This window comes from Pseudoalteromonas mucoides (assembly GCF_049257175.1).
Taxonomy (GTDB): domain Bacteria; phylum Pseudomonadota; class Gammaproteobacteria; order Enterobacterales; family Alteromonadaceae; genus Pseudoalteromonas.
Genome location: NZ_JBMMUC010000001.1, coordinates 115344 through 230686, shown reverse-complemented (window position 1 = coordinate 230686; position 115343 = coordinate 115344). Strand labels below are relative to the sequence as shown.

Genomic DNA, 115343 nt, shown 5'->3' with positions numbered 1-115343 from the left:
ATTTGCTAACGTCGTCATTGTTTCAACACCGCCCGCATCCCTTAACTCATAAGCAGCAATACCTGAGTGATCATAATTTAACGACTTAAAGTTCGCTTTGGCCAAATACCCTTTTTCAACCAAGTAATCTATTGGCGAGAGATAACCTGATATTTGCATTGATACTTTATTGTTATAAAAAAAGGTAGCTAGACGCGCATCTTCTTCAGATAGTCCATCCTCAGAGTAGCTTCTGCCTGGAGTGGCAGTTAAACCGATCAAGTCGGCGTGAAATGCTTTGTCATCAATAAAGTCTTGAACAACTTCTTGAAATTTAGGAGCTACTGCTTTGTGGGCTTCATCAAAAATTACTAATGTTACTTTTTCAGCAAGCTTGCTATATAAAAGTTGTAACTGTCTAGAATCACTTTTTCGTAAACTTAAGAACTTGTGTAAGCCACCAACAACAAAACCTGAATCAATACCACTCAAGCTTTCTGTGGAGCTTGAATAAAAGCCATAAAGGGAAGTAGAGCGATTACCTAGGGATTGCCAAGCTGTCGCAAACTCAGAATATGCTTGAGAACAAAGTTCTTCTCGGTCTGCAAGCCAAAGTACCAAGTTACATTCAGACTGCCTTAAATGTTCGGCAGCTATATTCATTGCGGTGCGTGTCTTACCTGCCCCTGTAGGCAAGTGAATTAGTACTCGTTTTTTATTCTGCGCAAGTTCAGCAAACACCTGTTTGCTAATGTTTTGTTGGTATGGATAAAGGCCGTAATTTGGCTCAATACACGTTATGCTTTCTAATCCATTATCTTGGCTTAATTGACTTTCATATAACGCAGAAAGTCCTAATAAAGCTGCGAACTTTTCTGGATTATCTCCAGCCCAACTTATGATGGCATCATAGTATTTTGGAGTAACGTGTTTTGCTTCAAGTTCAAAGCTAGGAAACAGCTCTGCGAGTTGTTGTGCTGATAATCGTTCTATTAGTTTTATACGTAATTGAGCATCAAAAATGAAGTCGACCTGCTTAACACTGGCAACAATACCTGCAAGTTTATTTTTATTATAAGTGTTGGTTTCAGAAACTTGGTTCTCATGCGCATCAAGTTGCAACGCGAAATTTATTGAGTTTTTGGGGAGAAAACTTAATAATTCATCTTCAGAAAAATTTGATAAAATTTTTGCCAGCATATTTAATCCTTTAATGTAAATCAATATGATAGCTTCCATTCACTTAGAGCCTACAGGTAGAAAGCCAGGCTAGATCATTTGATTATTTATCTTTATATTCAAAACTTTACAATAAAGACCTTTCGTCCACAAGGGAATTGAGATAAATTAAATTAAACTGTATAAAAGTACAGTTTTTTATTGATTAATTATCTTGAAGCCTTCCTCTTAATCTTAATTCACGTTAATATCGCCGCTTGGACAATTTCTCCAGAGGCACTCAAAAAGCTATGAAAGCTAAGTTTACAGGTCACGACACTTTCCCTCTGCGCTATGGATGGCTATTCAAAGCGGTTAATCATTTGAATTCAAATGGTAATTTCTCAAGTTCTGACGAAGAAAGTATTCGTCACTCTATTGTTGAGCTTGGTGTTGGTAAAAATATGGTAAAAGCGATTCAGTATTGGGCTGAGTCGAGCGGTATTATAAAAAGCGAAAGAGAAAACAATAAAACCCTACATAAAGTTACTCAAGATAAAGGGCTGTATTTGTTTGGTGATGATGCTAAAGACCCTTACTTAGAATTATCGGGTTCTATATGGTTGTTGCACTTTTGGTTAAACTTTAATGATGAGCACTTAACTGCATATCGATACTTTTTTAACTACTCTAATGTTCAGCACTTTGAGAAATCAAAACTGATTGATGATTGCTATGAAGATGCAAAACGCTTAGTTAAAAGTGAAGTTGGTAATGTTACAACTATAAAAAAAGACATGGATTGTTTTTTAAATATGTACAGTAAGAAAGTTAAGACAACAACAAAAAGAATAGATGAAGATCACTTCACCTCTCCGCTTGCTGAGCTTAATTTAGTGCAAGACAATGGTCGTTCTTTTTATGTTAGTAATTTAACAGAAAGACCTGAGCTACCTATTGACGTATTTATATATGCATTACTTGAGTTTTTCAAAGTAGAAACTGTTGACTCTAACGTGAGTACGATTGACTTTGATTCATTACTGACTAAACCGTGTTCACCTGGACGTATATTTAGGTTGTCTGAATCTGGATTAGGGCAAAAACTCGATGAAGCTCAAGAACATACTAACAAAAATATCTCATGGGTTGATTCACTAGGGCTAAGGCAAGTTAATGTTTCTGATTCTGCAAAAAACAATACTATCAATTACTTAAATGACTATTACGGCAAATACAATGTCTGAATCTATTATTGCAATTAACCAACGATATAAAAGCTCCACTCGCATTGATGTTGATAGTGCAAACCTAAAACCTTTTATTGATGATTTTATTGTACATGGTACAGCGATAAACGTACTTGATACTGTTAGCCGTGAATTTGAAGGTAGTACGCAAAGAGCATACACGATCACCGGTCCTTATGGTTCTGGTAAATCAACTGTAGCCTTATTTTTATCTTGCTTACTTTCTACTGATTCAGACCAACGTAATTACGCATTAAGCAAGTTAAGTCGATCTCAAAAAGTAATAACTGAGTTTGATAATAGGTTTAACATTACTAATGGCTGGAAAACAATTAAGCATGTTTGTGGCCTAGAAGCACCTGCAAATAGTATTTTAATTAGCCTATTGAATGCATTTAACGTTAAGTATAATACTGAAGATACTCTGGCTCTTGATGATGATGAATGTTTAGCCAAGATTAAATCACTTCTACAAAAACAAAATGATAATGAAGACGGCGTTTTAATTCTACTCGACGAAATGGGCAAAGCGTTAGACTATCAATCGCGTGCAAATAAAGACTTACATTTATTTCAGTCTCTCGCGGATATTGTTCAACAAGCTAAACGCCCTGTGTTGCTGGTTGGTTTTTTACACCAAGCATTCTCTGATTATGCTAAAAATAAAGACGTTAAAACACAACAAGAATGGAGTAAAGTTCAAGGCCGTTATAGGGATTTAAGCTTTAACCCTTCGATTGATGAATCTTTAGTACTTGTTGGTGATTCAATTTCTAGAGCACCTAAAGTAGTAAAAGCTATTGAATCAAAATATGCTAAATTAGTTGATGTTGTCGGTTCAGCATTTACTAATCAAAACAAAAATGTTGATGCGTTAAGTAATACGTTACCACTCGACCCAATTGTGAGCTTATTGCTTGGCCCGGTTTCTCGTCGCCGTTTTTCTCAGAACGAACGTAGCTTATTTGGTTTTTTAGCATCACATGAAAAGTTTGGATTCAGAGAATTTTTAGAAGCTGAATATAGCGAACTCAATGAAGCACTAAATTTATATCGCCCTGAAATGTATTGGGATTATCTACACCATAACTTACATCATTTAATTGTTACATCACAAGATAGTAAAGCATGGTTAGAGGGCTGTGATGCCATTTATAGAGCTGAACAAAAAGGCGGTGAACTACATACTGCTATTACTAAACTAATCGCTCTACTCACTATTTTTGGTTTTCATCATCAATTACATGCTAAACGCGAGTTTATAAAACAATACTTTGTGAGCCGAGGCTATACAGTAGCTGAAATAGCGCAGGCGCTGAATGATTTAGAAACTTGGACCGTTATTATTTACCGACAAAAACATGATGCTTTATTCGTGTTTCAAGGTAGTGATATTGATATAAACAACTTAATAAATGAACGTATTGAAGCTATTAGCTACGGTGTTGATTGGTCTGAAATATGTGATATTCCGCAAAATATTTTGGCGACGGCGCATTATCATAAAACAGGCACAATGCGTTGGGCAACCACAAAGCTAATAAACAAATATGATGTAGCTCTCATTAAACCTTTTGTCACTCCACCTAAAACGGGTGATGCATTTGCTACTTTTATTTTGTGCGTAAATGAAGATGTTGCTAAAGAAATTAAGCCTCATGAAAAGAAAATGCCTTTTAGTATCATTGGAAAATTTAAAGACTTTTCAAACCTTAAAAATGCGGCAATTGAGTTAATCGCTTTAAAGCAAATACTCAAAGATGAGCAAAAAATAGCTCATGATCTGATAGCAAAAAATGAGCTAGAAAGTCGTATTAAATTTACTCAATCGAATGTTGATCATGAATTGCAGTACGTATACAAAAATGCAGATTGGTTTCATTGTGGTAAAAAATTAGCTAAAGCACCTTTGACATCTATTGCGTCGAAAATTGCAAATGAGCTTTTTATTAAATCTCCGGTAGTCATAAATGAGCTAGTGAATCGCTCAAAACCTTCGGGGAGCGCTAATAGTGCAATTCGAAAATTAATGAATGCCATGTTTGAGAGTGGTGATGAAAAAGATCTCGGCTTTGATGAAAAGTCCTTTCCGCCTGAAAAAGGCCTTTATCTTTCTTGCTTAAAAAGTAAAGGTTGGCACTGTGAAACATCTGAAGGCTTTTTATTCCCTAGCGAGTGGAGTAAAAAATCACAAGCCGCTAATCCTGAAATGTATGAGTTGTTTAAAAGTGGCTTTAACTTTATAAAAAACAATTCGAAAAACAAGCAGGTGACGTTAGCCGAACTTTATGATTTTTGGATGCTTCCGCCTTTTGGCTTAACAGCCGGCTTATGCCGTATTTATGGTTTAGCTTTACTTAAATCTCTTGAAGGGCAAGTTGCTTTTTACGACTGGGACTCAACAAACCAGTTTATTTTTATACCTGAATTAGATGAAGAATTAGTCAATAAAATCTATAAGCACCCGAATGAAGCTGGTGTTCGTTATTTTGAAATATCTGAAATACAAAGCCACTTACTGGAAAACTTAGCGCAAGCAACACTTGGTGAAGTTAAAAACGATGCCGCTATTTTAAACATTGCTAAACACATAGTAGGAATTGTTCACAAGCTTCCTACATGGGTTAAAAAAACCAGTGGTGAAAGTTTTACAGGTGGTGAAGGTAACGGTTTAACAAAACAAGCTCGTGACTTTAGAAATAAAGTTATAGCTGCGAATGACCCTTACAAATTAATTTTAGATGACTTACCTGCAGTATTTGGCTTTAAGAAAGATGATCCTACACTTGAGGATAAACTCGGAAACTACTTAAAAACGGCTATTGAAGATTTAAGTGCTCAGCACGATATTTTACTAACTGGATTTAAGCAAATTATTATCCAAATGTTAGGTGAAGACTTTAACCAAGCCTTGAAAGAGCGGTGTGATTTTGTTGAAAAAGTTGCTAAGCGCCCTAATATTAAAGAGCTTGCTAAGCGTATTTCACAGCATATAGATGGTAAAACTAAATTTGAGTTTATTATAAATTTAGCTGCTGGAACACCTGAGCGTAATTGGACAGATAAACACTTACGTAGTGGCCTAGATGAACTACAAAACTTATGTGTACAATTTAGACGAATTGAATCCTTCGGTAATATTCAAACTCAAGGTAACTCTAAACCACTTGCGTTTATTACAACTGATAATGAAGGGAATCATCAGGAGTTTGGTGGATTTATTAAACACGAGCTAGAGCGAGATAAAGATGTAAAAACCGCTGTTGATAATATTCAAACATCTATTGCTAATATGCCGAAAGAAAAACAACTCGCAGCACTAACTAGTTTGTTAACTAATTTGATGGAACAGAGTGAATCAGAGGTTACTGATGACTGATAAAGTTAAGCATGTACTAGGACTTTCTGGTGGTAAAGATAGTAGCGCTTTAGCGTTATTTGTTAAAGAAACCTACCCTGAATTAGATGTAGAGTATTTTTTTACTGATACAGGCTATGAGCTACCAGAAACTAATGAGTTTATTGACCAACTTGAAGAAAAGCTTGGATATATTCACCGGCTTAATGCGCGCTCTTTAAATAATATTGAAGGGCGAGGTGAAAAAGATTTTGCTCATCTTCTAAAAGAACATGGCAACTATCTACCTTCTCAACGAGATCGCTGGTGCACTGTTCAAATGAAGTTAAAACCCTTTGAACAGTGGCTAGATAGCTTTATTAAAGATGGTTATAAAATAAAAAACTATGTTGGTATCCGGGCTGATGAACCAGAACGTGTTGGATACATGACAATTGAAAAGCCAATTGAGTCTGTGTTTCCTTTTAGAGAGCACGGTATAGTTCGTAGTGATATAGAGAATATACTCCAGCGCAACGGCCTAGAGCTACCTGAATACTATAAATGGCGCTCTCGCTCTGGATGTACTTTTTGCTTTTACCAAAGAAAGATCGAATGGGTTAAGCTTATGGAAAAGCACCCAGACTTATTTGAAGAAGCAAAAGCATTCGAAAAAGGTGATGATAATAATACAACCGTGGGTGAACGTTTTTATTGGATGGGACAAGGACAGCCATTAGAAACATTAGAAGACCCAGCAGTTCAAAAACGTATTATAGAAAATCATGAGAAAAAAGTAGCTCGCTTTAACAAGAAAAAACGACGTAACGCCCTGCTAGGAGACTTTGAAGGATATTGCGAGTTTAACGAACTTGATGATATTTACGATGAAGCCGAAGGCGGTGGAGCATGCGTAACTTGCTATAAATAAAAACTGAGCGGCTTTAGTAAGCCGCTTTTTTTATGGCTGATACCAAAAAATCTATATCTGCATTTGTAATTGTGTGGGTAAAACTAATTCTAAATGTATGTTCAGCTTGTTCACGAGTTAACCCTAATGCAGTTAGAACATGCGAAGCTTCAATCTCTTTCGAAGAACACGCTGAACCTTGAGCAAGGCACAAGGTATCTTCATTTTCACGTACTAAAACACTTACATTAGTTTTTGGTAAAGATAGCGAAAGGATGTGAGGTAGGGTATTACCTTGACCATTTATAGAATAGTCGATTTCATTTTCTTTTAGCTTTTTCAAAAAGCAAGATTTAGGATCACCATTTTCAAAGTTGCTATACGCGTGTTGAAATACTTCGATTGCTTTACCAAAAGCGATTATCAAGGGAGCTGCAACAGTTCCTCCTCTGAGCCCATCCTCTTGACCTGCTCCATGTATAACAGGTAGAAGATTACGTTTTCTAAGGTCGCGAATATAAACAGCGCCAATCCCTTTAGGCCCGCCAACCTTATGTGCAGAAAATGACATTACATCAATATTCATATCGTCAACGTCAATGTCAGTTTTACAGAAACTTTGAGCTGCATCAGAATGAAAGATAATGCCTTTTGAAAAGCAAAGTTCACCAATTTCAGTAATGGGATTAATTGTGCCAAGTTCGTTGTTTACATGCATAATAGACACAAGGGCTGTATCTTCTCTTATTACTGCTTTAACATTTTCTGCTGTAATAACACCATTAACATCAGGTTCAACAAGAGAAACCTCATACCCTAACTTTTGAAAGTAATCACAGATAGCAAAAATACATTTATGCTCAATTGAAGAGATCACAATATGCTTTTTGCTCGACAGGCTTTCGTCATTTAAAAGTAAACTTTTAAATGCAATATTATTAGATTCAGTTGCACCACTGGTGAACACTATTTCACTTGGAAAAGCGCCTATTTCATCAGCTAAGGACTCTCGTACTTCATTAACCTTGGCCAATGCAGATTCACCTAAAAGGTGACTAGAAGCTGAATTTGCAAAGCAGTTTTCAAATGCATCCAATAGTGACTTTTTTACTTCAGGTAAAATTGGATATGAGGCAGCTGTGTCGAGGTAAATCATTTAATTAATCCTTCATATGAGGGCTTAAGAATAACATAAAGAGACAAGCCCTTAACCCGTTTAGCAGGTTAGTATTAAAAAATAATGTTAAGGCCTGCTCCAATTCCCCGTGATCACACCCGAAAGCTCTAAATTGATGAGTAATCTCTTGCATGGATGCAAGTTAAGCTGTGACTTCGCCATGGACGGCGAATACACGGCGCTTACGTTCACATCAATTTATAACTTGAGGATATAGTGTGATCCTCGGGGCGCCGTGGGGTTCCAAGGGGCGGACGGCGGTATTCGCCCCTTGGTTGCCATCGCCAACGCGATAAAACCTCGAATAGAGCCATTAAAAATCACAGCTAAAGCTTGTTCCTACGTGGAATATTAAGCCACCAGCAGCTCGAATCCCGTAACTTTGCTTCTCTGTGTAGCGCAGCGCTTCTGTGCCCTCGGTGGTAAAACTGATTTAAAACAATCACAGCTAAAGCTTGTTCCTACGGTTGAAAAGGCGCTAGGTTCTAGGATTATCACGTAGTCCATCGCCCGTAGCTCAAAACCCGTGACTTTTGTCTTCTCATTTTTAATTGGCTAATTCGACAATGGCCCGTAAGCTAAACTCATGCATAGTTACATAATGTTGTTTTTTGATAATCGTTTTTACTATGTCTTGATCTATATTCAAATAATCATGCACAAGAGCATTGCGCAAACCAATTATTTTACGCCATGAAAGTAACTCTGTATCTGTTAATGCACCGAGTTGCGTTAACTCACTAAATGTTTGATATGCGTTACTGCTGGTACTACTTTTATGTTTTTTAAGCCAATGTTTTGCTAAACCAATACTGACTTCTGTCATCAACTGTAACAAACGCTCCGCTGCACGATAGTCTCTATTATTAAGTTGTTCTATTTGGCTTAATTCATTGAGTTCTTGCATATATTCGTCGATATGCCGTGTTACTTCACTAATATAAAGTGATATTCCTGTATCAGTCATGCTTACTCGCTATCGTCTCAAACTCAAATTGGCTATAAATACGCTGCTGCTCTTTCATTGCTCTCAAACTATTTTTGCCTAAAATGGCATGTCCGTATTCTACTACATTGAATGCAAGGTAACTTGGGATCAAATTTATATCAACAATTGAAATAAGCTGTTCGTTCAAGTTAAGTGCATTGCTGATTTCAAGCTCGAGCTCTTTTGGCCTGAGCCGCTTATCCAATGAACTTAAATCAAAGTTTTTAAAAGCAATGGCAAGATCTATATCGCTATGGGGTTGCGCCGTACCTTTGGCGTGGGAGCCATATAACCAAACAACCTCAACATCGCTATTTTGTTGCAAGTATTTAATTATTTTTTGAAAAATATTATTTCCCACAATACGGAACCATTAATAAAATGCAGGGATAATCATAACCTATCAGTTTTATTTGTGCGAATTGGTTTTTAAGTGATTTATTCACAAAGAGGTTATGAGACGCTGCGCTGAAGATGTATAAAGAAAAGGGTACTAGGATCTAGGGAAGTGACTAGGAGCTAGGATTATTCCGCAGCTCGTTGCCCACAACACGAAGCCATAACTTTTCTTCTCGGTGTAGCGCAGCCTCGGTGCCCTCGGTGGTAAAACTGGTTTAAAACAATCACAGCTAAAGCTTGTTCCTACGTGGAATATTAAGCCACCAGCAGCTCGAAACCCGTAGCTTTTTGTCTTCTCATTTACTCTCATTCACTTCTCTTTGTGCAAATAGATCTTTTAGTGATTTATTCACAAAGAGGTTAAGAGACGCTGCGCTGAAGAGGAAAAACACAAGTGCTCTAATGTAGGTCGTGCTTTAGCGCGTCAATTTTCAACATTAGACATTGTCGCCATAAATGACGACCTACAAGGAAATACTAAGATTATTCCGCAGCTCGTCGCTTTTCTTCTCGTTGTAGCGCAGCCTCTGTGTTCTCGGTGGTAAAATAGGTTTTAAAACAATCACGGCTAAAGCCGTTTCCTACGTGGAATGTTAAGCCAGCAGCTCGAAACCCGTCGCTTTTACTACTCATTTACCCTCATTCACTTCTCTTTGTGCAAATAGATCTTTTAGTGATTTATTCACAAAGAGGTTATGAGGCGCTGCGCTGAAGAGGTATAACAAAAAGGTAGTAGGCTCGCTCTAGGGAAATGACTAGGAGCTAGGATTTTCAGGTAGCACGAACCCATTGCTTTTCTTCTCGGTGTAGCGCAGCTTCGGTGAGCTCGGTGGTAAAACTGGTTTTAAAACAATCACTGCTAAAGCTCGTTCCTACGTGGAATATTAAGCCAGCAGCTCGAATCCCGTGGCTTTTTATCTTCTCATTTCTCTTTTTTTCGTAACCAAAACAAACTACTTGGCACGGAGATCCAAGCTTGTTTACCTAATGAGTCAAGGTAGACACTCACTTCTTCTTTACTGCCTGGGCTGTAATAAGGTGCCTGATCTTTGAACTTTTCTTGCCCTGTGAGTATTTTTGTAAAGTGCTTATTTTGATTTTGTAAGGCTTTTTTGTAGCTATGAGCAAGTTTAGAGTCGCCATTTTTTGCAAATTCACTCAGTGCGAGGCTGGCAATTACGTGAAGCTCATTACTATCAAATTCCTTTAAAAATGCATTTAACTTCTGCCACTGTTTATTAATAATGAAACAGTTCATTAATAAGAAACGGTTAGCTTGATTATCATTCGGATTAAGCACTAATAATTCTTCAAGCTCAGTTTGCGCTTGTTGAAAATAACCGTGTTGGGCGTTTATATATGCGCGATGTGCACGTAGTAACATATAAGGGCGGGTTTCGTGCATCAGCCAAAAATGGCCGGTATTTTCTTTAATAAACTGCTGAGTTATTAAGCCGCCTTCAATAAGCTCTAATAGTAACTTAATTGGCTCTAAGGCTTTTAGTTCATTATCGGCAAGTATGCAGTCTAATAGTTCATCAAATTCGTCTGGCTCTTCATCTGTGTTTAAAAAGCTGTCGTTAAATTGGGCTTCGTCTTCATCTGTAAAGCTAAGGTCATTGCTAAACCGTAAGGCAAAAATAGCGTCTGACATAAAATAGCTATAATTACGTTTGTACTCTTGTGCATTATATTGGGCAAATTCACCAAACTCTTTTTGGGCTGCCTTTTCGCTGGTAAATGCTGTTAAGACGCGGCTTAAGTTATCCAATGTACACTTTTGTTCATTATCAAGCGTGCGCTTATCTATCTGTTTCAGCGACTGTAAAACCCCTTTACAGTAGTTTGGTAGAGGCATTGTTGGCTTTAGCGATTCACGATAGTCTTGCTTAGATAGACTGCACTTAGCGGGCATTTTTAGCTGTTCTTGCATCACTTTTGTCATGCTTTGATTATAAAGTGCCATTAAGCTGTTAAGGTAGGCGAACTGGGCTTCACCTTGAAAATTTATATCGCCAAATAAATCAGGTTGCCATTCACTTGGCGGCAATATTTGCGGTAATGCACCAAGCCCCATTAAATAGCCTTGGATAAAATAGTAATCAGGCTTTTTCTCACTTAATGCGCTCAATTTAATGACATCATTGCGAATTTTGGCGGGTGACATAGCTTGGCTTATTTTTTGTAAATTTTTTCTAGTGTACCTATTGGCTTAAAGGTTACAAGGTTATAACTCGAATTTTTAATAAAAAACCCAGAGTGCTCACTCTGGGTTTTATCTCTTAAATTAAAACTTGATCACTCTTGAGCTTCGCATTCAGTCCATTCATCAAATAAACTCGATTTACTTGCTGTGCGCCATGTTTCATAAACAAAGGTGATTTCAGGTATTTCTTTAATATTGAAAGAAAAATGAAAGCCTTCAGACGCTTCTTCATTACGAATACAAGGTACAGCCGGCAGTATTGTTTTAAATTCAACGGCTGCGCCTTTTGCTATCACTTGCTTATCTTTTAAGTTTTCAAAACGCGGTGTTAAACTTTCTAAATCGCCATTGATATGACGTACCTGTAAGTTTTCAATGGTGTAATCTGCATCAACTGCTGTTATTGACCATCTAACAAAGCCTTCTTCAAGGAAAGGCTTAGAGCTTGCATAAAAGTCATTCGCAAATGGCGGAATATTTTCATATGGTAATGGCTGCCATAAACTTTCGTCTTCATCATTTAAGCTGCGTAGACGAACGCCTTTAGCCTCGGCAATCGGATCCACTTTTACTACAAAGTCATACTGTGGTGCATCGTCAATTAAATCGGTTGCTGAATATCTGAAAGTGTATGTACCGGGTTTAGTAAATACTTGGCCTCGGGTATTTTCACACGCGCCATCACTTGGGTAGCTTGTAAACTCACCATCTTGTGGGGTGCTGATAAGTTCTTCATGGGTGAATACTTCATCACCATCCGCATCAACTGTTACGGGGCGATGTAATAACGACATACACGGTAGAATTTGATAGTAATTTTCACCTGGGTTTAAGCGTCCCCAATTACGCGCCCATACAACAGAGCGAATTTCTGGTGCGGTGTTCGATAATTTAGCTAGCCCGCTATCTTGCGAGTAACTCTTGGCGAATAAACCACGGTCATCTTCTACAATTAAACGAGCAGTATATGAGCCAGGTATATCAGTTATAACTTTCGCACGGCGATATTCTTGACTTTCAGGTTCAATCACAGCTTCAATTGTCGCGCTACTTCCGTCAGGTCTATCAATGAGTTCCCAATGAAAAGTCATTGGATCATCATTAGGATCACTACTTGAGGCGTCAAATACTAACGCATCACCAACCAATACTGATTTTGATTGCGCACTAACACCACTTGTTGAAGGCTGACCATTAACGTTACCTACTTTTGCTTGCATCGTGGCATCAAGTGAAATTTGATTTTCACCATCAGACACAACCATACGTACAAGATAAGTGCCAGCAACATCTAAGGTTTGAATTTTTTTACCCATTGGCTTCCATGAGCCAATATCAACAAGCTCAGCAGCACTGCCTTGTGGTTTATCTACAAGCGTGGCTTCTATAATTTGGAGTGCTTCGCCTTCTGGATCATAACCTGTAAAGTTAAATTCTGCGCGTAAGCCAACTTCTTGTTCGCCAATACTATAAGATGGAAAGTAGCCCGTTGCTGATAGCTCACCGATAGGGGCTTCATTTTTTGTCGCTTCTGGGTTTTTCTCTACTGTAATAGTGACTTCTTTTTCTTCACTTTTTCGTGTGCCATCAAATACAAATAACATCAATTTATAGCTTGCGACAGCTTGTGGAGTAAAACTTACCGTGGCAGTTGTAGCCCCTTTAAGTTCTGGTAATGGCACATTATCTGGAGTTGTCGGCTTATAATTTAGCCACTGCCAACGATATTGTAATTGCTCGCCCTCTGGATCTGTGCTGGTTGAAGCGTCTAATACGGCTTCTTCACCTAAAATAATCGTAATATCATCGGCTTTAGCGACTGGCGGCGCATTACCAGAGGAAACACTCACCACTACATCAGCAGGCTCACTGGCAATACCGTCATGAATGACAACCAATTGCAGTTTATATTCCCCTGCTACATCAACAAACAGCGTACTCTGACTTTGATCTGCATTATTCAAATAACCCGCGCTATCTATTGGTTTTTCTATAAGCGACCACTGGTATTCTAATGCTGCGGTGCCTCCTGATGGTGTAACACTTAAACTACCATCTAACCCTATACTATCAGTGCCTAAGCTAACACTATAGATTGGCTCAGTAATCGCAACAGGGTAAGGGCTGGTTGCCGTTAATGTTAAACGCGCAGCTTCACTATTGTTAGTTCCATCGTTAACAATCAAGCTGATAACATACTCGCCAGGTAAGTCGGCAGTAAACTCTGTTGCTGTGGTATCGTCGCTACTGATATCCGCGTTACTTGTAGTTGGCCTTTCAATAAGTTCCCATTTATACGTTAAGCTAGTGCTTTGCTCGTGTGTGCTGGCATCGGCATTAAGTTTTACTTGCACAGCACCATCTTCTAACGAAAATGTGGAATCAATAGGTGTCTGTAAATCAATAACCGCTGTTGGTTTCTGTTGGGTTTCTTGTTGCTCTTGCGCATTACTATCACTGCCGCCGCCACAAGCGGATAAAGTAAGCGAAAGCCCAACAATGGCAATTGCGCCAAAAATGTTTTTCATTGTTTTCTCCTGTCTGATAAGGGTTATCAGTTAAAATTGTAAGGTTAAACTCAGCCGTGCTGTTCTTCCTGGAGCAGGCACTAAGCCTAAGCTCAAAGCATCGAGGTAATAACGATCGGTGACATTGTCGATGGTAAAGTCGAGTGTTGTGCTATCGTTAAATTTGTAGCTTGCATAAATATCTAAGAGGTTATAGCTGTGCCAAAGCACGGGTTCGTTAAACCCTGTTGGGGCGTTATAGCGAGGAATTGAATTCCGCTCCCCCATAAATGTTGCTCTGAGCCCTGCTTCTAATCGCTGCTCAAATAAACGAACTCCTACATGAGCACTGGCATGCCAATTAGGAGGGATCATGTTGTTTATATAACTCTCAGGAAGGCCCCAATCATTACAGTAGTAACGCACATAACTGCCAACGTTACACACTTCTATATGGGTATAGTGAGTACCGCTTAATTCAGCTAGCCAATATTTAGTGTCATAACTAAAGTTTAACTCCCAGCCATTTAGATCTAGGCTGTCAATATTGCGCATTCTAAAAAAATCAAGACCGCCTTGTTTTTGCTCCCATGCATTGGGCTGAGTACGGGTTAAATAATCATCTACATGATTTTGAAAATAGGCGAGTTTAAAGCCTATTTTGTAGTTATCTTTGAGTAACGAGTCATTTAAGTAATTTAAGCCCAGCTCTTGATTAGTAGCATGCTCTGGCTCTAAAGGAATATCTAAAACAGGGCTAACTGACCACCCTGATGTGCTTTCGAATAAGCTAGGCATGCGAAGTGCTTCACTATGACGAATATAAAATTGTAACCCTTTAAATGCGTGCCATTTAAGCGCTACCAGTGGCGCTGTCCCGGAGTGGCTATTTTCATATTGCACTTCTAAACAACCATCAGAGCCATTAGGTATACAAGCAGGATCATTGGTAGTTAAAGAAAGCGGGTTATTATCTTTAGATGAAAAATGAGTAAAGCGCAGCCCCGCTTGTAATGTCCATTTTTTAGCGAATTGCCAATCAATTGCGCTAAAAGCACTAAACTCTTTGCGCCACCCGCTTCGCGAGCCAACATAAAACCCCTCTGTTTCAGGGGTATCAGTGTCCATGTCTTCATACTGGGCGGCCAAACCATAATTAAGCGCTAATTCACCCAGAGAATAAAACATCATGGTATTACTAATATCAGTACCAAATCGCTGATAATCATCACTACGAGCAACATTATCGGCAATATCAACAGAACCAACCCCAGGGGTATTTAAGTGGGTAAGCGCATCGGTATGCCAAAAGTTCGCTTTAAAGTCTGCCCAGTCGTATTTAATTGGCTGCCAGCGATAACGTAAGGTATACGTTTGATTTGTAACTTCGCTATCAAGCCATTGCCTTGCTTGTCCAAATGAGCGAATTTGTGATGGCATCATTTCACCGTATGCACTGTTGTAATGAATGTAGCTCATTTCAAGACTTTGATCGTCAGGTAACAGTATGTTGCTTTTTAGTAACCATGACTCGCTAGAAAAGTTCGTGTTGGGTATGCGCTCATTGGCGCGAAACCGAGACGCGCCTTGCATCGAGACAGCTGTTTCTGTGTACCAAGCAAGCTTATCTGGTTCACCATAGAGTATCTGTGGAGTTGGACCGTTACTCCCTGCATAATAGTTACCTTGCTCTCTTTTGGCATAAGCCGTAATAAGGTCTCCCCAAGTAAAATGCTTTGCCGCAGCAAAACTACCAGCATAGCTTCCACCAAACTCAAATAAACCGGGCCTATCCATGCCCTCTTGCGGTGCAAAGCTTGCTGGCATTATAAATTGATCGGTGCAATAGCTTGAAAACCGACACTCTGAGCGATACGCGTTACGAGGTAAATAGTATCCTGCATAAGTACCTGGCTTAGGAGAGCTAGAACTATTACCTATGGCGCTAGCTCTAACACGAAAACCCGTTAATTCACCTTCTTTAATGATATCTTCAGCGGTTAATGTACTTACGCTCACTAAGCCACCTGTAGCCCCTGTGCCGTCGGCACTCATGACGGGACCTTTACTGATTTTTATAGAGCCGATTAAATCTGGATCGATGTAGCTACGACTCGAAACGCCCGAATATCCTCTATAAACGGTAGTTTCTTGACGGCTTCCATCAATCACTACAGGTACTCTGCCTTGGCCTTGCATACCGCGAATATTAATATCAAGTCCGCCTGAATTACGGTTTTCACTGATCAATACACCCGGCGTGCCCTGAAAAATATCACCAACACTGGTTCCTCGAAAGCGTTGGATGTCTTGCTGAGTTATTAAATTTACAGAGGCTGCTTCGGTATATGTTTGATCTTTTAAATCAACACGGCTGCTTTGCACATTAATGGCACTGAGTGTGATTAAACCTTGCTGGTTTTTTTGTTGTACAAGCCAAGCGCTATTATTTATGGGCAAGGCTTGTAAATCTGTATTCTCTAATAACAGTTGTAAGGCTGTTGCTGCTGTAAATTCCCCTATCATTGCTGCAACTGAGTAATCACGAACTGAGCGTTCTTCGAATGACAAGGTAACGCCGGCTTGACGAGAAAATAACGTGAGTACATCCCCTAATTTACCCGCAGGTAGGTCAAGTTTGATCATTCGTAATTGAGAAGCTGTTGCAGCTTGTTCGGCTAAACTTAAACTAGGTGTAGCGATTAGCAAACAAGTAACAATGGTGGCTAAATTTAGAGCTGCACGGGGCATGAATAATTTCCTATTTCTTTAATGCATACTGTAATGCCGTATAAAAATAGAAACCCCGTAAGTTTAAATGATAATTATTTTATATTTTTTAATTATGGACTGATTTGTGCCCACCAGCGGGTCATATAATTCACATTTGCACGAGCAGAACGCGCCACGGTAGTTAAAATAAGGTTGGTGTCATTCAGTTGAAAAACACCAGAAACTAAATAATCATCTAAGCTTTGTGCACTTTTTATAAAACCACGGTGATATCGTGATAGCTCAGCTATAAAATGTTTAATAGGCATGTTGCGCACTAAAAGTAGCCCTTCAGTCCAGCTACTGTAATCAAATATATGATTATCTAACGGTTGGATAGACTTGGCGGTAACTTTATAAAGCCCCCCTGCATGCATTATCCGATTATTCTCTAAATTATTGCGATTATTAACCCGAATACTGCCTTGCATTACTTTAACGAGAGCATGATCAGCTTCATGGCGCACAAAAAATTGCTTGCTGTCACTTATTAACGTTCCGTGTGCTAATTTAACCTGTAATCGGCCAGATTCACCTGAGCTTGTATACTGCATCTCTCCTTGAGTTAGATGAATTTGTTGATGATTATCATTAAAGTCTAATTCAACTGTACTGTTATTGTTTAACCAAAGTTGGCTATTATCAGCTAAGGTAAATAACTCTCGTTGATGTGTTGTTGCAAAGTCAGCGTTGAGGTACTGCCATGCGCCTTGCTTATCTGCCAACCAACTAACACTCGCTAATGCAAAGGTGGTACCCGCAATCCTTTTTAATGCTTGGCGGCGGCTCATACTTTGAATGTCATGATCCGTTCTATTTAACGTGGCGTGCACAATGCCCGTGTTTTGTTCACCAACTTGTGTGAAAGTCGACTCCATCATTTCTAGTCGCTGCCATGCTAACTCATGCATAGGATCTGCTTTTCGCCAATGCTGATAGTCGTCTAGCTCTTTAGGTTGAACATTACCTGACTCTAAACAAATGCGCCACGCAATGGCTTGCTTTACTATATGATCTGGAATAGGTATTTTTTTCTCTTGGTACATGGGATTAATATCCATCCTTATTCTAAATCAGAATAAGTGAGGGTATAACACTCAAACATCGCTTTGGCGATATACTTTTCAATGGACGACAAGCTGACACCGAGTTGACTGGCAACTTCCTTATAGCTCAACCCATCCAACCTAACCATTAGAAATGCTTTTTTCTCAATTGATCTTAAACTACTAAGCAAGCTATCGATTTGTTCTAACAACTTCAATAATTGAAACTGTTCTTCAGGGGAAAAATAAGCTGTTTCAGGCATGCTTTCTAAATACGCTACATAGTTTTCTTCTAATATTTTACGTCGTATATCATCAGTTACTAGGTTTCCTGCAACTTTTGTAAGCCAAGCTCGCGGGCTGCGTATTTCGTGATACACCGCGGGCTTACTTAGTAAACGTATAAAAGTATCTTGAGCAATATCTTGTGCGTTATCTCTGTTATAGGTGCGTCGAGCAATCCAGCGAACAAGCCATTCATGATGTTCCTGGTATAGCGTATTAAAACCTACTGAGTTAGCTGTTTGGCTAGTCAAAATTTAAATATTCCTGTAGCATCTTTTCGGCGAGTATAAATGATTTTAATTATCATTCAATATAATTGCGATATTCTTATCAATTAAATTATAAAAAATTAAATATTCTTTACTGGATTTTGATTGTCGTTCGTCATTAGTTATAGAGCCAATAATTAACTGGTACTACAACCGTTAATGATGATTTTAAAATTAGGAAATAAGATGTTAAGAAAAGCCTCATTACTTGTGTGCGTATTTTTTGGCGGAGTTTTGCCATTATTTTTAACCGTACACGCTGAGCAACCCACTTCTGCAGCTGATACAATCGATAAACAAAACACTCAAGATAGTAAAGCAAACGCCATTGCCAATGAGCTTACGATAGCAACACCGCAAAATGATAAAGTAACAACACCTCAAATGAACGAAGCGACTCTTGATACTCATGATTTATCTGTTATGGGCATGTATAGAGCCGCAGATGTGGTTGTAAAAAGTGTCATGATAGGCCTACTTTTGGCCTCTTTAGTTTGCTGGGCTGTGTGCATTTTAAAATCGATGCAATTAAAAATAGCCAAACGAGATGCAAAAAAGTTACTTGCACATTTAGTCCATAGTGAAAGTTTTGCTCAGGCTAATCAAAACTTAGTTCAGCAAAAAAGTGATGCATTACAACTATTAAGAGCTACCGAGCATGAGCTAAAACTAACCGCCAAAGGACCAGCCACGGATGAAGCACTCAAAGAACGGGTTGTTGCACGGCTAGAACGGGTTCAAGCTTCACTCAGTACACACATGAATCAAGGTACAGGGCTACTTGCTACCATTGGCTCAGTCGCGCCATTTATCGGGTTGTTTGGTACGGTTTGGGGCATCATGAACAGCTTTATTGGTATCGCAGAAACGCAAACAACAAACCTTGCAGTGGTAGCCCCTGGCATCGCTGAAGCTTTGTTAGCGACAGCGCTGGGTTTAGTAGCAGCGATTCCTGCTGTTGTTATGTATAACCATTTTTCTCGCTCTATCACCAGTTATAAAGCTCAATTAGCAGATATTCTTGTCGCGATAATGATTCTAGTAAGCCGCGATTTAGATAGAGCGCACCCGCAAGCAAAACCATTAGCTGATCTACTTAACAATAAAAAGGCAGTTGCTAAAGCTGCAAAAGAGTCTTAATCATGGGGTTTAGTTCTAAAAACAACCAAAATGATGAGCTACAAGAACAGCATGAAATTAACGTGACTCCATTTATTGATGTTATGTTGGTATTATTAATTATTTTTATGGTAGCCGCGCCACTTGCCACTGTGAGTGTACCGGTAAAACTGCCTGCTGTTGCAGCCCCTGCAACACCTAAAACTGACGATCCGACTTATCTAACTTTACAAAAAGATTTAACATTAGTGCTTGGTGACAGCAATAAAATTAGCTTACAAAACCTAGCACAAGAACTAAAAATCCATGGCATTGAAACTGAGCAAAAGATTTTGATCCGTGCCGATAGTAAAGTTGAGTATGGGCAGTTTATAGCACTAATGAATAATTTAACGAAAGCAGGTTACAACCAAGTAGCTTTAGTCGGTTTAGCGCATGAAACGGATGTAACACCGTGAGCATGTTGGCAGGAAGTGATATTCAACCTCGCGCTTTGGTATCGTGGCAAGCTGTAGTGGCTATTATTATTGCAATATTTTTGCACGGTGTCATTGCGAGTTATTTTTTATTACCAGCGCAAAAAAATAACAGCATACCTACTCAAGCATCACCCCAGGTTTTTGAGATCAACATTATTGCTGCACCTAAAGCAGAACCGACGGCCCTTCCTGAGGGACCAAAACAACAAGAATCAGCCCCTGCGAAACGACAAACAGCAGAGCCCGAAACCCAATTAGCTGAGCCGAAAGTAAAACCCATCGTAGAAAGTAAATCTGACTTTACCATTGTTGATAAAAAGCCTAAACCGATAAAGAGTAAACCTGAAGAAAAACCAATTAAGAAAAAGTCAGAAGCTAAACCCCTGCCTGAGCCCGTCTCTCAAGACACACCCATAGAGGGAAATAGTGAACAACTTATAGAAAAAACCAGCGCGCCTGCTGCATTACCTGTTAGACAAGCTGAAATTGCTTCTGGGCCAACCAAAGGCAAGTTGAGCGAACAAGAAAGCACAGCAAGGCAGTTATGGCAAAGCATTCTGCAAGCTCATTTGGAGAAAAGAAAGCGTTACCCGAGAATGGCTAAATTAAAGCGTCAGCAAGGTGTTCCGTGGGTAACCTTCACGATGGATAGAAAAGGTAATGTAATGGATGTTTCACTTTTTAAAGCAAGCGGTATCGCAGCATTAGATAAAGAAGTGATTGATTTAGTAAAACGCGCAGAGCCTTTGCCAATACCGCCAACGGAAGTTAAAGGTAACCCCTTAACAATGGCTGTACCCGTTGCATTTTTTATTCAGTAATAAGCTTTAATAAACGCTGATTTTATCGAATATTCACAAAGAGATTATGAGACATTGCGCTGATAAGGCTGATTGCTGTCATAGATGACGATCTATAGATACGATCAAGGCATTTGATTTTAGGGAGGTGACCAGACGCTAAGGCTAATTTCCGGCCCTGCGCTTGCATCTGTTTTGTACTACTCAGCGTTATAAACGGGCTTAATATCAAAATTTTAGTTTAAAACAATAACATTCCCTTTGTTGTACTTTATACTCGTAGCCACTGCTTTACTTGATCTTTTTCTTGAGCTGTTAAAACCAATTTTTTAGCTCTGTATTGGTTTTTACAGTGTGACGCTATAATCTTTGTAAAAACATCTGGTGTATCATTATTTGAAAAGTAGTGTCCTAAATTTTGTAGTAAATTAACCACATGCTTTACTTGCGCCATGGTGAAATTTGCCCCTTTCATTTTTAATCGTTGTTTTACAAAATTACTTAGTGCATTAATACACACTATAAAGCGTTGAACCCCCTCAGCTAAAAAATTAAACATATGTATGTAAACCCGTTTGGGGTAGCTTGGTAGCGCTGTTAACTTCGAAAGTGCGCCGGGTAATAAATCTACTCGAGGTAAGCATTTATTTTCATTAACATAAAATCTCTCGGGGCAGTAAATAAAGCCACTGTTAACCGTGTATCCTGAAGGCAGTAGCCTTTGCCAAAGTAGCTTTGCAAATGGGTCCTCTAACCACCTTAAACTTCTTAAAAAGATTGGTGCGTTTGCTTTACTTAACAACTTAGTTATTTTTACAGCTCGCTCTGGATCAACTTTAGTTAGTAGCCAAGCTTTGAGGTGTTTATAGTGGGTAGAGTGAGTGCTCTCAAGCTTATTTAGATAGTCTATACAATCTGGTTGCGTATGTTTTATCAACCTTGGGCTATAGGCTTTCATTGTTACAACCTTAGAAATGATTTGATACACAGAAGGGTCGTAGATAATTCCTTTGTATAAAACATAAGGTGCTATGTTGAGTGATGCTATTAGTTCTTTTGGACTTATGTCTTCTAGTAAATGCTCGGGAATTATTTTGCACATCAAAAAATCGGTGATCAGTAATGGAAGTCCTTTTGCCATATAAGCTTGAATAATGATTTCAAGTTCATGATTTGTTTGTGCTGGTACATTTTTGTGTATTTTTGATTTGAGGGCTTTAGGTGGCATAGTAATAAGCTTGTTACCTTCTAAAACCTGCTCAATGCTTATAATTTCATCTGCGTATTCTAAGTACCTTTTTGTTGCGTGGCTAAAATTAACAATGGTTACTTTTTTACCTTTCGATTTAGCGAGTCTGAGCGCAGGTATAAAATCGGCATCATCGCTCATGATCATTATTTCGTTGAGGTTAGGATTTGTAAATATTGCCGTTGTCATATCAACCGTTATTTCAGTATCAGCCACGGTTTTACCCTGCAATGTTATTGGCCGGCACGATGTAATTGAAAATCCAGCGCAAATAAGGGGCTCTATATAGTCTGAAAATGCATTATCATTAATATATGCTTTTTTTGAGCTGTATTCCCTAGTACCTTGAAATCGACACAAAAAGTGACTGAGCTGCTTTATAAAGCGATCGGCGAGGTCTTTGCTGTATTGTTTTTTTATACATAAATATGCATTGTCGAAATCTAAATAAACCGCAGTATTACTTTGCATTTGCCACCTCAAAACATAGACCTTTGTGTCAACATACGCTAGTTACTTGGTTTTTTTTAGCTTTAACTGGTCCGATTAGATTGTTTTTCTTCTCTTGTAATTTTATTTCTATTTATATCGCTAAAAGCCTCTGATTCACTACCCAAAACGTTACCTCATCGGTATAATTCGCAACTTTTTTACATTTTACGTGGTTAGGGCGTGTTGACCGTTGTGGATTGAAATTTGTTCAATCTAGGGGCGATTTAATCACGAAAGGTCAACACGCCCTAGTCATGGAACAAAAGGTAGATGTTTGTAAGCCGAGTTAGGTTAGTCAAAACTATCTGGCTCTTTTTTTAACAAACACTTTTTATAACACCTTAAATATTAAGTAGTTGTTCAGGTAAACTTAGGTATTGTACACACTTACTCCTGTTGATACCCCTGACGACATTTTTGTTGTTTAAGCAGTTTTACCAGCTCTCCCCCGAGCTGGTTTTTTTTGCCTTTTATTTGCCTAGTTACTCGCCTGTAGTCATGTTAAAGTTCCACTACTAATTGAATACAGCACTGTATTTAATGTTGAATAAAATCTAATTACTAGGCAGCACTATGCGTCAAAATTTTTTACTGGTTACACTCTTTTTTGTTCTGTTAGGCTCAATCCATGTGAGTGCTCAAGAGTCGCGTCCAGCCCCGACTGAGCAACAACAAGAGCAAGCGTTAGCGCAAGTGCAGGAGCCCATGTTTAAACCGCTTATGGAGCGTTATATACTCGATGAGCTAAAAGCCGTTCGTCAAGATCAGCAGAAACTGCGTGAAGATGTCACAAAGCAAGTGACCCATGCCCAATTAGACACTGCAGATAGAGCATTAACCTACACTACAGACACAATAAATAACGTATTTTTTATCATCACAGCCACAGCATCGATTTTAGTATTAGTGGGTTGGAACTCATTGCGTGATGTAAAAAATAAGGTTGAAGATATTGTTAACACCCGCGTCAGCGTGATCACCAACGAATATGAAGCGCGTTTAAACACTTTTGAAGAAAAACTAAGGGAACGATCTGAGGAGATCCTAAAAAACCAAGAGAAGATCTCTGTCACTAATGAAGTTCATTCATTATGGATGCGGGCAAATTTAGAAAGTGATGTATCAAATAAAATTGAAATCTTTGATGAAATCTTAAACCGCAAACCAGAAGATGTAGAGGCAATTGCTTATAAAGCCGACGCACTACTAGAGCTAAATGAAACAGAACAAGCAATTGAGCTGTGTAACCAAGCTTTAGATATCGATAGTGACTATGGCTATGCTTATTGGCAGCGTGCTTGTGCATATGCATTAACACATGAACATGCTGATGCGCTTGCTGATATTAAAATGGCGCTCGAATACTCACCAAACCTACGCAATGAACTGTTACACGAAAGTGCATTTGCCAGCTTACACGACAACACGAGCTTTAATATTATCTTAGCAGCTGAAAGTTAACGTTCTAAAAAGCTGTCTATAGCTTGGGTGAGCTGCTCGTCGAGTAGCTCTTCAAATTCATCTTTGTTGGTGTTGAAGTGTGCTAGGTAAGCATACGCATGTTGCTCTGACAGTATTTTTGAATTAACGCTGTATTGGCGCTCTGCCTTTGACTTATCAAACCGTGGGGTGAAGTGGTAGTAGGTAAAGCTCGGTGCGCTAAGCTGTTGATTTGCATATTCACAAAAGGCTTCTATTATCTGCACACCATTAGGACCAAGGCAGCCAGGCTCTACACGATAAAGTAAATGAAGTTTTTTATCGTCACTTAGCTGCATTGCTACTCCTCATAATCTTATCTAAAAAACAGTACTTTGGTTATTTTGCCATTTTCAATTTCATAACTCGACACAAATTCAGCTCGTTTATCTACGACCCTTTTATCTGTTGAACAGGTTTCTGATAGCTCATGATCAATCACGATATTGCCATAGACAATGCGCTTAATAGGGGACGATTTAATACATTTTAGCTTTTTAAACATGATGCCGTACCGAGCGATAAGCTTTTCTTTGCCTTTGAACAACAACTCATTAGGAAAAGCATAAAACTCAACATTTTCATCGTACATCTTAACGAATGCTTCAATATTACGGGCATTATACGCTTTAATTAATTGCTCAATGACTGCCAGTGACTCGCGCGACTGTTTTGCTTTAGCTTGCTGTTTTAACGTGAGCGCTTCTTTGGCTTGCGCTACCGCTTGATCAGCTTGTGCTATAGCTTGCGCTTTCTCTTGCTGTGTTTTTGGTAGCTCTGCTGGTTTTGCTGCTTCGTTACCTAATACCTTGCTGGTATCTACAACTTCAATCAAATTGTCTTTATTAGGATCAACAACAATAGGCTGTGTAGGCTCGATATCAGTGGGCTCTGATTGCTCAGTTTTTTCAGGCGTTAAGGTGATCACCGCCACACTGTCTTGTGACGCAGGCGATGCCGCTTGAGTTTGCTTACTTTGCTGTTTCTTTTCAGCTTCTTTGTTCTGCCCAGCCTCGGCCGAAACTAGCTGCCAAGATAAAAGTAAACTAACTGCAAAAAGTAACGATTTCATACTGTTTCCGAGTAATTTAAGAACCGCTAAAATAGCAAAAAATACGCTTAGGGGATAGTTTTATCCCCCGATTAACGTATTTACCAATATTGTTCTACAGTTATTTGTCCAGGATCTCTACGCCGGTTACGGCTGTAGCCTTTATCAATTAAAATAGCGCTGGTGTCTTTGACCATTTCAGGGTTACCACAAACCATAAACTGCGCTGTGTCATGTGTTGGAACTAACTGGCAATGGTTAAATAAGGTTTCATTGGCAATATGCTCTGTTATTCGTCCGTGCAACCCTTGTATAGGCTGCTCACGGCTCACAACACTTACATACTGTAATTGTGGGTACTGTTGTTGTAATCGCGTAATTTTTGCTTGGTAACTGAGGTCCGCATTTAACCGTACGCCATGTACTAATACGACCTTTTCAAACTGCTGCCAAACATCGCCTTGTTCAAGCATGGATAAATAGGGGCCAATTGCAGTGCCGGTACTTAGCATCCATAATTGCTTGCTTTTGGGTATTTCATCAAGAGTGAAAAAGCCACTGGCACGTCGCTCTATCATTACACTATCGCCAGGTTTAAGCTTGGCTAATTGTTGTGATAATAAGCCATCTGCCACGTTAATTAGATAAAACTCTAAATCGGGAGAGCTTGGTGCGTTTACATACGAGTAAGCACGGGCAATACGCTTGTCATCCATCATCACCGACAACTTAGTAAACTGCCCCGCTTTAAACGGCTCCACATCAGCATTTACAATTAAACTAAATAAGGCATCAGTCCACCAAACACTATCTTTAACCTTCGCTTCAACCCAGTTCGACACAGCCATTCCCCTTTAGTTATTGCTTTATATAACAGTGGCAAAGGTAATGAGAGGTGTCAATGTTTGCTGCGAGTTTGCGGTCAGCGGTCAGCGGTCAGCGGTCAGCGGTCAGCGGTCAGCGGTCAGCGGTCAGATCACAATAAAAGCTCATTAATTACTGTCAGTAAATTAATGAGCTAGAATCTGTAAATTGTTTAAAACTGATGGCTGATAACTGACGGCTTTTTTCATAAAAAAAGCCGCCTAGGGTTACTAGGCGGCTTTGGGAGGTTAGTCTCACTGTATTTGGGCGTGTCTCCAAACAAAGCGAATACGTTACCAAGGAACTTTTTAAATTGTTTTATTACACAGATTCGAGTGCAATTTTAACCATTTCATTGAAGGTGCTTTGACGTTCATCGCTCGGTGTTGCTTCGCCAGTGATCACGTGGTCACTTACTGTAAACAACGCCATTGCTTTTGCGCCGTATTCGGCTGCAACACCATATAAACCTGCAGTTTCCATATCAACGGCTAACATACCTAATTTATCAAGCTCTTGATAAAAGGTGTTGTCGGCTTGATAGAAAGTGTCAGTGGTAAAAACATTACCTACCTTTGCTTTAATGCCAAGCTCTTTAGCCGCATTAACGCCGTTTAAAAGTAGATCAAAGTCTGCAATAGCAGAGAAGTCATAGCCACGTACGCGAGCACGGTTTACGTTTGAATCTGTGCTGGCACCTTGAGCAAAAATGACGTCACGAATTTTAATATCGCTGCCAATACCGCCACAGGTACCAATACGAATAAGGTTTTTAACGCCATAACTAACAATCAATTCACGGGCATAAATTGACATTGATGGAATACCCATCCCAGAACCCATAATACTTACAGGCTTACCTTTGTAGGTTCCAGTAAAGCCATACATATTACGAACGCCAGTTACTTTAACTGCGTCATCAAGAAAGTTTTCTGCAATATATTGCGCACGTAGTGGATCACCTGGCATTAATACCGTTTGGGCAAAATCACCGTTGTTCGCTTCGATATGCGGAGTACTCATTATTCGTTTCCTTTTACAATTGGTGCTTTTAGCTCTGTTATAAAGCCTTCACCATAGTCAAGTGCAGGTAAGTTAAACCACTGGGCAAGTGTTTGACCTATGTCTGCAAAGCTAGCACGTTCACCAAGCGGGGTATTTTCAAGCCCAGCTCGATAAGCAAGTACAGGTACATATTCACGAGTGTGCTCACTGCCCGGGAATGTGGGATCACAACCGTGATCCGCTGTAATAATTAGTACGTCGTCTGGCTTAAGCTGCTTAAGTATTGTTGGTAAATAATCATCAAACTCTTTAAGTGCTTTTGCATACCCTACAGGGTTGCGACGATGGCCAAACTTTTCATCAAAATCAACAAGGTTTGTAAATATCAAACTATGATCTGGCGCTGACGCCATCACCTGTGATGTTTTTTCTAGTAAGTTTTGTAAGCCTGGGGCTTTGTGCTTTTGCGTAATACCTTGGTGTGCATAAATATCTGCAATTTTACCAATGCTTATTACTTCGCCGCCATCTTCTGCTAGCTTATCTAGCAAGGTTGGCTCTGGCGGTAACACTGAATAATCACGACGATTGCCCGTTCTGGCAAAGTCTTGACTAGTCGAACCCAAAAATGGCCGCGCAATCACTCGTCCTATGTTCATTTCATCAAGCAGCGCCCGTGTGATTTCGCAGACCTGATAAAGTTTTTCTAGACCGAAAGTTTGTTCATGCGCGGCTATTTGAAACACGCTATCAGCTGAGGTGTAACAGATTGGCATACCTGTTTTTACGTGCTCTTCACCTAGCTGTTCTAAAATGGTGGTTCCTGATGCATGGCAGTTACCTAAAATGCCAGGAATACCCGTACGAGCAATTAACTCGTCAATAAATTCTTGTGGAAAACAAGGCTGTGTATTTGGAAAATAACCCCAGTCGAATAACACAGGCACACCAGCCATTTCCCAATGACCTGATGGCGTATCTTTGCCACTTGAAAGCTCTTTAGCGTAGCCCCAAGCCGCAATCGGTGTTTGGCGGTCGCTAACTAGGCAAGGTTCATTACCTGCCGCTTCACACGCATCAACTAATCCTAATAAAGATAAGTTAGGCAGAGAAAGTTTTTCGCCAGTTTCTTCTGAGTAAGCTTTTAGCAGATGGGCAAATGTATTCGCACCGATATCACCAAACTTATCAGCGTCGGGGGCTGCGCCTATGCCTAAGCTGTCTGCCATCAATATAATTGCTCTTGCCATACTCACCTCGTTTATCCAATAGAGCTACTTTATCTGTTGTTGCTTTTTACCGTACAGGACATAAGTCCTGTTTCATAAAACCTAAACATTATAAATTTCACATCTTAAAGCGAAGCAAGAGAGATTATTCGTGTCTTTTTTGCTATTGTGATCTACCAACAATATATACCTTCTGTGTGGATGAGAACTTTAGTGACACGAACAATAATAGCCATTGCTGGCGCATCTGCGTCGGGCAAATCTCTTTTTAGCCAAACTATTTATAATGAATTGGTTAATGAGCTTGAACCAGGCGCTATCGCCGTGATCGAAGAAGATGCGTATTACAAAGACCAATCGCATCTACCGTTTGCCCATCGTACGCAAACAAACTACGACCACCCTGATGCGTTTGAACATGAATTGATGTGTGAGCATCTAACAAAATTACGCAATGGAGAAGCAGTCGAAGTTCCAACATATGATTATGCGCAGCATACACGCAGTGATAAAACACGCCCTGTTATGCCAGCTCAAATAATTATTGTAGAAGGTATTTTGCTGCTCAGCGACAAAGCGCTAAATAAAGAATTTGATATCAAAGTGTTTATTGATACACCGCTTGATATTTGCCTGATGCGCCGTATGCAACGTGATATGGAGCAACGAGGCAGAACATTACAGTCCGTTGTTGAACAGTATCAAGCGACAGTGAGACCAATGTTTTATCAGTTTATTGAGCCCTCAAAGCACAATGCTGATTTAGTGGTCACACGTGGCGGCATGAATCGTGTTGCGATTGATATAATTAAAAGTAAAATAAAATATTTACTGCAAAAATAACAACGGGAAATAACTAAACATGACAACATTTATGAGCTTAGTCGGCATGTGTGTGCTGCTAGGCATTGCTTTTGTGGCTTCAACCAACCGCAAAGCAATTAGTTTAAGAACGGTTGGTATTGCGTTTGCTATGCAATTTATTATTGGTGGGTTTGTGCTGTTTTTCGAAGCAGGTAAAAACGCATTGGTAAGCATGTCAAAGGCGGTATCGTCGGTAATTGGTTTTGCAAATGACGGAATATCGTTTTTATTCGGCCCGCTTGCAAGCCAAGATACCTTAGGATTTATTTTTGCGGTACAAGTTTTGCCCGTTATTGTGTTTTTCTCTGCGCTTGTTGCAGTGCTTTACCACATTGGCATTATGGATTGGATTATTAAAATCCTCGGCGGTGGTTTACAAAAACTGTTAAAAACATCGCGTACAGAATCGCTTTCAGCGACCGCCAATATCTTTGTTGGTCAAACTGAAGCACCGTTGATTGTAAAACCATTTATAGCAACCATGACCAAGTCTGAGTTGTTTGCAGTGATGGTTGGTGGCCTAGCCACTGTGGCAGGCTCTGTAATGGCCGGTTACGTTATCATTGGTGTAGAACTTAAGTATTTAATTGCTGCCAGCTTTATGGCTGCACCGGGTGGTTTCTTAATGGCGAAGATGATTGTGCCAGAGACCGAAACCCCAAAAGACACATTGGCTGATCTTGAAGATAATGAAGATAAGCCAGTAAATGTGATAGATGCAGCAGCATCGGGCGCCGCCAACGGCATGCATTTAGCGCTCAATGTAGGTGCGATGTTATTAGCATTCGTTGCTTTAATCGCGCTTTTAAACGGTTTATTAGGTGGTATTGGTGGCTGGTTTGATTACCCGACACTGACACTACAAGAGATTTTAGGTTATATATTTGCCCCGGTTGCCTGGTTACTTGGTGTACCGTGGAGTGAAGCAATTATAGCCGGCAGTTTTATTGGTCAAAAGTTGGTAGTGAATGAGTTTGTTGCTTACTTAGACTTTATAAATTATCGCGATACGTTAAGTGCGCACACACAAGCGATTGTCACATTCGCGTTATGTGGGTTTGCTAACTTATCATCGATAGCCATTTTACTAGGTGGATTGGGCGGTATGGCGCCTAGTCGGCGAAAGGATATCGCACGCTTAGGGCTCAGAGCAGTGTTAGCAGGATCTATGGCTAACCTGATGAGCGCCGCAATTGCAGGTTTTTTCCTCTCGCTAGCTTAGAAACTTTGAGATGAGCCTTAGTTGCAAAACAATAGGATAGCCCTTTAAGGGGTTAAAGAGCTATCTGACTTGAACGATACTTCACCAAGGGCCGCAAGGCCCTTTTATCGTTTTAAGCATTCTACTTTCCATAATTCTCGCTTTATTACTATACTCAAAACCTACATGAACTTTTAGGAGACTTCATGCGGTCTTTTGTTTACTTATTGCTATTTTTATTTATGCCATTTTGCTTAGCTCAGCTTCCTGTTAAGGTTGTTACTGAGTTATCCCCGCCGAATCAAACCCGCATAAACGACGACGTTACAGGCTACAGTACCGACATAGTTAAACTCATTTTAAATAAAGCCAATATTAACGCCCCTATTGAAATTTACCCATGGGCACGCGCTTATAAAATGGCTCTTTCTGTGCCAAATACACTTATATATAGCCTAGCCCGAACTAAAGATCGTGAGCCACTATTTCATTGGATTGGTATCGTTGCTAAATTTAAGTTAGGTTTTGTTAAGCTCACTCAGCGCCACGATATTGTTATAAATACCTTAGAGCAGGCTAAGCAATATAATGTTGCAGTACAACGCAATGACCTAGCGTATAACGTGCTAACTAAATATGGCTTCTCAGTTGTACTGACTAGCGACATTCAAAAATCATATCACTTGTTATTGGCAAAAAAAGTAGATTTAATCATTGATGATGAAAATTACCTGAGTGTAATGAGTGAGCAACTCGCTATTAATGCAGATAAAATCAGCTTTGTTTATGCAATTGATGAACTGGCGGTGGCAGGATATTTAGCGGCTAATATCAATATGGACCCAGCCATGGTAAGTGAATTAAAAGGTGCCTTTGAAGAAGTAAAGTTAACAGCGCAATATCATGCGTTATTGAGCAGTAAATAATATTCTCGTCTTAATCGTGTATATAAAGATTTTTAAACGACTCAACTTCCCCTTCTTTTCTCAGTGCTTTTAATTGCACATTAAATTGCTCAACGATCTCCTTAGGAACTGCTTTATTAAAAGCCAAGTAATTTCCACCCAGCTTTTCAACTGGTAGCTCAACTAGTTTTACAACTTCTTTACCACCGTGGCCAAACTGCTGTAGTTGATAGTCTAAAACTAATTCAGATCCTAAAATTAAATCTATTTTATTTTTGAAAAACAGATTTATATATTCGTAATGATGAGAAAACTGTAACAGGTTTTTATCTGTCTCAAAACCCACTTCATATACAAGCTGCTCATAAATATTACCTCTTACTAAGCCAAGCGAATATGCACTAACTTGATTTAAGTCTGTCGGGTTTATATGTTTATTCGTCGCTAAACGGTAAAAAAATGTACGTGATGATACAAGTGGTCCAACCCATTGAAATAGGTCTTCACGTTGCTCTGTACGGGCTGTAGACACAACCCCTGCAGTAGGGTTATTTTGCGCTAAATGGTACGCACGCGTCCAAGGCAATAACTCAAATTTGCATTCTACCTGCACTCGCTGGCAAAGCGCCTGAGTTATATCGAGGTTTATTCCCTGTAATTGCCCTTTATTAGAGAAGTTATAAGGAGGGAATTGCTCGGTATAGATTGTGAGTTCTGGCTTAGCATATGCAATGTGGCTGCACATTAATAATAAGCACGCGAAACTATGTCGAATAAATATAGCGCCACTCCCATCTCAGAGTTAAAGATACTTAATAATAAGACACCTCGTCAAATAACTCTATAAAAACGGCATCCTTTATTTGATAGACGCCTATCGCAAGCTACTTGCAAAACAAAAGTGATATAGTATAACGTTACTTAAATTCCATTTTTGACCGTTTACTAATGAAAAAAATCAACATTTTATTCTTTGCTTCAAGCTTAGGTTTATTCGGTTGCAGCGCTGGCATCCCCTATTCATCAAGTAAGTTAACTGTCGCAACCTGGAATTTAGAGCACCTCGCAAGCGACGGTGATCAGGGTTGTAAAGTGCGTACTGAAAGTGACTATAAGCAATTAAGTCAGTACGTAAAGACTATCGATGCAGATGTATTTGCATTACAAGAGGTAGCTTCAGCTGCTGCTGTTGAACGCATATTTAAGCCTCAGCAATGGCAAATAATTATGTCATCGCGTGCTGACTCACCTAGTTACACCTGCCGTGGTAATGGCAACTTATCAACACAACAGAAAGTCGCATTTGCAGTAAAAAAATCAATTCAGGTAACCAACTCACAACACTTAACATCACTTTCAGCGGTTAAGTTAGGGGTTAGAGAGGGCCTACAGCTCTCGCTTAAATATAATAATCAAACGGTTAATCTATTAAATTTACACCTTAAAAGCGGCTGCTTTACCCAGGATTATAGCCAAAACGATAGTACAAGCTGCCAGGTATTCGCAAAACAAGCCGATATTCTTAAGCAACATGTTGTTAGTCAGCTTGGGAGTAATGATAAATGGCTGATGCTTGGCGACTTTAATCATCACTTAGCTGATGAAAACAATAAACTTCGCAACGCTTTATTTGACGCTGTAACGGCATCTACAAACAATACTCTTACAGTACTCACCGATGGGAAGGTAAGTTGCCACCCTAAATACCCTGCTCCTATCGACCATATTATTTCATCATCAGCAATGACTAATACGCTTTCTACACCCCCTGTCATGTTTCACAAATACGCACAACAGCCCAATGTCATGTTGAGCGATCACTGTGCATTAAGTGCAACTTTTAACATTCACTAACAAGAGAAAAAAATGAAAACAATTTTAGCAACAGCCATTAGCTCGGCATTATTTTTAACAGCCTGCTCAGAGCCCGAAAATGTCAAAAGTACGCCTGCTGCAGAGCAAGTAACAACAGCAGAAAATGCCAACCCTCTGATGGAACAAAGTCCTTTGCAATATTATGCACCTGACTTTTCAGTAATAAAAGATGAGCATTTTTCACCGGCATTCAGCCAAGGAATGTCACAACAAATAGCAGAAGTAACACGTATTATTGACGATACAACTCCGGCTAATTTTAATAACACTATTGTTGCATTAGAAAAAAGTGGACAGTTACTAGGGCGAGTTAGCAGTATCTTTTTTAATCTGTCTGGCACAGACTCAAACCCTGCGAGACGAGCCCTTCAACAAGAGCTGGCTCCTAAACTTGCCGCTCACCGTGATGACATATTTCTAAATAAAGCATTGTTTGCAAAAGTTGAAACGCTTCATCAACAATCAGCAAACCTTGACTTGACGCCTGAACAAGCTCGGTTGCTCGACGTTTACTATAAACGTTTTATTCGCGCGGGCGCTAAGCTTGATGAACAACAGCAACAACAAATTCGCGACATTAATAGCGCTTTATCGAGCTTAACAACTCAGTTTGGGCAAAACTTATTAGCACTTTCAAAAAGCAATGTAGTCATCGTTGATAGTAAAAGTGATTTAGCCGGTTTGACTGAAAACCAAATTCAACAATATGCCAATGCAGCAACTGAAGCTGGGCATCAAGGTAAATACTTAATTAAAATAACCAATACCACACGCCAACCCATTCTTGCATCATTACAAAATAGGACATTACGTGAAAAAATTTGGCGAGCTTCTAGCGAGCGAGCTTTATCAGGAGAGTATAACAACAGCGAGATAGTCCCTAAGCTGGCAAAGTTAAGAGCACAAAAAGCAGCCTTATTAGGTTATAACAGTTATGCTGAGTATGGCTTAGATGCGCAAATGGCAAAGCAACCTTCAGCTGTTTTCGATATGTTCGCAACCATGGTTCCACAACTACTGCAGAACGTACATGCTGAAGCAAGCGCAATTGAAGAACAAATAAAAGCATCTGGAAATGATTTTACGTTACAGCCATGGGATTGGTTTTACTACGCAGAGCAAGTACGTAAAGAAAAATACAACTTAGATGAATCAGTAGTAAAAGAATATTTCGAGTTTAACCGCGTACTGGAAGACGGTGTATTCTATACCATGAACCGTTTTTATGGCGTCACGTTTAAACCGCGCACTGATTTACCTGTTTATCACCCTGATGTAAAAGCATATGAGCTATTTGATCATGACGGTAAAAGCCTTGCCATTTTTTATGCTGATTATTTTGCTCGAGAAGGCAAACGTGGCGGAGCATGGATGAGTTCATTCGTAAAACAATCAGGCTTGTTAGAGCAAAAACCGGTTGTTGTTAATGTTATGAATATTCAAAAAGCTGCCGAAGGCGAACCAACACTGATTAGCTATGACGAAGCAACAACGATTTTTCATGAGTTAGGTCATGGATTACATGGCATGTTGTCGAATGTTACCTACCCTAGTTTATCTGGTACTTCTGTATCGCGCGACTTTGTAGAGTTTCCGTCTACCTTTGAAGAAGACTGGGCAATGCACTCGGAAGTTATTGCCAACTATGCAAAACACTACAAAACGGGTGAACCCATACCTGCAAACTTACTTAAAAACGTAATACAATCGCGTAGCTTCAACCAAGGCTTCGATACGTTAGAATATGTTTCAGCTGCCCTGCTCGATATGCAATGGCACTCACTGCCAGCTGATGCACCACTACAAGATGTGGTAGATTTTGAGCAAGATGCCCTAACCAAACATAATGTGAATGTACCATACGTACCGCCACGCTATAAATCAGCTTACTTTTCACACTCTATGGGTGGCGGCTATTCTGCAGGTTATTATGCTTACATGTGGAGTGAGATTCTAGCCGCAGATGCCTACGCTTTCGTACAAGATGAAGGTGGTTTAAAACGTGAAATTGGTGACAAATACCGTAAAGAGATTTTAGAAGTGGGTAATTCACGTGATCTTATGGAGTCGTACAAAGCATTCAGAGGTCAAGAGCCTAATACGAGTGCGTTATTAAAACGAAGAGGGCTGACAACAGTAGTAAACTAGCGATATAAGAGTGAGCAAGTTTAAATACTTGCTTACTCTTTACTAAATTGCAGACACAAAAAAAGCGCTTAATATAAGCGCTTTTTGTTTTTACTAATTAAAGTAAAAATTATAACGGATTGATGTTATCCGCTTGTGGACCTTTTTGACCTTGTGAAAGAGTGAACTCTACACGTTGGCCTTCAGCTAAAGTTTTGAAACCTTCGCTTTTGATTGCTGAGAAATGTGCGAAAACGTCTGGACCATTTTCTTGCTCGATGAAACCAAAACCTTTAGACTCGTTGAACCACTTAACTGTACCTGATACGATGTTAGACATAGTAATATCCTGATATAAAAATAAAAAATAGTGCCCATGTGGGCGGGTGTAGCAAAAAATGAGATGGTACTTAAAAACTTCAGGACGGTAACTACAAGTATTACTTATACAACAACGAAATGGAGATTTATAAATTACATGCTTTCTTTCTAGCTGAGGCCCACTATATAGAGTTACTGTGTTATGTCAATAACTTTATTACTCTTTATACAATAACTTTCAGCGATGTCATTGCACTACAAAATCAAAATAGGTGTTTGGGTACGCTTGTGGCTTATAGGTAAAATGCCACCACTCCATCGAATATGGGGCAAACCCTGCGGCCATCATAATGTTTTTAAGTAAATAACGATTGGCTTTTTCACTGGCAGTAATACGTTCATCGTCGGTATTTGATATAGTATCAAACATATCAAACAAAGAGCCCATATTAAGCTCTTTGCCATTAGCATCAGTTAAAGTAAGATCAATTGTTGAGCCACGACTATGGCCAGATTTGGCCGCTATATAACCTCCCAATAACTTATCTTTGCCTAAATTTGGGTAATATTCTGCTTTAGTTTTTACATCTGATTCGTCATTAACCCAACGAACAAAGTGATCCACTGCGCGTTGCGGGCGATAACAATCAAAGATTTTTAAATTATACCCTGCCTTCTGGGCTTGTTTATGAGCTTGCTGTAAGCCTTTTGCTGCTGTTTTATGTAATAAGCACTTTGGGGCTTGATAACCATCAACAGGTTGGCCGACAAAGTTATTAGCGCTGTAGTAACGAATATCAAATATCGCTGTTGGCATTATCGTCGCAATATCTACAAACTCGTTACGCTTGGTTTTAGTCCCAACTTCTTCAGCATTTACAGCTGGGCTGATAAAGTAAATAGCTGTGAGTAATGAAATTGATTTAAAACAAAATTTTAAAAGCATAGTGCAACTTTATGGATTGTTATATTAAAACCATAATATTGCACACTTTTACATTTATGCAAATAATTTATTACCTCACCTTAGGAATTACAAATGCTAAGGTGCTCGCCGCTAATGGCATAATTAAGGCATAACTGAATCTACTCTAGTGATAGGATTTTTCGGCAGTTCTTCATTTATCCAAAGCTCGACTAAACATAGCAAGCAGAGCTTTAGATCCAAACCACCTCAAGCAACTTCCATCCTGAGGTGGCTTAGTATTAAAATTTAAAGCTTACTTGGGTTTTTATATTACGCCCTACGCCATAATCACCAATTGCTCCGCCAGTGCCGGCCATTACTTGATATTCTTTATCGAGCAAGTTATCCACCGCGACACGTACACTCCAAAAATCATTAATATCCCAATTAGCATTCAAACCCACTAGGGTATAACTATCTTGTTGTGTTTCTTTATATGATTGAGTTGCCCCGTCATAGGCTAGAACAGTTCGCTCAGCAATATCCTGAACGCTAATACCTGTTCGTAGCGCTTCGTCAAAGAAAAATAAACCAGCCGTGAGCGCCAGTTTATCTGCGGGTAAATACCATAGTGGCTCACCGTCTTGGTCTTCACCTGATATTTCGCTGTAAGCAAGATTTACATAGCCTATTGAGTAAGCGTAGTTCACTTCAAGTTCAAAGCCATCACGGTCATTACTACCACTGTTGTTGTAGCGAGGAGCTGGGGCTGGATTGGTTACTGAACTGGTATTTGACTGTATTTCGTCATCAACCTGAGTGTCAAAATAAACAACGCGCCCAGTTAATGAATCGCGATCAGAGAACACATTATCCGTTTGATAGCTCATGCCAATTTCTTGGTTTTGGCTATTCTCGGTTTCGAGTGCTAAATTAGGGTTACGACCACCATATAAATCATAGAGCTCATCGATTAATGGCGCCCTAAAGCCCTCTTGGTAGCTAGCAAATACAGCAAACTGCTCTGTAAATTGATAGTTCACTGTTACAGCAGGCACAACTTTTGAGTGTTCTACTTTGGTATCTAATTCAGAGTAATGACTATCAAATAGTGCTGTTGGTGTGCTGCGATATTCCTCATACCTAACACCTCCTGTTAGTGTCAGTGCCTGCCATGTAAATTCATCTTGAATATAGACCCCAATACGTTTTTGTTTACCACCTGGTTGCGAGGTCATTTGGCTATAAATTAACTCGTTACCATACTCTAAACAGGCGTATGTTTGCATGTTGTATTCTAAGCATGGGTAACTTTGCTTATCCCCTACACGTTCTTTGTCTGAATACTGCACACCGTAAGTAAGTGCATGCTTACCCAGTATGCTTGTGTTCATGATATCGAGCGTATTTATGTTGTACTCATAATGAGATTCAACGCCGATATAATCCTCTAACATGCCTTGGCCGTCGGTTTCTGTCACATGACTTTGGCTATTACCAAAGCGTACCGCTAAATCAAGGTATTTGTTATTTACCGGGTTTAACTCATAACTAAGATTAGTAACGGATTGCTTTACTCTGCGGTAAACTGTGCCCCAAGCCCCCGGATCTGTGGTATTAAATTCCGTTCTTTGGGCATCTTCACTTTGGCTATATGAAAGCCCTATTAATGAGTCATCCGTTAAGTAATACTCACCTTTAAGCAATAAAGACTCAGCTTCGATTGCGGAGTTATCGAGTGCTTCACCATTGGATAATTCAAAATCATCACTTTGTCGTTTTATATAAGCGGCTAAAATATCAAGTGAATCAGTAGGACGTGCATAGGCATAAACGCTGCCATTGTTTTCGTTGTTATTGCCATGGTGGCCTAGCTTAATTTTAGCACCTGCAGTTTGATCTGGCGCTAAAAAGTCACTGGCATCTTTGAATTCCATTTCAACCACGCCACCAAGTGCACCACCACCATGTAATACGGTACTTGGACCACGTTTAATGCTAACAGTACGATATAAATCAGCGTCACCAAAAAAGCTGCCCATCCGGTACTTTTCAAACGTTTGTATGGCGCCGTCAACACTAACTAGCACGTCTTCAGCGTCATTAAAGCCACGCACACTAAACTTTTGTCCACCAGCCCTAGGTCCACCCGTGGCTGTTACATTGGGCACAGCAATCAAACTATCGAAGACCGTTGTTGCCAGCACATCTTCAATATTCTCTGCGCTGATAACGTTCACCGCTTGAGAAGAATTAAGTGCCGTTTTTTCTGTTCGGGTCGCAGTGACCGTTACAGCATCAAGGTTTGTCGTTAACTTGGGTTGTTCTGATGAGTTTGTTTGTGCCATCACAGGTAGTGAAACACTGGCAATGCATAGAGCCAGTTTTGAAAGGCGCATGTTGTCGCTCCATAAAGTTAATATATATTATTATTAATTTACGAATTGGCTTAGCCCCTTAATCAGCAAATTCGAACCTATTTAAAACGGCATCATTATAACAAACCAAACATTAAATGAGAATTGTTTTTATTCTTTTTCAATAAGTATATTTGCAATTTTATGATCTTCTTTCGACAGTGCTGCTAAAAGCTTAACTAACTCACCACTTGGTACTTGCTGATCAATCGCAAGGTATACACCTGGTTGCTTTTTATGCCGTAAAGCTGAAATGACATCATCCAAGGAGTCGTAAGGTTTTTTAGCCAAGGCATATATAAGGTGTTTGTCGGTATAATTAACACTTAATACAATTGCTTTTTGTTGCTCAAGCGGTGCTTTATTCTCACTACCAACCTCAGGCAAAGTGACATCAAGCATGTCTAATTTTACCGCTGCTGTGAGTAATAAAAATACGAGTAATATAAAGAGCACGTCAATTAATGCGGTTAAATCAGGCATTAAGGAACTGTTGTTGGATTTATCTGGCAGCTCAAGCATGGGGAGGTTCATCAAAACAAAGTTGATAATTTAGGTGATTAATAATGCGGGTCAAATCGGTTTGAAAACGCTCTAAAAGCGCGTTAAAAACCCCACTTAATAACAAGCAAGGAATGGCAATAATAAGACCTGCCATGGTTGAATACATCGCTTCCCATAAGCCATCAGCAAGTAATGCCGGCGTTACCGCTTGATGTGTTTGTGCTATTTTTTTAAACATCAGCACTAAACCCCACACCGTGCCTAATAACCCCATCAGCGGGGTTAGTGTGCCCAATAGGGATAAAATGTTTAATCGTTTGCGCCAACCGCTTATACAATCTTGTAAATATAATTGGCACCATTGCTGGCGCTGCTCTGGCTGAGACTTTTGTTTTAGCTGCTGACTAAACTCATCGTTTGGTTGTTTTAGTTTTTGCATTTTCAGCCAACTTTGTCCAAACGCTAAACTGCGCTCTAACACAATAGCTAACGCAATAATTGAAACCATAAATAATGGCCAAGCCATAATACCGACTGCAGAAAATACATCGTGCATAATTACTTCTCTTAATTAAGTGCGTTATGAACGCAAGGAAAATTCTATTGGTACACTAAAGCGCGCTTTCACTTTATGTTGATCACGCATCACGGGGTGAAATTGCCATTGCGATACGTTATTTAATGCCGCTTTATCAAGCTCAGTAAAGCCACTGCTTTTTAAAACTGAAAGTTGGGCGATGGTGCCATCTTCGGCTAACTCTATTTGCAAAATCGCTACTCCCTGATAGCCACGGCGCTTCGCTTTTAATGGGTAATTTAAAGTTGGCCTAGGGGCTTTAAAAATAGGTAATGTATTTAAGTCGATAACGTGGTTTTTTAACGAGTGCTGCTTAGCAATGACAGGCGCGCTTGAAGCAGGTGCGGCTTGACTTGGTTTTGACTGTTTTTCAGCAGGTTCCACAACGGGTTTTACCTTTGCAATGGCAGTGTCAGGTGCAACGCTGGTTTTTTTAATAACTGGTTTTGTTTTGTTCGGCTGTGCAGTGCTTGTGCTTTTTTTTACGGTTGGCTGTTTTGCTAAGCGCTTAATCTTTGAGTGAAATTGCGTAGCTGATGCTTGTTTAGTAACAACAGTCGGCTTCTGTGTTTGTTTTTTTTGTGGCTTAACAGGCTCTGATGCAATGATTTTAATCGCAATTTTATCAGCAGGTTGTGCACCGCTAAATTTCACTCGATCTAATTCTGTTGGCTGAGAATACAGCCAACCTAAGTGGCACCCTAAAGAAACAATCAGAAAAATAATAAACTTCATAACTTTTAAATATAAATGCAAACTGTTACCATTTACATTAAATAATATCAACAATGGAATCGTTATGAAACCCCTACTCTCGTATTTAATTTTTATAACCCTAACTGTAACCAGCCAATGCATTTTTGCTCAGCAATCAACTGCTCCTCAAAGGGTTGTGGTATCAGGCGGCTCAATTACAGAAGTGATATACGCACTTGATGAGCAACAACGTATCATTGGAGTCGATAGCACGAGTGTTTTCCCTGCACAGGCAAAAGAAAAGCCACAAATAGGCTATGTTAGAAGGATCAGCGCAGAAGGTATTTTATCGTTAAACCCTGATTTAGTGATTGGTGAAGCGGATACAGGGCCAAAAAAAGTAGTCGAGCAATTAAAACAAACCGGTATCAACTTAGTCATCCTTGATGAAAATGATAATTTAGGCGGAATAGAAAGCAAAATAAAAAAAATTGCTACCTTATTAAATGTCGCTCAAAAAGGCGATGCTTTAGCCCAATCTCTGAAAGTAGACCGCGATGCTCTGAGCTATATTTTACAGCAAACGACGATTAAACCTCGAGTATTATTTGTGCTTAGTGTGCGTAATAGTCAACCTATCGTAGCCGGCGCTGGCACCTCAGCTGATGAGCTGATCAATGCGGCTGGAGGCGTTAATGTTGCAGCAAGTACAATCAATAATTGGAAGCCACTATCAACCGAAGCCGCACTTGCCATAAACCCTGATGTCATTATTACAATGGGCCGCCATGGCGATGATCCGCTTGTTAAGTTAGAAAAACTAGCTCACTTTAAATTCTCAAATGCTGTTAAAAATGGCCAAGTTCACAGCTTTGATGGCAGTTATTTACTTGGTATGGGACCGCGTACTCCGCAAGCAGTGGTTGAGCTTGCCCATACATTTCACCCTGACGCTCAATTACCGCAAGGTTATCAATATCGCTTTGCACCGAGTGCCAGCAATGTGACCGCCCAACGAAGTGAGCACTGATCATGTTGGCACTAGGTAGTACATTAATTTCACAAAATCAGCACCGTCGAATGGCGATCCCCGCATTATTTATAGTATGCGTAATTGTTTTTTTTATCGCCCTTAGTAAAGGCGGTGTTGCCATCAGCATCAGTGAAGTTATTTCGATTATAAATCAAACCGCCGACGATGAGCTCAAACATGCCATTATTTGGCAAATACGCTTGCCAAGATTAGTGCTGGCTATGATTGTCGGTGCAGGGCTTGCTGCATGCGGCGCCGCGATGCAGGCTATATTTAGAAACCCATTAGCCGACCCTGGTTTAATAGGAGTATCAAGCGGAGCTGCATTAGGCGCTGTTGCAACGATAGTGTTAGGCACCAGTTTATTTGCTAATTTTAGCGATAGTTTAGGTATTTACGCTGTGCCTGTTGGCGCATTTTTAGGCTGTATAGGCGTGTGTGTATTTATATACCGGCTCAGCGCCCATAGTGGGCAATTTACCATAATCAGCTTGCTACTAGCGGGAATTGCAGTCAATGCAATTGTTGGTTCACTCATTGGGGTATTAACTTTAATAAGTAACGATCAACAGCTTCGGGATTTAACCTTTTGGAGCATGGGTTCACTGGCGGGTAATCATTTTGCAATGATGCTGCCAACAATTACGCTAATTATTTTTAGCTGCGTGGCGTTACTTCGCTTAGGCAAGCCACTTAATTTATATTTATTAGGTGAAGCACAGGCAAAACACTTAGGTATTAATGTTACTAAGCTTAAAAAACAGGTATTTATATACACGGCTTTATGTACCGGTGCTGCTGTTGCGATCACTGGGATCATTGGTTTTGTCGGGTTTATCGTGCCGCATATTGTTCGTTTAGTACTGGGCCCTGATCACCGATATTTAATGCCCACAAGTATGCTTGGCGGTGCGCTATTGTTGAGCCTGGCCGATTTATTCGCCCGTACAGTGATGCTACCTGCTGAACTACCTATCGGACTTATTACCAGTGCGATTGGCGGCCCATTCTTTTTAATCATGTTATTAAAAACTTATCAACGACGAGGGTAAAATGCTTTTAGGTACTAACTTAACCGCTAAGATTGGCAGTAAAGCTCTCTTAGATAACGTTGATTTTATGGTAAAGCCCCATGAAGTCGTTGTGATCATTGGTCCGAATGGCGCAGGTAAATCGTCTTTACTCAAGGCACTTTGTGGTGATATTGCTTTAACTGATGGTGCTGTGAGTATTAATCAACAAAATTTAAACGATTATAGCATTACTGAACTGGCACAACTAAGAGCGGTACTCACGCAAAATTATGAACTGGACTTTCCGTTTACTGTTAACGAAGTAGTTGATATGGCGCATGTTGTACATCAAGAGCAGTTCAGTACTGGAGCACTTAAACGATTTTCGAAAAGTGCGATGCAGGCACTAGGTGTCACCCATCTTGCACAGCAGTGCTTTACCCAGTTATCTGGTGGGGAAAAGCAACGTGCGCAGCTTGCCCGCGTACTTTGTCAGTTACAACCAAGTTTGGCAAAAAAACGTACCTGCTATTTATTAATTGATGAACCGACATCAAGCCTAGACCTTTACCACCAATATGAAGTAATGACTCAAGCACAAGACATTGCCAAGCAAGGTGCTGGTGTGGTCGCTGTGGTACATGACTTATCATTAGCGGCAAGTTTTGCTGATCGTCTCTATATGATGGACAAAGGATCGGTTGTTGCCAGTGGCTCTCCTAAAGAAGTATTAACCCAAGCGAGGCTGAGTGAGGTCTATAAAATTAATGCTAAATTGCAGGTTGGTTTAAGCGATGTACTACCGCATATTCTGATCAGTAAAGAAGCGTGTTAAACACAGAAACAATGTAGTACTGCCTACATTGTTTCCATCTAAAACATCAAGGTAACTTAGTCCGGTTTCTTTATTTCAGCATCCTGATATTGAGAATCTAGAATAGACCTATTACGCCCAGTGCGCTTTGCTTTGTACAGCGCTTGATCGGCAAGCTTAAAGATATCGTCAATCGACAACTGTTTTAGCGGCCAACCCGCAATACCGACCGATACATTAATATAGCCGACCGGGTCAATGTAAGTTTCAGATACCTGTATGCGTAAGCGTTCAGCTAACACATAGGCGCTGCTAGCTGTCGCATTAGGTGATATCACATTAAACTCTTCACCCCCTGTTCGTGTAACAAAGTCGGTTGAACGGGTAACATCTAAAATAATCTTCGCTAACGACTGTAAAACAAGATCGCCAATATCATGCCCGTATTCGTCGTTTACACGTTTAAAGAAATCGATATCGATAGCCAATACAGCAAAAGAGGTTTCTGTGGTAGTTAGCTGCTCTAAAAAACCATCTAAACTGCGTCTATTGTGTAAACCTGTAAGTGGATCTGTTTGTGCTTCTTGGCGCAGTACACCTATTTGATTTTGAAATACCCCCACTCCTTTGAGCATAGCTTTACGTAACTCGGAACTTTCAAAATACCATGATTTTATGATCTTTAATCGTTGCGGAGCATTTGGGTTATCTAGTGCATTTGCTGTTTGCGCTAAATCTCGTAACGGGTGTGCAATCAGTCTAGCGAGCAGCCAAATAAAGAGTAATGTAGCCAAGCCAATGGGAAGCGTTCGGTACAGTACATTGATCATCAGGCCATCTAAGGGCTCAAGCGTAGCCTCTAATGATCGCTGTGTAATAATTCCCCAAGGAGCCGCTTTAAGTGATGCGTAGCCTGCAAGCATAACCACGTTATGGCTGTTTATTAGTTGCTTTGTACCACTTTTATATTTTAATACCGCTTCAATTACAGCATTATTATAAACTTGCTCACCAATTCGGGATGTATCAGGGTGATACAGTAACCGCCGGCTTTTGTCTACAACATATAAATACGAGCCATCTTTATGAAAATGCACTTGCAGCAAATCATGTAAGATATTGGCATGTTTTAAATAAATAGAACCGCCCACGTAGCCTAAGTATCGCCCATCAGTAGCAAACAACGGATGTGAAATAAAAATAATTAAATTGTTTGCAGCAGAAATATAAGGCTCACTGATCATCGGCTCTTTAAACGACAACGCTTGTAAAGCACCATCACTTTGCAGTTTTTTGCCTGCTAATTGTAAGCTTTTTGGTGAAATTCCTTTAACCACTCCATTAGCTAATACAACCACTGTGGAGTTAAAGCTATCGGTTTGACGTTTCAATCGCTCTGCTTCTTGGTTAAAAATAGCCTTATTATCAAAATTCTTAGCGATAATTTTTGCCGAATAGGCCAGTTGTTGTTGCGTTGACTGTAAAAAGAGATCAGTTGCAGAGGCTAACTTGGCCGCGTAAGCGCTCTGGCTTTTGAGAGTTTCAGCTTGCAGTTGTTGCTTTTGCACTTGATAGCTAGAATAGAAGCTATTTAAAAATGTGACAATACTGGCTGATAAAGCCAAGAAAAGGACTAATTTTTTTAAATCTAATTTGATATTTAAGGTTTTTTTTAAACGGTGCAAAATGGTACTCAACTTTGAAGTAAAGCGCCTTTAATTCCATGGCTATATTTCGTCCGAATAATAACAATATTTAACCAAAATAGGAAAAGGTTCTTGCTGTTGTCTTATTTAATTCTAACTTTAGATTTTGCCCATATATTAACACTGCGCTGAGAAATCAATTCATGTTGCCAATGATTGAGCAGTTCTTGGTAACATGAACTTGGAATATATTATTTCAAACCTGAAATACTAAAATACAGTTATAAACCTCTTACTTTCACACAAAAATCTGGCCCAAGCTTTATATTAAGCCTTAAACAAGAAATATAAGACTTAATTGAATCCTTTGCAGTTAGTTATAAAAACAGTTAGTGTTACAAAAAAATGCTGTATTTCAATCAAAAACAGCATTAACATAAAGAATAAAATATTCAAACAACAAATAAGCATTCAGCTTTGGAGCCTACTGTGTTAAATAAGTTTGCCATATCATCAATTATTTTTGGATTAGGGTGTTTTTTACCAATGAAATCGACCTTCGCAGCAACGAACTTAACCCTTGAACAGCAAATTGGCCAAAAGCTAATGCTTGATTTTCGTTATTACTGCGAGCAAGACAGCGAAAAAAAATGCCGAACACCAATGACCGAGCTACCTGCAGACTTAGCCAAAATAATCACTAAACATGATATTGGTGGGGTTATCTTATTTGCTGAAAATATTCAGAATATAAACCAAATTGTAAAGCTTAATAATCAGATGCAACAAGCTGCGGCTAAAGCCAGTTTAGGTGCGCCGTTATTTATCTCTATTGACCAAGAGGGCGGTCGGGTTGCTCGTATTCCTCGTGATATTGCAACCTCTTTTACTGGTAATATGTCAATAGGTGCAACCTATGCAGAGCATGGCACTCAGTTTGCGACGCAATCAGCACAAGTCATCGCCGATGAGCTTAAAGCAGTGGGTGTCAACGTCAATTACGCGCCTACTGTTGATGTCAATATGAACCCTGACAACCCAGTAATTAATGTGCGCTCATACGGTGAAGACCCAAGCTTGGTAAGCAAGCTTGGTGGCGCTCAAGTTGCAGGTTTTGAAGGCAATGGCGTGATCACCTCACTAAAACATTTCCCAGGGCATGGTGATACAAACGTAGACAGCCATACCGGCTTGCCTAAAGTCATGCATGACAAAGAAACCATTTGGCAGCAAGATTTGCCCCCTTTTAAAGAGATTATAAAAGAGCAAAATCCAGGCATGATCATGACCGCGCATATCCAATACCCCGCGCTTGATGACAGCACCTTTGTTAGTAAAGATGGTAAAACCATGATTAAACCCGCCACAATGTCACGTAAAATTATTACCGACCTGCTACGTGGTGAATTGAATTATCAAGGCGTAGTGATCACCGATGCCCTTGATATGGCCGGTATCAGCCACTTTTTTGAGCCAATTGAAGCCGTGGTAAATACTTTTGCCGCAGGCGTTGATATTGCGCTCATGCCAATCGAAATTCGTAGTCCTAAAGATCTTCTGGTACTTGATCAACTTATTGCACGCTTAGTGAAAGAGGTTAAAAACGGTCAACTCAATGGCAAAGAAATCGCGCAATCTGCACAACGTATATTAAAGCTTAAAAGTAAGTTTAAGCTCACTACAGCGCTGGATGAAACGCTTGCTATACAAAAAGCACAACTTATACTTGGCGATTCAAGTCACCGAAAAGTTGAGGCTGAGCTAGCCCTTGCAGCTATCACTTTAGCTAAAAATGTACAAAGCACCTTACCGTTAAAATTAGCTAACAACGCTAAAGTTCACATTATTATGCCAGATACCCGTAAATGTATGGCGCTTGAACAAGCAATAAAACAATACGCTGATAATGACTACCAATATAGCTGCACAAGTTTGCAAGGCTTTGAGCCTAGTGCGGCTCTAAAAGCACTAAACAATGCTGATGTTATTATCGCGGGCAACGCATCGCCGAATCAAAGCGCCGTTGAGATTGGCGGGATGGATGATTTAGCCGATGACCCACAATTTGCCATCGCTAAATCTGAACAAGGCGCAGCGCTTGAGCGCTTATTACAACAGGCACAACGTGCTAATAAAAAAACCGTATTTGTCAGCCTACGTGCCCCTTATGATATTGCAAAATTTGGCCAATATGGTGATGCAATTTTAGCTACTTATGCGTATAACATAGATATAGATAATAATGTTAAAGTAGCAGGACCTGCTTTTACAGCTCTTGCTAAAGTATTACTTGGCAAAGCTGCGGCAACAGGCACGTTACCCGTTACCGTAAATGGCATTAATAATAACTAAAGAGGATTTTATGCAACATAACGCTTCGCTCACAACACCTTATGCTATTCGAAATATGATTCGCAATGAAGATTATACAGGGCATACATCGGGTTTTGTACCAGGCTTTGTACAAGCTAATTTAGTGATTTTACCCGAGCGTTATGCATTTGATTTTTTACAATTTTGCCAAGCGAATAAAAAAGCATGCCCTATTGTAGCCAGTAGCCGTACGCCCGGCGCAATTGATATACCTAATGTTGCCCACGACCTTGATATACGTACAGACTTACCACGTTATCGCATTTTTAAAAAAGGCCAGCTAATTGAAGAAGTCACTAATATTAAAGAGCATTGGCGTGATGATCTCGTCACCTTTTTAATTGGTTGCTCTTTCTCATTTGAAGAATCACTACAAGCGGCCGGAATTGAAATTCGCAATATTACTGAACATAAAAATGTCCCTATGTATATGACCAATATTCCTTGTGAAAGCGCAGGGATTTTTCATTCTAATATGGTAGTTAGTATGCGACCTATGAAACCTGCAGATGCCATTCGCGCTATCCAAATTTGTAGTCGTTTTCCTGATGTGCACGGAGCGCCTGTTCATTTTGGCGACCCTGCTGCGATCGGCATTAGTAATATCAATCGCCCGAACTTTGGTGAATCTGTAAGTATTAAAGATGGCGAAGTACCGGTATTCTGGGCTTGTGGTGTAACCCCGCAAGTGGCTATTGCAAATGCAGCGCCAGATTTTTGTATTACTCACAGCCCTGGCCATATGTTGATAACCGATATTCAAAATGCGCACATTTCTGCGTTTTAACTGTTGGAAAATAGATGAAGCTTAATTGTGATTTAGGTGAGAGTTTTGGTGCTTGGCAAATGGGCCTCGATGACCAAGTTATGCCCCACATTGATATGGCAAATATCGCGTGCGGTTTTCACGCAGGTGACGCAGATGTCATGGCGAAAACTTTAACTTTAGCTGCGCAACATAAAGTGACTATAGGTGCACACCCTAGCTACCCTGATAAGCAAGGTTTTGGGCGTCGTTCAATGGCACTTTCTGCCGATGAGCTCAGTAACTGTATGCATTATCAAATTGCAGCCATTGAGGGCATGGCTAAAATACACGGTTTAACGCTGAGTTATGTAAAACCACATGGCGCACTTTATAACGACATGATGGCCGATGAGCAAATTTTAGAGTCTGTTATAACGGCAATTGCCAACTACTCTACAAATTTGAAATTAATGATTCTCGCGACTGCGAATGCCGATAAGCATCAAGAGCTGGCTAAAAAATACGGAGTAACTCTGATTTTAGAAGCCTTTGCTGATAGGCAATACACAGATCAAGGTCATCTTGTATCGCGTAAAATACCAGGCAGTGTGCATGGCAAAACAGCCCTCATAGCACAGGTAAAACAGTTACTAAATGATGGCAGTGTGACAACTCAAAGTGGTAATAAACTAACATTAAACGCTGATAGCTTATGCGTACATGGCGATAACGCTGACGGTATAGCCCTTATTCGAGAGATAAAAGCACTATGCCAAACAAGCTAAATGACCAGCAACTTAGTCACGCTATCGAAGCGATGATGATTGAGCAAAATCTGCGAGGAATGCAAAGTTTATACGCTCATCAGCAAACAGGTACTTATTTACGCGCGGCAAATGCGCTGTACAAAGCAAAAAATACAGTATTAATTGGTACTGGCTTTGCGGTAAAGCAAACCTTCGAAACCGATGGCCCCGTTGGCGCAATTGCTTTATACAACGCACTTAAAGCACTAGGTAAACAGCCTATTTTAGTATGTGGAAACCCCCTTTACAGCGCACTTAGAAATGATTTTAATTGCTTTGAATTACCATTAGATAACCTTTCAGAGGCGATGGCATTTAGTAAGCAAGCATTAGCAGAGTTAAACCCCGATTGTGTGTTATCTATTGAACGACCTGGTTTATGCCATGGTAATAAATATTATAATATGCGCGGAATTGATATATCGGCTGATTGTGGCTGCTTTGACTTTTTTATCTCACAAGCGACTTGCCCAACTATTGCTATAGGCGATGGTGGTAACGAAATTGGTATGGGTAATGTTGCTCAATACATGACAGAGTTGAGCATTATGCCAAGCTTAACGTGCTGTGATGAGCTACTACTTGCTGATGTGTCTAACTGGGCTGCATATGGCATTATCGCTTTTTTAAGCCGCTGGCATCACCAAGACTTGCTTGCCAATACAAATACCTTAGCAATTTTACAGTACCTAAGTGATCGTGGCAGCGTTGATGGCGTTACCCACAAAAACGAACTAACCGAAGATGGCTTAAACGCTATGCACGGCCAACAATTAATAACACGACTGCGCCAACTTGGCGGCTTTATAGAGAATGAGGATTATCCATGAGCACGGTTTACCTAAATGGTGATTACCTAGCAGCAGCAGACGCGAAGATTTCACCAATGGATCGCGGTTTTTTATTTGGTGATGGTATTTATGAAGTCATTCCTGCTTACCAAGGTAAAATGCTTGGCTTTAATGCGCATATAGAGCGGATGAATAACGGCCTTAATGAAATTGAAATTAAGCTCGGTTACAGCACTGATAAATGGCGTGAGATTTGCCAACAGTTGTGTGAAAAAAATCACGGTGATAATTTAGGTATTTACTTGCACGTCAGCCGAGGCGCCGATACTAAACGCGCTCATGCCTACCCTACTGATATAACACCAACCGTGTTTGCGTATGTATTTGAAATTCCTGCACAGCCCGTCAGCGATATTGAGCACGCCACAACTTATACCGTTTCGTTAGAACAAGATAAACGTTGGCAGCGTTGCCACATAAAATCAACCGCGCTACTTGGCAATGTTATTCATTATCAACAAGGTGCTGCCGCTGGCAATAAAGAGACTATTCTGTACAACCGATTAGATGAAATAACCGAAGCAAGCTCAAGTAATGTATTTATAGTTAAAGACGGTGTGATAAGTACCCCACCACTTGATAACCAAATTTTACCAGGTATAACGCGCTGGTTGATTTTAAATATTCTGCATAGTCATAGTGATTTTAAAGTACAACAACGTGTTATAAGTAAATCTGAACTGCTTAGCGCCGATGAAGTGTGGATCACAAGCGCAACCAAAGAGGTCGGCGCTGTGATAAAAGTAAATGGTAAACTTGTAGGTGACGGGAAACCGGGCAAGGTATGGCAACAAGTGCAAAGTTTATTTACCAAACATAAATTTGATTACTAGAAACATTTAGCCCTAATAATGAAGGCCGAGTTTGTTAAGTCAACACGGCCTACTTACACTACTTGGGCGGTTCATAAGGCCAAACTTCAAGCACGCCATCACTGGTTTCAGTCATAATACTTTTGCTATTTTTATCATAGGCTACCGCCAAGACGGAGCTGCGCAAACGTAACTTTGCCGCCTTATACTCTGCTAGCTGCTGGCCATCGGCAACACGCCATAAATACAAAGTGCTTTTTGGCAACCCTGTTAAAAACCATTTATCATCATTAATAAATAGCGAGTCATTAAACTCTATAAAATTGGCCATGATGTCTAATTCAGCTTGCTCTTCGCCTGTTTTTAAATCTATAAATTGCCGATCATCCACAGAATCGATGGAAAAACCAATGCTCGCAGTGCTATTCATCGCAACGTGATTAATGCGTGTAGTGGATTTAAAACGCTGTGTAATTTTACCGTCGTTAGTTGTCCAAACGTAGGCAAATTTATCACTTGAACCCGTTAAGGCTGTTGTTCCATCATCAGACAAAGCCACAGAGTTAATATCTAAGCGGTGAATTTTTAGTTACGGTTTTATATTAGCCCACTACTTAGCCGCAAGCTAAGCCAGCTTATTTAACCAACAAGTGCGCTGCGCTTTGCCATTTCACTAATATGGGTGGGTTTAGAATAATGTAAGTGACAGAATGTGAAAAGCTAAAATCACGTGCCAAAAGTGCGAAGCTTTATGTGACGGCAAAAAATGATTATCTGGTGCAAAACCAGAATTAACACGGCTAAAAAGTGAGTTTATTACGCCCTGTTTGCTTAGAAATATAGAGCTTTTCATCAGCGCTTTTTATTATTTCGTCTTGCCCACTAAGGCCACGTAAAGTGGCAACCCCGGCACTTACCGTTAATATATCGAATGCAGAATGCTCATGTGTAATATTTAGCGCCACAACATTTTGTACAATCTTTTGTGCAACCAGTACCGCACCTGATAAATCAGTGAATGGTAAAATCACCGCAAACTCTTCACCGCCATAGCGTGAAACAAAGTCACACGGCCTTTTAAGAGTATCTTTAATACAATTAGCTACGTTTTGTAGGGCTTTATCGCCAACTACATGCCCATAAGTATCATTAAATTGTTTAAAATGATCAATATCGATAAAAATAAGGGCGTAGTCACTCCCTTCACGTATTGCACTTAACTGTGTTTGTATAAGGTGGGAATCAAAATACCGGCGATTATAGACCTGCGTTAAGCTGTCTAAAAAAACCATTTCAAGCAATTTATCGCGTTGTAATTTAAGTGTAAGGTGAACTTTAACACGATTAAAAACAGTTTTAGCATTAATAGGCTTACTAATAAAATCAACACCACCTACTTGCCAACAAATATCTTCATGCTCAACGTACGAAGTAATAAAAATAACCGGCACGTCTTTTAAATCAGAATTGGATTTAAGCCGTTTACACGTTTCAATGCCATTTATTCCCTCCATTGCAATATCGAGTAGAATTAAATCTGGAGTATCGGTTTCACAATGCTTAATTGCTTGTTCACCACTGCTAACGGCTGTGGTGTTGTAATAAGAGGAAAGTATTTTCTCTAAGAGTGAAATATTTAACTGCTGATCATCAACAATCAGTATTTTCGACTTTGTAAGCCCTTGAGCTATTTCACTTTCTACATTTGTCATTTACTGCACTCTTACTACTTTAGCTCGCCTAATTAACACAAGCCTACTCAGGTAAAGTAACCTAAGTCGTGATATTTTTGATTATACTTTGCTCTAGCATACACTATCGGCAAGATTACTAAAGTATTCATTTTTCACACTCACAGCAAGTTGAGATATTCCTAATGAGTAAAGCAAAACACATTGAGTTTATTGCCGTCTAAATCGCGGAAATAACCGGTATATGGACCAATCCCCTCTTAGTCTGTAGCGCCAAGTTAATTGCTTTTGCATAAAAAGCATCTACTTAGGCCGGGCTTGAAGCAGTTATAGCAATCATTGTGTAAAGTACGTGATTAAATTTAGCGAGATTCTGCTAATTAAAAATTATATTCCTCATTGCACAATTATAGTACTATCAATACTTTAATGAGCTGAACATCACTAACTATTTTATGACTATTCACCAATGCATACAGCTAACACCTTTACTTACTCATAAATCATATTGCTGTAAATTTGAGACTGAAAACTTTTCAGATGATGACTATAATCGCTATCAGATCCCCTTCCCAAAACAGTTAGAAAAAGCCGTTGCTAAACGTAAAGCCGAATATTTAGCAGGCAGAGTGTGCGCTAAACGTGTACTCGCGGCGTTCAACATTTATAATTTCGAATTAATAAGCGCAGCAGATCGTGCTCCCATCTGGCCTAATAAAATAGTGGGCAGCATTACCCATAGCCAAAATACAGCAATGGCAATGGCATCTGACAATAGAGATATTGCGGGGATCGGTATCGATATAGAGCTGTTAATGAGTGCCAAGCAAGAGCAAGAACTCCAACAACAAATTTTGCACCCTGATGAACTTTTTCAGTTTCAACAATTAGCCAAACAGGTATCACACCCATTAACCGTGATTTTTTCTGCCAAAGAAAGTATTTTTAAAGCCTTATACCCAAGCGTAATGCAGTTTTTTGGTTTTGAAGCCGCCCAGCTTATTGCTTTTAATAAACAACAACTGCAATTTAAAATAACCCAAACACTTTCAGAACAAGTGCCGCAAGACACTTGCGTCACCGTATTTTATCAATGTAGCAACGAGCAAGTCCTCACTGAATGCGAATTTAAAACGCCTTTTTAAACTCAGCCATCCAGCACTTTTTCTACCTCAACAATTAAATATTAAATTTTCCTGCAAGTAATTCATCATATGAATAGTTAGCCAATAAGTCTATGACAATATAGGCTGTTAACTCTAGATACCAAATATCTAATCTAAAATAGCTTTACGCTCTGCAAACAAGCGCTATAGGTTTTCTAGGAAAGAAAACTACTTTGGTGATCATCAACCTATAGCTAACATTAACATCACTGCAATTAGTCCATAAAGCAAGGCATTATCGATGCCATTAGCGCTATAGTACAAACAAAGGTTTCGAACATAAGCGGTTTCAGGCTAAATGGAATATCCGTTTTTGGCACGATGTCATTGTTGACTAGGTTACTCATTCTCTGTTCTTATGATTGAAGTTACTCCACATTTTTGTGCTGCCCCACCTTTAGGGCATATCGCTTTAAGGTGGTTATTGTCTACTGAACTAGTGAGGTTTTCAGCATGAAGCTTCAAGGATTTTTTATTTTTACCGATAAATACATGCTAAATTCTTGATAAATGGTTGTATAACCTGAGCTTATTAAAAAGATAAACCTCCGTTCATCGCAATCTGGTGTATTTTTAATCTTTGTTACTTTATAACAGTATTAATGCTGTTTAATACAAGGAATAAAAATGAAATTACTCTCTCCCCTTGCGCTGCTGGCTACGGTGAGCTTCTGTGGCGTCGCGGCTCAAGCTGATAATGCTTTAAAGTTAGAAGATGTTTTTGATCTTGAATATGCCAACCAAATTGAAATGACCGCTGATGGTGATGTGGTTTATTTTGTTCGTAACCGCATGGATATTAAAAGCGACCGTAAAGTAAGTAATATTTGGTCGGTAAATAGCAGTTCAAAACAACTGCAACCGCTTACCTCTGGTGTGCACATGGATTACTCGCCAGTGCTTTCACCCGATGAAACGCGCTTAGCGTTTATATCTACTCGCGACGGTAGCAGCCAAATTTATGTAAAATGGTTGAATACAGGCGCTGTTGCCAAGATAAGTAATTTAACCCAAAGCCCTGGTCATTTAACTTGGTCACCGAATGGTAAAAAACTTGTATTTAGTCAGTTTGTCCCCGCTGCCAGCGCAAACCCCGTCTCTTTACCTGGTAAGCCGAAGGGTGCTGATTGGGCAGAGCCCGCCAAGTACATTGATGACGTTTACTACCGAGCTGACGGTGGTGGCTATACTAAAAAAGGTTTTCGTCATCTATTTGAAATTAGCGCCACTGGCGGAAATGCAAATCAACTGAGCTCTGGCGACTTTGACCATGGAGGCCCTGTAAGTTTTAGTAAAAACGGTGACAGTTTATACTTTTCTGCCAATCGCCATGCAGATTACTTATTTAAGCCAACCAACTCTGAAATATACAAGCTGGATTTACAATCTACTGAGATCACTCAAGTAACCGATAGACTAGGCCCTGATGGCCAGCCTATGATTTCACCCAACGGTCGTTATTTGGCGTATACCGGGTATGATGATAAAAAAACCAATTATGAAAATGCGCAATTATATATTCGTGACTTAAAAACGGGAAAAACACAAACTCTAACAGCCGATTTAGATCGCAGCGTTTCACAAATAAAGTGGGCTGATGATTCTAAAGGGCTTTACTTTGCTTTTGATAGTGAGGGGCAAACCACGCTTGCCTATCAACCACGAAACGGTAAACGTAAAATTTTAACGCAAAACATAGGAAGTGTTGCCTTTGGTCGGCCATATTCAGGTGGTGATTTTGATGTTAGCGAAGATGGTGAAGTGGCATTTACCTTAGCAAATACTCAGCGCCCTGCCGATGTTGCATTTTTAAAGCGCGGTAAAACTCAGTCATTAACTCAATTAAATGAAGATGCATTAGCGAACAAAAGCCTAGCTAAGGTTGAAGAAATTTGGGTTAAATCAAGCCATGATGGTTTGGCTGTACAAGGTTGGGTTGCATACCCACCGGGTTTTGATAAGTCCAAAAAATATCCATTAGTGCTTGAAATCCATGGTGGACCGGTGGCCAATTACGGTCCTCATTTTAGCCCAGAAGTTCAATTGTTTGCTGCCAAAGGCAATGTAGTGCTTTATATGAACCCTCGCGGGAGTGACTCATACGGTAAGGAGTTTGCACAAACAATTCATCACAATTACCCAAGCAATGACTTTGATGATTTAATGACTGGAGTGGATGCATTAATAGCAAAAGGCTTTATTGACGAGTCTAAGTTATTTGTCACCGGTGGCTCTGGCGGTGGCACATTAACAGCTTGGGTTGTAGGTCATACTGACCGCTTTGCTGCTGCTGTTGTGGCAAAACCAGTTATCAATTGGATCAGTTTTGTACTAACTGCCGATTACTACCCGTTTTTTGCTGATTACTGGTTTCCTGGCAAACCATGGGATCACATTGAGCATTATATGAAACGTTCTCCGATAAGCTATGTGGGTAACGTAAAAACCCCGACCATGCTATTAACAGGTGAAGCCGATTATCGTACGCCGATATCTGAAACTGAGCAATACTATCAAGCTTTGAAACTACAAGGTGTCGATACTGCAATGGTGCGTATCCCTGGTGCATCACATGGCATTACCAAACGCCCTTCAAACTTAATGACTAAAGTTGCTTATATTCAGTGGTGGTTTGATAAGCATAGTAAATAATGCTTAAGCTACGAGTTTCGGGCTACAGGCACTCTGCTGATACTCGTAGCTCGTAGCTCGTAGCTCGTAGCTCGTAGCCAATATACTGTAAACCCCCTTTACAAAAGTGAGTGCTTATTCACATTGGGCAATATTTATATCGGACTTAGTAGGTAAGCTGAGTTAGTAAAATTTCGGTTTATAGCAATTTCAGCCAGTTGAGTTAGTAAAAAATCGGTTTGAGTCAGTGTTTATGGCGTTTAAGTTAGTAAAAAAATGGTTTGTAACAACTTTGAGTTAGTAAAAAATCGGTTTATATTTTCGTCCAATGCTTAAAAGCGCTACTAAATATCACTTTTCGTACCTATAACATCAAATAACAGCCCTATTTTACGTGTAAATAGACTTTCTGCCTTTAGTTGATAAAACTCTGATCTATAATAATGCTAAAAAGTAGCGGCTAGTTAAATACTGATCCGAACGCATTAAAAAAGGGCCTTAAGGCCCTTTGCAACATTGTTGAGTTGGAATGATGTATTTATTAAAACTGATTCATGGTGTTTGCTTCACCACCGGCTTTAAGCGCGTTCTCACCAGAGAAATATTCTTTGTGCGTATCACCAATATTTGACCCTGCAAGATCTTGATGCTTAACCGAGGCCTGTTCACGGCGAATTTCTTGACGTTGAACGTCTCGTACATAAGCCAGCATGCCTAAATCACCAAAGTAACCCTCAGATAAAATATCCGTGCTTAATGCAGCTGTATGGTACGTTGGTAATGTAATTAAGTGATGGAAAATACCCGCTTCTCTTGCGCCGTCACGCTGGAAGTTCTGTACTAAAACATCGGCTGCTTTAGCAAGCTCAGTGTTATCCATTTCTGGCGCCATTAGTGCTTTATTATCGTCAAGGCTCGGGTACGCTGATAGGTCACGTCCTGCTTCTTGCCATTCTTGATATACTTGCTCACGGAATTTCAATGTCCAGTTAAATGACGGTGAATTGTTATACACCAATTTCGCATTAGGTACTTGCTCTTTAACACGGTTTACCAGCTCTGCAATTTGTTTAACATGTGGCTTTTCAGTTTCAATCCATAGTAAATCAGCCCCAGATTGTAGGCTTGTCACACAGTCGAGTACCACTCGGTCTTTCTCAGTGCCTTCGCGGAATTGGTAAAGACCATTTTCTAAACGAGTTGGTTTACATAATTGGCCATTAAGCTTCATTGCTGTATCGCCTTCATTTAAATCTTCTACCCCATTAATAGGCGTCGTTTCTAAAAATGCATTGTACTGACTTGCCAAGTCACCAGGAGTTTGTGACACGGGCACTTTTTGTGTCAGACTGGCACCTAATGAGTCAGTGCGCGCTACAATAACGCCATTATCAATACCCAGTTCTAAAAACGCGTAACGTACGGCATTTATTTTTGCTAAAAAATCTTCATGCGGCACAGTCACCTTACCCGCTTGGTGACCACACTGCTTAGCATCAGATACCTGATTTTCGATTTGAATCGCACACGCACCCGCTTCAATCATCTTTTTAGCAAGTAGATAAGTTGCTTCTTCATTACCAAAACCTGCATCAATATCAGCAATAATTGGCACTACATGGCTTTCAAAGTTATTGATTTTATCAAGTACCGCTTGTACATCGCCACCACTTGCTTTTGCTGCATCAAGGTCTTTAAATAAATGATCTAACTCACGTGCATCGGCTTGTTTTAAGAAGGTATAAATCTCTTCAATAAGCGCTGGAACAGAGGTTTTTTCGTGCATACTTTGGTCAGGCAAAGGGCCAAATTCTGAGCGAAGTGCCGCAACCATCCAGCCACTTAAATACACATAACTGCGCTTTGTGGTTTTTTGATGACGCTTAATAGCCATCATCATTTGTTGCGCAGTGAATCCATGCCAGCACCCTAGAGATTGAGTGTACTGACTCGTATCTGCGTCATAAGCAGCCATGTCTTCACGCATTATGTCGGCAGTAAACTGTGCAATATCTAACCCTGTACGAAAGCGGTTTTGCAAACGCATGCGGCTTGCGTATTCAGGGTTAATTGCTTGCCACGTTTTACCTTGAGTTTGGCAAAGTGTTGCTAATGTGTCTGTGTGATGTTGATAAGTACTCATAATAAAAAATCCTTTGAACGGTTAAAGCAAATATTTATTTTGTTGTGTGAGAGACTAGGGGCTTATGCTCCGTAGCGCTTAATTCAACATTAGGCGGATTTTTTAGATTTAGTAAATTTATAGTTATTATTCTGGGTATATTTTTTATGAATGACTAAAAGGCATCCATCTTTGTTTTTTTACGTTATGGTTAGAACATAAGAATTTTATGCACCGTGACCGTTTAAAGGATAGCAACTATGACAACTTCTTCTCACAGCTTATTTGGCTTAACTGTCGATACACAGTTAGCCAACTTTATTAATCAACAGCTTCTACCTAACACAGGTATTAGTGAAGAGCAGTTCTGGCAAGGCTTTGCAAAAATCATTGAAGATTTAACACCAACTAACCAAGCGCTGTTGGCCAAACGTGATGTATTGCAGCAAAAAATTGATGATTATCATAAAGCCCAAAAACAGTGGAATGCTCAGCAATATCAGGAATTTCTCATAGATATTGGTTACTTAGTGTCGCCGCCAGATGATTTTACAATTGAAACCCAAAACGTAGAGCCTGAAATTGCCCAATCTGCTGGCCCACAGCTTGTTGTGCCTGTGAGCAATGCACGCTTCGCCCTCAATGCAGCAAACGCACGCTGGGGCTCTCTTTATGATGCTTTGTATGGCACCGATGTATTATCTCAAGACGATGGTGCAGAGAAAGGCGCAGTCTACAACCCTGTTCGTGGTTTTAAGGTAATGGCCTACGCAAGGCAATTTTTAGATAAGTCGCTGCCGCTTGAAAGTGGCTCGCACATCGAAAGCACAAACTATTCAGTAGTTAATGGTCAATTACTAGTAACGCTAAGAGACAGCTCACAAACTTGCCTCAAACAGCCAGACCAACTTATTGGTTTTACTGGAGAAGCACAAAACCCTACAGCTATTTTACTCAAAAATAATGGCTTGCATATCGAACTGCAAATAGACCACCAACACCCTATTGGTAAGGCTGATAAAGCAGGATTAAAAGATGTTGTACTTGAAGCCGCATTAACCACTATTATGGATTGCGAAGATTCAGTTGCTGCCGTGGACGGTGAAGATAAAGTGCTGGTTTATCAAAACTGGTTGGGGCTAATGAAAGGCAATTTAGTAGAGTCTTTTGAGAAAGACGGCAAGCGCATTGAACGTGCACTTAACCCTGATAGGTGCTTTACAACTGTCAGTGGTGAGCAGCTAACTTTAAAAGGCCGTAGCATGATGTTTGTGCGTAATGTAGGCCATTTGATGACAAACCCAGCAATGCAGGATAGCAATGGCCAAGACGTTTATGAAGGCATAATGGATGCGATGATCACTGCAACTGCAGCATTACATGATTTAAATGGGAAAAGTGCAATTAAAAACTCATCTGCGGCGAGTATCAATATCGTTAAACCCAAAATGCATGGCCCTGAAGAAGTCGCTTTTACAAATACATTATTTTCACGTGTTGAAGAAGTATTAAAGCTTCCCCAAAACACCATTAAAATGGGGATTATGGACGAAGAACGCCGTACCTCAGTAAATTTAAAAGCATGTATTGAAGCAGCTAAAGAGCGCGTAGTATTTATTAATACAGGCTTTTTAGACCGTACAGGTGATGAAATACATACCTCGATGCAAGCTGGCGTTGTACTGCCTAAAGCTGCAATAAAACAACAACCTTGGATCAGTGCCTATGAAGATAGAAATGTCGATATCGGTCTTCAAACAGGGTTAAGTGGCCGTGCACAAATAGGTAAAGGTATGTGGCCGATGCCAGACAAAATGGCATTAATGATGGAGCAAAAAATCGCGCATCCGCAATCAGGTGCAAATACAGCCTGGGTGCCCTCCCCTACAGCCGCAACCTTACACGCGATACACTATCATGATATTGATGTGTTTACTTGTCAAAAAGCCATAGCAGCACGTATTGAAGCAAGTTTATCTGATTTACTTACTCCACCTTTAATGGCGGATCCTAGTACGCTGACTAAAGAAGATATTCAAGCAGAGCTTGATAATAATGCACAAGGGATTTTAGGTTATGTTGTTCGTTGGATAGATCAAGGTGTTGGGTGTTCAAAAGTACCTGATATTAACCACATTGGCTTAATGGAAGATCGCGCCACACTGCGTATATCAAGCCAACACATGGCTAACTGGTTAAATCATGGTGTATGTACACAAGCACAAGTTGAAAGCACTATGGCAAAAATGGCCAAGGTGGTTGATGGTCAAAATGCTCACGATCCAGCTTACAAAAACATGGCCGATTCGCCGCAAAGCTTAGCAAATAGTATCGCTTATCAAGCTGCATTGGCACTCGTTTTAGAAGGGGTTACACAACCAAGCGGCTACACAGAGCCACTACTTCATGCTTTTCGCCTTAAATATAAAAGCGAGTTAGCGAGTTAGCGAGTTAGCGAGTTAGCCATATTAAAGATTGTTTGTGTCATAGCCAGCCTTAGGGCTGGCTTTTTTATTGCCTATTCATAACTACAATGAATGGCGAACATTCAGCAAGCAACAAATAAGCGCTTTCAAAATAACGGCCTAATCTTACGCAAGCTTTATCCTAGCTAACTTTACGCTCGCTAGAGCTTTAGCCTCGCTAACTTTACTTAACTAACCACCGTTGCATTGTGATAAACATTTTGCACGTCATCACAGTCTTCAAGCATATTAATAAACTTATCGAAGTTAGCGATATCATCTTCATCAGTTATATCAACATGGACTTGCGGTACGAAGGTGATCTCATCAACTTCAAAGTTAATACCTTCAAAAGCCTCTTCAAGCGCTGTTTTAGCTTTATAATACTCTGTGTGCGGTGCAAAAACAGATACTTTACCGTCTTCCACTTCTACATCAGTAACATCTACGTCGGCCATCATTAGTGCTTCAAGTACCACTTCGTCATCATCACCACTAAAACCTAGCACAGCGAGATGATCAAACATATGAGCTACACAACCAGGCGTACCAATTTTAGAGTCTGTTTTAGTAAATGGTAGGCGTACATCTTTGATAGTACGATTTGGGTTATCTGTTAAACAGTCAACAATAACCATGCAGTTACCAGGGCCATAGCCTTCATAACGAGCAGGTGAATAGTCTTCCCCTGCGCCACCGGCTGCTTTTTTAATCGCGTTGTCAATTACGTGGGCTGGAACTTGATCACGTTTAGCGCGCTCAATAATACGCTTTAATGCTTGGTTGACCTCAGGGTCGGGTTCACCATTTTTAGCAACAACGTAAATTTCTTTACCGTATTTTGAATTAACTTTAGTTTTCGCATTGGCAGTTTTTGCCATAGAACTTTTGCGGACTTCAAATGCTCTGCCCATCTTGTGCCTCTATTGTAAAATCGGTATATGCAATATTTTACCAATTCCGACACCGTTGAGCTAGTAGCTAGCATACAATTATAAAGCGACTGTAAATAAGATTAGGCTTAGAGAAAAGTAAAATTTCAGACAATTTAACATAATATATAAATTAAACTTAATTATGTATCACAGCGTGCTGGTCGACAAGCTCATCAACTAATAATGCTAGTTCACTAAAATGATGCAAAATATAGTCAGCTTGTTCAGCATATTCAGGAACTTTATCCGGCGCATATAAACAAGAGCGCATGTTGGCATTTTGGGCCGCTTGAATATCATAAAGATAATCACCAACATAAACTAAATTGCTCTGGTCTAATTGCCACAAGGTTGCAATTGCATTTAACGCACTTGGATCTGGCTTTGGTGGTGCATCACTTCGGGTTAGTACTGTTTGGATTGGTAGTGGATTATTTTTTAATTTAAGCGCAGCAGCACGGTCATAATTGCGAGTCACTATTGCCATTGGTATATCAAGCTCTTTCAGGTAAGCAACCGTTTTAGCCACGCCTGGTAGTAAACTTGCGTGCTGGGCATCAATAAGTTCATGCTGATGCACTATATTCATTGCTTCTTCGCGCATGTACGGCGAAGGTAATGCTGCAATATGACTCAGTAAATCATGCTCGTCAGGACAACTCAACTGAGCTTTAATCAAGGTAAAGTCTAGTTCAGACGAAACTAAAGTGCCGTCTAAATCAAAGATAACACCTTTAATACTGTCATGATGACTATTCATACCATCCCTTGTATATGATTGTTTTTTCATAACTACACCCGCTTTACTTTAAGATAGTTTACGTGCCTAAATATGCAAAGGATCAGCGAATGTTTTTTTTGTAAAAAAACGCGCACAAATTACAGTGCGCGTTGGTTGGGAACAGAAATATTTACTGAGCGTCCTGCCCTTGTTTTGGTTCGAAACGAGCTTCTAGCCAGGTATCATTTTGAGTGAAATGCAACGTTTTCACTTTGCCTTTACCTTCAACATTAACCATATTGACTTGTGCAGGCCAAAGATCACGCAAAGCACCGTGGCTCATTCTGATCCCTTTAATATCTTTAGGAATAGGCGCTTCTTGATAAACCCAAAAAAACTTACCGTCAACCTGCGCACCAACTTCACTTAACGTAAGCGGTTCGCCAGTTAAAGTTTGCAGTGCTACATGAGATTCAATGTAATCTGCAAACCTTTGTTGGTCTTGTTTATTACTAATAATATCTGCGCCACCAGGAAATAAATGCTCAACCGCATGTTCTGTGTCGTGCAAATAAAACCGATGCATTAACTCAATATTATTTGTGCGTTTATTAAATAAAACCGTTGTTACCGATGCTTTTAATTGATGCGCCATAGTAGGCGCAGCAATTATTAGAGCTAAAAAAATGAGCACAAAGCGCATTAATTTTGCTCCTTAGTGTCTTTATCATCGTCTGTTTTAAGTTCAGTTTTAATATCTTGCATGATATCGCGACTTACTTTCGCTTTACTCTTTTCACGCTTGTAAACTTCAATACGTGAAGGAATAATACGACGAGGGTAGTTGTTATTTTCAACATCTACATCAGCCGTTTCCCAGCGAGGATCCACAGATACAGACACAAGGGTCTTGTTTTTATCGGTAATAATGAGCTTTTGTACGTGCTTGTGATTACGACGCCAAATTTCAGCAGGAATATATTGCTCTTCTTTGCTGCCATCTTCGTAAGTAAGTTCAAGCAAGATAGGCATTACCAAGCCACCTAGATTTGAAAACTCTAGTACATAGTAGTTTTTATCTTCTTCTATAGCGCGATCAAAGACCTTGCGTTCCCACGGCTCTAAGCCTTTTAAGAACTTATTATATGAGTTACGCTCTTTGTTCGTTACGGTAAAGCGGTCATTCGCATCGTAAAAGTCAGTAACGTCAGGGTTTTCTTCAACCCATAACTTTTTACCTTCAGCTTTGTTACGCTCAACAAATAGTGGCATTGGTTTATCAGCTTCAATGTCACGTAAACGGTTAAAGTCGATATCAGGGTTTTTAGTATCTAGCTGTAATTGATAAACTTTATCTAACGAGATATCTACATGATCTGTCGTGTAGAACCAACCACGCCAAAACCAGTCTAAATCAACACCTGATGCTTCTTCCATAGTACGGAAAAAGTCTGCTGGAGTAGGGCGTTTATACTTCCAACGCTGGGCATACTCTTTAAATGCAAAATCAAATAAATCACGACCTAAAATTACCTCACGTAGAATATTTAACGCGGCAGCAGGCTTAGTGTAAGCATTTGGGCCAAGGCGTAATACGCTGTCTGACTGAGTCATTACTGGTACTTGGTTTTCTGATTTCATATAAGCGACAATGTCACGTGGCTCAACGCCCCACGGGATTGTGTGATCCCATTCGCGTCCTGCAACACCATCTAAAAAGCTATTTAAGCCTTCATCCATCCAAGTCCACTGACGTTCATCAGAGTTAACAATCATAGGGAAATAGATATGCCCTACTTCATGGATAACTACGCCTATCAAAAAGCGCTTTTCAGCTTGTGAGTAAGTGCGAGTTCCGTCATCTTGTAGCTCAGTACGTGGGCCATTAAAGGTGATCATTGGATATTCCATACCACCGACAGGGCCGTTAACTGATTGCGCTACCGGATATGGGTAGTCAAATGAAAAACGAGAGTACACTTCCATGGTATGAACCACAGATTCAGTGGAGTATTTCTTCCATAAGTCGCCGCCTTCTTTAGGGAAGAACGACATTGCCATCACTAATGGTTGATCGTCACCACCTTGGTTATAACCTTTAGCATCCCACATAAACTTACGTGATGATGCCCACGCAAAATCACGCACATTTTCTGCTTTAAAGTGCCATGTTTTGGTTTTATCCGTACCTTCTTTTTCGTTCTCGAGCGCTTCTTCTTCAGTCACAATGAAAACTGGGCGCTTAGCATTTTCAGCGTCTTTTAAACGACTGCGCTGAGTGCTAGTTAGAACAGAGCGAGGATTATCAAGCTTGCCGGTCGCCGATACGATATGATCGGCAGGCACTGTTAATTCAACATCGTAATCACCAAATTCGAGTGTAAACTCACCACTGCCTAAAAAGGCTTTATTTGTCCATGCTTCATAATCAGTATACGCTGCTAAACGAGGAAACCACTGTGCAAGCAAAAAGATATCGTTGCCATCTTCTTCAAAATGCTCATAACCAGAGCGAGCACCAACAGCATCTTCTTCAACAATATTAAAGGCAAAGTCCATACTGAACTCAACGTCTTGACCAGGTTTCAGAGGGTCATTTAAGTCGATACGCATTAAGGTATCTACAATTGTAACTTTAAGCTCATCACCACTGTCGTCTTTAACATTAGCAATAGTAAAGCCAAGTTCGTTATCACTCATAAATTGTTGGCGGCGCAATTGTCCTAAACTAAGCTTGGTTGGCTTAGCATCAGGGCGACCTTGTAATTTACCAGCATTGAATGTGGCAGTGCGCTCTGCGATTGAATCACTCTTAAATATATTTTGGTCTAGTTGTAGCCATAGATACTTTAGGGTATGTGGTGAGTTATTTTTATATTCAATAATTTGACTTGCACTAAGGCGACGGCTTTTCTCATCAAGCTTAGCATCTATTTCATAATTTACTTGCTGCTGCCAGTATTTTTCGCCTGGTTCACCAGCCGCGCTTCGATACACGTTAGGTGTTGGCAAAGCTTCATCAAGTTGGCGAAACTTATCGACAAATGAGCCTTTTGTTTGTTCTACCGATGAAGCAAGTACCGCGCTCGACATTGCCAAAGGCACTAATAAAGCACCTAAAGTAACAACTGCCTTTTTCATAATTAATCCTGTTAGATTTACGTGATAATACTTTGGCAAAACAGATGACTAAATTCAATAAAATAGCGACCAAGCACCGATTTTATAAGGTAAAGAATATGTTATTCACATTGAGAAGATGTAAAGGGGGTTTACAGCTGAGTTCAGGTTTAATTCAGGCCAGTTTACTAAAGTATAAGGTAGCTACTTTATAGGAGTTCTGGATGAAATTTTACATCGTAAAAAAAGATCAATGCATTGCTGCTATCCCAGCAAAAGAATCACTCCTGAATGAGTATAAAAATAAAGGTTTCAAATTTGTCGAAGTGATAGCTGCACGAGATGAAAATGACGCATTAAATCGTCACCCAATAAAGCAGAAAAACAGCAAAAAGTGGCGTGCTTTATGCACAAATTTACTACTTTTAGCGATAATTTTAAGTATTTACTCTTTAATTGATAAATAGTGAATTTTTTAGTTGATCTTTACTGTCATTTGTATTTAAAATCGCCCACTTTTTTGATTTGAGAGACAGCAAACGCGCTGCATTTCTCTCAAAAGTGTTCTAAATCGAAGCAAAAAAACACGGTGGGCGTATGGATTTTTATATCCTAAAAAAACAACAAGAATTAATTGCTATACCAGCGAACGAACAAAGTTGTAAGCAGTACCTAGATTCAGGCTACTTTTATATTGATAAGGTAGCTGCGTGTAATGAAACTAACGCATTAAAAGCACTGCATGCAAAACAAACTCGTGCTTTAAAAGTGCCTTTAACGATGGCTTTACTTGCTCTGCCTATTGTTATTTTTGCTTGGTACAGTTTAAGCTCATAAAGATTTAAACCCTCTTGCATCTTGTTTTAGCTTGGGTATATTGGCGCTCTTAACCTTTTTTAAGAGCGTGACATGAAAGTCTTACATACCTCAGATTGGCACCTTGGCCAACAATTCTACGAACATTCTAGGTTTAGTGAACATCAAGCATTTTTTGCTTGGCTGATTGACACACTCGTTACTGAAAAAATCGATTTATTGCTCGTTGCTGGTGATATTTATCATACCGCCACACCCGCAGCAAGCGCTGAGAACCAACTTTATCAGTTCATCAAAGATGTAAAAAAATGCTGCCCAACAATACAAGTCGTGCTCATTGCGGGAAATCATGACTCAGCTAATCGTATTTTAGCGGCGCAGCCACTGCTGGCACAATTTGATACCCATGTAGTAGGGCGCTTCGATGCACAACACCCTGATGATGTGGTTATAAAACTTAATAGTCATAGTACATGCGCTCACATAGTGGCTATGCCATTCTTACGCGCCAGTGACGTTAGCACGCTAAGTGGCACAAATGATGGCGCTAGTTACGCTCAAGGCGTCGCACAGGCATATAAGCTTAGCACTGAGCTTGCCTTAATTGATAAACCTGATACCACGCCTCTGATTGTAATGGGGCACTTGCATGCCAAGGGCGGCGATATTTCAAGTGATTCTGAACGTAACTTAGTGATAGGTGGTGAAGAAGCCATTACAGCAAAGGTATTTAGCGAGCAGGCTGATTACGTGGCACTTGGTCATTTGCACAAAGCACAAATAGTCGCTAAATCTGATGTAATACGCTACAGCGGTACGCCAATGCCAATGTCTTTCTCAGAGCGTAATTACACCCATCAAGTAAATATCATTGAATTTGAGCATGCACAAAAGCAACCTATCTCAACGACTGTAAAGCCCCTTTACATTCCACGCTCTGCTGATGTCATCGTATTGCCAAAAGGAGAATGTGTGCCACTAGCGCAATTATGTGAGCAAATTAAAGATTTAGATACGACAACTCACACCGTTGCTCCTTATTTAAGGGTAAAGCTTAAGTCAAGTGACACTGATACCACCTTTAGAGAACAAATTGAACAAGCACTGGAAGGTAAAAATATACGCTTTTGCGGCATTGAGCGAGTGCGTGAAAACAGTCAGACGCAAACCAATGAGAGAGTATTTGACGATCTAAACCAAGTAGAGATGCTCAACCCTATTAATTTACTAGAGCAAGCATTTGAGAACGACAAAGACATGGCGGGGCAAAACGTACCTGAGGAGTTAAAAGCTTTGTTAAACGAAGTAATAAGCGAGCTGACGGAGCAAGAACAACTATGAAAATAACCGCAGTACGCATACATAACTTAGCGTCAATTGTTGATGCTGAAATAGACTTTACTAAAGCTCCTCTAAAAGACGCTGGCTTATTTGCCATAACTGGCGACACAGGCGCAGGCAAGAGTACAATTTTAGATGCAATCTGTTTAGCCCTTTACACTAAAACAGCGCGGTTGAGAGGCGACAAAGGGAATTTAATTGATTTTAACGGGGACAGCATTAAGCTAAATGACCCACGTAATTTATTACGGAAAGGTAAATGGCAAGGTTTTGCTGAAGTTGACTTTATTGGCCAAGATAAACAGGCTTATCGCGCACGATATGCCATTCAGCGAGCACATAAAAAACTAACGGGTAAATTAAAAACTGCTGAACACAGTTTATACACCTTACCAGATGAAACTTTAATTGCAGATAAAAGCCAAGCAATAAAAGAAGTAGAAAGCAAAATAGGGCTGAGCTTTGAGCAGTTCTCGCGTGCCGTATTATTAGCGCAACATGAGTTTGCCGCCTTTTTAAAAGCCACCGGCGATGAACGTGCCCAGCTACTAGAGTGCTTAACTGGTACTGATAAGTTTAGCCTTATCGGTAAGCGTGTATTTGAGAGACACAAAGAGCAAAAAGATAAACTTGAGCTATTAAAAGCCAGCCTAGCAAGTTATACATTGTTAAGTGACGAAGAGTTGGCGGGTAAAACCACGCAATTGGCAGAGTTACATCAACAAATAGAGCAAAATAAAAAAGACCTTACTTTAGCTGAGCAAGGCGTTAATTGGTTTAAACATGCCAATGTACTAGAGCAAGCCTTAGCACGAGCAGTCAAAGAGCAACAGCAAGCAACCAGCGAACTTGGTGCAATCGCTGCGCAAAGCTTGCAAGCAAAGCAAGCTCAAGCGGCAATTCAGATCAAAGATAACAGAGAGCGTTTTGAGCATTTACTCACACTAAATAGCAAGCTGAACAATACGATCGCTGATTTAGAAAAAGTAGATCACACAGCATTAATCACCCAGCTGGACGATACTAAACAGCAACATACTGATGCTTTACAGCGTGCTAAACAGCAAAAACAAACAGCTGAACCAATAATCACACAAGCGCGCCAACTAGATAGCCAATTAACAATACTGGCACAAAGTATTACAGGCATTGCTCAGCAAACTGACAAAGAACAAAAGCAACTCAGTCAGTTACAGCAACAATTAGCACAAAGCACAACCAGTAAAGATGCCGCCGTTAAGCTTATAGCTGACTACCAAAAGTGGCTTGAGCAACATAATCAACTCAAACCATTAGCATTTGATTGGACATACTACCAACATAGTTTTAAGCAGTTTTTGCAGCTCAAACAGCAGCTTGCGACTACACTTTCACAAAATAACCATTTAGACACTGAGCGCATAAAAAATACTGAAGCACTTGCGGCGCAGAGCAAAAAAACCGAACAAAGTGAACACGCATTGCTTAAACAGCAAAAAGACTTGCAGCAAGTAAATGAGCAACAAAGTAAATTTAATCGCGAAAAATATGACGTTGAAGTTAAGAATATTGAATACCTAAAAGAGCAGCGCACACGCTACAAGCAGTTTCACCTGGAGCAAAAACAAGCAGATGAACAGCAAAAACACGTTTTTGCCAAGCTCAACGATAGCGAGCAGCGACAAAACTCATTAAAACATGACTTAGCAATGGCTGAGCAAACAGCCAAGCACAGCGAATATGCATTGAATCAAGCCCGCCTGCGTGCAAGTGAAAATGTTGAGCACTTACGCGCTCAACTTACCCCTAACGAGCCTTGTTTAGTGTGTGGCGCGACTGAGCATCCATTTGTAAGTAACCAAAATCAACAACTCAATAACTTAATCACAGACTTTGAAACTGATTACAAAAGTGCAAAACAACAATTAGAGCTTGCACAAACTCGGCTCCATCAGCAGCAAACTGAGCATGCCGTGTTGCAAAAAGAATATCAGCAATTAAACCAAGCAATCAGTACTGCACAAGCAAATAAAGTTGAAATTAGCAATACCATGCAAGGCATGCGCAGTGAACTGAATGATTTATCACAAGAGCAATTAGCGGCGCGTCATACGCAATTAACCGAGCAAATAAACCATTACTTTGATACAGAGAAAACTCAACGCCAATTACAAGAGGCGGTTAATCAGCTACAAGATAAATTAAAAGTAGAGCAACAATCTCAACAGCACTATCAATCTGTACATGTTGATTTAACAAATCAGCAAAACCAATGCAGTAACAAATTAAATGAACTGACATTAGAACTTAATGAGCTAACAGCATCATTAGAATCACAATTTACAGAAAACGAGTTTTGGCAGAAACTGCAACATGAAACCCTCGATTTAGCGAGTTTGAACCAACAAGTAGAGCAGTATCAACAAACCCAAGCTCAACTTGAGCAAAGTCAACAACAGCTTGAGAGTGCAGAGCAACAAATTCGCCAATTGAGTCCACTTATTAAAAACGCTGAACACTCTTTAACTGAACTGGATAAAGAATTAACGAATTTAAAACAACAACACAGCAGCTTGCAAACAGAACGTCTTGCGCTATTTAATAATGAACAGATCAGCGCTGATGAATATCAATCAAAACTAGCCGAGCAACTTGATCTTTGCCAAACACAGTTATCTCAAAGTCAGCTCGCGTACGATAACGCTATAAAGCAACGTGACGAGCAAGCCATTATGCTAAAAGCTCAGCAACAGCGTTTAACTGAAAACAATCAGGAGCTCGCTAAGTTACAAGCACGTTATGAACAATGGTTTACTGATATTAAGCTTGAATTTGCTGATATCACTCACCAGAAGATCAGCTTTTTACTAACTCTTGACCATGATGATGTTAAGGCGCAATTAAAACAGCATGCGCAATTAAGCCAAGCTTTACTGGATGCCACTGCCGCCTTGAAGCAACAACAAAATGCAGTTGAGCAACATCAAAGCAAAGATAAGCCAACACACACACAAAATGAGCTAGTAACGACATTAAACACCTTAACTGATCAACAAGCTGCACTGCAAAAATCACTTATCGAGATCAACACGCAACTTGAGCAACACAAACAAAATCAGCTTGCTTTACACACAAAACAAAACGAGCTCTATACGTTACAAAAGCAACTCGAACAATGGCACCTATTAAATAAAGTGATCGGAGATAAAGAAGGTAAGAAAATGCGCAACTTAGCACAAACTCAAACGCTAAAAATACTGCTGCATTATGCCAATAGCCACTTAAGCACACTCAATAAACGCTACGAATTAATGGCGATAGATCAAACGCTTGATATTGCAATTATCGACCGTGATATGGCCGATGAACAGCGCTCTGTTAATACCCTCTCTGGAGGGGAGTCTTTCTTAGTGTCATTGGCCTTAGCGCTGGGACTTGCCTCTCTTTCATCTAACAAGGTCAGTATTAACTCTTTGTTTATTGATGAAGGGTTTGGTACGTTAGATAGCGAAACACTCAGTATTGCGATGGATGCACTAGACTCATTGCAAGCACAAGGGCGAAAAGTGGGCGTTATTTCCCATGTTTCGCAAATGACTGAACGAGTTGCAAACCAGGTTCATGTAGCAAAAAAACCTGGCGGCTATTCAACTATTTCTATAATTTAAAGGAACTAGACTATGCCAACATTTACACATGAAGAAGCCAGTGAATACGATTCTCGTATTACTCGGTTAATTCCCGGTTATGATTTACTACACAGCTCAACAGCCGCGCAGTTAAGTGCCACTTTGAGCGATAACGCACATATTTTAGTGGTAGGGTCAGGCACAGGTAAAGAGATTGCAGAGCTTGCTAAGATCAATTCATCATGGCGTTTTACTGCGCAAGATATTTCAACCGATATGCTCAATATTGGTCAACAGCGGTTTTCTGATTTAGGCATTAGTGAACGAGTAAACGTACACACTGGTGATATTAATGAACTAAATGAGCCAGTGGATGCTGCATTGTGTTTGTTTGTTTTACACTTTTTAGCTGATAATGGCGATAAAAAAGACATGCTTAAGGCGATAGCTAAACAATTAAAGCCGCAAAGTAACCTATATTTAGCTGACTTAATGCGCCCAGAGACCAATTTCGAGCGTGATGCACAGTTTAGCTTATGCCAACAACTGGGTTTAACAGATATCGGTGTAGAGCGTATGAAGCATAATTTTGAACACGAGTTTTACCCGCTTGATAGAATTCGCTTAGCTGACTTGCTGGATGAAACTCGCTTCAGTGTTGGGAAGCTGTATTTTAAAGCTCTTGGGTTTAGTGGTTATGTAACGCATAAGCGTTAATCAATATAGAAAATCGCTTATTGCATTATCAATTACTTATTAAGTCTGCATTAAGGCATTTTTAAAACCATTTACCCAACTAGAGGGAGATGGTTTTAACATCCCTAATATTAAAGATTTTAGTATTTTCATTCCATTGGTCCTTCGTTTGTCCACTACCTGCGGCCTTCGCTGATACCTTTCCCACCTTTAACGTGCGCAATCCACGGGGTTGAAAATTACGCCGGCTACTTGCAACAGGTGTCGATAAACAAATATCCGTGATAACGACTTCGACAATTAAGGTATTTTCATCGGGTGGTGTCGCTAATTGATAATTATGTTTAAAGTGTTAAGACAAAACCTAACCCACCGTTCCTTTATAGTTTACAGCTCACTAAACAACCCAACAGCAACCTTCTGTCTTTTAGATCACTATACCGACAAAAACAACTGGTACTAAATGAATCAGCTAAACAATCGATGTACGAGCTCAAACAAATCCATTACTTAGTAAAAGAGCCTTTATAATAATAGCTATAGGGGGCATTATTGATTGCCTTATTGCAAGTGTACTTTTGCTGGCGACAAACCAAGTTTACACAAATTAAATATATTGAGAATTGAGGTTAAAACGATGAAACGTTGCTGGTTCAGCCAAACTAACAGCCTAACCAGCGTATCTACTTTGATTACTGATCATCCGTTTTTAACTGTTTAGCCCGCTCTTCTGCAGCTATTAACTGTGCCGATTTTGGTGCTTTCTTTTTAGGTTCTATCCTAGGTTTTTCTGTCGTATTTGGATCCCACGTTGGATCTAAAGATAAATTAGCAAATGGATTTTTAGCTCCATCTTGCTGTTGAGCGGAACCTGCATTATGTGGCTCATCAGCTGCTTTTGTAGTTACCGCGTCATCTGTATTTTTCTCGGTTTCTGCTGCTAATTCATTATTAAGTGCAGATAGTGCTTTGGCAATTTCATCTTCATCATCGGCTGGTTTCGCTGCTGACTCTACAGGCTGGGTTTCATTAGGCTCTGATAATGTAACTGAGAGCTCGTCTGCTTGAGCCGTTGACGGCTCACTGCTGTGGTTTAGTGACGATGTATCTGATTCACTTTCAGGCTCTAACTGAACTTTACTATCAACCTCTAACTTTGCACTCTCTACTTCACTTAGCCCTGTCGGATTTTGTTTTAAAGAAAGCTCATCCGCATCCATAGACTCTTTTTGTGTTACATGGGCCTCAACCTGTGGCTTTTGACCTGGCAAAGGTGCATCAGGGTCGAAAGTACGTACCTCAGGCTCTTTAAAGTCATGCTCACTTTTGAAAGTAGGTTTAGCAAAGTCATTATTTATACTTTCTTGTGTTGCTTTAGCAGTCTCAGTCTCAGCAACATCTGTTCTTTTAGCTGCAACAGCAACCTCATCATTTTGTAGATTTTGTTCAGGCACTGGCGCTGGCTTTATAAGCGGTTTATCAACCTTTTTGTTAGGCTTTATTTCAGGTGACGTAGCCTCTACCTTAGCACTACTTAGCTCATTAGGTTGCTCATTCGTTTGCTTTCTCATACGCAACTTGTATAGCACCAAGCCTGCTATTAACAATACCAGAACAATGATTAAAAGAGGGGTCATTAAAGATGTTGATTGTTCTACAGGCGCTACGGGTGGCGCCACAAACTTCTTAGCAGGTGCTGTGGTTTTTTCCTCAACTACAATAGGCTCAATGTTATCTTCTTGTTGTAATTGAGTATTAGGAATCTCTTGTGGTTGAGCAACTTCTTGTGCAGGTAATTGAGTAGGCTCAGTGACGTCCTGTGTTACATCTTCTTCAAGCTTTGCAGCTTCATCAATTTGTTGACGCTTTAGTTCTTCATTCTGTGTAGCAGTGTCAAGGGGGTTTACAGTGTTTGTTAGTGGCTCAATGTTGGTCGTCGATTCTGCTTGAATGTCTTCAAACTCTGCTTTGACATTTTCTTCAGGCTCACTTATTAGCTCTTGTGTTTTTTTTGCCACCGGCGGGTTACTGCAATTTTTGTCAAAATCACGTTTCGCATTCCGGTAGCTGCGACTACTTATATCGTCACTGTATTGCTGCATTTGCTGTTTATACAAAATACACATAGCTTCACTGTATTTTGCAAAGCTACTAAAGCTACTGGTTAAAAGTGCCAATAAAAAGAGTTGTTTGAATAAAGCCATATTAATTTTTGTACTAAATTACACTGTGTGTTTCAGTTTAATAGTACAGAGAGAATTAATCTAGCCAGTATTTAATCTATCACCATTAAAGCCCGATACTCGTCATAGGCGAATTGATCTGTCATACCGCTAATATAATCTTGTAATAGTCGACAGCGATAATAAAATTCGTAAGCTATAACATGATCAGGCTCCGCCTGCATTGCTGCTATAGCATGTTGATAGCTGTTTAAATGTTTTTTAGATAGCTTTTTCAATAGTCGACTTTCTATTAAAAAACGGTTGTCGCCGTTAACAACGCGTTTGAATTCATCGAGTGTCAATTGCAATAACGGTTTATAACAATCGAGTAAACCATTTATTATGCGGTATCCTTGCAGCTCTAGTTTTTCAACTTCTTTGTGAGAAAACACATGTTCAAGCGCAACTTGCTTTAAGGTTTTTGTGACAGCATGTAAATGGCTGCGATCTTCTAATAATGCTTGATTAAAATCACCATGAAATACAGCTTCTATATTATCTATAAAACGCTTTGCAGCATAATTCACCAGTGGGTGTAACAACGACACTCGTAAGTATATAAAAAACTCACTATTAAAGTTATATGGCTGCTGATTTGCTTTGTCCTTTGCGTAATCAACCGCTTTAGCAACAAAATCTTGGTGCTCAATATCATTAATAGTTAAATTTATTAGCACCTTTTTGTAATGTGTTTTAAGTTTATCGCATAAAGTATCCACACTAATAATACCCTTTTCTACAGCATCTTCGATGTCTGCAAGGCAATATGAAATATCATCAGCGGCTTCCATAATATAGCTGGCAGGATGACGACAGTGGGGTTCTATTTCCAGCTCTTTTTGCAACGACTCAACAAAGTTCTTTTCACTATAATAAAAACCTACCTTTTTCATTAAGTAATTTTTATTAGTAGGAATATCAGAGTGTTTCATACTTGCGGGGCGCGTATATTTTAAAATCCCTGCCGTTTGACAATATGTTAAGTTTAAACCAAGTAACGAATGTACAATTCGGATCCCTTGGGCATTACCTTCAAAATTGATTATGTCGTGTGCTAGATGTTTAAACACGACCCCAATGCCAGTGTGAGGATCAGCGCAGCGCTCAGGGGTTAAGTTCGTTAAGTTATCAGAAAACCAATGATTAATCGCAGCTTCACCAAAATGCCCAAACGGTGGATTACCTATATCGTGCATTAAGCAGGCCATTTCAACCAGACTTTCAAGTGACCGTTCTAAACCGATTAGCCCAAACTCTCGTTGCTGTTGCTGCGTTAAATAATGAAATATACGCTGTACAATAAACCGACCAACTTGTTGCACCTCAAGAGAATGAGTGAGTCTTGAACGCACAGCCGCATTGCGCTCTAACGGAAAAACTTGTGTTTTTTGCTGTAATCGACGAATAGCCGCACTATTGATAATACGACCCCGATCGCTTTCTAGAGCCATTTGTAAATGACCAGTGGTACGCAATTCACGTGCGGGCGTAATTTTTTTGCGAAAGTCGATCATAGCAGCTCCTCATTTAGCGTTAGTTTAATCTAACAGCTTGTATCATAAATTAAAATATTTGGTTTTATTTGAGTTATTACTTTAATCTTACCCACTCGTTAATATATTATTCATTTTCATTACTTTTCTTTTTCTATTCATATAAGGACAGCCTTTTTGCGGCTTTATACATGCATGATGCGACAAACTCTCTTTAGGCAGTGCCTTTTAATACACACACTCATTAGTTGTGTTCTTTTAACTGCTTGTCAAAGCACGTCCTCAGAGCAGGCTTTGCCCCTCACAACAACTGAAATTAAAACATTAGATGCCCGTGCTAAAGTATTGGCAGCTCGAGGGTTTTATGAAACCAGTATTGGCAATATAAATTACACAGGGCAACGCCAGTGCAATAATTTTCAATTGCAAAGCCACCGAGGTTCAATCAGGTACCCAGAAAATTCGATTAACGCAGTGCTTGATGCAATAGACAATAATTTTGACGTGATTGAAATAGATGTTCGTGCAACCCGTGATAACGTATGGGTAGTTCATCATGATGCACGCACCGGCAGAGAAACAGGCACAACTGACAATGAACAACGCAAAATAGAGTCTATTCGTTATGAAAAAGAGTGGGGGTATTTACGAGAGCGAGATCAAGCAACAGGAATGCTTACCGGCAACGTACCGCCATCATTTAATGCTTTAGCCTCTGCTTTTTCACATGCACGTAAACCCGGACAAAGCATAAACATAGAAATAAAGTCTCGTGCTGGTATTGATAACTTAAAAATGCTCGATTACTTAGCGCACAAATATATTGGCACTGGCAATTATTTTTTTAGTAGCCTAGAGATGCGTAATCTAATTCGCATGCGAAGTATAAATCCTGATATTTACTTAGCATATATTCAATCGCCCGCAAAAGCCTCACTACAAAAACTAGCTGCGGACTTAAAAAGAGGAGCAGGAAGCGACCCTATTTATGAGCGTAATAAAGAACAACTTGAAAGTATTCAGGCATTTGGTAGTCGCCGGCATCGTGTTACTCGCTATGACACTCCTTTAAAGCTAGATAAGCTTAAAAAACAGCTCAAACGCAACTTTGGTTATGTACTGGATATACGCCATTACAAGCAATCAGCCAGCTCGTTAAAGGGAGCTGCTCAACGCCAAGGGATCCCTCTAGCCACTTACTCTATCAATGGTCATGAATACCACGAAAATAGTTTATTAGCGCAAGCTAAACACCTTCGCCCTGACTCAGTTATCATTGATGACACTGTTTACGGATTTTGTTCTGTATTTGAGTTACCGCCTGTAAAGCCCGTTTACACCGATGATATTAACGCTAAATTAATTGCCAGCATGCCAATTGACTTAGATTTAGAGCGTTTAGACAATTTAGCAAATTATACTCGCAATCAGCTCTATCCTGCGGTTGGTAATAAACTTAAATCGACATCAACCCAGTCTTATACACCGAAGACAAAACAAGCTACACCTGCGCCAAACTTTGACATTGGTAATCGAGAAACAGACGAAGATTTTAGTTTAGAAACAGACCCTGTGATTGAACTAGAACTTCGTAAAAAATAATAAGCTTAAATAATGAAAACAAACACAAAACCATTTTGGTGGCGCTACTTATTACTCATACTTGCTACCTTATACCTTATTCCTGAGGCAATATTTAATTCCCAATTAGTGTCGCTAGTTGGTTTAGGAACACCAGACGCCAAAGATTTGGAACACCTGGAAATTTATGGCCGGGCGGTTTCGGGAGTTGGTGTTTCACTTTTATTGGCTGATTTTTTACCAAAGCCATGGGTTGCTAAATTTGGCCGAGGAATCATTTCATTAGTCGCGCTGTTATGTTTAGTTTGGCCTGTAGTATTTTACGGCCAAAAATATGTCATAGAAAAAACATTAATTGAGCCTTCAACAGCTGAGCAAAGGCAATTTGCTACTTACAGTGCAGCGCTTAGAGATGCCTTAGCGATGAATACAATAAAGGTAAATGGGTTAGATTATGACTCTGCTGATTTAAAAAGCTCAGAAAACTTAACCTTTCTCGCTCTCTTTGGTGGCTTGCTCTACAGTGATGCAGCGCTTTCAGACAATATTGAAAAAGACAAACGCAAAATTATTGCGGCCTTTGTACAAAAAAAAGCATACCAAGACTTCGATAAACATTACCACGATTACAGCCAGCTCTATGATGAGCTCGTAGAAAAATATAAATCATATGCCAAGGGCAGTAAAAAATATAACCATACATTAGCCACTATCGATGAGCGTGAGCAAGGGTATTGGCAACAAGTAGAACAAGAAATCAATGATGGTTGGGGGCAATACCAAAAAGCTCAAAAAGCCCATATTGCCAAGGCGTCGGCACGAGCACAAAAATACGGTCCCAAAATATATGATTACCACGAGCGTATCAATAAATGCTCAGACCGTTATGATAAAAGCAGTGAGAAAGATCGTCTTAATCGTTGCTATGAACGTGCAAGTGCTGATTATAGAAGCAACATATTGAAGGCTGGCTTAGGCTATATTGAGCCTGATTATTGGCTCATTGTTGAAAGTATATCAGCGACTGAAAATGCCGCAGGAAGCATATTGATGGGAGTATTAACTGGCGGTGTTTATACAGCACTACAAGCGGCCAGTTTAGCCACTGGAGGTGATGGCGGGTTAAAAGACAAACGCTATAAATACACCGACGACCCGGATCATTATCAAGTGCGTTTTTTACAGCACCCTAATTTTCATAATATGTTTGAGAAAGAGACGGGCTACCCTTTTACAATAGACGATTTAATGGTGTTTAGAAGCCATGAAACAACGGCTAAAAAGCTACGCTCTCACTTCAAAAGTAAAGGGCTCCAATTACCTGATAATTGGAGTATTGCGCAACGTTCTACATTTGCAGCTGCCGTACATACTAAAGTAACAGCGCAAGCTAACGCCTCATGGCGCCAAGAAATGGCTCAGCGTAAGTTATCACTTGAGCCCAACTTAAGCTGGGTTCAATTTCAATTAGCTCCACAAATTCAGGCTAGAATCGCAGATCGAATGGGCGACTTATATGTTAAAGGTATTCGCGCAGATTGGAATAAAAAGAACTTTAAGGAGCATGTTCTTGACCCAAATGTAGCTAAACGTGCAGACAGATACATGGCGATGCTAACTGGTTCACAAGGTAAATTTGCGGATGGTGGTGAATATGCGCAATATGGCAAACAAGCATTACGCTCAGTCATTATTCCGCCTATTTCAATGTCGTTATCATTGTTTTTAATTTGCTTAACATTTAGCAAGTTACCGCTCAAACTATGGCAGCTGATTATACCAGCCCAAACTAAACAAGGGTTTTCAGTTATAGCGCTGTTAAACAAGCTATTAATGCCAGCAATTATCTTAATTGTGCCTGTTATGTTTGTCTCAAATAGCTTTACTAAGGATACACAAAGCCCCGTTAATTATTTTTTAGAAAAAGTCGATGAGTCGAGCAACCCCGTATTTAGCTATGCAATTCGTTGGACTTTACATGCCCAACCTATATTGCATCCATTGGGATTAAAATTTGAAGAACATTTTCATTTGTATCAGAAGTTTAGTCCACTAAGCCATGCGCTGGCTAAAATAGATATTTTGCGTCATGACGAAATAAATTTAAACGCTAAACAGCAGCAAAAACGCAACTATGTCGTTGCACAAAAAACAAAACTAACAGTACAAAGTAATGCCACAAACTTTACTGTACGCATCATGAATATTGGCCCTAAATATAAACAGGGAATGATTCTTAAATCTGGTAGTTATGATATTCAAGTGTCTGCGCCGGGCTACAAGACATATCGCAGATGGCATCAACTAGATGCCGGTGAACAAAACTTAAGTATCACTCTAACGCGTCAGTAAATTCACAAGGAATTAAAATGCAGCATTGCCAGCAAGCTATTTATGTAACCGACAATCATTGCCCTGATTGTGGCGAGCAACTAAAAGAAAAACCGCAACTTTTATCAGTTGAGGAGATTCACCCTGGTATTCTCGATGATTTAAAAAACATTTCGCCTGATACACAACTGCTCACAGGTATTATCAAGTCCATGTTTTACTATAAACGTCGTTATAAAAATTCCAACGATAATATGTTTTATGGATTTTGGTGGCTAGAGGTCGAGGACACAAAGGGTGTTATTCATCATTTCAATATTGATGCAGAACCAGAAATTCTAGCGGATTTAAAAAAAGGCACAGCGATTACCGTTTTCCACCCTAGTGCGATGATATTAAACCATAAAATAGCTTCAAGGGATGCAAAACAACGTGTAACTAATGATGATTTTTATCCAATCGTGGTAGCACATTTTGACAAAAAACAACATCGCAGTTGGCATGAGAGCATCAATAATGACTTTCAAAGCAGCTATTTTTTATGGTTTTTAGTCAGCTTAATTATGATGGTTTGCTTACTCTTTTTTACTGAGCTTGAGTTTATTCAAGCAACCCTCATCACACTGCCTGTATTAATCGGCGTACTACTGATGGAAATAAGTAACAATAAAAAAGCGAAGGTTAAAACACAAGCACGCTATGAGCATTCAAATGAGATTGCAGATAAAATGCTCGATACAACTAAGCGACAGTTAGGGTATAACATGCTGTCTCGCTTACATAATAGTGCCGATATCGTCTGTATTGGTTGTCAAAAGCGCATAAGCAGTGATGCTCATTATTGTTATGATTGTGGAGAAAAGCAGCCAACACATATCGAAGAAACTAAAGATTCAATAGCGCCGTTATCACGATGCGATCAGCAAACATCCCAAGTAACAAAACCTACAACTATTGCTGAATTTGAAGCTAAACTTATGAGTGAATTTAGCACCGAATACACGAAAAAGTACACGCACAAAAATGTATTAGGACGCAATGAATCGGGCAAAATTACTCATCAAGCGATACTCGGTAAAGTTATTGATAAATCTCAAAAAGCAAAAAGTTCCCAGTCAGAGCAAGCGATAACAAGAACCGAGACAACAAACACTTATCGCGGTGGAATGCACGTAGATACAAGCGAGCGCAGTACAACTGAAGTTTATAGAAACAGAAACACCTCCATGCAAGGACAGATTACCCTATCAACAGCAAACGCAGAGTCTTATGTATTCAATGCTGGTGAAGATATTATTGGCTCGGTAGACTTGGGTGATTGGATTTTCTATGCCTACAGCGATATAGATACCACACACTACCAGTGTTACTACCGCGAATATTGCCACAACTTAACTAAACAATTAGATTACCGCACTCGATCTGTGACTGAATTTAGCATGACCAAAGGAGTTGGCTGGACTATAGTACTTGGCATTATAGCCGCAGGCTGCACTGCCTACTTTACGCCTCGAGACTACTCTTCATTTATTGCAGAGTTTATCCCAAGAACAGCCATCGCTCAGCTCGAGAAAACGCCTTTATTATTCGATAACATTCACTTTCTCCCAATAATATTATTTAGTGTATTTATCGTGGTAACAACTTTACTGGCATCTGTTTGTGCATCGATTAATTCATCGAGATTAACGCGAAGTGTCAGCACATTGAAAAAAACGATTGCTAAGTTCCGTAAAGAATATGACACCATAACTGATCGTATAAATAAGTTTAACTAGGAATACTAATGCGTTTATTAAGCTTAATTTTTGTTTTTATCGCTATTGCGAGTCTCGATGTGAAAGCAAGTGATGAACAAACTGTGGTACTCATTTCACTTGATGGTTTTCGCTGGGATTACATCGAAAAACATAATGCGAAAAATATCGCACATATCGCGAATCAGGGTGTACGGGGCAATAAAATGCGCCCTGTGTACCCAACTAAAACCTTTCCAAATCATTTATCAATAATTACCGGACTATTACCGATAAATCATGGTGTTGTTGATAACCGTTTTTGCGACACAGTGCGTAATGACTGCTACAGCATGGGCAAGGGGAAAGACGATAGTACTTGGTTTAATGGTATTCCACTGTGGAACCTGGCCTCGATGCAGGGCTTAAAGTCGGCCACCTATTTTTGGCCTGAATCAGATGCGCGTTTTAACGGAATGCTACCCGATTATTATTACCATTATTCAAAACACAGCGATTATCAAAATCGAGTTGACCAAATAGTACAGTGGTTAACACTGCCTAAAGCGCAACGACCTCGTTTAGTGATCAGCTATTTTTCATTAGTCGATAGTATGGGCCATGAATTTGGCCCAGATGCGCTGCAAACAAAACAAGCTGTGCACGAAGTAGATGCGCTAATGGGACAATTACAACAACGCCTTGCTAAGCTTGAGCAAAATATTAATTTAGTAATTGTCTCTGATCACGGTATGAGTAAAGTTGACCCCAAGCAGAGCATTGACTTAAGTAGCCTTCCTAAAGATGATACATTCATGGTTAAAAATACTGGCCCTAGGGTACTTATCTATGCCAGTAAAGGAACATCTCAAGCGCAAGTAACAACCTATAAAAAGCGCTTAACTCAAGCTGCAAAAGGGCGCTACACAGTACTTACTGATGCACAACGTGCTGAATATCATTATCAAAATAATGGTCGTACTGGCGACATTATTTTACAAACAACTGCACCGAAGGCATTTTCTAACTCAGGAAAAGTAAGCTATTTAGGCACTCATGGATATGCATATAACGATGATATGGCAGCGACTTTTATTGCCATGGGGCCAGCGTTTAAAGAAGGTATAACATTAAACGAAGTCAGTAACCTTGATATTTACCCTATGATTACAAAAGTATTAGGGATTCAGCTTCTTAGCAAGATTGATGGCGATGGTAGTACATTGTGGCCTGCGCTTAAGTAGGTGTGTTTTAATCCAAGTTGTCCGTGATGGTGGCGCAAAAGCCACCACTATTGCTGGTTAAATCGAGCAATAGATTGTGCCTATCACAAATAGCTTTAACGGTCGCAAGTCCTAAACCAAATCCTTCATACTGACGCGCAGGATCGCCGCGATAAAAGCGTTTCGTGAGTTGACTTAGTTGCGCTTTTTCAACCCCTGAGCCATCATCGCTAATGCTCAAAGAGCTTGCATCAATGGTAATTGAAATGCAGGCATCAATACCTGCATATTTAATTGCGTTATCAAGTAAATTAAAAAGTGCCTGAAATAATAAATTTTTGTCGCCTTGTAAAATCAAAGGGACTGTAGAATAAAGTTTAATTTGTTGTTTATTACAATCAGCACTTGGCTGTAACATATCAATAAGGTCTTCGGCCAATAACTGACAATCAATGCGCTGTAAATTAAGCGGAAATTTGCCATGTTCTAAACGAGTTAGTTTAAGCATTGCATCAAACGTATTGATAATAGTATCAAGTTGCTCTATTTCTAAACCTATTTCAGGGAAGTGGGCAGCTTGCTGCTCTAAGTTTAATCTTAAGCGAGTCAGCGGAGTTTTTAAATCATGAGCAATGTTATCGGTAATCCCTTGTACTAAAGCAAAGTTGTCTTCGACGGCATCGAGCATCGTATTGATATGCGCACCAAGTTTGTCAAATTCATCACCTTTTTGTTTGTGACTGATGCGAGCAGATAAATCACCATTTTGTACTTGTTCTGCCGTGCTATTAAAATAATGCACTCTGCGTAAGTGTCTTCTAGCAAATATATAACCAAATAGACCCGTTAATAATAAACTAATTAGGCACGCCCAAAATGCAACGGTTTTAAATTCAATAATAAGTTGCTGTAAATTCTCAGTCGCGGTCGCTAAAACAATATCACCATGAGAAGTATGGACAATCCCAGTCGTTAATAAACGAATTTGTCCACGTTGCGTATCTAATACAGGAAAAACAATGGTTTTAGGTAAAGCAGGAATATCTTCAGGTAAAAAGCTTAACTGCTGGCTTTGTTCGCCGTCACTATGCCAAAAAAGTAGCAATTCACTTTCATTGCGGAACACGTCTAATTGAGAATAAAAGCTACTTGAAGAGAATTCATTCGCTAAGCCTTCTATGCGTAATTTTTCTGCAGTAAGGCGCCGTTCAACTTGACGGTTTTGTTCGCCTAATAATAATTGATAAATTAAGACTACGGTCAGTACTAGCATGACCGACATTATCACTGCAAACCCTAAGGTTAACCGCCATACAGAGCTACTACGTGGGTCAATTTGACGCCAAGCTGAGTCTTTAATTGGCATTTATCTGCTCTTTGGTAAGGCGGTAACCAACACCACGAATAGTTTCGATACAAACTAATGCATTCAATTCCTGTAGTTTTTTACGAAGCCTAGCTATATGCACATCAATGACATTTGTACCCGGATCAAAATGGTACTCCCAAACTGATTCAAATAATAATGTACGGGTAACTAACTTGTCAGGATGTTCAAGTAAAAAGCGCAATAATTTAAACTCTTTTGGTTGTAAGCTTAGCGTCTGATTGTCAACATCGGCTTTATGGTTTGCATAGTCTAAGTGTAAATTCGCTAGGCTTAACTGTGTGCTAAGAGGCTGCTGCACCGTGTGCCGTTTAATAAGGTTCTCGGCCCTAATTGCTAATTCAGAAAACGCAAAAGGTTTAATTAAATAATCATCACCTCCTGCTTTTAAACCGGTTACACGGTCGTCTACTTTATCTAGGGCTGATAAAATCAAAACAGGGGTCGTTTTACCCGTCGCTCTTAATGCGGCTAACACTTGTATTCCATCTAGCTTGGGTAACATTCGGTCTAATACAATTATATCGTGATCTTCGCACGTTGCTAACAGTAATCCTTGTTGACCATCAGCTGCAGTATCAACAGTATAACCTTGTTCACTAAACGCTTTATATAAAAAGTCACGGTTTTGCTTATCGTCTTCAACCAATAATAACTTCATTAATTCCCCCACCTTAGTAAAGGTAAATCTTTACCTGTAGTTAAATCAATTGCTTTTTTATGGCGTCCACGCTCATTAACAAATGTGGCCACCATATAAGTAATACCCATATCTTGCTCTAACTGGGCTTCAATTAAGTAGTGCTCGCTTGAGTCATTCAGTTTTGCCACTAATAACTGCATGGTATAGCCTTTTTTTTGCATAATATCTGCGGCGGCAATCTCTTCTTGTTCATCAAGTTCTGGCGCTTCATACTCTAACTCGATTAAGTCGCCATCTTTATCTAACAATAATTCAATAAAGCGATTTCGGTTAGCCTGATATAACGTGACTTCGTAGGTCGTTTTACCTTTTTCAAACTCAAGTTCAAACTCTACAATGACCGCTTCGCTCTTATACTTATTTTCTACTTTTTCTAAAATAGCCGTTGGTTTGGCTGATTTAGCATGGTGCAATTTTTCATAAATCGCAGAGCTTTTAGCACTACTTATCGATGAGATAAATAACAAACTGAATAATAGTATTTTTTTCATCATAAACCTCAAAAATAGCAGCGCAAGATGCGCTGCTATTTTACTTTTTACAGTTAATCGTCGAGACGACAAGCTCGTACTTGATTGCCACTAACTAATTCACATTCTACCTCTGCATATTGGTCGGCATAAGCGTTAAGTGAATTGTCTTCGCTAACATAACCCCAAAGTCTAGATTGCTCGCTTTGTGTAATTACATACCCAGTTAAGCTAAGTGAATCATTGGCATCCATTAATTCAACTTCACTCACAATATTGATATCATCGGTGATAATTCCTTCTAATTCAAGAAACTGACCATTAATAGTTGCTTGAGTTAAGCCATCGTCAAATACGGTTTGGTTACTGAGTGTAAATTGATAATTATTAATTGTTACGATACCTTCATTATTATAACTAGCAATTCCAGCAACAGAAAACTCCTTATTTATCGTTGTTGAATCACTCGAACCTGATTCAAAGTCAACTTCTTGAGCCATAAATAAATTACTTTGTTGTTGATATAAAGCTTCAACTTCGACAAGTGCACCAACAACTAAATCATTAACAGTGCCACCTTCATAACGTGTTTGTTCAGTTAAGCTTACTTGCCATTGTCCATTTATAGTCATCAGCGTTGAGTTATTATTAATGAATGTAATTTTACCATTTAGTTCTGTGTCGATATTATCATCAAAATCATTTTGGCGTTCAGCGTCAACTTCGCTCGCTATTAACTGCTGCGCTTGCATAATGCCTTCAACTTCTACAAATTGACCATTACTAATAAGGCCATCAACTTCAGCTTGTTGGTAATTAATAGTGATATTACCTAACTGAAAAGTGCGTAGTTGAGTATTTAATTGCGTAATGACACCTTCAACTTCAAGCTCTGTTAAGCTGTTAGTAATGGCTTGTTGATAAGTTACCGTTAAGGTATTAAATGCACTATTAAAGCCGCTTACTTCAACGAAGTCACCATTATTGACTAAAGTACTATCAAACCCTTCAAATATCACACCGGCAATACTAGCCGTACCATTTTCAATAAGTACAGGACCTTTAAAATTAGGCTCATAGTCAATCTCAGTTACTTGAGCGCCGTTAGTCTCTGCTTCAACCATCATACCGACTTGTAGTTGGCTTAAATTTCCATTCACGCCATCAATTTCTATTTCTGCACTCGCAGCAGGTAGTTCACTTTGGTTAACCGTAATAGAGGAGCTTGATATGGCTGATACTGCGCCGATTAACACACTCGGTAATTTGGCCGTTTCTGGCGTTGTTGTTTCAGGTCTTGTTGATGAATTTTCTGAACTGTTGCTGCCACATGCCGATAATGCAAGTGTTATTGCGCTTAATGAAAGCACCTTAAAAAGATGACGTGTGTGCTGGTTTTTCATATCTAGCTCCAAATATAATTAATTGTTCTACCTTGTGTATGAGCATTACTTTACTTGAGAGCGCACGCCCGCAAGGTGGAGAGAACATTAATTTTTGTTAATGTTTACCTTGTTCTGGTCGCTGTGAACACTAACAATTTCATTGATGCTAGTAATTGTGAAAGAAATATGTATAACTAGACGTATAACCAATTGAATAAAAACAAGGTTTTCATGCAACTTTCTGATCAATTAATAAATCGCATAACCGCTGGGTTAGTTGCTGTAATTATAGGTTTTACCAGCTCAATCGCTCTGATTTATCAAGTTGTTATTGTACTTGGCGGTACAGCTGATTTAGTCGCAAGCTGGGTCTTAATGCTTGGCCTTGCTATGGGCGTGACCTCTATTGGGCTATCCTATTATTACAAAATACCTATACTAATAGCCTGGTCTACCACAGGCGCTGCTTTGTTAATAACCAGCGCACAAGGTTATAGTTTAAATCAGGCGGTTGGCGCATTTATGTTTAGCGCATTGCTGGTGTTTATATCGGGTATCACAGGTTGGTTTGAAAAAGTAATGCAGCGCATACCCAGCCAAATTGCCTGTGCAATGCTCGCTGGTGTGCTGGTAACTTTTGGTATCGATGTATTTAATTTTATGGCCGATAAGCCACTGCTAATTGGTGCAATGGTGCTCGTTTATTTACTTAGCAAACGTTTAATGCCGCGCTTCACTATGTTAATGGTGCTTATAGCGGGGTTTATTATGGCGGGTGTAACAGGACAAATAGATACCAGTAGCTGGCAATGGAAAATGAGCGAATTTGCATTTATAGCGCCAGAATTTAACTTACAAGCAATGATCGGCATTGGTGTTCCACTTTATATCGTCACTATGACCTCACAAAACCTGCCTGGTATTGCAGTATTAAAAGCACATAATTACCCAGCGCCGGTTTCTGCATCCCTAAACGTGACGGGCTTTACAAATATTTTGATTGCGCCTTTTGGTGGTTACGCGATTAATTTAGCCGCCATTACCGCAGCAATCTGCATGAGTGACGAAGCTGATAAAGACTCGAGCAAACGCTATTGGGCGAGTATTGCTGGCGGGGTATTTTATATTTTGATGGCGATTGGCGCAGCAACACTAGTAGGCTTAGTGGCCAGTTTACCGCAGGCGCTCATTTTAGCACTGGCAGGTATTGCGCTATTTACTACGATTGCTTCAAGCTTACAACAAGCATTATCTGACAGTTATTATACAGAAGCCGCCATGATCACTTTTTTAGTTACAGCGTCTGATCTTAGCTTATTTTCTGTTGGCTCTGCATTTTGGGGAATATTAGCCGGCGCTTTAACTTTGTGGCTCATACCCCGTAAATAACCCCGGTTTTTTGTTAGCTCTTTAGTCCGAGTGTTCTTAAACTTAATCAAACGTATGGTGACGGGTTACATTAAACCGATTAAGAATATGATGTATAATATACACGGCACATAGGCTTAATAAAATAGCCACCGACACTGACGAAAAGCGATACAAAGCGCTATAAACCAAGTCTTGTCCAGGGCCGAGTGATTGGCCAAACAAAATACCAAACGTAGTGATCACGCCAAAACCAACACCCGGAAGCCCGCCTGCAATAATATGATAGCGGCTGAAAATAAAGGTCAAAATCCATAAGATTAGCGCTGGGAATAACAATATATCGGTGTGATTATATAAAAACAATTGCGATACCAAGGCTAGATTACAGCCAATAAGCGTCCCCACAGCGCGTTGCCAACCAGCCATACCCGCAGCTTTAAAACACAGCGGAAACAAAATTAAAATAGAGGCAGCTTGCGCTGATATTGAATCTTGTAAATCAAATATCTGAAAAATGACAAACGATAGAGTCGCCACACTGGCACATAACAGCACTTCATGACGAACACTTTCAACTGCTTTGTCTGGCATCTTCCTAGCTTGGCGCGGGGCTACATCGGGAAACACAAAATGCATTAATACCGCGGCCAAAACTGTTACTAACACGGCTAGACCGTTACTTATAATCAGCGGATAAATACTCGTACCATTACCCACATAACTAGAAAAGTGAAGCTGGATAGATAAGCTCACCACACTCAAAGCACCAAACAGGAAATTTACCCCACGACTCATTTGATAAAACAAAAAAGCAAATGCTAAAAAACTCAATAAAGTCATCATAATAGGTAAGTGAGAGAATAAGCCTTGTACCACTAATACAAAAAATGCGCTAAACGCCGCACTAGCAAAAAACTGGCGGATAATATGGCCGTTTAAAATTGGCACCAAACCAAGCAATAGCATAGGGTAGACAGTAAAAAAGATACCATTTGGCCAGTTCATTAGTTTGCAGATGCTAAAACCAAGCGCACTACCGCCAGCAATTCGCAATGCTTGCCTTAATCCATTTTTATCAAGGGTTGGCACTGTCATTTGTCCCCCTAATAAATGAAATGCAGCAAGCTAATTAACCGAATTTGCGCGCTGGCACACCATTGCCCGACCGTTGAATCTGGTAGCAATTGTACTGTAGCACGTGCGCCACTGGGTAACTTACTCAATAACTCTGGCTCATCCAGCTTGATGTGAATACGTTGACGCTGGGCATCTCTTACCCAACGGTTGCTGTTTTCAGTACTGCTAAGTAAACCATTCGCATTGATTTGACCATCACTTACGCCCGCTTCAAATGAGCTAATAACCCCATCAAATACCTTACCAGGTAAAGCATCAAAGGTTACTTTTGCCGAGCTTTTAAGCTTAAAATTGGTTAATGATTTTTCGCGAAAATCAGCCACTAAATCCGCTTTATTCGCCACAATGGCGAGCATGGGCTGGCCTTTATTGGCATAGGTACCGTTATTAACTTGCAAATTCGCAACTTTACCATCTATATCAGCACTGACTTGGCTATAAGACAGGTTTAATTTAGCTTGGGCTAATCGGTTTTTTGCATGTCGAAGCGCAAGGTTATCATCACCTCGTTGACCCCGTGCTAATTTTGCTTCTGTTAGCTGTGCTTCGATTGCCGACACATTTGCCTTGCTAGATTGAAAGTTAGCGTTAATAGTTTCATATTCTTGATCAGATATTGAGCGCTTTTTAAGTAATGACTCACCGCGGTCAAACAACAATTTCTGCTCATGCAGCTTCGCATTCGCGGCTGCTAATTGAGCCTCAATCGCTTTTACACTACTGTCGAACCGTTGGTTTTGTAGCTGAGCATCCGCATAAGTGAGCTCTGCTTGCTCAACCGCTAATTTAAAAGGGGCTGGTTCAATTAAAAACAATGCCTCACCACGTTTTACCAATTGATTATTATTAACTAGTACTTCATTAACTCGCCCGCTTACTTGAGGTGTTACTTGTACAACAGGATGAAAAACACGTGCTTGGGGAGTCACGGGTAAATACATATCTGCAATCACAAAATAGACAAAAAGTAGAATAAATCCAACTAAGGATATTTTGACATAACGGGCAAACTTTTGATCTGGCGTCATCGCTTATCTCTCTTCATTTAAACGTGTAAAGCAACTGCGTGCATTTTCTTCCATTTGCAAGAGTCCATGAGCCATTGTGTCTAATTGCTCTGTGCTAAGCCCTGCGTACAGCTGTTGCTTAACATCAGTGATGAGTACTTTAAGTGTAGTGAGTAAGTGTTGGCCTTGCTCAGTAAAGTAAATTTTTCGACTTCGTTTATCGTCAGCATCAACACGTCGAGTGATCAACTGTTGTTGCTCAAGCTGTTTTACGGTTCGAGTGAGTGAGGGCATTTCAATCCCTAAGCTGTGGGCTAATTGCTGCTGAGTTGCACCATCAGGTAGATGGTTTAGATGGATCATCGCAGTCCAACGAGACTGGGTTAATCCCAAAGGCTCTACAGCAGCTGTCACAGCTTCACGGCACAAGCGATGCACGCGGCCCATGTTGCCGCATAAAGATAAATCTAAAGTCTCATGAAAGGGAAGGGGTAAAGTCATACAGGTCTCACTTAGTTAGCATGCTAACTAGTTTAACATTACTTAGCATGCTAAGTAAATGTCACAGTGTTTTGTGTATTATTTGAGGGGTCGTTAGTCAAGTGACTACTAAATATTTAAAGCAAATAGGAGTCATGCAATAAACAATAAGATCACCTGATATGAACAGGCTTACTCAACCTTAGAATAAGCCGACTTTCATCGGCTTTAGATATGATTATCTTTCGAGATTAAATCATTAAAAATTAAGTAAATTAGCAGGAGAGTACTGATCGGTTAGTACTTTTGTATCTTCTGGCCAGTCCCGATTTCCTTTAGTAAAAAATAAACTATTTCGGAGTTTTTCGATATCTATGTCATATTTTTTAAGAGCTGGGGCAAGCGTCTTCATACGTTCATTTAATACTTTATCACTGGGTAATTTATCAAAGCCCGCGAGTATTATTCGGTTACTGTTTTTTTCAGTTGTAACATTAATAAAGTCACCAAACACCGCATGGTAAGTAGCTGATTCATGTTGATATAATTTACTCGATGAAAACGTATTGGCGGCTACAATGCCGTTTGGTGTAAGAACACTTTTAACCTCTGCAAAAAACTCTTTCGTTAGAAGGTGTTCAGGTATGTAATCACCGTTAAACGCATCAAGAATTATCCAATCATATTGCGCTTTTTTTATCGCGGCACGCTTTATAAAGATACGTCCATCTTGAACTTTTACAGTGACTTTATCCGTTTCAATAAAGTTAAAATAATCACGTGCAACTTTAATAACCGCCGGGTCTATTTCTACATTTTCTATAGTGGCATTAGGGTATAGCTCATGTATTACGTTTGATAAAGTACCACCACCTAGACCAATGATAAGTACATTTTTAGGGTTATCTATCATCAATAAGCTAGCAAAGCTCATTTTTGTGTAATTAAATACAAGTTTGTCTGGCTTGCTTATATACATACAACTTTGGCTACTTTTACGCGTTTTTTCGTCAAACTTTAAACAGCGTAAATCACCTGTTTCTTCAACTAAAATATTGCGATAGAGCGAGCGTTCTTTATGAATAACATCAGCCATTACTGGCATACTTAATAGCGCTAATGTGAAGACGAATAGACAATAATAGTTACGCATAAACAGGTTCCTTGTTAGCGACTGAATCAATCACTATTGCAAGTAGACCTAAGCAACCAATAAAGCTGGCAAAGCCTATAATGATCGTATTTACATCAAACGCCAATACCATATAAAAAGAGGTGATTATGGTGCCCAGAGCACTGCCTAATGTACTAACAAAATATAAGCCGCCTGCTACTTGGCCGCTATGTTCGCTGTCAGTAACTAATAAACGAACTGAATATGGCGATATCATTCCTAAAATAATTGTAGGAACAAAAAATAAAGCCGTAGAGGCAAGTAATGAACCATAGCGGCTATCTTCAACATGAGCAAAAATGAACTCCATTATGGGCTCTGCAAACAGCGCTATGGGCAGTACCATAATACTAGCGATTAAAAATATTAGGCCGTATTTAGTTAAGGAGGGTTTATTAATTGAGAGTTTGCCTCCGAGTAAATAACCAAACGATAAGCTCAGCATAAACACAGTAATAATACTGCCCCAGATATGAACACTACTACCAAAGTAAGGCGCTAATATACGCCCACCTAAAAGCTCAATCCCCATTATTGAAAAGCCACTACTAAAGGCTAATAAGTATATTAATGCATTGGTTTTATTTAACATTCATTCTAGTTCTTGTTGTTTTATGTTAGAGCCATCTTAACGTGATGCGGGATGCTTAGCTAGACTGAATTTTAGCAACAATCAATTAGGCTAATTTACACTTTTCATCAAAATACCGTCTTAAAAAACAGATAAAGAGACGACCTCAACAGTAAGTCTCCTTTATTTAAAAGAAGAAAATGGTTACATAAACTGTATTTCTCGCTACTAATAACCTCTATTAACTTAAGTTTATTTAGCAAGGGCATTAAATTGGACTAAGAGTCATCATGGTAGGGTTGTAATTCGAACTGATTTAGCGATATCTGCTAAAACAACATTACGTGGATGATGGGCCACCCTTTTTAAGTTTATGGGCAGCGTTACTTATGCCACTTTACTTCACTATTTTTTTAAGTTGGCTCTCTAACGTATTTAAATTAAATGGCTTTACAATAAAGCCAGAAACTTTAGCCGCTATAATTTCTTTAATTGATTTTTTATTATCTTCACAGGTAACCATTAAAACGGGTATTTCATTCCATTGCTCATTATCGCGAATACGAGTAAGTAACGCTTTACCATCCATTTTTGGCATGTGTAAATCGGTGATCACTAAATCAAAGTGCTGTTGCTGCATTAATGCAAATGCTTGAATACCATCGGTGGCCTCAACAATCTCATGGAAGTTTAATTTTCGAAGCATGTTAATTAAAACATGCCGCATCAATGGCATATCATCAACTACAAGTATTTTCATTAAATTGACTAAGCAAAAAGTAGATAACCTAAGATTAGCTACTTTCTAAACATTTAGCTACTAATTGACTCAGTCTAGCGATCTTTAAATTACTTAGCTGGCGGTAATCAAAGTATGGACAAACAATGAGTTTATTGGCTTTATCAATTGCAAATTCACCATCTAACCAATCAAGTTCTGCTTCTAACAAACCTTGATTCAATAAGTTTTTTGCATGAGTGCGACCAGCAATAATATGTAATGTATTACCTGCGCTCAACTTAGGAGGACTAAATAACAGCGCAGTCTGACTTAATTCTTGCAATAAATATTGATCGCGATACTGCTGCCAAGTATGTGTTTTCTTAGCAAAACAATAATACTCACTTGGCAAAGCAAACAGCACCTTTGCATATACATTGAATACTTTTCGCCAGCCATTGCCACACGCTTGATTTATGGTGTTGATTTGCTCATTTATTAGCGGGTATAAGCCATCCATATGTGTATATTCTGGCATAGGAGGGGGCTTAGCAATGTAAACTGCAACGCTAAAACTATGATCGCCAAAGCCTATATTTTGGCCGTCACTCATTTATTTTGCGCCAAAATACGGTCTAAATTATTAGCAAAGTTTTGTCGGTCGCTTTGACTAAGAGGTGGTGGCCCGCCATTCATTTCAACACCACTTGAACGCATGGTATCCATAAAGTCACGCACATTAAGTAGTGACCTAATATTTTCAGCTGTGTACAACTCACCACGCGGATTGAGAGCTTGTCCGCCATTATCGATTACTTCAGACGCCAATGGTATATCGCCCGTGATCACCAAATCATTGGCAGCAACACGCTTCACTATTTCATCATCCGCCACATCAAAACCAGACGATACCTGTACACGACTAATATACTTAGATGGTGGGATTCGCATTGCATGATTTGCGACTAAAATTGTTTCAGTTTGCGTGCGCTCGGCAGCTCGAAATAAAATTTCTTTAATAACTACCGGACACGCATCGGCATCTACCCATATTTTCATTTGATTATGCACTTGTTAGTAAAAAATTGATCCTATCGTACAGCTAAACTAACAACCAGTAATTAGTGAACTTTTTGTAGCTAATCTGCGTATAATTTTTTTTGCCATCAAGAACGTTATAAATCTATGATTAAATCTATTACCCTGAGCTTCGTTTTTTTGTGCACAACATTGCTCGCAGCGTGTACTGGTTTACCGCAAAATATAACACCGGTAGATAACTTTTCACTTGAGCGTTACAAAGGTAAGTGGTACGAAATAGCGCGACTAGATCATTCCTTTGAACGCGGACTAAGTAGTGTTACAGCACAATATTCACTTAATGAAGATGGCTCTGTCGCAGTTTTAAATAAAGGCTTTAACGACGAAGAACAACAGTGGAGTGAAGCACAAGGTAAGGCTAAATTTGTTGATAAATCTGATATTGGGCACCTAAAAGTATCGTTTTTTGGCCCGTTTTACAGCTCCTATGTGGTGTTTAAAATGGATAGACAGTATTACCAGTATGCATATGTATCTGGTTATAACACTGATTATTTATGGCTCTTATCGCGCACACCAAGTATTTCGCAAGAGCGTAAAGATGACTTTATAAAAGCAGCCAAACAACGTGGCTTTGATACTGATTCATTAATTTGGGTTGAGCAAAATAAGTAACCGTAAAGCCCCTTTACAAAATTTAGCCTGTATTAAAAGTGTAACCTCAAAGCAATAATTATGACACGATTACAGGCTAATATTTACGCCATAGAGTAACTAGCTTCTGCCTTGCTCTATGTGTTGACATGAGTATCCCCACTATTTATACCCAGATATTGGATATATACCCAAACCACCTCAAGATGCAGAATTCAGCGTTTCACAGGGGCTTAATATCAAGGCGTTACTTTGCAAGAATGGCACTCCCTTTTAAGAAGTAACAACGATGAGAGTAAGTTCCTGTAAAGCGCCCAAGGGTTGGTTTAAAAGCGATTTATACTGCGTTATTGATTTTAGCAATAGAACCACTATTACTTGCAATCAATGCCTTGCCTAAATCGCTTTTAATTCCAACTGAAACTCACTTCTTGAGGTGGTTTGGGTATAACAGCAAGCCACATTGGCTTGCCTTTCTTATCTCTGCATTATTTAGTTTACGACAGATCAGATTTTTACCAACTAATACTAAAAAACGCTGATATATAGCCCACTGAGAAAAATTGTCGTGATATTTATAACACTCATCGGCTTTACCCATGAGGCTTTAAAACTATAAAAAGTCATTAATAATAAGATACTTAAAGCCATGTAACCGCAAAAAAGTAATCCACCATATCCTTTATGTTCGACCACGCTTAACACCAAGCTTAGTAAAATACTGATCCAAGCGGCAATTACAAACTGATTACTCTGCTTTTGTGTTGGTCTCACTTTAAAAACATCGCGATAATGATTGAATTTTGCTAAGGCAAAACAATTAAATGCCAATAAGCATAGGCTAAATTGTAATAGTTCACTCATGCACTTTGCTCCCTTAGCTTGTTTTTAGCAACACGGCTAGAACGCACATTGGATACGCTGGCTTGGCGGTGAGTACGTAATTTTTTGACCTGAACGATAAACAACACTGCACTTATTAAGCACACTAAATCAAAGCTGAACAGTGCCCATTGACCATTCAGTAAGTAGCTGATGATATTTCCATTAGTGGTGAGCGCATTCACTATTGGAATACTTATACACGCAATACTATTAACCCAAGCAAGTAAAGTCCACTGCTGTTTTTCCCGCTTAAATAAAGCGAATAAGGCAACAGCTAACCAAGTAACAAAGAACGCGAGTATTTCTTTATCAGCGCGCTCTGTCATGTTAGTAGGTAGCAATCGATTGGCAAGAAAAAATACACTTGTCGCAAGCGGTAGTCCCATTAGAGTTGCAAGGTTTAGCCCTTCAACCAGCTTTAAGCCAAATGATGGACACTGATCTTTTTTCATTCGCTCACGAATTCGTTTAGCCCACATAATGCAGCCGGTCGCTATCATGACGCAGCCTGCAACACCGCATAAAAAATATAACCAACGTAGTAATGGGTTTGCTAAGCGTCCAGTATGTAAAGCTGTAAGGGAATCATAAAACACCTCTGTACTACTAAACTCATCAACGCTTTTAGCAATTAAGCTACCATCAACACCATTAAACAGCAGCGTAGGGGTTTGGTCGCGAACATGTGTACCTGTTGAGGCGCGAACAGTAATTGTTGCCGACGCTTTATTTGGGTCTTTAATAGCAAACTGAGTAAGGTCTGCATCAGGCCAGTTAGTATAAACTTGATCCAAAACACTCTCTACTGCCGTTAATGGGGCTGGCTCATCACTTGATTTAGTACGTACGTTAGTCGGGGTAACATCGTTAAACAAACCACGTATGCCATCTTCATAAGCGGTTATAGCAGGGTAAGGAAATAACATAAATATTAAGGTTATCAAACCTGTATAAGTTATCATGATATGAAAAGGTAAAGCTAAAACTGACGATACATTGTGGCCATCAAGCCAACTTCGGCTGCCTTTGTTTTTTCTAAAGCTAAACATATCTTTAAAAATACGCTTATGAATAACAACCCCTGAGATAAGCGCAACCAACATAAATAAACTTGCAAAACACACTATCCACCGTGCTGTGCGTACATCAATATAATGCAGGTCAAAATGCAGCCGATAAAAAAAGTTGCCACCTTTGGTTTCTCTGGGTTGCTGTAATGAATCACCCGTTTTAGGATTAATATAATGCTCTTGCCAACCACCAAAGCGCTTGCCTTCTGGACGAGGCTTTTCGTAGGCATAAATTAAATGAGCTTCGCGTTCTTGAGGTAGGTATACTCCCCAACGATTAGACTCTGGAGCAGCTGTTTTTAAGTAATCGACTCCTGCAATAATTTGCTCTCGTTGTAGTGATATACGCTCCTGTGGCGCTTGTACATTATGAAGTGCAGGTTGATTCCATAAAGTAACCTCATCACGAAAAAAACTAATCGTGCCAGCAAAAAAGATTAAATACAGTAACCAGCATACCAGTAAACCAACCCAAGTATGCATCCATGTCATGGAGCGAAAAAAACTCTCTTTCATAACCAATCCTTTAATAAGGCAATGCTTAACCCGCATGCTGATGATGTTAGTAAAATAGTGATCCAAATGGTTTTCAATGACTTAACAGCAAAGACCCAAATAAATACACAGCTATAGACAAAAATAGTTAGACTGATACTCAAAAGTACTGCATCTGATTTTTTAAGCGGTAAAATCAGACTCAATAAAGCAGTAAACACACTAGTAAATACGTAGCCACCTACAATGGCCGCAAAAAACCGAGAAATAACTGAAAGCTGATATGCATATGATTGATAATATTGTTTAATTTTATCCATCAATATGAATGACTGGCTGTTTTTTTGTGATTGGGCATGCATGAATAATCCCTTAAAATCCATAATGGGAAACGAATAAAAAGGGTATTATATATTTTGGGTTCAGAAAAGATAGTGATTCGTATTTAAGATAATAAAAATAATTGCGTATGAACTCTCAGATCAAAATTTTACCTAGTAAAATAATGATCTGAATATGAGGCTACAAGCAAACTTAGCTTAATAGGCACCTTCGCTGTATATAAGTTCATAACTATGGCTATAGATTTCTAAGATATTCCCAAATGGGTCTTCCATATAAATCATACGATATGGCTTTTCACCCGGGTAATAATAGCGAGGCTCAGCCATGCGCTTCTTACCGCCAGCTGCAACTATACGGTCAGCCAATTCTTCAACATTAGGATCTTGTACACAAAAATGAAAGATACCCGTTTTCCAATATTCAAAGTTATCTTCTGGGTTTTCTTGGTTTTTGAATTCAAATAATTCCACACCTATACGATCACCTGTTGATAGATGCGCGATGCGGAATTTTTCCCAGTTCGCACCGAATACGTCCGTGCACATTTCACCGATTGCGCTATCATCTTCGACAATTTCAGTTGGTTTCATTATTAAATACCAACCTAAAACTTGGGTGTAAAACTCTACGGCTTTTTCAAGATCTGGTACCGAAATACCAATATGTGAAAAATTACGTGGATAAACATTACTCATAAGTTGTGCTCCTATTGCATGTAAAATACCAGAAAGCCCACTTTACGAACAACCAGTCATTAAGTAAAATTATCATTTAAGATGGTTATAAGTACAAAATGTAATGATAAACCCTGTTTGGCTAAACACTTTTTGCACACTTGTTGAAGTAAATCACTTTACTCGTACTAGCGAGCGCTTATATATGACTCAATCAGGTGTGAGCCAACATATTAAAAAGCTTGAGCAACAACTTGACTGCGAACTGCTAGAGCGTCACGGTAAACAATTCAGCTTGACCGCTCAAGGACAAAGTCTGTATAAAAAAGGTAGCCAGCTACTTAAAGAGTGGCAATTTTTAGAGCGCGAGTTGCATAACGACTCCCCTTACTGTGGCGATGTTAAGGTCCAATCTCCTGGCAGTTGTGGATTGAAATTTTATGCTCAGTTACTTAGTTTGCAAGCTAAGCACAAAGATTTAACGATAGATTATCGCTTCGCCCCAAATGAAAGTGTTGAGCAGGCTGTTGCGAACCACATTGCGGATATAGGCTTTTTAACCCAAGCCCCGACTTTGAGCGAAGTCACCAGCCACAAAATTGGTCAAGAAGCACTTTTGTTAATAACTCCAGTCACTTGCGAATCGCCGACCTGGCAAGCTTTATGCGACCTCGGATTTATTAGCCACCCAGATGCAAAACACCACGCCCAACTATTGCTAAGCGAAAACTACCCAGAGTTTGAACATGTTGCTCAAATTAAGCGTACTGGGTTTTCAAACCAAATCAGCTTAATTTTAGAACCTGTTAGCCTCGGCTTTGGCTTCACGGTCTTACCCGCTCATGCTGTTGGTGCTTTTAATAAATCAGAGCTCATTAAGGTTCACCACCTTGCCAACCCAATTAGCGAATCTATTTTCGTGTGCCACCATCGAAATCGGCCACTAGCTAAACGTATGCACACTGTTATTGATGCTATTAAAACCATAAATACTAAACCGATAAATTAAACCTTTGCTGTTATTTCTGTTAAGTTGATATGTGAACTCACATAAAAGGATAGCCGGTATGCAAATAAAGCAACTTAAAAGTATGAGCCTAACAGGGTTAAAAGTGCGCACATGTAATGCTAATGAAATGAATACCGACACGGCAAAAATAGCAAATTTATGGCAAACATTTGGCCAAAAGTATGGCCCAAAACTCACCGCTGATACAAAGGTTTATGGTGTTTATACAAATTATGAAACGGATATGACAGGTGACTTTGATGTCATAGCCTGTTGTGATGATAAAAATATTAAAGTAGTGGATTCAATAAACATTGCCACTAAAGAAAGCCGTTATTTAGTATTCAATGGGAAAGGCGAAATGCCTGATGCTGTTATCGACTTATGGGGTGAAATTTGGCAATACTTTAGTAGTGAAGATTGTGCACACCAACGCACCTATACTAGCGACTTTGAATATTATAAAAATGACTCAGAGGTCGAAATAGCGATCGCCATAAAAGGATAATAACGATTCAAAGCAGCTGTACTTAGCTGCTTTAACTATTTGCCATACAACCAATCTAGCCCTTGAATTAGCGTTGTTGGAAATGCCGTACTATGTTTAGCCCCATCAATAAGATTTATCTTCAACTGAATATGCTTACTGTCTCTTTGACGTATTTTAGCCGCAAGCTTGTTAGCTCCTGCAACCATATTTTGACCTTCGCCAAACTCTTGAGTTTCTTTACTACCAACCGATATATATACTTTAGTTGGTTGCTTTGGCGCAGTAATTAGCTGAGATAAGATCGCCTCATCATCAAACCACACCGACGGACTCCCAATAATATAGCTGCTAAATAAGTCTGGCTGAGTAAAAAGCACATGAGTGGCAAATAAACCTCCCAATGAATTTCCGACTAAAGTACGGTGGTTTGGCTTAACTCGATAGTTAGCTTTGATATGCTCAAACACCACATCAGCAATAAAAGTAATATGTTGTGCGGCTTTACCTGTCTCTAACCGCCAATCCTTTGCTTTGCTTGGCGTGTAATCTCTAATTCGGCTAGATGCACCTTTTGAACCATGTGAATAACCAATCCCCACCAGTATCGCTTCATCCATTTTAGCGCTGTTCATGGGAAAACGCGTAGCACCTGAAGCTAGCTGAAACGCATAAGGTGCATCAAGTAAGTAAATAACAGGATAGTTGCGGTTTGGCTTATTGCTGTAACTGCGCGGTAACTTAATAGATAGGGAGTACTTAAGTTTTGTATTGTGATCTGTCACCTCAAGCACTGAACTTCGAGGAATTTGGTAAGCATGTTCAGCACTTACTGTAAAACTAATAAGTAAGAATGAAATAAAAAGAAAACGTTTCACATTAGTCCTTGTTTCTTGAGTGCTTAGATCGGGCATTATAAATTGAATAAGATAAAGCTAAAAATACACAAATACTCGCAGGGATAAATAACGCATTAAATCCAAGCATATTAAAAAAATACGCGCCTACTGTTCCGCCCAAAATAAACCCTGTAATTATCAATATAAAGAGCAGCGCTTTTCTTTTATCGAATGCCTCGCCACGTAGTCTTGCGCCAATCATAATACCTAAATCAGTAAAAATCCCCGTTACGTGGGTTGTTCTAACAATGGCACCACTAAAGGTTGTCGCTAAAGCATTTTGTAAACCACATGCAGCCGATGCCAAGTAATGTCCGTATATCAAATTATTTGCTAGGAAATAAACAGAAACAAATAACAATAATGCTTCAAACGCTAATAGACCACTGTAATTATGACCTAGTTTAAGCGAGCCACTACGGATAAAGAATCCTGAAATCATTGAGCCACAAACAAAGCTTAATAAAATAAAAGCAAGCTGTGACACATCACTGAAACTTACATTAATAACCCCTGTACCCAATGAAGTCGCAGTTCCAGATAAATGTGAGACTGATTGGTGTTTAAACCCTAACAAGCCAATTGCATTAACCAGGCCTGCAACTAACGCTAATATGAAAGAGCCATATTCCACCCAACGGGGTAATTTTGTAATCACAACAATCCTTAAAATGTAGTCTTTTATAAAATAACTTAGAATCTGTAGATACTCTCTTCTTGAGCTACATTGAAACTAATTTAAAGTATTCGGTAAACCCCGTAAGTATATTTGTTGTAGCAATCGCTGACAAAATTAGCCCCATCACACGGCTAATCACGCTGGCGCCACTGCTGCCAATTACTTTACTGATACAGCCGTTAAAATAGCGCCAGGACTGGCAATTGAGGGAACAGTAATAGGGTAAATAGCGGTTTGTTTATCCGATTTAACAAACCGCTTGAGCTCCTCCTCGGGTTTGCTATCACCAAATATCATACTCAATGCAAATAGAAATAAAACAATTCCCCCTGAGATTTGAAACGCAGGTAAAGGAATTGATAAGGCTTTTAAGATTATTTCGCCAATAACAACAAAAAAGATTAGCACTGCAGCCGAAGTTAATGTCGCCAAAAGTGCAATACGTCGCTTGGTTTTCGCATCGTATTTTTCGGTCACAGCAACAAATACAGGCACCGTGCCTATGGGGTCAATAACAGCAATAAAGTCAATCATGCATTTTCACCTTATTTTAACAGCTGTATAGAAAGTAACATTTTTCTTTAAACAATTGGATTAATATTAAATATTTATAAGCAACAGCATCTAATTTATAGATGGCTTCAATCGCTTTAAACTCTGTTCTGAAGCTAGTTTTTATCCATCTATACTCTATATTGGAACTATTAACTAAACTTTATTAAAACAAGCTAATCACACATTAACTTAGATAGTAGGTTTAAGACTTCTAACTAAACTTTTTTGATGTGGTTTAAATAAGTAGAGTTTTTTATTCCGATACAGGAGCTAAAAATGAGCAATTCAGGTGCGGGTAAATGCCCAATCATGCACGGTAGCAATACACAGTCATCTAAATCCAACACGGATTGGTGGCCGAACGCATTAAATTTCGACATTCTTCATCAACACGACACAAAAACTAATCCGTACGGTGATGACTTTAGTTATGCCGAAGAGTTTAAAAAGCTGGATCTTGAAGCAGTAAAAACCGATTTAAAAAACTTAATGACACAAAGCCAAGATTGGTGGCCTGCTGATTGGGGTCATTACGGTGGCTTGATGATCCGCATGGCGTGGCACTCAGCGGGCTCATACCGCTTAGCAGATGGACGTGGCGGCGGTGGCACCGCGAATCAGCGCTTTGCACCTTTAAATTCATGGCCAGATAACGCCAACCTTGATAAAGCCCGTCGTTTGCTTTGGCCTATCAAGAAAAAATATGGCAACAAACTATCATGGGCAGACTTAATTATTTTGGCAGGTAACATGGCTTACGAATCAATGGGCTTAAAAACCTTTGGTTTTGCCGGTGGCCGCGAAGATATTTGGCACCCTGAAAAAGACGTATATTGGGGCGCTGAAAAAGAATGGCTCGCACCGAGTGATGGCCGCTATGGTGATGTAGCAAAACCAGACACCATGGAAAACCCATTAGCGGCCGTACAAATGGGCTTAATTTACGTCAACCCAGAAGGGGTCAATGGCCAGCCTGATCCATTAAAAACGGCACAGCAAGTACGCGAGACCTTTGCTCGTATGGCAATGGATGACGAAGAAACCGCAGCGCTCACGGTAGGCGGTCACACAGTTGGGAAAACTCACGGTAACGGCAGTGAAGAAAACGTAGGCCCTGAGCCAGAAGCCGCTGATGTATTTGAGCAAGGCCTTGGTTGGAACAATCATAAAACACGAGGCATAGGCCGTGACACTATGACTTCAGGTATCGAAGGTGCGTGGACCACACACCCGACTAAATGGGATAATGGCTACTGTTACTTACTTCTAAATTACGAGTGGGAGCTTACTAAAAGCCCAGCAGGTGCGCACCAGTGGGAGCCTATAAATATTAAAGAAGAAGACAAACCTGTTGATGTAGAAGATCCATCAATTCGTTTGAACCCAATAATGACCGATGCTGATATGGCAATGAAAATGGATCCTGCGTATCGTAAAATCATTGAGCGTTTCAATAATGATTTTGCATACTTTAGTGACGTATTTGCGCGTGCTTGGTTTAAACTCACTCACCGTGACTTAGGCCCTAAAGCACGTTATTTAGGAACCGATGTACCAAAGGAAGACTTAATTTGGCAAGATCCGATCCCAAGCGTCGATTACACCTTATCGGATGCTGAAATAGCAGAGCTTAAAGATAAATTACTAAACTGTGGCATTGCAGCGAACGAGTTGATCAGTACTGCATGGGATAGTGCTCGTACTTATCGCAGCTCTGATCATCGAGGTGGCGCAAACGGCGCACGTATTCGCTTAAGCCCGCAAAAAGATTGGCAAGGTAACGAACCAGAGCGCTTGGCAAAAGTATTAGCTTCGCTTGAACAAATACAATCAGGTTTAAGCAAGTCCGTTAGTTTAGCCGACTTAATTGTACTCGGTGGTACAGCCGCTGTGGAACAAGCTGCAAAAGCAGCTGGAGTCAACGTGACTGTACCATTTGCACCTGGGCGAGGCGATGCAACTGACGAAATGACTGATGCAGAGTCTTTCGATGTTCTTGAGCCAATTCACGATGGCTTTAGAAACTGGTTAAAGCAAGACTACTCAGTATCACCAGAAGAGCTACTATTAGAGCGCAGCCAGCTAATGGGCTTAACAGCACCAGAGGTAACCGTACTATTTGGTGGCATGCGCATGCTTGGTACTAACCATGGCGGCACTCAGCACGGTGTATTAACCGATACAGTGGGCACACTCAGCAATGACTTTTTTATCAATATTACGGATATGAGTAACCGCTGGGAGCCTGCAAGCAAAACAACTTTTAACATTGTAGATCGCAGCACTGGTAACACGAAGTGGACAGCAAGCCGCATTGACTTAGTGTTTGGTTCAAACTCTATTCTACGAGCGCTTGCGGAGTTTTACGCCCAAGACGATAACAAAGATCGCTTTGTAAAAGACTTTGTTAAAGCATGGGTAAAAGTAATGAACGCCGACCGCTTTGATATTTAATTAAAGCACTTAGCCCATTTGCAAAAAAGCGCGAGAGTTAACACTCCCGCGCTTTTTTATTTAGCACAATTAAACGCGGTTATTTTTCATATTTTGTTGAATTACCCTGCGTTGTGTACCATCAGTAAATCGCGTCACTGGCACTCCCCTTGCAATGCTATAGGCATAAGCTGAAAAAATTATGAATAGACATTAGGGGGAATAAAATGCAAGTTCAGTCAAACTCAGTATTAACACCTATTAGCGAGAATAAACCTGCTTACACCTCTGGCAACGAATTGCCTAATAGCGGCAATAAATCGCAGCAACTTTCTAATGCATTTAAAGATACAAACGATCAAAGTACCAGCGAGGTTTACGATTTTACTAACATGTCGCGCCGAGAATATAATCAATTAGTGAAAGCAGGGGAGGTTCCCTTAGGCTATATAATTTTTCCAGCTGATGGCATTGATCTGACATCTAATACCCAGGCGCAGATGGAAGCTGTGCAGGATGAAAAAATAAACTTCATCGACTATTATCAAAATAGAATTGCCTATCGAGAAAGTACCGGTCAGCCAACAGAAAATTTTCGCGATGTACTAGACGACTTACAAAAAATGCAAGGCAAGGCCATAAACCCTGCATTGACCAAAAGTATAGATACCTATGCTTAGTTATATTAGAAGCTCTCTTTGGTTTTATCCGCACTATATACTTACATCAAAGTAGATTATTAATTTAATGTGTTACGCGGTCAGATAAAAAGGTATCGGCAAAAACGCCTTAACAATTTTACAGTTAGCTATTTGTAAACCCCCATTACACAATACAAATTACTAAGTCTAAGCTATGGCGAAGGAGTTTCTTCGTCACAGTTTTGCAGCGACTTATTTTTTGACATATCAATAATTAGGCATCTATCTGGCAGTGCATGCTTAAGATTATCGTAAATACTGAATGCTTGAGTTAGGGCTGATTTTAGCTGACAAATGTTTTCACCTTTAGTATCGCTGCTAACATTACACCCTGTATTGTTATTTAATATATTGGTCATTGTTTGGTAGATGTGCTGCGTAGCTTGCGATATATCAGTAAAAGCGAGGGTGCCAGCATTTCGCACCAAATAAAAATCAATGATGAAATCGAGTACGCTTTTAGTCTGCAAGCCTTGTCGTTGTGCTTTTGGTAGTTGAATATCAATATTAAACAAAGCTGTAATCTCTAACAACGACATATTCAGCACTTGCTCACGAAAACCTTGCGGCCACTCCCTAGGAATAAACCGCCATTTTGCCAAAGCTTGTAAGTGCATTTTGCTGTAACTATGGTAACTTTTGGCTGTCAAAATTCGGTTATTCCACAGCTGTTCTGGGGCGTTTTTCTGCAGATAATCATGTTCTTTATGATAAGCACTAAACAACAAATCAAACTGTGCAACATTATCAATCGTAATAGTATCGACCTTTGCCAACTGATTATTAAGTGTAACTAACTTATAAGCAGGGCGGTACGCCGCGATAGAGGGTGCTTGAATATTAAATAAGGTGTTATGTTCGCTTTCAATAACGGACGTGTCATTCATATGCATATGCCCCCCGATGTGCAGTTTTAAACCTGTTTCGGCAAGTAATTTTCGGGTATCAATACTAGGCTCTCTAGCTAACTGAAAAGCCGAATCACCAAATAATGATTTAATCGACTGCGTTTGGCCATCATAAAACTCCCCCATCGGAAAGTGGCTAAAAGCTATCAAGGTTTTATTTTGCTGCTTAGCACGCTTAACCACTTTCGTGATCCAATCTAATAAAAAAGGTTTCTCAGTCAGTACCTTGTTATAACCTGCATTACCTGAACCTTGAAAAACCATAGTGCCATTTTTAAACTGCGGGATATAGACATTAGCATCTATAGCAAGCAACCAAAGTCCCTTCACAGGCTCAACTAAATAACTCGTATCGGGAACTTGCTTGCAACTGGTTTTGTCGTTTTTTACGCATTGTGTGTAACGACGTTCGTCTAGGGAACCTGCTTTACCAAAAGGGGTTTCCCACAGTAAGTCACGGTTATCAGGTAACAAGCCAAATGCTCCCATTATTTCAACGATTTCTTTATACCCTGCATGGGCTATTTTATCGCTGCACACTAGAGAGTTGTTATCTATGGAGGTATGTTCACAACGCGGGTGATCCGTTGAGTAAATACCCACTTGCTGACCTTCCAATCCCAAAAAGTCAGCTTTACCGCCTGCGCTTTTAAACGGTTTAACGGGATCATGATTACCTGGAATAGCAAAAAAACGCATACCATGTTTTTTGGCGTAGCCATCAAGAATAGTTTTTAAGCCCTGCAAATGAATTGGTTGCCCATCATCAGTAAAATCCCCTGGGAGGGCGACCAGTTTGACCCCTTTAGCGGCAATATCATCTAGTGTGGCAATAAGTGCAAAATAATTTTCATTGAATAAACGAGTTGAGTGAATCTGTGCCTGCATGCTACGAATACTCACGCTTTTTTGTGCTTGCGCCAATGCAGTGCCTTTAAAGCCTTCAGCTGAAAAATCACCATAAATATCATGAAAATGAATATCTGGCACAAAGGCTATTTGCGCTTTAGCTATTGGAGCTGCATGTAGTGCTGTACTAAGCATACACAGTATTAAAGGTAAAAATAACTTCATAATAATGCCCTGCGATCACATTTCAAACAAAAAAGCCGAGAGCGACAGCTCTCGGCATTTTAGTTTTTATATTTAAAAAATAGCTCTGAAGCCTAACGATATACGTCGACCAGAGAATTCATACATAGTTGGGAAAGCAGGATCTAAGGTATAGCCTTTAGTTTCTTCGTCTGTGATATTAATACCTTCAAGCGTTACCTTCATAGAGTCATTAATATTGTAACCTAATGAAATATCTGTTTGCCCGTAAGCATCACGATAAACTGGGTACATATCACGCTCAATATACTCAACATACTTGTCTTTATAGTTATACGAAATACGCGCATCAAAACTCTCATTTTCGTAATAAAAAGTCAGATTATAGGTTTCATCAGCGAGGCCTTCTGGCGGTGTTGGAATACCTAAATCAGATGCACCGGTTAATGAGTTATCTAGTGTCGTGTAGTTTGCGTTAATACCAAATCCATCTAACATGTTGTGAAAACGAACAAATGGAATTTGCGCGATAAACTCAATACCACTGACATCATACGAGCCTTCTGCATTCACTTTTTGATAAACATCAAAATCATAAACACCATCAACAGTACCGTTGTCGTTGTATTTAGTCACACCTTCAACTACACCGGTGAGGGATTCACGAACAACACCTTCAATTTCTTTTTCAAAGTATGAAACAGCAAGTAATCCACCTTCTTCTAAATACCATTCAAGGCCCACTTCCCATTGGTCGGCATAAGTTGGTTGAAGGTCTGGATTTCCATCACGGTATTTAAATTCACTCAAGCTTACTGTGCGTTTATAAGCAATATCCGTTAGGGCAGGGCGCATCAATGTTTCAGAAGCAGCAGCACGCAGAACTAAGTCATCATTTAGTTCCAGAGTAAAGTTAATGCTTGGCAGTAAGTCAGTGTAGTTACCACTTTTTGAAACAGGTTCAGAGGTATAATTTGTAGAACCATCATCATTTTGCATCTGATGATAACCTGATGAATTTACATCAGTATCAATATAGCGCACGCCTGTATTAAGCGTTGCCGGCATATCACCTATATCAAAAGCAAAATCAGCCATTGCGTAAATTGCCGTTGTTTTCTCTTCTACTTGATAGTATTGATCTGGCTCAAAGTCTACTCCAAAACCTTCGTATCTAAGCTGATCGCGAGCATAACTATTTGAAACCTGACTCCAACCTTGCTTTGATGGCACCTCAGATAAATACTCACCACCATTTACAAGATCTGTAATATTAGTCAGTTCACTATCTGCTAAGGTACGCGTGCCAACCCAAGAAGTATCACCTTCAGATGGACCTGTCACACGATTAGAACCATAATTTCGCTCTTTTGATTTATCAGTGTATCGTGCACCAAATTGCACCTTGGTTAACGCAGGGAAAAACGCTAAATTTAACTGGCGAGTAAAGTCCAGTTGCGCAGCATATTTATCATCTGAGATAGCCTCACGATTAACTTCGTTGTAATCAAATAAATAAGCTTCAGGCGAGTTGTACATATCAAAAGTATCTGCGTTATCACTTGAGATAGTCTCTGCGCCGGTACTCGTATAACGTGAACGTGTTGCACGATAGGCTGTGTGCTTTAAGTTTGTCGACTCAATTGATTTATCTGCACCACTGTAGCCAAATAAGCCATTAATATCCCACTGGCCAACGAGCCAATCCATAGCAACGCTGAATTGTTGGTACTCTGTATCACTGCTATTTTCTTTACTTAAAAATTCATGTTGAGTCGCGGCATAATCAACATCGGTTAAAACTGTAATACCATAATCACTCAAGGTTGAACTATCGTATTGATTAACACGCTCTAAAGAACTAATACTTGAAGCCGCATAGGCAGCAGCATCGTACTCATCTTCATGATCATCAAAACCACCCAGCAGCCCATCAAAAGTTAAACTAAATTCATTGCTCGGTTTATATTGTAATGAAAGCGTTGCCCCCCACTTTTCTTGCTCTGTTAAGTAAGAGCGATCGCCTACTTTATTTAAAAATACTACTCGGCTGGTTTCATCGCTGTCGAAACGATCATTAATCGTAATTCCCGTATCTCGTTCAAGTACATCAGCGGCTTGATCTGATTGCCATTGCGATGAACCTGATTTTTCTAACCAGCGTGAAAGCGGACGAAAGTCGATACCTGAGTTACTATCTGTTCTGTTTGTTCGCTCTGAGTAGGCAATCGAAGCAAGAGCCCCCCAATCACCAAACGTATCACTGGCTAAAAACGCAAATTTAGGATCTGTTTGTTCAGAGATTTCATTGTAAGCACCTTCAACAGATGCCACTAATTTACGCCCTTCATAATCAAATGGTCGCGCTGTTGTTATTGCCACAGAGCCTGCAATACCGCCTTCTTCATCAGCAGCTGTCGGCGATTTTTTTACCGTAACACTTTGAATAATTTCAGAAGCGAACATATCGAACTCAACGTCTCGGCCACCACTACCAGAGGCGGTAGCAAGATTATTAATTGATACAAATGTAAACTCGCTCGGTAAGCTACGTACATTAACTTTTTGGCCTAATCCCTTGTTACGCTCAATGGTTACACCTGGCATACGTTGTAATGCTTCGGCTAAATTTTGCTCAGGGAAATCAGCAATATCTGACGCCACTATTGAATCTGAAAAACCGATGTTCTCGCGCTTTAAATCTATCGCTTTTTCTAAACTCTTAATATAGCTACCTGTTACGACGATTTGCTCCATCGCTTGTTCTTCATTTTCAGTATCTTGTGCAAATGCAGGTGCGACAAACAATGCGCTTAATGCTAGTGCTAAAGGTGATAATGTAAAAACTCGCTTAGTCATCATGTTGTTCCTGTTATATGTGTTACGACTTTAAATTGATTTCGCTCCTAATGACGTAGCTTAAAATTAATAGGGGACGTATTTATTCGATGAAGTTTTTGTGTCGGTTTTACGACACCAGCATCATAAAAGTGTAATTAAAACATCATAAAAATGGTGTCACCTTTGCTCTAGTATTAGCGTCTATTAAAAAACTAATCTTATAGATAACGATAAAAACAATGTTGCAAACACAGACATCGCCATCACTAATAAGCGAACAAGGCCAACAAAATCGACCACTTGTAAAATGCTTTATTGCCAACCAAGATGCATTGAAAAGTTTTTTTCGTCGTGGCGTTGGTGAAGATGCTGATGACTTATTTCAAAAACTGCTAATGAAAGCATTAAAAATTGAATGTACTGCGCATATAGATAACCCATTAGCTTATGGCTATCGCATGGCACACCACTTAGTCGTTGACCATCATCGTGAACAAAAGAAATCTCCTGAGAGCCTAGAGCATGAACCTCAAAGTAATGATCTTTCCCTAGAAAGCTTACTGGAACATGAGCAGCGACTTCAGGTTTATCAGCAGGTATTGGCGCAAATGCCTGCGCTGCGCCGAGATGTGTTTATTCGTAGACGCTTACATGGAGAGAGCCGCCAGCAAATATCGCAAAGCTTAGGTCTATCTGAAGAAGCGGTAAAAAAGCATATTTCACGCGCTATGGATATGCTTAAAGATGCTATCAGCGCATTTATCGCCGACTAATTGTCCCCTTAAAGCATGTTAAGTCGTTATATTAGTAATAAAGACAGATAGAGAAATTTAATGCATACCCCATTCAAACCTGACGATGAAAGTAATGAGCAGCTTGAAAAAGCAATTTGGCAAGATACCGCACTCATTCAAGCATTACAAAAAGCAGATTCACAGCAAAAGTTGAATGAGCCTACGGCAACAACATCGCGTAAAAAGAGCCTCTTATTAGTGTGGGGTAGTGCGGTTGCTGCATCTTTAATTATGGCATTTATTGGCTTAACTCACTTAAGTGATCCAGCAACACCACAAGCATCAACACTTGTTGCAGCGCAGCAGTTTTTTGCAACAAAAGCGTCTGACATTACTTTATCGGATGGCACAGAGGTCGCATTAAATACGCAAACTGATTTACAGTTTAATGAGAACGATAAAACCAGACAAGCTACTTTGAGCAAAGGTGAAGCATACTTTTCAGTAAAGCGTGATGAACAACGTCCATTTACGATTAAAACAGGAAACGCAACAATTAGTGTATTGGGTACTGCTTTTAATGTTGATAAAACCCTACGAGAAACAACCATTGATGTCTTTCACGGCAAAGTCGCGGTTAATACTGAAAATAATTCAAAACAAGTAGAATTAGTTAAAGGCCAGCGTGCACGCGTCATCGATAATAATATTGTTGTTACTACATTTAATGCAACCCAACCTGACTGGCAACTTGGCTGGCTAGATTTAGAGAATGTAACTATCAACGATGCTATTTTTCAGCTCAATCGTTATACCGACAAACCTTTAGTATTAAATAATGTTGATGTCCAACTGCGTGTAAGTGGTCGCTTTAAAACCACAGACATTGTGGGTGCAGCGACATTAATAGCCCAATTGAATCAACTAGAAATCAATAATTTTGACGACAGTGTAGTTTTGAGCCCTATTGAATGATGAGTTGGTTTTATTTATCCCCAAATTATGGGTGCTGTCATAAATTGTTCATCTAAGTTCTTCACACTTAGAGTTTAATGAGATTGAAAGGCCGTTAATAGATGTTACGTATAAGCTGTTTATTATGTGTAGCACTTGTAGGCCTTAGTTTTACAGCGAAAGCAACGAACTCAAGTTTAATAGAACAACTTTCCCGTTTGTCTGAGCAATATAATACGGCATTAATTTACGACACCCAATTACTCAAAGGGTTAACGCAAGCGCCAGCCCAAAATTTAACTCTCGAAAAGACACTTAATCAACTTCTGAAACCCCACCAATTAAACTGGAAAAAAACACCTGCTGGTATCGTTATTTTCAAAATACCAGCAGCAAAGAAAACACCTTCGTCAGTTACGAAAACTAAGTTTCTAGAAGAAGTGACAGTGACCGAGCAATTACCTAAAGCTTCCTTTACACAAGCCTACAATACTGACTACCAACAAGCCGTGAATTATGCGCAACAAATAAAAAGTGATTATGCAGGGGAGAGTGAAGTTGCTGTTGGCGCCATGCTGACACAACTACCCGCTGAAAATCTAGCAGAAGCATTACAAGCTGTACCTGGTTTAAGTATTACTCGTGATCGCGGTGAAGCACTTAACATCAATGCTATGGGACTAGGTGCTGAATACCAATTAACGCTTTTTAATGGTCGTCGTCTAGCTAATACAGAAAACGTGCGCAACTCAAATCAGTATGGGCAGCAACATAGGTTTGATATTTTCAGCGCTGGGTTATTCTCCAATATCACGGTATTTAAAACTGCAAACTCAAGCTTACCAAGTGGTGCTATTGGGGCAACTGTAAACTTATTGAGCGATAATCCGCTGGCATACGAAGAAAATAATCTACAAGTAATGTTAACCGCAGCAACTTTAGAAGATGAGCGAAACTTTCAACCGAGCTTCGGTTTAACCGCGAATGGAAAAAGCGATAATATAGGTGTTATTTTCAAAATGAACTACGAAAACCGTTTACAACGCCAATATCAATTTGAAAGCTGGCACTGGGGTGACAATAGGGGTGCCCCAAGTAAATACCAGTGGTCAGAATTAGACGATAACACTTTAGTACCGACAGATGGTTTAGCGATGACCATTGAAAACGAAGACCGCACTCGCGCTACCTATTACGGCGCTTTAGCATGGCAGGTTTCTGATCATTTAACGCTCAATACTCTGTGGTTTAGGTCAGATACTGACTTTTCGTTTGATGAGCATAGACTAGGGATAAGCCCTCAGAGTCAAGGTGCAATAGCAGAAGTTTCAACCCCACAAAATAGTATAAATGAGTTCTTTTTTAACAATGTAAATGCTAAAACCAGTCGTGAAGAGTCAAACCTATATTATGCTAATCAAACGCTGCAAGTTGACGCTCGTTGGCAGCCAAATGAGCATATACCCTTATCTCTTTCTCCTTTTTATAGCCGCAGTGAAGCAAAAAGCGAAACCAAAAAGCCTATCACGAGAGTGCATGCTGAACTTTCCTCAATGGATGCCTACGTTGATTTACAAGCAGACTCTATAAATAACTACCTTTTTAGTAAGAATTTAGGCCTTGTTAGTAGCTATTCACATATAAATAAAATGAGTAAACGCACTATCAATGTAAATAATCAAGTGAGTGAATGGGGAATTGATGGCAGCTGGGAAAGCTCAACTGACTCTGGTTTGCAGCATTTGCAATTTGGCTTTTTAAGTTCAACACAACAGTATAGTTATACTCGCAGAGATATTAGTTTAGACGACCAATCTTTAAACGATCTACCTAAATTAGATGGCCGCTGGCTTGAGCCAATTCAGCACAGCTTTAGCGCTGGTTTTGTAAATTCAGAAGTACAGTCTTGGTTGATCCCAAAAAGCGATTTATTTCAGCTTTATGATATTAATTTACCGTTTAATAATATTACTGATAACGACAAACTTAATAGCTATCAAGTTAGCTTTGAATCAAATGAGGGGTATTTATCCTCGCAGTGGCAATTAGCAAACGTTACTTTAAACGCGGGGCTACGTTACAGTGATACATTAAATAAAACACGAGGCTCTCAGCTTACAACTGATGGTGAGTTAGCACCTTTGAATCACTATCATCATCATAATACTTGGCTACCTTCAATTAATATTAAGTGGCAACCTTCTGCATTTTGGCAATGGCGAACAAGTTATAGCCGCTCTGTTAACCGGCCAAATTACTCGGATCTTAACCCCAAACTACATGTAAACTCCGGTGGTTTACCTTATGCCGAGCTGGGTAACCCAAATTTAGAGCCTGTTATTGCTAATACCAGTACACTTTCAGTTAATTGGTTACCAGAGGATTTAAACTTACAGCTTTTAGCATTTAATCATAATATGGATAACTTTATTGTTAAACAAACTAGAACAATTAACTATCAAGGGTTAAATTATATTTCACTACAACATACTAACAATGGCGAAGCGACTGTAAATGGTTTACAAGCTAGTTCACAATGGCAGCTACCTCTATATAGTCCATGGTTTTTACAAAGCCAACTCTCAGCCAACCTTACACATATTACGAATGCAGATGTTATAATTCCTAGTGAAAAGAACTTTAATGTTGAAGGGGTATCTGATTGGGCTGGTAATCTACGCTTTTTGATCAGTGATGATAAATGGCAAGCAGCAATCAATATAAACTATCGTAGTGACTTTTTAGAACATAGAGATATCAGTAATAACGCTGATACTTATGTTGAAGCTTACACCAGCACTGACTTAAGTTTCAGTTGGTTTTACTCAACCAGTGCGAGTCTTCGCCTAGATGTATTTAATGCCACCAACGAAACTCTTACTCGCAACGCCAAAACTGACAACGCCACCTCCTTAATGAAAATAGAGGAATTTGGCCGCCGCTTTGTAGTAAGCCTGTCACTAAAAATATAATACATAGCCCTCGTGGGGCTATTTACAGTTAACAGACCAATAATCCCCATCGAAACAATTAAATCTTTAACAGCTGTTTTAGTTTATCTGCGCCCGCACGGCTGGTGCTGAGCTCTGACTTTTCTTCATCATTAATAATCACCATAAGCTTGCCATTAAACCAACGTTGAATTTCTTTTATGTGATCAATATTTACTAAGTAGCTACGGTGAATACGTACAAAACTTTGAGTACAGAGGCTTTGCTCTAGTTGATCTAAAGTATCACTTAGGTGATGTAATGTTTCACCATCATGTGCAAAGCTATTGCCCTGCTCTGATTTTATAAACTTAATATCTGAGGGAGATAATAAAAATATTCGCTCTCCACTTTTACTAATGAGTTTATTAAGTTTGTTGTCGCTTAACTCGTACTGTGCTTTATCCGGTTCATTGTTAATCTGTTTCACGGCTTGTTGTTGAGCAAATTGTTGCTGCGCTTTTGCCAGTGCTTTTTTAAGGCGAGCGATAGGGAATGGCTTTAATAAATAATCAACAGAGGCATGTTCAAATGCCTCTATAGCAAATTGATCATACGCCGTGGTATAAATGATTAACGGTTGATGGTTAAGTAAATCAACAAGCTCTAAGCCGTTAATTTCAGGCATTTGAATGTCTAGTAATGCAACATCGGGCTGTAACTCATTGATCAATGAAATTGCTTCTTTGCCATTGCTGGCAATACCTACAACCTCAACATTTTCCATTAAACTTAATTGATGAGTGAGCTTTTCTCGTGCCGGTAACTCATCATCAGCAAATACTACTCGTAATTTACTCACAGCCGCACTCATAGTACTAACTCCAAACAAACCACCGCACCATTATTATTACTCAATGTCATTTTACTATTGCTCAGTTGTTTAACGCGTTGCTGTATATTCTTCATACCAACACCACCACCATAACCATGTTTTAAAACATCTTCACTAAAGCCTTTGCCATTATCGCGGATCTCCACCTTTACACCATTATCAATAACTGTCAGCTCTATATTTAAAACTAAATTACTCTGCTGCGCGTTATGTTTAATGGCATTTTCAATAATAGGTTGAATAATGAGTGGCGG

Annotated in this window: 96 protein-coding genes and 1 pseudogene (2 of these 97 cut by a window edge); 41 read left to right on the top strand and 56 right to left on the bottom strand. The window is 39.7% G+C overall.

Annotated elements, in window-relative coordinates:
- Positions 1-1179: the 5' portion of a DEAD/DEAH box helicase gene (locus AAEU30_RS00955; RefSeq protein WP_421958874.1), read on the bottom strand. 468 nt of this gene lie to the left of the window's left edge; only the first 1179 of its 1647 coding nucleotides appear in the window; the start codon lies at positions 1177-1179; its stop codon lies beyond the left edge, outside the window.
- A 269-nt stretch (positions 1180-1448) separates the two neighbouring features.
- Between AAEU30_RS00955 and AAEU30_RS00950 the strand changes: the two genes are divergently transcribed.
- Genes AAEU30_RS00950 through AAEU30_RS00940 form a run of 3 tightly spaced genes read left to right on the top strand, consistent with a single transcriptional unit; the run spans position 1449 to position 6655 of the window.
- The gene (locus AAEU30_RS00950) at positions 1449-2384 is read left to right on the top strand and encodes a DUF4007 family protein (protein WP_421958873.1); all 936 of its coding nucleotides are present in this window, start codon (positions 1449-1451) and stop codon (positions 2382-2384) included.
- Positions 2377-5766 (top strand): hypothetical protein, encoded by a 3390-nt coding sequence (locus AAEU30_RS00945; RefSeq protein WP_421958872.1) that lies wholly within the window; start codon positions 2377-2379, stop codon positions 5764-5766. Before AAEU30_RS00950 ends, AAEU30_RS00945 begins: the two co-directional genes overlap by 8 nt.
- Complete coding sequence (locus tag AAEU30_RS00940; RefSeq protein ID WP_421958871.1) at positions 5759-6655, top strand: phosphoadenosine phosphosulfate reductase family protein; 897 nt, start codon at positions 5759-5761, stop codon at positions 6653-6655. Before AAEU30_RS00945 ends, AAEU30_RS00940 begins: the two co-directional genes overlap by 8 nt.
- A 13-nt stretch (positions 6656-6668) precedes the next feature.
- On the opposite strand, the gene AAEU30_RS00935 is transcribed toward AAEU30_RS00940, so the two are convergent.
- From AAEU30_RS00935 to AAEU30_RS00895, 9 genes are all read right to left on the bottom strand, one after another.
- Positions 6669-7790 carry a cysteine desulfurase family protein gene (locus AAEU30_RS00935; protein ID WP_421958870.1) on the bottom strand — a complete coding sequence of 374 codons (1122 nt, stop codon included), beginning with the start codon at positions 7788-7790 and terminating at the stop codon, positions 6669-6671.
- 568 nt (positions 7791-8358) lie between these two features.
- On the bottom strand, positions 8359-8778 hold the full coding sequence (hepT, locus tag AAEU30_RS00930) for a type VII toxin-antitoxin system HepT family RNase toxin (RefSeq protein WP_421958869.1): 420 nt from the start codon (positions 8776-8778) through the stop codon (positions 8359-8361).
- On the bottom strand, positions 8771-9160 hold the full coding sequence (gene mntA / locus AAEU30_RS00925; protein ID WP_421958868.1) for a type VII toxin-antitoxin system MntA family adenylyltransferase antitoxin: 390 nt from the start codon (positions 9158-9160) through the stop codon (positions 8771-8773). The genes hepT and mntA overlap by 8 nt, the downstream gene beginning before the upstream one ends.
- Positions 9161-9681: 521 nt before the next feature.
- Positions 9682-9831 (bottom strand): hypothetical protein, encoded by a 150-nt coding sequence (locus AAEU30_RS00920; RefSeq protein WP_421958867.1) that lies wholly within the window; start codon positions 9829-9831, stop codon positions 9682-9684.
- 289 nt (positions 9832-10120) lie between these two features.
- Positions 10121-11365 (bottom strand): UPF0149 family protein, encoded by a 1245-nt coding sequence (locus AAEU30_RS00915; RefSeq protein ID WP_421958866.1) that lies wholly within the window; start codon positions 11363-11365, stop codon positions 10121-10123.
- Between the two features lie 131 nt (positions 11366-11496).
- Positions 11497-13932: a PKD domain-containing protein gene (locus AAEU30_RS00910; protein ID WP_421958865.1), complete on the bottom strand. Its 2436-nt coding sequence runs from the start codon at positions 13930-13932 to the stop codon at positions 11497-11499.
- Between the two features lie 30 nt (positions 13933-13962).
- Positions 13963-16662, bottom strand: coding sequence for a TonB-dependent receptor (locus AAEU30_RS00905; RefSeq protein WP_421958864.1), 2700 nt, complete (start codon positions 16660-16662; stop codon positions 13963-13965).
- A 92-nt stretch (positions 16663-16754) separates the two neighbouring features.
- On the bottom strand, positions 16755-17744 hold the full coding sequence (locus tag AAEU30_RS00900) for a DUF4880 domain-containing protein (RefSeq protein ID WP_421958863.1): 990 nt from the start codon (positions 17742-17744) through the stop codon (positions 16755-16757).
- A 2-nt stretch (positions 17745-17746) separates the two neighbouring features.
- Positions 17747-18265, bottom strand: a complete 519-nt coding sequence (locus AAEU30_RS00895) for a sigma-70 family RNA polymerase sigma factor (RefSeq protein ID WP_421958862.1) — start codon at positions 18263-18265, stop codon at positions 17747-17749.
- Between the two features lie 204 nt (positions 18266-18469).
- Between AAEU30_RS00895 and exbB the strand changes: the two genes are divergently transcribed.
- Genes exbB through AAEU30_RS00880 form a run of 3 tightly spaced genes read left to right on the top strand, consistent with a single transcriptional unit; the run spans position 18470 to position 20702 of the window.
- On the top strand, positions 18470-19423 hold the full coding sequence (gene exbB, locus AAEU30_RS00890) for a tonB-system energizer ExbB (RefSeq protein WP_421958861.1): 954 nt from the start codon (positions 18470-18472) through the stop codon (positions 19421-19423).
- 2 nt (positions 19424-19425) lie between these two features.
- The gene (locus AAEU30_RS00885) at positions 19426-19860 is read left to right on the top strand and encodes a biopolymer transporter ExbD (protein WP_421958860.1); all 435 of its coding nucleotides are present in this window, start codon (positions 19426-19428) and stop codon (positions 19858-19860) included.
- Between the two features lie 2 nt (positions 19861-19862).
- A complete protein-coding gene (locus AAEU30_RS00880; RefSeq protein ID WP_421959034.1) occupies positions 19863-20702 on the top strand; it encodes an energy transducer TonB family protein in 840 nt (279 codons plus the stop codon).
- Positions 20703-20952: 250 nt separating this feature from the next.
- Here the strand turns inward: AAEU30_RS00880 and AAEU30_RS00875 are convergent, their stop codons facing one another.
- Positions 20953-22401 carry an NYN domain-containing protein gene (locus AAEU30_RS00875; RefSeq protein ID WP_421958859.1) on the bottom strand — a complete coding sequence of 483 codons (1449 nt, stop codon included), beginning with the start codon at positions 22399-22401 and terminating at the stop codon, positions 20953-20955.
- Positions 22402-22995: 594 nt separating this feature from the next.
- On the opposite strand from AAEU30_RS00875, the gene AAEU30_RS00870 reads away from it, so the two are divergent.
- Complete coding sequence (locus AAEU30_RS00870; RefSeq protein ID WP_421958858.1) at positions 22996-23883, top strand: tetratricopeptide repeat protein; 888 nt, start codon at positions 22996-22998, stop codon at positions 23881-23883.
- Here AAEU30_RS00870 and AAEU30_RS00865 read toward each other — a convergent pair.
- From AAEU30_RS00865 to AAEU30_RS00845, 5 genes are all read right to left on the bottom strand, one after another.
- Positions 23880-24200, bottom strand: a complete 321-nt coding sequence (locus AAEU30_RS00865; protein ID WP_421958857.1) for a hypothetical protein — start codon at positions 24198-24200, stop codon at positions 23880-23882. The genes AAEU30_RS00870 and AAEU30_RS00865 overlap by 4 nt on opposite strands.
- A 17-nt stretch (positions 24201-24217) precedes the next feature.
- A complete protein-coding gene (locus AAEU30_RS00860) occupies positions 24218-24973 on the bottom strand; it encodes a nuclear transport factor 2 family protein (protein ID WP_421958856.1) in 756 nt (251 codons plus the stop codon).
- 80 nt (positions 24974-25053) lie between these two features.
- The gene (locus AAEU30_RS00855) at positions 25054-25794 is read right to left on the bottom strand and encodes a ferredoxin--NADP reductase (RefSeq protein ID WP_421958855.1); all 741 of its coding nucleotides are present in this window, start codon (positions 25792-25794) and stop codon (positions 25054-25056) included.
- 343 nt (positions 25795-26137) lie between these two features.
- Positions 26138-26839: a purine-nucleoside phosphorylase gene (deoD, locus tag AAEU30_RS00850; protein WP_421958854.1), complete on the bottom strand. Its 702-nt coding sequence runs from the start codon at positions 26837-26839 to the stop codon at positions 26138-26140.
- Positions 26839-28071 (bottom strand): phosphopentomutase, encoded by a 1233-nt coding sequence (locus AAEU30_RS00845; RefSeq protein WP_421958853.1) that lies wholly within the window; start codon positions 28069-28071, stop codon positions 26839-26841. The genes deoD and AAEU30_RS00845 overlap by 1 nt, the downstream gene beginning before the upstream one ends.
- A gap of 192 nt (positions 28072-28263) precedes the next feature.
- On the opposite strand from AAEU30_RS00845, the gene udk reads away from it, so the two are divergent.
- The 3 genes from udk (at position 28264) to AAEU30_RS00830 (ending at position 31041) form a co-directional block, all read left to right on the top strand.
- The gene (gene udk / locus AAEU30_RS00840) at positions 28264-28893 is read left to right on the top strand and encodes a uridine kinase (RefSeq protein ID WP_421958852.1); all 630 of its coding nucleotides are present in this window, start codon (positions 28264-28266) and stop codon (positions 28891-28893) included.
- Positions 28894-28912: 19 nt separating this feature from the next.
- The gene (locus AAEU30_RS00835) at positions 28913-30136 is read left to right on the top strand and encodes a NupC/NupG family nucleoside CNT transporter (protein WP_421958851.1); all 1224 of its coding nucleotides are present in this window, start codon (positions 28913-28915) and stop codon (positions 30134-30136) included.
- 185 nt (positions 30137-30321) lie between these two features.
- Positions 30322-31041, top strand: coding sequence for a substrate-binding periplasmic protein (locus AAEU30_RS00830; protein ID WP_421958850.1), 720 nt, complete (start codon positions 30322-30324; stop codon positions 31039-31041).
- 10 nt (positions 31042-31051) lie between these two features.
- Here AAEU30_RS00830 and AAEU30_RS00825 read toward each other — a convergent pair whose 3' ends face one another.
- Entirely contained in the window at positions 31052-31765 is a 714-nt protein-coding gene (locus AAEU30_RS00825; protein ID WP_421958849.1) for a substrate-binding periplasmic protein, read from the bottom strand.
- 203 nt (positions 31766-31968) lie between these two features.
- Between AAEU30_RS00825 and AAEU30_RS00820 the strand changes: the two genes are divergently transcribed.
- Positions 31969-32874 (top strand): endonuclease/exonuclease/phosphatase family protein, encoded by a 906-nt coding sequence (locus AAEU30_RS00820; RefSeq protein WP_421958848.1) that lies wholly within the window; start codon positions 31969-31971, stop codon positions 32872-32874.
- Positions 32875-32886: 12 nt separating this feature from the next.
- Entirely contained in the window at positions 32887-35043 is a 2157-nt protein-coding gene (locus AAEU30_RS00815; RefSeq protein WP_421958847.1) for a M3 family metallopeptidase, read from the top strand.
- 109 nt (positions 35044-35152) lie between these two features.
- Here AAEU30_RS00815 and AAEU30_RS00810 read toward each other — a convergent pair whose 3' ends face one another.
- From AAEU30_RS00810 to AAEU30_RS00785, 6 genes are all read right to left on the bottom strand, one after another.
- Positions 35153-35362 carry a cold-shock protein gene (locus tag AAEU30_RS00810; protein WP_421958846.1) on the bottom strand — a complete coding sequence of 70 codons (210 nt, stop codon included), beginning with the start codon at positions 35360-35362 and terminating at the stop codon, positions 35153-35155.
- A gap of 228 nt (positions 35363-35590) precedes the next feature.
- Entirely contained in the window at positions 35591-36289 is a 699-nt protein-coding gene (locus tag AAEU30_RS00805; RefSeq protein WP_421958845.1) for a M15 family metallopeptidase, read from the bottom strand.
- Between the two features lie 260 nt (positions 36290-36549).
- Positions 36550-38649, bottom strand: coding sequence for a TonB-dependent receptor domain-containing protein (locus tag AAEU30_RS00800; protein ID WP_421958844.1), 2100 nt, complete (start codon positions 38647-38649; stop codon positions 36550-36552).
- Positions 38650-38778: 129 nt separating this feature from the next.
- Positions 38779-39150 (bottom strand): biopolymer transporter ExbD, encoded by a 372-nt coding sequence (locus AAEU30_RS00795; protein WP_421958843.1) that lies wholly within the window; start codon positions 39148-39150, stop codon positions 38779-38781.
- Between the two features lie 31 nt (positions 39151-39181).
- The gene (locus AAEU30_RS00790) at positions 39182-39727 is read right to left on the bottom strand and encodes a MotA/TolQ/ExbB proton channel family protein (RefSeq protein WP_421958842.1); all 546 of its coding nucleotides are present in this window, start codon (positions 39725-39727) and stop codon (positions 39182-39184) included.
- A 24-nt stretch (positions 39728-39751) separates the two neighbouring features.
- Positions 39752-40483: an energy transducer TonB gene (locus AAEU30_RS00785; protein WP_421958841.1), complete on the bottom strand. Its 732-nt coding sequence runs from the start codon at positions 40481-40483 to the stop codon at positions 39752-39754.
- A 64-nt stretch (positions 40484-40547) separates the two neighbouring features.
- On the opposite strand from AAEU30_RS00785, the gene AAEU30_RS00780 reads away from it, so the two are divergent.
- Genes AAEU30_RS00780 through AAEU30_RS00770 form a run of 3 tightly spaced genes read left to right on the top strand, consistent with a single transcriptional unit; the run spans position 40548 to position 43325 of the window.
- Positions 40548-41474 (top strand): heme/hemin ABC transporter substrate-binding protein, encoded by a 927-nt coding sequence (locus AAEU30_RS00780; protein WP_421958840.1) that lies wholly within the window; start codon positions 40548-40550, stop codon positions 41472-41474.
- Positions 41475-41476: 2 nt separating this feature from the next.
- Positions 41477-42529, top strand: a complete 1053-nt coding sequence (locus AAEU30_RS00775) for a FecCD family ABC transporter permease (RefSeq protein WP_421958839.1) — start codon at positions 41477-41479, stop codon at positions 42527-42529.
- Between the two features lies 1 nt (position 42530).
- The gene (locus AAEU30_RS00770; RefSeq protein ID WP_421958838.1) at positions 42531-43325 is read left to right on the top strand and encodes a heme ABC transporter ATP-binding protein; all 795 of its coding nucleotides are present in this window, start codon (positions 42531-42533) and stop codon (positions 43323-43325) included.
- A gap of 56 nt (positions 43326-43381) precedes the next feature.
- On the opposite strand, the gene AAEU30_RS00765 is transcribed toward AAEU30_RS00770, so the two are convergent.
- The gene (locus AAEU30_RS00765; protein ID WP_421958837.1) at positions 43382-44929 is read right to left on the bottom strand and encodes a sensor domain-containing diguanylate cyclase; all 1548 of its coding nucleotides are present in this window, start codon (positions 44927-44929) and stop codon (positions 43382-43384) included.
- Positions 44930-45496: 567 nt separating this feature from the next.
- On the opposite strand from AAEU30_RS00765, the gene AAEU30_RS00760 reads away from it, so the two are divergent.
- Genes AAEU30_RS00760 through AAEU30_RS00740 form a run of 5 tightly spaced genes read left to right on the top strand, consistent with a single transcriptional unit; the run spans position 45497 to position 50561 of the window.
- On the top strand, positions 45497-47302 hold the full coding sequence (locus AAEU30_RS00760) for a glycoside hydrolase family 3 protein (RefSeq protein WP_421958836.1): 1806 nt from the start codon (positions 45497-45499) through the stop codon (positions 47300-47302).
- Positions 47303-47312: 10 nt separating this feature from the next.
- Positions 47313-48110, top strand: a complete 798-nt coding sequence (locus AAEU30_RS00755; protein ID WP_421958835.1) for a putative hydro-lyase — start codon at positions 47313-47315, stop codon at positions 48108-48110.
- A 14-nt stretch (positions 48111-48124) separates the two neighbouring features.
- Positions 48125-48856: a 5-oxoprolinase subunit PxpA gene (locus tag AAEU30_RS00750; RefSeq protein WP_421958834.1), complete on the top strand. Its 732-nt coding sequence runs from the start codon at positions 48125-48127 to the stop codon at positions 48854-48856.
- The gene (locus AAEU30_RS00745; RefSeq protein ID WP_421958833.1) at positions 48841-49707 is read left to right on the top strand and encodes a glutamate cyclase domain-containing protein; all 867 of its coding nucleotides are present in this window, start codon (positions 48841-48843) and stop codon (positions 49705-49707) included. Before AAEU30_RS00750 ends, AAEU30_RS00745 begins: the two co-directional genes overlap by 16 nt.
- Complete coding sequence (locus AAEU30_RS00740) at positions 49704-50561, top strand: aminotransferase class IV (protein ID WP_421958832.1); 858 nt, start codon at positions 49704-49706, stop codon at positions 50559-50561. Before AAEU30_RS00745 ends, AAEU30_RS00740 begins: the two co-directional genes overlap by 4 nt.
- Before the next feature lie 58 nt (positions 50562-50619).
- Here AAEU30_RS00740 and AAEU30_RS00735 read toward each other — a convergent pair whose 3' ends face one another.
- Together AAEU30_RS00735 and AAEU30_RS00730 are read right to left on the bottom strand one after the other, a co-directional pair.
- The gene (locus AAEU30_RS00735) at positions 50620-51108 is read right to left on the bottom strand and encodes a WD40 repeat domain-containing protein (protein ID WP_421959033.1); all 489 of its coding nucleotides are present in this window, start codon (positions 51106-51108) and stop codon (positions 50620-50622) included.
- Positions 51109-51340: 232 nt separating this feature from the next.
- Positions 51341-52252, bottom strand: a complete 912-nt coding sequence (locus AAEU30_RS00730; RefSeq protein ID WP_421958831.1) for a GGDEF domain-containing response regulator — start codon at positions 52250-52252, stop codon at positions 51341-51343.
- A gap of 434 nt (positions 52253-52686) precedes the next feature.
- Here AAEU30_RS00730 and AAEU30_RS00725 point away from each other — a divergent pair, with 434 nt between their 5' ends.
- Positions 52687-53376, top strand: coding sequence for a 4'-phosphopantetheinyl transferase family protein (locus tag AAEU30_RS00725; protein WP_290210364.1), 690 nt, complete (start codon positions 52687-52689; stop codon positions 53374-53376).
- A 648-nt stretch (positions 53377-54024) separates the two neighbouring features.
- Positions 54025-56049: a S9 family peptidase gene (locus AAEU30_RS00720; protein WP_421958830.1), complete on the top strand. Its 2025-nt coding sequence runs from the start codon at positions 54025-54027 to the stop codon at positions 56047-56049.
- Between the two features lie 520 nt (positions 56050-56569).
- On the opposite strand, the gene AAEU30_RS00715 is transcribed toward AAEU30_RS00720, so the two are convergent.
- The gene (locus AAEU30_RS00715) at positions 56570-58171 is read right to left on the bottom strand and encodes an isocitrate lyase (protein WP_421958829.1); all 1602 of its coding nucleotides are present in this window, start codon (positions 58169-58171) and stop codon (positions 56570-56572) included.
- Positions 58172-58410: 239 nt separating this feature from the next.
- On the opposite strand from AAEU30_RS00715, the gene AAEU30_RS00710 reads away from it, so the two are divergent.
- Complete coding sequence (locus AAEU30_RS00710) at positions 58411-60597, top strand: malate synthase G (protein ID WP_421958828.1); 2187 nt, start codon at positions 58411-58413, stop codon at positions 60595-60597.
- A 206-nt stretch (positions 60598-60803) separates the two neighbouring features.
- Here AAEU30_RS00710 and AAEU30_RS00705 read toward each other — a convergent pair whose 3' ends face one another.
- The 4 genes from AAEU30_RS00705 to AAEU30_RS00690 form a co-directional block, all read right to left on the bottom strand.
- Positions 60804-61529: a YebC/PmpR family DNA-binding transcriptional regulator gene (locus AAEU30_RS00705; RefSeq protein ID WP_421958827.1), complete on the bottom strand. Its 726-nt coding sequence runs from the start codon at positions 61527-61529 to the stop codon at positions 60804-60806.
- A gap of 157 nt (positions 61530-61686) precedes the next feature.
- A complete protein-coding gene (locus tag AAEU30_RS00700) occupies positions 61687-62310 on the bottom strand; it encodes an HAD family hydrolase (protein ID WP_421959032.1) in 624 nt (207 codons plus the stop codon).
- Positions 62311-62461: 151 nt separating this feature from the next.
- Positions 62462-62974 (bottom strand): DUF6702 family protein, encoded by a 513-nt coding sequence (locus tag AAEU30_RS00695; RefSeq protein ID WP_421958826.1) that lies wholly within the window; start codon positions 62972-62974, stop codon positions 62462-62464.
- Complete coding sequence (locus AAEU30_RS00690; RefSeq protein ID WP_421958825.1) at positions 62974-65412, bottom strand: M1 family metallopeptidase; 2439 nt, start codon at positions 65410-65412, stop codon at positions 62974-62976. Before AAEU30_RS00690 ends, AAEU30_RS00695 begins: the two co-directional genes overlap by 1 nt.
- Before the next feature lie 203 nt (positions 65413-65615).
- Here AAEU30_RS00690 and AAEU30_RS00685 point away from each other — a divergent pair, with 203 nt between their 5' ends.
- The 5 genes from AAEU30_RS00685 to AAEU30_RS00665 all read left to right on the top strand — a co-directional run bounded on the left by AAEU30_RS00685 (position 65616) and on the right by AAEU30_RS00665 (position 71873).
- Positions 65616-65858 (top strand): hypothetical protein, encoded by a 243-nt coding sequence (locus AAEU30_RS00685; RefSeq protein WP_421958824.1) that lies wholly within the window; start codon positions 65616-65618, stop codon positions 65856-65858.
- Positions 65859-65988: 130 nt separating this feature from the next.
- Positions 65989-66228, top strand: a complete 240-nt coding sequence (locus tag AAEU30_RS00680; protein WP_087533587.1) for a hypothetical protein — start codon at positions 65989-65991, stop codon at positions 66226-66228.
- 72 nt (positions 66229-66300) lie between these two features.
- Positions 66301-67548 (top strand): exonuclease SbcCD subunit D, encoded by a 1248-nt coding sequence (locus AAEU30_RS00675; protein WP_421958823.1) that lies wholly within the window; start codon positions 66301-66303, stop codon positions 67546-67548.
- A complete protein-coding gene (locus AAEU30_RS00670) occupies positions 67545-71195 on the top strand; it encodes an AAA family ATPase (RefSeq protein WP_421958822.1) in 3651 nt (1216 codons plus the stop codon). Before AAEU30_RS00675 ends, AAEU30_RS00670 begins: the two co-directional genes overlap by 4 nt.
- 12 nt (positions 71196-71207) lie before the next feature.
- Positions 71208-71873, top strand: a complete 666-nt coding sequence (locus AAEU30_RS00665) for a class I SAM-dependent methyltransferase (protein ID WP_421958821.1) — start codon at positions 71208-71210, stop codon at positions 71871-71873.
- Positions 71874-72544: 671 nt separating this feature from the next.
- Here AAEU30_RS00665 and AAEU30_RS00660 read toward each other — a convergent pair.
- Positions 72545-74056 (bottom strand): hypothetical protein, encoded by a 1512-nt coding sequence (locus AAEU30_RS00660; RefSeq protein WP_421958820.1) that lies wholly within the window; start codon positions 74054-74056, stop codon positions 72545-72547.
- 71 nt (positions 74057-74127) lie between these two features.
- A complete protein-coding gene (dgt, locus tag AAEU30_RS00655) occupies positions 74128-75591 on the bottom strand; it encodes a dGTPase (RefSeq protein WP_421958819.1) in 1464 nt (487 codons plus the stop codon).
- Positions 75592-75864: 273 nt separating this feature from the next.
- Between dgt and AAEU30_RS00650 the strand changes: the two genes are divergently transcribed.
- Genes AAEU30_RS00650 through AAEU30_RS00635 form a run of 4 tightly spaced genes read left to right on the top strand, consistent with a single transcriptional unit; the run spans position 75865 to position 82462 of the window.
- Complete coding sequence (locus tag AAEU30_RS00650) at positions 75865-77172, top strand: glycerophosphodiester phosphodiesterase (protein WP_421958818.1); 1308 nt, start codon at positions 75865-75867, stop codon at positions 77170-77172.
- Positions 77173-77184: 12 nt separating this feature from the next.
- On the top strand, positions 77185-79503 hold the full coding sequence (locus AAEU30_RS00645) for a PEGA domain-containing protein (protein ID WP_421958817.1): 2319 nt from the start codon (positions 77185-77187) through the stop codon (positions 79501-79503).
- Between the two features lie 17 nt (positions 79504-79520).
- Positions 79521-81260, top strand: a complete 1740-nt coding sequence (locus AAEU30_RS00640; protein WP_421958816.1) for a hypothetical protein — start codon at positions 79521-79523, stop codon at positions 81258-81260.
- A gap of 8 nt (positions 81261-81268) precedes the next feature.
- Complete coding sequence (locus tag AAEU30_RS00635) at positions 81269-82462, top strand: alkaline phosphatase family protein (protein ID WP_421958815.1); 1194 nt, start codon at positions 81269-81271, stop codon at positions 82460-82462.
- 7 nt (positions 82463-82469) lie between these two features.
- On the opposite strand, the gene AAEU30_RS00630 is transcribed toward AAEU30_RS00635, so the two are convergent.
- The 4 genes from AAEU30_RS00630 to AAEU30_RS00615 are packed head-to-tail and all read right to left on the bottom strand — an operon-like array spanning position 82470 to position 86404.
- Complete coding sequence (locus AAEU30_RS00630) at positions 82470-83807, bottom strand: ATP-binding protein (protein ID WP_421958814.1); 1338 nt, start codon at positions 83805-83807, stop codon at positions 82470-82472.
- Entirely contained in the window at positions 83797-84489 is a 693-nt protein-coding gene (locus tag AAEU30_RS00625; RefSeq protein ID WP_421958813.1) for a response regulator transcription factor, read from the bottom strand. The genes AAEU30_RS00630 and AAEU30_RS00625 overlap by 11 nt, the downstream gene beginning before the upstream one ends.
- Positions 84489-85025 (bottom strand): hypothetical protein, encoded by a 537-nt coding sequence (locus AAEU30_RS00620; protein ID WP_421958812.1) that lies wholly within the window; start codon positions 85023-85025, stop codon positions 84489-84491. The genes AAEU30_RS00625 and AAEU30_RS00620 overlap by 1 nt, the downstream gene beginning before the upstream one ends.
- Before the next feature lie 50 nt (positions 85026-85075).
- The gene (locus AAEU30_RS00615; RefSeq protein WP_421958811.1) at positions 85076-86404 is read right to left on the bottom strand and encodes a DUF5666 domain-containing protein; all 1329 of its coding nucleotides are present in this window, start codon (positions 86402-86404) and stop codon (positions 85076-85078) included.
- A 213-nt stretch (positions 86405-86617) separates the two neighbouring features.
- Between AAEU30_RS00615 and AAEU30_RS00610 the strand changes: the two genes are divergently transcribed.
- Positions 86618-87775 carry a benzoate/H(+) symporter BenE family transporter gene (locus AAEU30_RS00610; RefSeq protein WP_421958810.1) on the top strand — a complete coding sequence of 386 codons (1158 nt, stop codon included), beginning with the start codon at positions 86618-86620 and terminating at the stop codon, positions 87773-87775.
- Between the two features lie 42 nt (positions 87776-87817).
- Here AAEU30_RS00610 and AAEU30_RS00605 read toward each other — a convergent pair whose 3' ends face one another.
- The 8 genes from AAEU30_RS00605 to AAEU30_RS00570 all read right to left on the bottom strand — a co-directional run bounded on the left by AAEU30_RS00605 (position 87818) and on the right by AAEU30_RS00570 (position 93906).
- Positions 87818-88852: a DUF2955 domain-containing protein gene (locus tag AAEU30_RS00605; RefSeq protein WP_421958809.1), complete on the bottom strand. Its 1035-nt coding sequence runs from the start codon at positions 88850-88852 to the stop codon at positions 87818-87820.
- A gap of 8 nt (positions 88853-88860) precedes the next feature.
- A complete protein-coding gene (locus AAEU30_RS00600) occupies positions 88861-89922 on the bottom strand; it encodes an HlyD family secretion protein (protein WP_421958808.1) in 1062 nt (353 codons plus the stop codon).
- A 3-nt stretch (positions 89923-89925) separates the two neighbouring features.
- A complete protein-coding gene (locus AAEU30_RS00595) occupies positions 89926-90402 on the bottom strand; it encodes a MarR family transcriptional regulator (protein ID WP_421958807.1) in 477 nt (158 codons plus the stop codon).
- Positions 90403-90640: 238 nt separating this feature from the next.
- On the bottom strand, positions 90641-91486 hold the full coding sequence (locus AAEU30_RS00590; RefSeq protein ID WP_421959031.1) for a spermidine synthase: 846 nt from the start codon (positions 91484-91486) through the stop codon (positions 90641-90643).
- Between the two features lie 40 nt (positions 91487-91526).
- Positions 91527-92147 carry a fused MFS/spermidine synthase gene (locus AAEU30_RS00585; RefSeq protein ID WP_421958806.1) on the bottom strand — a complete coding sequence of 207 codons (621 nt, stop codon included), beginning with the start codon at positions 92145-92147 and terminating at the stop codon, positions 91527-91529.
- A gap of 376 nt (positions 92148-92523) precedes the next feature.
- Positions 92524-92886, bottom strand: coding sequence for a response regulator (locus AAEU30_RS00580; RefSeq protein WP_421958805.1), 363 nt, complete (start codon positions 92884-92886; stop codon positions 92524-92526).
- A 34-nt stretch (positions 92887-92920) separates the two neighbouring features.
- Entirely contained in the window at positions 92921-93460 is a 540-nt protein-coding gene (locus AAEU30_RS00575) for a DUF6942 family protein (protein ID WP_421958804.1), read from the bottom strand.
- A complete protein-coding gene (locus tag AAEU30_RS00570) occupies positions 93457-93906 on the bottom strand; it encodes a YaiI/YqxD family protein (protein ID WP_421958803.1) in 450 nt (149 codons plus the stop codon). The genes AAEU30_RS00575 and AAEU30_RS00570 overlap by 4 nt, the downstream gene beginning before the upstream one ends.
- 129 nt (positions 93907-94035) lie before the next feature.
- Between AAEU30_RS00570 and AAEU30_RS00565 the strand changes: the two genes are divergently transcribed.
- Positions 94036-94563 carry a lipocalin family protein gene (locus AAEU30_RS00565; RefSeq protein WP_421959030.1) on the top strand — a complete coding sequence of 176 codons (528 nt, stop codon included), beginning with the start codon at positions 94036-94038 and terminating at the stop codon, positions 94561-94563.
- 507 nt (positions 94564-95070) lie between these two features.
- On the opposite strand, the gene AAEU30_RS00560 is transcribed toward AAEU30_RS00565, so the two are convergent.
- From AAEU30_RS00560 to AAEU30_RS00545, 4 genes are all read right to left on the bottom strand, one after another.
- Positions 95071-95406 (bottom strand): DUF3325 domain-containing protein, encoded by a 336-nt coding sequence (locus tag AAEU30_RS00560; RefSeq protein ID WP_421958802.1) that lies wholly within the window; start codon positions 95404-95406, stop codon positions 95071-95073.
- On the bottom strand, positions 95403-97013 hold the full coding sequence (locus tag AAEU30_RS00555) for a PepSY-associated TM helix domain-containing protein (RefSeq protein WP_421958801.1): 1611 nt from the start codon (positions 97011-97013) through the stop codon (positions 95403-95405). Before AAEU30_RS00555 ends, AAEU30_RS00560 begins: the two co-directional genes overlap by 4 nt.
- Entirely contained in the window at positions 97010-97354 is a 345-nt protein-coding gene (locus tag AAEU30_RS00550) for a hypothetical protein (protein WP_421958800.1), read from the bottom strand. The genes AAEU30_RS00555 and AAEU30_RS00550 overlap by 4 nt, the downstream gene beginning before the upstream one ends.
- 177 nt (positions 97355-97531) lie before the next feature.
- Positions 97532-98032 (bottom strand): lactoylglutathione lyase family protein, encoded by a 501-nt coding sequence (locus tag AAEU30_RS00545; RefSeq protein ID WP_087534086.1) that lies wholly within the window; start codon positions 98030-98032, stop codon positions 97532-97534.
- Positions 98033-98135: 103 nt separating this feature from the next.
- Between AAEU30_RS00545 and AAEU30_RS00540 the strand changes: the two genes are divergently transcribed.
- Positions 98136-99020, top strand: a complete 885-nt coding sequence (locus tag AAEU30_RS00540) for a LysR family transcriptional regulator (protein WP_421958799.1) — start codon at positions 98136-98138, stop codon at positions 99018-99020.
- A 58-nt stretch (positions 99021-99078) separates the two neighbouring features.
- Positions 99079-99528 carry a GyrI-like domain-containing protein gene (locus tag AAEU30_RS00535; RefSeq protein ID WP_421958798.1) on the top strand — a complete coding sequence of 150 codons (450 nt, stop codon included), beginning with the start codon at positions 99079-99081 and terminating at the stop codon, positions 99526-99528.
- Between the two features lie 35 nt (positions 99529-99563).
- Here AAEU30_RS00535 and AAEU30_RS00530 read toward each other — a convergent pair whose 3' ends face one another.
- The 3 genes and pseudogenes from AAEU30_RS00530 to AAEU30_RS00520 form a co-directional block, all read right to left on the bottom strand.
- Entirely contained in the window at positions 99564-100421 is an 858-nt protein-coding gene (locus AAEU30_RS00530; RefSeq protein WP_421958797.1) for an alpha/beta hydrolase, read from the bottom strand.
- Positions 100387-101064, bottom strand: coding sequence for a YoaK family protein (locus AAEU30_RS00525; RefSeq protein ID WP_421958796.1), 678 nt, complete (start codon positions 101062-101064; stop codon positions 100387-100389). Before AAEU30_RS00525 ends, AAEU30_RS00530 begins: the two co-directional genes overlap by 35 nt.
- A gap of 64 nt (positions 101065-101128) precedes the next feature.
- Positions 101129-101619 (bottom strand): annotated as a pseudogene (locus tag AAEU30_RS00520) (MarC family protein).
- Between the two features lie 297 nt (positions 101620-101916).
- Between AAEU30_RS00520 and katG the strand changes: the two are divergent.
- Together katG and AAEU30_RS00510 are read left to right on the top strand one after the other, a co-directional pair.
- Positions 101917-104094, top strand: a complete 2178-nt coding sequence (katG, locus tag AAEU30_RS00515; RefSeq protein WP_421958795.1) for a catalase/peroxidase HPI — start codon at positions 101917-101919, stop codon at positions 104092-104094.
- A 206-nt stretch (positions 104095-104300) separates the two neighbouring features.
- The gene (locus AAEU30_RS00510; protein WP_421958794.1) at positions 104301-104753 is read left to right on the top strand and encodes a hypothetical protein; all 453 of its coding nucleotides are present in this window, start codon (positions 104301-104303) and stop codon (positions 104751-104753) included.
- Between the two features lie 173 nt (positions 104754-104926).
- Here the strand turns inward: AAEU30_RS00510 and AAEU30_RS00505 are convergent, their stop codons facing one another.
- Both AAEU30_RS00505 and AAEU30_RS00500 read right to left on the bottom strand, forming a co-directional pair.
- Positions 104927-106756 (bottom strand): metallophosphoesterase family protein, encoded by a 1830-nt coding sequence (locus AAEU30_RS00505; RefSeq protein ID WP_421958793.1) that lies wholly within the window; start codon positions 106754-106756, stop codon positions 104927-104929.
- 72 nt (positions 106757-106828) lie between these two features.
- Positions 106829-109597 (bottom strand): TonB-dependent receptor, encoded by a 2769-nt coding sequence (locus AAEU30_RS00500; protein ID WP_421958792.1) that lies wholly within the window; start codon positions 109595-109597, stop codon positions 106829-106831.
- Between the two features lie 218 nt (positions 109598-109815).
- Here AAEU30_RS00500 and AAEU30_RS00495 point away from each other — a divergent pair, with 218 nt between their 5' ends.
- The 3 genes from AAEU30_RS00495 (at position 109816) to AAEU30_RS00485 (ending at position 114236) form a co-directional block, all read left to right on the top strand.
- Positions 109816-110349, top strand: a complete 534-nt coding sequence (locus AAEU30_RS00495) for an RNA polymerase sigma factor (RefSeq protein WP_421958791.1) — start codon at positions 109816-109818, stop codon at positions 110347-110349.
- A 60-nt stretch (positions 110350-110409) separates the two neighbouring features.
- Positions 110410-111285, top strand: a complete 876-nt coding sequence (locus AAEU30_RS00490; RefSeq protein WP_421958790.1) for a FecR family protein — start codon at positions 110410-110412, stop codon at positions 111283-111285.
- Positions 111286-111386: 101 nt separating this feature from the next.
- Positions 111387-114236: a TonB-dependent receptor gene (locus AAEU30_RS00485; protein ID WP_421958789.1), complete on the top strand. Its 2850-nt coding sequence runs from the start codon at positions 111387-111389 to the stop codon at positions 114234-114236.
- 58 nt (positions 114237-114294) lie between these two features.
- Here AAEU30_RS00485 and AAEU30_RS00480 read toward each other — a convergent pair whose 3' ends face one another.
- A complete protein-coding gene (locus AAEU30_RS00480; RefSeq protein WP_421958788.1) occupies positions 114295-115068 on the bottom strand; it encodes a LytR/AlgR family response regulator transcription factor in 774 nt (257 codons plus the stop codon).
- On the bottom strand, positions 115065-115343 hold the end of the coding sequence (locus AAEU30_RS00475) for a sensor histidine kinase (RefSeq protein ID WP_421958787.1). 705 nt of this gene lie beyond the right edge of the window; only the last 279 of its 984 coding nucleotides appear in the window; the start codon falls outside the window, past its right edge; the stop codon is at positions 115065-115067. The genes AAEU30_RS00480 and AAEU30_RS00475 overlap by 4 nt, the downstream gene beginning before the upstream one ends.

What these genes read in the sequence shown, in the direction of transcription:
- AAEU30_RS00950 (WP_421958873.1), top strand. Translation starts at nt 1,449, where the DNA reads ATGAAAGCTAAGTTTACAGGTCACGACACTTTCCCTCTGCGCTATGGA.
- AAEU30_RS00945 (WP_421958872.1), top strand. Translation starts at nt 2,377, where the DNA reads ATGTCTGAATCTATTATTGCAATTAACCAACGATATAAAAGCTCCACT.
- AAEU30_RS00940 (WP_421958871.1), top strand. Translation starts at nt 5,759, where the DNA reads ATGACTGATAAAGTTAAGCATGTACTAGGACTTTCTGGTGGTAAAGAT.
- AAEU30_RS00935 (WP_421958870.1), bottom strand. Translation starts at nt 7,790, where the DNA reads ATGATTTACCTCGACACAGCTGCCTCATATCCAATTTTACCTGAAGTA.
- hepT (WP_421958869.1), bottom strand. Translation starts at nt 8,778, where the DNA reads ATGACTGATACAGGAATATCACTTTATATTAGTGAAGTAACACGGCAT.
- AAEU30_RS00920 (WP_421958867.1), bottom strand. Translation starts at nt 9,831, where the DNA reads ATGAGTAGTAAAAGCGACGGGTTTCGAGCTGCTGGCTTAACATTCCAC.
- AAEU30_RS00915 (WP_421958866.1), bottom strand. Translation starts at nt 11,365, where the DNA reads ATGTCACCCGCCAAAATTCGCAATGATGTCATTAAATTGAGCGCATTA.
- AAEU30_RS00910 (WP_421958865.1), bottom strand. Translation starts at nt 13,932, where the DNA reads ATGAAAAACATTTTTGGCGCAATTGCCATTGTTGGGCTTTCGCTTACT.
- AAEU30_RS00905 (WP_421958864.1), bottom strand. Translation starts at nt 16,662, where the DNA reads ATGCCCCGTGCAGCTCTAAATTTAGCCACCATTGTTACTTGTTTGCTA.
- AAEU30_RS00900 (WP_421958863.1), bottom strand. Translation starts at nt 17,744, where the DNA reads ATGGATATTAATCCCATGTACCAAGAGAAAAAAATACCTATTCCAGAT.
- exbB (WP_421958861.1), top strand. Translation starts at nt 18,470, where the DNA reads ATGTTAAGAAAAGCCTCATTACTTGTGTGCGTATTTTTTGGCGGAGTT.
- AAEU30_RS00885 (WP_421958860.1), top strand. Translation starts at nt 19,426, where the DNA reads ATGGGGTTTAGTTCTAAAAACAACCAAAATGATGAGCTACAAGAACAG.
- AAEU30_RS00880 (WP_421959034.1), top strand. Translation starts at nt 19,863, where the DNA reads ATGTTGGCAGGAAGTGATATTCAACCTCGCGCTTTGGTATCGTGGCAA.
- AAEU30_RS00875 (WP_421958859.1), bottom strand. Translation starts at nt 22,401, where the DNA reads ATGCAAAGTAATACTGCGGTTTATTTAGATTTCGACAATGCATATTTA.
- AAEU30_RS00870 (WP_421958858.1), top strand. Translation starts at nt 22,996, where the DNA reads ATGCGTCAAAATTTTTTACTGGTTACACTCTTTTTTGTTCTGTTAGGC.
- AAEU30_RS00865 (WP_421958857.1), bottom strand. Translation starts at nt 24,200, where the DNA reads ATGCAGCTAAGTGACGATAAAAAACTTCATTTACTTTATCGTGTAGAG.
- AAEU30_RS00860 (WP_421958856.1), bottom strand. Translation starts at nt 24,973, where the DNA reads ATGAAATCGTTACTTTTTGCAGTTAGTTTACTTTTATCTTGGCAGCTA.
- deoD (WP_421958854.1), bottom strand. Translation starts at nt 26,839, where the DNA reads ATGAGTACTCCGCATATCGAAGCGAACAACGGTGATTTTGCCCAAACG.
- AAEU30_RS00845 (WP_421958853.1), bottom strand. Translation starts at nt 28,071, where the DNA reads ATGGCAAGAGCAATTATATTGATGGCAGACAGCTTAGGCATAGGCGCA.
- AAEU30_RS00835 (WP_421958851.1), top strand. Translation starts at nt 28,913, where the DNA reads ATGACAACATTTATGAGCTTAGTCGGCATGTGTGTGCTGCTAGGCATT.
- AAEU30_RS00830 (WP_421958850.1), top strand. Translation starts at nt 30,322, where the DNA reads ATGCGGTCTTTTGTTTACTTATTGCTATTTTTATTTATGCCATTTTGC.
- AAEU30_RS00825 (WP_421958849.1), bottom strand. Translation starts at nt 31,765, where the DNA reads ATGTGCAGCCACATTGCATATGCTAAGCCAGAACTCACAATCTATACC.
- AAEU30_RS00820 (WP_421958848.1), top strand. Translation starts at nt 31,969, where the DNA reads ATGAAAAAAATCAACATTTTATTCTTTGCTTCAAGCTTAGGTTTATTC.
- AAEU30_RS00815 (WP_421958847.1), top strand. Translation starts at nt 32,887, where the DNA reads ATGAAAACAATTTTAGCAACAGCCATTAGCTCGGCATTATTTTTAACA.
- AAEU30_RS00810 (WP_421958846.1), bottom strand. Translation starts at nt 35,362, where the DNA reads ATGTCTAACATCGTATCAGGTACAGTTAAGTGGTTCAACGAGTCTAAA.
- AAEU30_RS00805 (WP_421958845.1), bottom strand. Translation starts at nt 36,289, where the DNA reads ATGCTTTTAAAATTTTGTTTTAAATCAATTTCATTACTCACAGCTATT.
- AAEU30_RS00800 (WP_421958844.1), bottom strand. Translation starts at nt 38,649, where the DNA reads ATGCGCCTTTCAAAACTGGCTCTATGCATTGCCAGTGTTTCACTACCT.
- AAEU30_RS00795 (WP_421958843.1), bottom strand. Translation starts at nt 39,150, where the DNA reads ATGCCTGATTTAACCGCATTAATTGACGTGCTCTTTATATTACTCGTA.
- AAEU30_RS00790 (WP_421958842.1), bottom strand. Translation starts at nt 39,727, where the DNA reads ATGCACGATGTATTTTCTGCAGTCGGTATTATGGCTTGGCCATTATTT.
- AAEU30_RS00785 (WP_421958841.1), bottom strand. Translation starts at nt 40,483, where the DNA reads ATGAAGTTTATTATTTTTCTGATTGTTTCTTTAGGGTGCCACTTAGGT.
- AAEU30_RS00780 (WP_421958840.1), top strand. Translation starts at nt 40,548, where the DNA reads ATGAAACCCCTACTCTCGTATTTAATTTTTATAACCCTAACTGTAACC.
- AAEU30_RS00775 (WP_421958839.1), top strand. Translation starts at nt 41,477, where the DNA reads ATGTTGGCACTAGGTAGTACATTAATTTCACAAAATCAGCACCGTCGA.
- AAEU30_RS00770 (WP_421958838.1), top strand. Translation starts at nt 42,531, where the DNA reads ATGCTTTTAGGTACTAACTTAACCGCTAAGATTGGCAGTAAAGCTCTC.
- AAEU30_RS00760 (WP_421958836.1), top strand. Translation starts at nt 45,497, where the DNA reads ATGAAATCGACCTTCGCAGCAACGAACTTAACCCTTGAACAGCAAATT.
- AAEU30_RS00755 (WP_421958835.1), top strand. Translation starts at nt 47,313, where the DNA reads ATGCAACATAACGCTTCGCTCACAACACCTTATGCTATTCGAAATATG.
- AAEU30_RS00750 (WP_421958834.1), top strand. Translation starts at nt 48,125, where the DNA reads ATGAAGCTTAATTGTGATTTAGGTGAGAGTTTTGGTGCTTGGCAAATG.
- AAEU30_RS00745 (WP_421958833.1), top strand. Translation starts at nt 48,841, where the DNA reads ATGCCAAACAAGCTAAATGACCAGCAACTTAGTCACGCTATCGAAGCG.
- AAEU30_RS00740 (WP_421958832.1), top strand. Translation starts at nt 49,704, where the DNA reads ATGAGCACGGTTTACCTAAATGGTGATTACCTAGCAGCAGCAGACGCG.
- AAEU30_RS00730 (WP_421958831.1), bottom strand. Translation starts at nt 52,252, where the DNA reads ATGACAAATGTAGAAAGTGAAATAGCTCAAGGGCTTACAAAGTCGAAA.
- AAEU30_RS00725 (WP_290210364.1), top strand. Translation starts at nt 52,687, where the DNA reads ATGACTATTCACCAATGCATACAGCTAACACCTTTACTTACTCATAAA.
- AAEU30_RS00720 (WP_421958830.1), top strand. Translation starts at nt 54,025, where the DNA reads ATGAAATTACTCTCTCCCCTTGCGCTGCTGGCTACGGTGAGCTTCTGT.
- AAEU30_RS00715 (WP_421958829.1), bottom strand. Translation starts at nt 58,171, where the DNA reads ATGAGTACTTATCAACATCACACAGACACATTAGCAACACTTTGCCAA.
- AAEU30_RS00710 (WP_421958828.1), top strand. Translation starts at nt 58,411, where the DNA reads ATGACAACTTCTTCTCACAGCTTATTTGGCTTAACTGTCGATACACAG.
- AAEU30_RS00705 (WP_421958827.1), bottom strand. Translation starts at nt 61,529, where the DNA reads ATGGGCAGAGCATTTGAAGTCCGCAAAAGTTCTATGGCAAAAACTGCC.
- AAEU30_RS00700 (WP_421959032.1), bottom strand. Translation starts at nt 62,310, where the DNA reads ATGAATAGTCATCATGACAGTATTAAAGGTGTTATCTTTGATTTAGAC.
- AAEU30_RS00695 (WP_421958826.1), bottom strand. Translation starts at nt 62,974, where the DNA reads ATGCGCTTTGTGCTCATTTTTTTAGCTCTAATAATTGCTGCGCCTACT.
- AAEU30_RS00690 (WP_421958825.1), bottom strand. Translation starts at nt 65,412, where the DNA reads ATGAAAAAGGCAGTTGTTACTTTAGGTGCTTTATTAGTGCCTTTGGCA.
- AAEU30_RS00685 (WP_421958824.1), top strand. Translation starts at nt 65,616, where the DNA reads ATGAAATTTTACATCGTAAAAAAAGATCAATGCATTGCTGCTATCCCA.
- AAEU30_RS00680 (WP_087533587.1), top strand. Translation starts at nt 65,989, where the DNA reads ATGGATTTTTATATCCTAAAAAAACAACAAGAATTAATTGCTATACCA.
- AAEU30_RS00675 (WP_421958823.1), top strand. Translation starts at nt 66,301, where the DNA reads ATGAAAGTCTTACATACCTCAGATTGGCACCTTGGCCAACAATTCTAC.
- AAEU30_RS00670 (WP_421958822.1), top strand. Translation starts at nt 67,545, where the DNA reads ATGAAAATAACCGCAGTACGCATACATAACTTAGCGTCAATTGTTGAT.
- AAEU30_RS00665 (WP_421958821.1), top strand. Translation starts at nt 71,208, where the DNA reads ATGCCAACATTTACACATGAAGAAGCCAGTGAATACGATTCTCGTATT.
- AAEU30_RS00660 (WP_421958820.1), bottom strand. Translation starts at nt 74,056, where the DNA reads ATGGCTTTATTCAAACAACTCTTTTTATTGGCACTTTTAACCAGTAGC.
- dgt (WP_421958819.1), bottom strand. Translation starts at nt 75,591, where the DNA reads ATGATCGACTTTCGCAAAAAAATTACGCCCGCACGTGAATTGCGTACC.
- AAEU30_RS00645 (WP_421958817.1), top strand. Translation starts at nt 77,185, where the DNA reads ATGAAAACAAACACAAAACCATTTTGGTGGCGCTACTTATTACTCATA.
- AAEU30_RS00640 (WP_421958816.1), top strand. Translation starts at nt 79,521, where the DNA reads ATGCAGCATTGCCAGCAAGCTATTTATGTAACCGACAATCATTGCCCT.
- AAEU30_RS00635 (WP_421958815.1), top strand. Translation starts at nt 81,269, where the DNA reads ATGCGTTTATTAAGCTTAATTTTTGTTTTTATCGCTATTGCGAGTCTC.
- AAEU30_RS00630 (WP_421958814.1), bottom strand. Translation starts at nt 83,807, where the DNA reads ATGCCAATTAAAGACTCAGCTTGGCGTCAAATTGACCCACGTAGTAGC.
- AAEU30_RS00625 (WP_421958813.1), bottom strand. Translation starts at nt 84,489, where the DNA reads ATGAAGTTATTATTGGTTGAAGACGATAAGCAAAACCGTGACTTTTTA.
- AAEU30_RS00620 (WP_421958812.1), bottom strand. Translation starts at nt 85,025, where the DNA reads ATGATGAAAAAAATACTATTATTCAGTTTGTTATTTATCTCATCGATA.
- AAEU30_RS00615 (WP_421958811.1), bottom strand. Translation starts at nt 86,404, where the DNA reads ATGAAAAACCAGCACACACGTCATCTTTTTAAGGTGCTTTCATTAAGC.
- AAEU30_RS00610 (WP_421958810.1), top strand. Translation starts at nt 86,618, where the DNA reads ATGCAACTTTCTGATCAATTAATAAATCGCATAACCGCTGGGTTAGTT.
- AAEU30_RS00605 (WP_421958809.1), bottom strand. Translation starts at nt 88,852, where the DNA reads ATGACAGTGCCAACCCTTGATAAAAATGGATTAAGGCAAGCATTGCGA.
- AAEU30_RS00600 (WP_421958808.1), bottom strand. Translation starts at nt 89,922, where the DNA reads ATGACGCCAGATCAAAAGTTTGCCCGTTATGTCAAAATATCCTTAGTT.
- AAEU30_RS00595 (WP_421958807.1), bottom strand. Translation starts at nt 90,402, where the DNA reads ATGACTTTACCCCTTCCCTTTCATGAGACTTTAGATTTATCTTTATGC.
- AAEU30_RS00590 (WP_421959031.1), bottom strand. Translation starts at nt 91,486, where the DNA reads ATGCCAGTAATGGCTGATGTTATTCATAAAGAACGCTCGCTCTATCGC.
- AAEU30_RS00585 (WP_421958806.1), bottom strand. Translation starts at nt 92,147, where the DNA reads ATGTTAAATAAAACCAATGCATTAATATACTTATTAGCCTTTAGTAGT.
- AAEU30_RS00580 (WP_421958805.1), bottom strand. Translation starts at nt 92,886, where the DNA reads ATGAAAATACTTGTAGTTGATGATATGCCATTGATGCGGCATGTTTTA.
- AAEU30_RS00575 (WP_421958804.1), bottom strand. Translation starts at nt 93,460, where the DNA reads ATGAGTGACGGCCAAAATATAGGCTTTGGCGATCATAGTTTTAGCGTT.
- AAEU30_RS00570 (WP_421958803.1), bottom strand. Translation starts at nt 93,906, where the DNA reads ATGAAAATATGGGTAGATGCCGATGCGTGTCCGGTAGTTATTAAAGAA.
- AAEU30_RS00560 (WP_421958802.1), bottom strand. Translation starts at nt 95,406, where the DNA reads ATGAGTGAACTATTACAATTTAGCCTATGCTTATTGGCATTTAATTGT.
- AAEU30_RS00555 (WP_421958801.1), bottom strand. Translation starts at nt 97,013, where the DNA reads ATGAAAGAGAGTTTTTTTCGCTCCATGACATGGATGCATACTTGGGTT.
- AAEU30_RS00550 (WP_421958800.1), bottom strand. Translation starts at nt 97,354, where the DNA reads ATGCATGCCCAATCACAAAAAAACAGCCAGTCATTCATATTGATGGAT.
- AAEU30_RS00545 (WP_087534086.1), bottom strand. Translation starts at nt 98,032, where the DNA reads ATGAGTAATGTTTATCCACGTAATTTTTCACATATTGGTATTTCGGTA.
- AAEU30_RS00540 (WP_421958799.1), top strand. Translation starts at nt 98,136, where the DNA reads ATGATAAACCCTGTTTGGCTAAACACTTTTTGCACACTTGTTGAAGTA.
- AAEU30_RS00535 (WP_421958798.1), top strand. Translation starts at nt 99,079, where the DNA reads ATGCAAATAAAGCAACTTAAAAGTATGAGCCTAACAGGGTTAAAAGTG.
- AAEU30_RS00530 (WP_421958797.1), bottom strand. Translation starts at nt 100,421, where the DNA reads ATGCCCGATCTAAGCACTCAAGAAACAAGGACTAATGTGAAACGTTTT.
- katG (WP_421958795.1), top strand. Translation starts at nt 101,917, where the DNA reads ATGAGCAATTCAGGTGCGGGTAAATGCCCAATCATGCACGGTAGCAAT.
- AAEU30_RS00510 (WP_421958794.1), top strand. Translation starts at nt 104,301, where the DNA reads ATGCAAGTTCAGTCAAACTCAGTATTAACACCTATTAGCGAGAATAAA.
- AAEU30_RS00505 (WP_421958793.1), bottom strand. Translation starts at nt 106,756, where the DNA reads ATGAAGTTATTTTTACCTTTAATACTGTGTATGCTTAGTACAGCACTA.
- AAEU30_RS00500 (WP_421958792.1), bottom strand. Translation starts at nt 109,597, where the DNA reads ATGATGACTAAGCGAGTTTTTACATTATCACCTTTAGCACTAGCATTA.
- AAEU30_RS00495 (WP_421958791.1), top strand. Translation starts at nt 109,816, where the DNA reads ATGTTGCAAACACAGACATCGCCATCACTAATAAGCGAACAAGGCCAA.
- AAEU30_RS00490 (WP_421958790.1), top strand. Translation starts at nt 110,410, where the DNA reads ATGCATACCCCATTCAAACCTGACGATGAAAGTAATGAGCAGCTTGAA.
- AAEU30_RS00485 (WP_421958789.1), top strand. Translation starts at nt 111,387, where the DNA reads ATGTTACGTATAAGCTGTTTATTATGTGTAGCACTTGTAGGCCTTAGT.
- AAEU30_RS00480 (WP_421958788.1), bottom strand. Translation starts at nt 115,068, where the DNA reads ATGAGTGCGGCTGTGAGTAAATTACGAGTAGTATTTGCTGATGATGAG.